Genomic DNA, 103,299 nt, shown 5'->3' on the forward strand with positions numbered 1-103,299 from the left:
GGACCTGGCGGAGCGCGGCGTACGCGGCGGGGACCTGGTCGGGCTGCGGATGGGCCGCTCGATCGACGCGGTGGTGGCCATGCTGGCGATCTGGCGGGCAGGGGCCGCGTACGTGCCGCTGGACCCGGAGTACCCGCCGGAGCGCCTGCGCGCCATGGCCGCGGGAACGTCGTGCACCGTCACGGACGGGCCGCGGGTCGAGCCCGGCGAGCGGGGTGCGGCCGCGCCCGGGCTGGCCTATGTGATCTACACCTCCGGCTCCACCGGCACCCCGAAGGGCGCGGCCGTCGAGCACGCCGGGCTGGCCGAGCGGGTCAGGTGGATGCGCACCGCGTACGGCCTGCGCCCCGGCGACCGCGTCGTCCAGCTCGCGTCCCTCAGCTTCGACACCCACGCCGAGGAGCTCCACCCGGCGCTGGCCGCGGGCGCCACGGTCGAACTGCTGCCGGGCGGCGGCGCCACCCTGCCGGACCTCCTCGCCCGCCGGCCCGACGTCACGGTGCTCGACCTGCCCACCGCGTACTTCCACCACCTGGTCGACCTGATCGACGAGATCGCCTGGCCGCAGCGGCTCCGCCTGGTGATCCTCGGCGGCGAGCAGGTCCGTGCGGAGGCGGTGGCCCGCTGGCGTGACCGCTTCGGCGACCGGGTGCGCCTGGTCAACACGTACGGCCCGACGGAGACGACGATCATCGCCACGACGGCCGAGCTGTCAGGCGGGGACCCGCACCCGCCGATCGGCCGCCCGATAGACGCGACCCCGGTCAAGATCCTCGACCGCCACGGCTCCCCCACCCCGCCCGGGGCCGCCGGCGAGCTGTACATCGGCGGCCCCGGCGTGGCCCGCGGCTACCTCGACGCGCCCGACGGCGCCGGCTTCGTCACCCTGCCGGACGGCCGCTACTTCCGCACGGGCGACCGGGTGCGGCTGCGGCGCGACGGTCAGTTGGAGTTCCTCGGCCGCCTGGACGAGCAGGTGAAGGTGCGCGGCTTCCGCGTCGAGCCGGGCGAGATCGAGCATTGCCTGCGCACGCACCCCGGCGTCCGCCAGGCGGCCGTGCTCGCCAGGGACGGCGACCTGGTGGCCTACGTCGTCCCGCGCTCCCCCGACGACCCGCCCACCGACCTCTCGGCCCACGTGGCACGGGCGTTGCCACCGTACCTCGTGCCCGCGCACTGGGTGCTGCTCGACGCGCTCCCCCTCACCCGCAACGGCAAGCTCGACAAGGCCGCGCTCCCCGAGCCGGACGGCCCCGTGGGGAGCGACGACACGCCGCCGCGGACCGACGCCGAGGAGCTGGTCGCCGACGTCTGGGCGGAGGTGCTCGGCGCCGGCAAGATCGGCGCGTTCGACGACTTCTTCGCCCTCGGCGGCCACTCGTTGCTGGCCATCAGGGTGGCCGCCAGGTTGCGCGCCCTCGCGGGCGTGGACCTGCCGATCCGTACGTTGTTCGACCGCCGGACCGTCGCCGGCCTGGCGCGGGCCGTCGAGGAGGCGCTGGTGGCCGAGGTGGCGGGGCTGTCCGACGAGCAGGCCAGGAGCCTGCTGGATCCGCGAGCTCCGGAGGGACGGAGTGAGGGCGCATGACTGAGCTGAGCGAGGCCCAGCGGGCGCTGCTCACCCAGCGGCTCCGCAGGCGTGACCGGCCGCGGCCGAGCATCCCGGCGCTGCCCGCCGGCCAGCCCCCGCCCCTGTCGTACGCGCAGGAGCGGCTGTGGTTCATGGAGCAGTACGCCCCAGGGAACGCCGCGTACACGATCCCGCTGGTGCGGCGGGTGCGCGGGCCGCTCCAGGCCGACGCGCTCGAGGCGGCGCTCCGCAAGGTGTGCGAGCGGCACCAGCCGCTGCGCACCCGCTTCCCGGAAGGCGCGGACGGGCAGCCGGACGTGCTGGTGTCGGAGGAGGCCGAAGTCCCGCTCACCGTCGAGGAGGCGAGATCGGCGGAGGCGGCCAGGGAGTTGGTGGGGCCGTTCCTGGCGGAGCCGTTCGACCTGTTGTCGGGGCCGGTCATCAGGGCGTTGCTGGTGCGGCTGGCGCCCGACGACCACGTGCTGGCCCTGGCCGTCCACCACATCGCGGCCGACGGCTGGTCCGCGAACATCCTGCTGCGCGAGATCCTGTCGTTCTGCACCAGCGGGACGGCCCCGGACCTGCCCGTGACGTATGGCGACTTCGCGGCCTGGCAGCGCGCCCAGCACGGGGGCGACGTGGACTACTGGCGGGAGCGGCTGGCCGGGGCCCCTCCAGTACGGCGCGGCGGATCGTGGCGTCCTGCACCAGCACGTCGCGCTCCAGGTGGGCGGCCGTGGGGATCACGCTGTCAGCCGAGTTGACCAGCTTGACCGGCCGGGCGAGCCGTCCCCAGAGCCTGGTGTGCAGGCCGGCGGCCACATGGCCGCCCCAGGTGCCGCCCGCGCTGCCGTCCTCGGCCACGCACACCAGCGGCGCCCGCCCGAGGACGGGCAGCAGCGCCGACGGGTCGAAGGGGTACAGCCGCGAGGGGACCATCAGCACACCGGCCAGGTCGTGATCGAGCAGCAGGGACCGCATGGCGGCCAGCGCCCGGTGCGCGACCCCGCCCGGGACGATCAGCACGTAGTCGAGATCGCCCGGGGGGATGTCCAGGACATCGGAGTCGCCCGAGTCCAGGCGGACCACGGCCACATCGCCTGCGAGGTCCCACCGGAACGGCTCGTCCACCTCGAACATGCGCCGCGTGTACAGCACCTTGTCCTCGAACAGCAGGCTCGGCTCCCCCAGCGCCAGCATGCGATCGAGCACGGCCCGGTTGTCGTGGAAGGGCGACATCTCGAACAGCGACAGCCCGGGGATCCCGATGAAGTGCTTCTGCGGGCTCTGGCTGTGGGTCGGCCCGTAGCCGCGGTGGCCGCCGGACGGGCAGCGGATCACCAGCGGCAGGGGCACCCTGGTCCCGTACATGGTGACGGACTTGCTGGCGAAGTTGAGTATCTGGTCGAAGGCGAGTGCCGCGAAGTCGGCGAACATGATCTCGACGACTGCCTTGCCGCCCGCCAGCGCCAGGCCCGAGGCCGCGCCGACGACGGCGCCCTCGCTGAGCGGGGTGGTGAGCACGCGGTCGGGGAACCGGGTGGACAGCCCCTTGGTGATCTTGAATGCGCCGCCGTAGGGGTCGAGGAGGTCCTCGCCGAGGACGTACACGGAGGGGTCGTCCGCCAGGAGGCCGTGCAGGGCGCGGTTGAGGTTCTCGCCGGCCCTCACGCGACGGCCCAGACGGCCGGCGGGCGGGCGGCGACCTCGGCGGCGATCCGGTCGATCCGGGTACGGGCCGCCGCCTCGATCCTGGCGGACTGTACGGGGTGCGCGGCCTGGTAGGCGGCGAACCAGTCGGCACGCGGGAAGTCCGGCGGCCGGGTGTCGTCGCCCTTGCTGTGGGGGCCGAGGCGGTGGGTGGCGAACTCCACCACCAGCGGCCGCGACTCCTCCCTGACCCGCTCGATCCGGGGAGCCAGCCGCGGGCGAATGACCGAAATATCGGAAATATCCAGCCGCTCGTGCTCAATGCCGAACGCCCGCGCCCGCCCCTCCACCGTGCCCGCCATCTGGAGGGCGGTCGGCGTGGACTGGGCGATGCCGTTGTGCTCGACCACCACCAGCAGCGGGAGCCGCCAGAGCTGGGCCAGGTTGAGCGCCTCGTACACGGCGCCCTCGCCCCAGGTGCCGTCGCCGATGTAGACGCAGGCCAGCGCGCCCGGCTCGTGCCGCTTCAGCCGTAACGCGACCCCGGCCGCCACGGACAGGCTCTGCCCCTGCACGCCGGTGGACAGGTAGCGGTCGCGCTTCAGGTGCTGGCTGCCGCCCACGCCGTCACAGATGGCCCCCTTCCTGCCCATGATCTCGGCAAGCAGCCCTTCCGGGTCCTCGAACCTGGCCAGGTAGTGGCCGTGGCCCCGGTGGTTGCTGAACACCCAGTCGCTCTCGCGCAGCAGCGTCCGCAGGGCGACGGGGACGTACTCCTGGCCGAGGCAGGTGTGGGTGGTGCCGTTGAGCTCGCCCCGCTCGAAGAGCGCGAGCAGCTTCAGCTCGAAGAACCGGATCAGCAGCAACAGCGCCAGGTCGTCGTCAGACAGTCTGTCCATGGGCCTCTCAAGCACCAGGAAAACCTCCTGAAAGGCTAACAACAGCCGCATTTCCCGTCCAGCGTCCGGCGTGGGACGAGCGCACGACGCCGGACCCTGGCGTCGTGCGCTCGTGGCCTCGGGGCCTGGGGCCGGCCGTCAGGCGGCGGCCTTGGCGGTCAGCGCCACGGCGGACTGGCGCGTGACGCCGCTCACCGTCACGGCCACCGTCACCTGGCCCGCCCGCAGCGCCGTCAGCGTCCCCGCCGAGGGGTCGAGGACGGCCACGTGCCACGGCTTGGCCGTCTGTCGGGAGCCGATGTGCAGGTTCGGCGAGCCGGACCAGACCGCCGAGACCGGGTGGGCCGCGGGAACCGTACGGGTCCCCTGCTTGACCGCGGCCGTCACCGTGCCGGGTGTCCCGACCGCGACCGTGGCGGGGGCGGTGAGCACGAGGTCGTCCACGTGCGGCCGGACCTGCGTGCCGATCCAGTCCGGCGCGTCCGCGAACCAGTTGCGCCGCACGTGCTCCGCCTCCGCAGGCGTGACAGGATCCACGCCCCACAGCGACCACCCGGTGAAGCCGCCGTCGTCGGGCGAGGTGGCCGGGTTCTTCCCGGAGTTGCCGTTGATGAAGTACGGCACCGCGTCCACGTGCGAGGCGTGGAACGTCCCCACATGCGCCCCGATGTACGCGGCGCCCTTGCCGGTGGTGCGCTGGAAGTCGGCCAGCCAGCCCTCCACCAGCGCCGCCTCCTTGCGGTCGCCGAGCTGGCTGCCCTTGCCGGGCGTCGGGTCGCGCGGCGGGACGTGGAACAGGACCGTGACCGACCCTACCGATGGGTCGGTGGCGGCCTTGTCCAGCTGGGTACGGAGCATGGCCACCTGTTCGTAGCCGCCGCCCCGCAGGTTCAGGCGGGAGGTGTCCAAAGTGACGAAGCGGGTCCCCTTGTGGTCGAAGGTGCCGTACGTGTCACCGAAGACGGCCTTGAAGTTGTCGATCTTCCCGCCCATGACCTCGTGGTTGCCGGGAACGTAGTGGTATTCCAGCGTTCCGCCCAGCTCCTCGTCGAGGATCTTCTTGGCCAGCGCGAAGTCCTCGGGCGACGCCTCGTCCACCAGGTCGCCGTTGATCAGCAGGAAGTCGGGCTTGGCCGCCTTGATCTCGCGCAGCGTGCGGCGCGCGTTCTTGACGATGTCGCTGTTCGGCTCCCTGGCCACGAACTGCGCGTCCGACATGACGGCGAACCGCCACGGCATCCTGGCCACGTCCGCCTTGACCACCGGATCGGCGGTCCGGGGCGCGGCCGGCGCGGAGACCGACGGGGGCACCTTGGCGACCAGGCCGTCGATGAGGATCTCGTTGGTGTACCTCGCGTCCGCCTTGGTCTCGGCCACGTAGAAGCGCCGCAGCTTGAGCGGGTAGTTCACGCCGGGCGGCACGGCGAACTCGACGTACTTCCACCCGGTCCACGTCATGTACGGCCCGCGCAGGATCTGCGACTGGCCGAGCGCGTCGTAGAACTCCAGGCTCGGCCACTCGCCCTTGCCCGTGGAGTTGATCCAGAGCCCGAACGCCTGCGGCTGCCCGTCGACGACGATCTGCTGCGGCGGGCTGGCGTACGCGGCCCGGGTCGCGGTCGAGGTGGTGAAGTCGTACGACAGCTTGAGGCCGCCACCGCTCTGCCCTGGCGCGGCCGACAGTGAGCCGGTGGCGCGGGCGGCGGCGAACGTCCACTTGGCCGCGTCCTCGAAGTCGGCGACCGGCTTCTCCTCGAACCCGACCGTCACCGGCACGGCGGTGCTGATCTTGCCGACCTTGGCGGTGATCAGGCCGGACCCCTTGGCCTGCTTGGCCTTGACGGAGAAGTAGCCCTGCTCGGCCGCGGTCACCTCGAACAGGCTCTTGTCGTAGTCGAGCGTGAGGTCGGAGGGCTCGATGGGCGCGGAGTTGCCGTTGCGGTCGTACCCGACCACGCCGAACGTGGCCACACCGTCGGCGCCCGCCAGCCCGAGCCGGTCGGCGGTGACCCCGAGCCGCTCGAGCGGCTGCAGCACGGTCAGGCCGATGGTGCCCTTGGCGGCGCCGCGGGAGGCGGTGACGGTGGTCTGGCCGGGCACCAGCGCGTGGAACCTCCCGTCGCGGATGACGCCGTGCACCGCCGGGTTGGCCCGCCACGACGGCGTGCCGGCGGCGGGGCCGTACGTCTCGTCGTATCCGGCGGCGGTGAGCCGCCTGGTGAGGCCGGGGAAGACGCGGTCGGGGCGGCCGCCGGCGACGGGACCGACGCCGGGCGCCTTGGCGGGATCGCTCGCGGTCTCCAGCCAGAAGCCCTTGAGCTTGCCGCTGCCCTCGGGCGCGTAGAGCGCGAGGCCGTTGGGGACGTGCCGCTCGCCGCCGTCGGAGGGGCTGTTCTCCACCTGGACGTCGGCGGCGCCGGGCTCGCGGGCCAGCATGGTGGAGGAGCCGCCGCCGTCGAGGTTGAGCGCGTCGGCGGCGCCGAGGTCGGCCATCATGGCGGCCAGCTCGTTGAGCGTGACGCCGCGGCTGTCGGCCTGGCGGCCGTCCACGGTCAGCAGGTACATCCTCCTGCCGTCGGCCGAGAACCCGACGGCGGTTCGGGGGTGCGCGGCCGGGTCGGTGGAGTTCTGCACGACGCCGTCCTTGACCAGCACCCAGTTGCCGCCGACGGCCGCCTTGACCTGGCTGCCGTCCGACGCCTTCGGCTGGTACCGCACATCGACGCGGTCGCCTGCCTTCAACGCGGACAGCGCGGTGGCGCCGGCGTCGCGGCCCAGCAGGATCGTGGTCCCGGCGGGGATCGGGCCGGTGCCCGCGGATGTGCGTACCTCGGAGACCACGCCGTCCACCAGGACGACCTCGGCGACGGACGTCGCGCCCTCGACGGCGCGGGCCCGGGTGTAGGCGCCCCACAGGGGCGTGAACAGCCCGACGCCGCCGCTCTGCACGATCTGGTTGAACTGGGTGAGCTTGATCGGCGACCCGCCGGCCGGCGTGGCGGTGCCCTCGAAGTACATCTTGAGCACGCGCCCGACGCCGTCGCCGGTGACCGCGACCGCGTTCTCGTGGCCGGCGACGGGCGACTGCACCAGCGAGCCGTTCTGCACGCCGATGCCCTGGGCGGCGCCGGAGCGGTTGATGTCGAAGAAGTCGCCGTTGACGGCCGCGACGGCGTGCGCGCGCTTGGCCGGCCCGGACAGCGGCTCGGTCTTGGTGACCTCGCCGGAGAACACGTAGTCGGCCCTGGCGCCGCCGAGGTCGGCGGTGACCGCGTCCGCGCGCAGCCAGCCGAGCGCGTCGTAGGTGTCGAACGAGGTCAGCGAGATGCCCGGCGCCACCGGCCGGGTCCTCTTGGCCGTCTGCAGCCTCTGCCCGGCGTCTTGCGCGAGCAGCGTGGACGGCGGCGGATAGGACGACGCCTTGAGCGCGTCCTCTGCGGGGGGTGCGGGATCGGCCTGCGCGGGGGCGGCGGTCAGGGCCAGGGGGCCTAACACGAGGGCCGCGGCGGCCAGGATTCTGAGGGACTGCACGACCGAACTCAATCGCTCGTGGATATAACTTTCAAGACTTAGGAGTGAACTAAAAGATAATTTCAGATCTTGCCCGCCCGCCGCCCGGCTAAGAGCATGGGACGCGTGGATCGAGAGGCGCTCTACCGCGACCCGTATCCCGTCTACGCCAGGGCCCGCTCGGCCCGGGGGCTGACGTTCGTCGAGGAGCTGGACGCCTGGCTGGTGGCCCGGCACGCCGACGTGCGCGAGGTGCTGGGGCGCCCTGACGACTTCTCCTCCAAGGGCGCGCTGCGGCCGGACGTGATCCCGGGCCCGGCGGCGTTCGCCGAGCTTGCGGCCGTGCCCGGCAACGCCCCCGTGGTGCTGAGCACCGACGGCGAGGCGCACGCCCGCTACCGCTGGCCGCTCACCCGCGGCCTGTCCCCCGCCAAGGTGACGGCGGCGCTGCCGTTCATCCGGGCCACGGCGGGCGAGCTGGTCGCGTCGTTCGCGCGCCCTGGGAGCGGGGCCGGCACCGTGGAGTGGATGTCCGGGTACGCCAGGCCGCTCCCGGCCGCCGTGATCGGGCACCTGCTCGGCCTCGACCCGGCCGACGTGCCCGGCGCGGTCCAGGCCGGCGACAGGGCCGAGGACCTGCTGTTCACGCCGATGCCGGAGGAGCGGCAGGTCGCCGCGGCGCGCGAGGTGGCGGCGCTGCGGCGGATGCTGGACGCGCACGCCGCCAGGTCGAGGACCGAGGACAGCCTGACCGGCGAGCTGTCGCGCGGCCTCGCCCCCGGCCCCGGCGAGCCGACGCCGGAGCAGCGCGACGAGATCGTGGCCAACACGCAGAACGTCATGCTGGCCGGCCACCTCACCACGACCGCGCTGCTCGGCACCGTCGTGCACCGCCTGCTGCGCGAGCGCCGCCAGTGGGAGCTGCTGTGCGGGCGGCCGGAGCTGGCGGGCGCGGCGATCGAGGAGGCGGCCAGGTTCGAGGCGCCGGTGCAGGGCTTCCGCCGCACGGTGACCAGGCCCCTGGAGCTGGCGGGGACCGCGCTGGACGTGGGCGACACGGTGTTCGTGTCGTTCGGCTCGGCGGGGCGGGACGAGGCGGTGTTCGAGCGGCCGGACGAGTTCGACATCGCCCGGGAGCCGGTGCGGCACCTGTCGTTCGGCCACGGCGTGCACGGCTGCCCGGGCGCGCTGCTGGCCCGCGAGCAGCTCAGGATCACCCTGGAGCTGCTCGTACGCGAGCTGCCCGGCCTACACCTCGCCCGCGAGCACGTCGCCATGGCGGCCACGCTCATCCGCCGGGCCCCCGAGGAGCTCTTCCTCGCCTGGTGACCGGACGCCGGCGCGCTACCGGGCCGGGCGGTCAGACGTGGGCCTCTTGACGATCAACCGGGCCAGCGCCTCGTCGTACGGCGGGTCGAGCCAGTAGTCGGAGTGCCAGCGCGCCTCGGGCAGCGGCTCGCCCGGGCCGGGCTGGATCGGGTCCCAGCAGAACAGGTCCACCCCGTTCGGGTGGCCGGAGGACGCGGCCAGGGGGTCGACGCGCCCGAAGACGGGCCCGCCGATGGGGTCGCTCAGCCGGTAGAGGTTGTACCAGGGAACGGCGTCCCGGACGGCCGACAGCGCGGCGGTGCCGAAGTAGGCGGGGAAGAAGGCGGCGTACAGGCGGCGCAGCGGCGACCCGTGGGTGAGCATCCCGACCCGGGCCCGCAGCTCGGGCTTGAGCTGCAGCACCAGGGCGGCGGTGATGACGCTCCCCTGGCTGTGCCCGGACAGGACCACCTGGTCCCGCGAGTTGCCGGCGAGCCTGTCCAGGCGGGCGATCAGCTCGGGGATGACGCGCTCGGTGTAGCAGGGCGGGGAGAGCGGGTGGATCGCGCGTGGCCAGAACGTGGAGATGTCCCAGACGATACCGATCGTCCGGCGCAGCCCGGAGTCGCTGTACGTGCGGCGCCCGAGCAGCGCCAGGCCCACGATGACCGCCGTCATGGCCCAGCTCCCGAGCGTGGCCAGCAGCCCCGCGAGGCCGCCCTCCGGGGTGAACAGCCGGAACTGGTAGATCACGGTCACCGCGGCGAACCCGGCCACGCCGATGCCGGTGAGCACGCCCAGCACCAGCCCGGCCCGGTCGGTCAGCGAGGCGAGCGCCCACTTGGCGGCCACCTCGTCGTCGTAGTGCTCGCCGTAATGGCGGGTCAGCTTCGGCGTGAGCCGGCCGGCGACGGACCCGCGGATCGCGTACAGGATGACCGCCAGGGCGGCGAACCCGGCGGCCAGCAGCGGCACCAGCGCGGCCGTCCACCACACCGGGTCGTCGAGGAAGAGCTGCCGGTCGAGCGGCTCGGGAGAGGCGGAGGTGCCCGGGACGCCGAAGAACGTGGCGGTCCAGAAGAGCACACCGAGCGCCAGCACGTTCGCGCTGCCCGCGGCCACCATCAGCACGAACCACGCGGCGATCCCGCCCATCGCCCTGGACTCCCCGGACGCCCGGTCCATCCAGGCCAGCACGCACATGGTGACCAGCATGAACAGGCCGAGCCCGACCGTGAGCGCGAACTGGAACGCCCCCACCCCCACGCCGGGAAGCTGCCGCCCGGCGGCAGCCGGTGACATCCCCGCCAGCCCCGCCCCGATCGTGGCCAGGCACACCAGCGGCGCGACCACCCGCAGCGCGCTGCAGGCGAACGTGAGCCACCCGGGAATCCACTCGTCCGCGCCCGGATCGACCCGCCGGGCGATCCACGGCAGCAGCACCAGCAGTGCGGCGGCGACCTGCACACCCGCGTTGGCCACGGTCAGGACGAAGCCCACCCGGGTGCCCGAGAACGGCGCGGACACGGCCAGCCCGATCGACGCGATCGCGAAGCACACGTGCACGACCCGCAGCCGCCACACCGGCTCGCCGCCGTGCCACAACCGCGGCTGGGCCAGCAGCACGCCGTCACCGGCGCCCTCATCGGCGGGGGTGCCGGGCGGCAGGACCGTACGCTCGTCGCGCTCCCAGGTACGCCGCGCGATCCACCACAGCAGCACGACGACCGCCAGCGGCACCAGGGCGGTGACGGCCAGCCGCTTCGACGGCTCGTTCCCCCACAGCGCGCCCAGCCAGTGCACCCACACGGGCGCGGTGTCGTACGTGCAGGCCCGGCCGGCGGCGGTGCACTGCCAGCCCACGAGATCGACACTGGCCCGGGTGACGGCCCCCACGAGCGTCCCGGTCAGCAGCAGGGCGAACAGCCGCTGGGCCGCCTCGGTCACGTGCCGCAGCCACCTCCCGCGCGGCGGTCTGGGGAGCATGAAGTACGACAGGTTCGCCAGCGAGAACGGCAGCAGGAGCAGCCACAGCGCGATCGTCCTGCCGCCGGAGGTGAGGCCGCCCCACGCGTACGCCTCGCGGTGGCGGGTGCCGGGCACGTCCGCGTGCTCCCCGTGCGGCCTGCCGTCCGCCGACCAGCGCCGGTAGAACCCGGTGGTGCCGTCCCCCGCGACGATCCGGGGATGGGGATGGTTCAGCATGCCCTCGGGGGGCGTGCCGGAGACGCCGTGCACGCGTAGCTCGGTCACACCTTCGCAGGTCTCGTCGAGGAAACCGTCCATGCCGCCATGGTCCCGCCAGGCGGCGGCTACGTACAGTCACGACTTGGTGGCGCCCGCGGTGAGTCCGGTGATCAGGTGGCGCTGGACGAGCAGGAAGACGGCGCCGGCGGGGATGGCGATGAGCACGGCGGAGGCCGTCATCAACCCCCAGTCCGACCAGTGCTGCCCGATGAACTGCTGCAGCCCCACCCCCAGCGTGCGCTTGTCCTCCTGCGTCATGAACACCGTGGCGTACCCGACCTCGCCCCAGGCCGTCATGAAGCAGTAGAAGGCCGTCACCGCGATCCCCGGCCGGGCGAGCGGGAGCACCACGCGCCAGAAGGTGCCGAACGGGGTCAGCCCGTCCACCATCGCGGCCTGGTCGATCTCCACCGGCACCGTGTCGAAGTAGCTCTTCATCATCCAGGCGCAGAACGGCACCGCGATCGTCATGTACGCGATCACCAGGCCGGGGATCTGGTTGAGCAGCCCCAGCCCGGCCATCAGGTTGTAGAGGGGAACGATGAGGATGGCGACCGGGAACATCTGGGTGATCAGCAGCAGCCACATCACGGAGCGGTGCCCGGGGAAGCGGAACCGGCTGACCGCGTACCCGGTGGTCGCCGCGAGGAACACCCCGGCCAGCATGGTCAGACCGGCGGTGAGCACGCTGTTGAGCAGCCACTGCGGGAACTCGGTCGCGGTGAGCACGCGCACGTAGTTGTCGAGCGAGGAGTGGTTGAAGAACTGCAGCTCGGTCGAGAGCCAGCCGTCGCGCGGCTTGAGCGAGGTGAGCACCAGCCACACGACGGGGAAGAGCGAGATGGCCACGGCGAGCAGGAGCCCGGCGTGCAGGCCGATCGAGGCCAGCGGGCCGCGCTCGCCGCGCCCGCGGGGGGTTGAGCTCACCAGGGATCTCCTTGACCGCGCAACGTGCGGCGGTAGCCGACCGCCAGCACCACCAGCATGAGCAGGATGATCACGCCCCAGGCCGCCGAGCCCGCGTAGTCGCGGATGCCGGTGAAGGCCTCCCGGTAGGCGTAGGTGACCAGGATCTCGGTCTCGCTGCCCGGGCCGCCCCTCGTCACCAGGAAGATGATGGGGAACATGTTGAACGTCCAGATCGTGCCCAGCAGGATCACGGTGGACGACACCTGGCGCAGCCCGGGCAGCGTGATCGCCCTGAACCGCTGCCAGGGGCCGGCCCCGTCCACCTCGGCCGCCTCGTAGAGCTCGGCCGGGATCGACTGCAGGCCGCCGAGCAGGGCGACCATCATGAACGGCACCCCGATCCACACATTGACCGCGATCACCGCGATCTTGGCGGTGGTCGGGTCGTCCAGCCAGCCCACGCCGGACAGGCCCGCCGTCTTGAGTAACCCGTTGATCACGCCGTAGTCGCTGTTGTAGAGGTAACGCCAGATGAAGGCCGCGACGAAGGCGGGCACCGCCCAGGGCAGGATCAGCAGCACCCGGTAGACGGATCTCCACCGCAGCCTGCGGTTGAGCATCACGGCCAGGCCGAGCCCGATGCCGTAGTGCAGCGCCACGCAGGCCACCGTCCACACCACGGTCCAGACGAGCTTGTCCCAGAACAGGCTCGAGGTCAGGATCCGCAGGTAGTTGTCCAGGCCGACGAACTCGTAGGTGGCCGGGATGACGTTCACCCCGATGGTGCGGCCGATGTTCGCCTCGGTGGCGTCCGTCAGCGACAGGTACACCCCGCGCGCCAGCGGCCAGCCGATCAGCACCGCCATCACGACCAGCACCGGCGCGATCATCGCCCACGCGTACCAGTGGGCCGCCGGCGAGCGCCGCAACCGTCCAGGCTTGTCACCGTGACGGCCGCGGGCGCCCTCACCCGCGGCCGTCACCCGTCCGGTCGAGACCGCCACCGGTCAGCTCCAGTCCTTCATGATCCCGCGGTACTGCTCGTCGACCTTCTTGAGCATGTCCGCGGGTGCGGACTTGCCGCCGACGAGCGACTGATAGCCCTCCAGCAGCGGCTGGAACAGCTGCCCGCCCTCGGGGATCCACGGCCGTGGGACGGCGGTGTCCATGATCGGTTTGAAGACGGCCACGTCGGGGTTGCCCTGCACGTCAGGCTTGGCATAGGCGGAGGTACGGGTCGGCAGGAGGCTGATCTCCTTGGCGATCTTCGCCTGAGCGTCCACCGTGGTCATGAAGCGGACGAACTCGTAGGCGGCCGGGATGTTCTTCGACCCGGCGTAGATGGCCAGGTTCCAGCCGCCCGTGGGGGCTCCGGCCTTGGCGGAGCCGGCCGGGACCGGCGCGATGCCGAGGTTCTTCTTGTCCTTGAACTCCTTGCCCTGGTAGATCTCCGACAACGACCACGGCCCGTTGTAGATCATCGCCGCCTTGCCCTCTTTCAGGGCGGTCATCGCGTTGGCGTAGCTCTCCGTGGTCGCGGGCTTGGGCGCGGCGCCCGAGCTGATCAGGTCGGCCACGGTCTGGATCGCCTTCACGTTCTCCGGCGAGTTGATCACGATCTTCTTGTTCGCCACGTCGAGCAGGTCCCCGCCCTCGCCGTAGATGAAGGGGAGCAGGAAATAGGAGTCGACGTTGAGCGCGAGCCCTTCTGCGCCGGTCTTGGCCTTGACGTCGAGCGCGGTCTGCTTCAGCTCCGCGATCGTCTTCGGCGGCTCCTCGTGCCCGGCCTCCTTCAGCAGCCGTTTGTTGTAGATCAGCGCCAGGGTGTCGGTGACCTGCGGCACGGCGTACGTCTTGCCGTTGTACTCGGTGCTGCTCAACGGGCCGGGCAGGAAGTCGGCCTCGCCGTCCACCGCCCGCGTGCCGTCCAGCGGCTGCAGATAACCCAGCGACGCGAACTGCGACGTCCACGCCACCTCCGAGCGGATCACGTCCGGCGCGCCCGCCCCCGCCTGCGCCGCCGTCTGGAACTGGCCCTGCGCCTGGTCCGACGGCACGTTCACATATTTGACCTTGACCTGCGGGTACTTCGCCTCGAACTCTTTGATCAACGCCTGGAACGTCGGCCCCTCACTGTCAGGCCGCGTCGTGTCCCACCAGGTGATCTCGCCGCTGACCTTCGACGGGTCGGAAACGGACGCGGCGGGAGGAGCCGTCCCTCCACCGCCGCCACAAGCGGAAAGCATCAGAGTGGATGCCGCAACGACCGCTGCGGCGGGTAAGAGTCGTCGCATGTCCTTCTCCTCTTGGTGTCGAGAGGTGGGGAACACGCCGGACGTTACGCCGACATGACGCTCGGAGAAAGATGGGTTCGTAAGGATTCTGCAAGTTGTTACATTGGCCCGCGACGCCGTCCTGTCGGCCGCCGTACGCCGTGTCCGCCGACGTTTTCGCAGGCCGTCCCCTATTGTGGACCCTTGCTCACCGGGCGGTCGGCGACTGTTTCGTCAGGGATTGATTCGGACGGTTTCAGAAATTTCCAGAAAGGATTGCAAGGCGTCGTGATCGGTGAGGGCGAGGCGAGGGCGCACTGGATCGACCGGGACACGGTGGCGTGGCAGGTCGACCCGTCGTGCCGGCACTGCCTGGCCTTCGGCGCCGGGGTCATCCGCCTGACGTCCGGGACGCTGAGCGACGAGCAGCGGGGCAGGTGGCCGCACCTGGCGTCGTACACCGCGCTGAAGGTGGACCCGCGCGACGCCGGGCTGGTGCGGGCGGCGCTGCGCGAGCGGGTCGTGGCCGAGGAGCGGGACGCCTCGGGCGCGGTGGTGGCGGCCACGGGCGTGCAGATCCCCGGCGTGCTCGACGACCTCTACGCCGCGGCTGCCCGCGCCAGGCTCGGTCCGGCGGGCCGGGTGTTCCCCAAGTTGTCGCTCTGGGCGCCGACCGCGCGTAAGGTCGAGCTGGCCCTGTACGGCTCCCGCGGCGGGTGGTGGCCGCGCCGGGGCGCCGGCGCGCGCACGCTCCATCCCATGCGGCGCGACGACGAGACCGGCGTCTGGTCGGTACGCGGGCTGCCGACATGGTGGGGCCGCGAGTACACCTTCCTCGTCACACTGCATTCGGGGACGAACGAGGTCACCGACCCGTACGGCCTGGCCGTGACGCCCGACGGCGGGCGCAGCAGGCTCGTCGACCTGGACAGCCCCGCGCTCAAGCCGCCGGGCTGGGACCGCCTCGCCAAGCCCCCGGCCGTCCCCCAGCACCGGGCGTCGATCTACGAGCTGCACGTGCGCGACTTCTCCGCCTCCGACACGAGCGTGCCGGCCGGGCTGCGCGGCACGTACGCGGCCTTCGGCGCGGACTCCGCGGGGATGCGGGAGCTGCGGGCGCTGGCCGAGGACGGGCTGACGCACGTGCACCTGCTGCCGGTCTTCGACTTCGCCACGGTCCCCGAGCGCAGGTCCGGCAGGATCGAGCCGGACTGCGACTTCGCCGCGCTGCCGCCCGACTCCGAGCGGCAGCAGGAGTGCGTGGCGCGCACGGCCGCGACCGACTCCTTCAACTGGGGGTACGACCCGCTGCACTACACGGTGCCCGAGGGCTCGTACGCGACGGATCCCGACGAGAGGGTCAGGGAGTTCCGCGGCATGGTCGCCGCGCTCAACCGGGCCGGGCTGCGCGTGGTGATGGACGTGGTCTACAACCACACGCACTCCACCGAGGTGCTCGACCCGATCGTGCCCGGCTACTACCACCGGCTGCTGGAGGACGGGCGGGTGGCCGACTCGACCTGCTGCGCCAACACCGCGCCCGAGCACACGATGATGGGCAAGCTGGTCGTCGACTCGCTCGTCACCTGGGCGAGACAGTACAAGATCGACGGTTTCCGCTTCGACCTCATGGGCCACCACCCGAAGGCCGGCCTCCTCGCCGTCCGCCGCGCCCTCGACGAGCTGACCCCCGGCAGGGACGGCGTGGACGGCAAGTCGATCATCCTGTACGGCGAGGGCTGGAACTTCGGCGAGGTGGCCGGCGACGCCAGGTTCGAGCAGGCCACGCAGGCGAACCTGGCGGGGACCGGCATCGGCACGTTCACCGACAGGCTGCGCGACGCGGTGCGCGGCGGCAGCCCGTTCGACCCCGACCCCCGCGTGCAGGGGTTCGGCTCGGGGCTGGCGGGCGCGCCCAACGGGTCCCCCGCAAACGGCACGGCCGAGCAGCAGCGGGCCCGGCTCGCGTATTACGCCGACCTCGTCAGGATCGGGCTGACCGGCAGCCTGCGCGACTACGTGCTGCCGTCCGGGAAGAAGGGCTCGGAGATCTCCTACAACGGCTCTCCCGCCGGCTACACGGCCGCGCCGGGCGAGGCGGTGGCGTACGTGGACGCGCACGACAACGAGACGCTCTTCGACGCGCTGGCGTACAAGCTGCCGCAGCGGACGCCGATGGCCGACCGGGTGCGCATGCAGGTGCTGTCGCTGGCCACGGTGCTGCTGGCGCAGGGGACGGCGTTCGTGCACGCGGGCAGCGAGCGGCTGCGCTCGAAGTCCCTCGACCGCAACTCCTACGACTCCGGCGACTGGTTCAACCGGCTGCTGTGGGACTGCGCTTCCGGGAACGGGTTCGGCGCCGGCCTGCCGCCGAAGGCCGAGAACGAGGACCGGTGGCCGTACGCCAGGCCGCTGCTGGCGGACCCGGCTTTGAAGCCCGGCTGCGCGGAGATCGGCGACTGCCGGGCCCGGTTCGGGGAGCTGCTGCGGATCAGGGCGTCGTCGCCGGCGTTCGCGCTGGGGTCGGCGGACGAGGTGCGCCGGCGGCTGTCGTTCCCCGCGTCCGCCGAGGGGGTGATCACGATGCACGTGGACACGGCCGGGCTGGATCCGCGGTGGTCGTCGGTCACCGTGGTCTTCAACGCCACCCCGTCCACATGTGACCAGGTCGTGGAGCCGCTGGCCGGGCAGCCGGTGTCGCTCCACCCCGTGCAGGCGGCCTCCGGCGATCCCGTCGTACGAGAGTCGGCCTCCGACCCGGCCACCGGCACGCTGACGGTGCCGGGCCGCACGGTGGCGGTGTTCGTGGGTCTGCCGCGATAGGCGTCTGTGGGTGTGACGGGCGCCCTTGGCAAATCGTGCACCGGATATGGGTGCGACATCCCGACTTGAGGGAACAGTAACCAGGAATGCACATCACTGGCGTTGGCGGTCGCCGCAGCGCAGACTGGACAGACGGTGATCGCGTGGAGCAGTGGAGCACCCGTGGACAATCAGCTTGATCACATGCCGGTCCTGTCCCGCGGCAGACATCGCAACCCGAAACGCGGTGCCTGTTTCATGGAGCTGGCCTCCTACCTCGCGGGGGAGCGGTGGAGCGACCATCCGGCCTGCACCCACCCGTTGCTGGCCGCCCTCGCCCGCCTGGTCAACGACAACACCGGCGACGAAAGCCGCGCCAAGCTCGTCCGGCTCGTGCCGTCCATCATCGGCCTGGCCAGCGACGACCTGAGGGTGGACGCGCAGATCGCGCTGCGCTGCGCCACGACGGCCCTGCCGGTGGCGGCGGCCGAGCGCCAGCTCGCGCTGGCGGTGTCGGTGCTGGCGGCGGAGGAGATGCTGGCCCGGCTCGACGGTGCCCCGTCAGGGAGGCTCAGTGAGCTGAGCCGCCGGGCGATGGAGGAGGTGCCGCACGCGGCCGAGCAGGCCCGCCGCTTCAGCCGCGCGGCCCGGATCACGGAGAAGGGCTTCCGCCGGTACGCGGCGCCGAACGCGGTGCAGCTCTCGGTGGTCGGCATCGTCCAGGCCTGCATCCCCGACCCGGACGCGCTGCTGCGCCGGCTCCTGGAGGAGGCGATCGACGACTGCGCCGCCCTCATCCGCACCCCGGAACCCGCCGCCTCGGCCCCGGTCCACGCCTGACCGTTTCTGCGCGGCGCCCGATGCTGCGGGCGCCGCCGCCTATGCTTCGAACAGCTCGGCGGGGTCGAAGGACACGGGGAAGGGCTTGGTCAACGTCAGCGTCTCTCCTGCTTTGGCGTGGCCGACCGTCTCGTAGCCGTCCGGGCCCAGCTCGAGCACCTCGACATGCGGAATGTCAGCCCCTTCGATCTCGACCCTGATGAACACCTCGATGCCGGCTTTGGCGTATTTGGGCGGTTTAATCTCGTAGTCCCGCCGGCGATTGCCCGGCCCCGGGCTGACAACCTCGGCCACCGCCGCGACATCCGCGGCCTGGAAGACAACCGTCCGGTCCATGACCAGGTCGCGAGGTAGCACCGCAACGTCGGGGATGAGGCCGTCCTCCCCCACGCTCAGGTTGACCGTCTCAACCACTACGAGATCCGACTTCGCCGCCTTTGCCGCTGCAGCGAGGACCGCGCGCAAGCCGCCAGCGCACAATGCATGCAGCCCCATAGGCATAGGACTCACCACGAAACTCCCGTCGATCAACTCTATGCGCTCCCCAGACTCGGGGAGCTTGAGCCAGTCGTCGACGGTGTAACCGGTGACCTGACCGACGGGGAACAGGGCGAACCGCCTAGGCGGTGGATGTGCAACCAGCCAACCCTCCGCCGGCAGAGCACTCATGTCTTCGCCACCTTCCATAAGTCGAGTCTCGCATGCCGCAGCCACTCACGGCTATACGCGTTCACGCGATCACACCGAGTGACGCGACGACATTACCCTCGGTTGACCCGCCGGGCGTTCATTTCACGGAAACCCGCTTCTTCGCAGGTCAGGAAAGCCTCGCCTTCGTTGCGGATCTTGGTGATGTGCGCCTACATTTCCGATGAAATATCGGAAGTGGAGGCATTTCATGACGATTGAGCTGACTCGACCATATTCGCCGGAAAAGCATCACAGTCACCGTGATGTCACCGGTGGATGGTTGCGGCCCGCGGTGTTCGGGGCGATGGACGGGCTGGTGTCCAATCTCGCGTTGATCGCCGGAGTCGTGGGCGCCGCCGGGGCCGGGCGGGGGGCGGTGCTGGCCGGGTTCGCGGGGCTGATCGCCGGGGCCTGCTCGATGGCGGCCGGTGAGTACACCTCCGTCAAGTCGCAGACCGAGTTGATGCGGGCCGAGATCGCCGTCGAGCGGCGGGAGCTGGCCCGCAACCCCGAGGGCGAGCAGGCGGAGCTGGCGGCGCTGTACCGGGCGCGGGGGCTCGACGACGACCTCGCACGGCGGGTGGCCGCGGGGCTGTCGGTCGATCCCGAGCAGGCGTTGCGGGTGCACGTGCGCGAGGAGCTGGGCGTGGATCCCGACGACCTGCCCTCGCCTTACGTGGCCGCCGCGTCGTCGTTCTGCGCGTTCGCGACCGGGGCGCTGGTGCCGCTGGTGCCGTTCCTGTTCGGGGCGTCCGGGCTGGTGCTGGCCGCGGTGGTGAGCGTGCTGGCGCTGTTCGGGTTCGGGGCGGCGGTGGCGCGGATGACCGCCCGGCCGTGGTGGCTGGGCGGGTTGCGGCAGCTCGCGCTGGGCGCGGGAGCCGCCGCCGTGACGTTCGGGCTCGGGCATTTGCTGGGCGTCACCGTCTCATGACGCGCCAGAGGTCCATGGACGGGCGGAACGGCTCATGACGCGCCGCGGGTTCACGGGCGGGTGGCGGCGGCGAGCTTGACGCCGAGGGCGATGAGGGCGGCGCCGGTCAGGCCGTCCACCTTACGAGCACCCGGCCCTCCGGGATCAAGGTGGACCGCTCCCACGTCCAGGTCGGCACAGTGATCATCTCGGCCGGACGGTCAAGGTGGACGGGCGTGTCGAGGAGCGCGGAGTGCGGGGTGAGCGGCAGGCCGCCCGCCGGGATGACGACGCTCTCGAGCGGCGTGCGCAGGGTCGGGCCGTCCGGCTCGTCGAGCTCGCTGCGTACCCAGGTGTCCTCCCCGTCGAAGGACGTGAACGCCAGCGCCCCGCCGGGGGCGGCGCTGGAGTGGCGCAGCGCCCCGGCGGGCAGCCATCCGTGATGCCCGGCCCGGAAGGTGATGCCGGAGACGCACAGCTCGCCCTCCAGCAGCACGAACTCCTCCCCCGCCAGGTAGTGCCCGTGTTCGGCGCGGGCCCAGCCCGGCGGGAAGCGCACAATCGAGGCCGAACCGTCCAGTGGGGCCTGCCGCACCGGAAGGTTGGCGCCGGGAATCAGGAAGTCGCGGGCGGGCAGCTCCGCGTCGAGCAGGTCGACCAGCACGTCAGCGCCTGCGCCGCCACTTCTTGAAGATGGAGCGCACGGTCAGCGCCAGCACGACGAGCACGATCTGGCCGCCGATCACGATGCGGTTGACGTCGACGGCGGGCCGCCACTGGACGTCGCCGTCCTTGACCACGAACACGCCCGCGGGCGTGGCGCTGAGGCCGAAGCCGCCGCCGCTGCCGGCGTTCTCCTCGCCCTTCTCGCCCTTGCCATGTCCCTGCCCGCCGCCGCCTCCGTGGGCGACCCGGGCGACCGGGATGACGATGAGGTCGCCCTGCTGGATCGGCTCGCCGAAGACGCGCCCGACGGTCGCGGTGTCCTTCGCCTGCTCGACCACCTTCATGATGTCCATTCCCCCATCGTTACCCCGGATCGCCCGCCTGGCCACCTCAGTCGAACGTGGTGGAGATCTCGTGCCAGCCGCCCGGCGCGATCTTCTCGGCCGGCTCGGGCCCCCAGGAGCCCTTCTCGTACGGCAGCGGCGGCTCCGGCAGGTCGAGCACCCGCTGGACGATCCGCCACGACTCATCCACCAGGTCGAACCTGGCGAAACGCCGCGGGTCGCCGCTGATGGCGTCGGTCAGGATGCGCTCGTAGGCGGCCTCCATCGGCCCGAGCACCTTGGTGAAGTCGACGCTGACCGGCACCGGCCTGGTGTGCTGCTTGCCCGGCTCCTTGGCCAGCAGGTCGAAGGTGACCCCGGCGTCCGGCTGGAGCCGGAACCTGATGAGGTTGGGGCTGGCGGGCGCGTCGCCACCGCGGAACATCGTCACCGGCGGCCTGCGCAGCTCGGCGACGATCTCCAGATCGGTGGTCGGCAGCGCCTTGCCCGAGCGGATGCACCACGGCACGCCGGCCCAGCGCCAGTTGTCGACGTAGGCGCGCAGGGCGACGAACGTCTCGGTGGTGGAGCCGGGGCGCACGCCGTCGGTGTCGAGGTAGCCCGTGTACTGGCCGCGTACGACGTCGGACGGGTCGATGGCCTGGACGGCGCGCAGCACCCGCCACTTCTCGTCGAGCTGGGCCCGGGCGTCGGTGGACGGCGGCGGGTCCATGGCGAGAATGGCCAGCAGCTGGAGCAGGTGATTTTGCACCACGTCGCGGACGGTGCCGTTGGCGTCGTAGAAGGCGCCGCGGTCGCGCACGTCGAAGTCCTCGGCCATGGTGATCTGGACGCTGCGAACGTGGCTGCGGTTCCAGATGGGCTCGAGCAGGGTGTTGGCGAACCTGAAGACCATGAGGTCCTCGACCGGCTCCTTGCCCAGGAAGTGGTCGACGCGCCGCAGGTGGTCCTCGTCGAAGTGCTTCAGCAGCTCGTCGTTGAGCGCGCGGGCGGAGTCGAGGTCGTGGCCGAACGGCTTCTCCACGACGAGCCTGGCGTTCTGGTTGAGCCCCACCCCGGCCAGCCCCTCGGCGACCGCGGCGAACAGCGCCGGCGGGACCGCGAGGTAGTGGACGAGGAAGCCCTTGCCCGCCACCTCCTCGCGCAGCCTGGCGAACGTCTCGGGGTCGCGGTAGTCGCCCGCGACCAGCCGCAGGTTGCCGGCCAGCTTGTCGAAGGCCGCGTCGTGCACGCCGCCGACGGCCTCGCGGGCGTGCTCGCGCAGCCCGTCGAGGTCCATGTCGGTCTTGGCCACGCCGATGACGGGCAGGTCGAGGCGGCTGTCGGCGGTGAGGCGGTAGAGGGCGGGCAGGATCATCTTGCGCGCGAGGTCGCCGGTGACGCCGAACAGCACCAGCGCCCCCGCCCGCTCCGTGCCGTGCGCGTGCCCGGCCCTGGACGCGTGGCCCATGTCAGACGCGCCTTCCGCGCAGCTCGCGGTATTTCCGCACGAGCTGCTCGGTGGAGGCGTCGGGGAACGTGGTGGGCGGCTCGTCGGAGGTGAGCGCGGGCGCCAGGTCGAGCGCCATCTTCTTGCCCAGCTCGACGCCCCACTGGTCGAAGGAGTCGACCCCCCAGATGACGCCCTCCACGAACACGATGTGCTCGTAGAGCGCGACGAGCTGGCCGAGCGTCGAAGGGGTCAGCTTGGGGGCGAGGATCGTGGAGGTGGGCCGGTTTCCCGGCATCACCTTGTGCGGCACGATGTCCGGCGGGGTGCCCTCCCCGGCGATCTCCTCGGCCGTCTTGCCGAACGCCAGCGCCGACGTCTGGGCGAGGAGGTTGGCGGTGAGCTGGTCGTGCATGCCCTCGCGATCGTCGAACGGCTCGGCGAAGCCGATGAAGTCGGCCGGCACGAGGCGGGTGCCCTGGTGGAGGAGCTGGTAGAAGGCGTGCTGCCCGTTGGTGCCCGGCTCGCCCCAGAAGATCTCGCCGGTGTCGACCGCCACGGGGGTGCCGTCGGCGCGCACGGACTTGCCGTTGGACTCCATGGTGAGCTGCTGCAGGTAGGCCGGGAAGCGGTGCAGCCGCTGGCTGTAGGGCAGCACGGCGCGGGTCTCGGCGCCGAAGAAGTCGGCGTACCAGATGCCGAGCAGGGCCATCAGCACCGGCATGTTGGCCTCGAACGGGGCGGTGCGGAAGTGCTCGTCGACGGTGTGGAAGCCGGCCAGCATCTCGCGGAACCGGTCGGGCCCGATCGCGATCATCAGGGACAGGCCGATGGCGCCGTCGTAGGAGTAGCGGCCGCCGACCCAGTCCCAGAAGCCGAACATGTTGTCGGTGTCGATGCCGAACTCGGCGACCTTCGCGGCGTTGGTGGAGACGGCCACGAAGTGCTTGGAGACCGCGTCCTCGCCCAGGGCCTCGACCAGCCAGCGGCGGGCGACCCTGGCGTTGGTGAGCGTCTCGAGCGTGGTGAACGTCTTGGAGCTGACCACGAACAGCGTGGTCGCCGGGTCGAGGCCGGCGAGGTTGCCGGTGATGTCGGCCGGGTCGATGTTGGAGACGAACCTGGCCGTCACGCCCGCGTCGGCGTAGTCGCGCAGCGCCTCGTAGGCCATGGCGGGGCCCAGGTCGGAGCCGCCGATGCCGATGTTGACCACGGTCTCGATCGGCTTGCCCGTGGCGCCCTGCCACTCCTTGGACCTGACCCGGCCGACGAAGGCGCTCATCTTGTCGAGCACGGCGTGCACGTCGGCGATCACGTCCTGCCCGTCCACGACCAGCTCGGCGTCACGGGGCAGGCGCAGCGCGACGTGGAGGACGGCGCGGTCCTCGCTGACGTTGATGTGCTCGCCGCCGAACATGGCCGAGATCCGCTCGCGCAGCCCCGCCCGCTCGGCGAGGGCCACGAGCAGCTCGATCGTCTCGTCGGTGGCGCGGTGCTTGGCGTAGTCGAGGTGGAGGTCGCCGGCGGTCGCGGTCATGCGCCCGGCCCGGCCCGGGTCCCCGGCGAACAGCTCGCGCAGATGCTTGCCCGCCAGCTCCTCATGGTGCTTGCCGAGAGCCGCCCACTCCTGGCTCTGGGTGATGTCGCCGTTCACGCTTCCTCCTCGTGTCGCCAAACCGGATCACCATCGTGCCGTAACCCATTACCCACCGAGATTGATTCCGCGCATGGCGCAGCGGACTCTTTAGGACCTCAGTGGGATTCGCGGCCCACGTGGTCGCCGCTGGAGCCGACGAGGAAGTCCAGGTCCGCGCCGCGGTCGGCCTGGGTGACGTGCTCGACGTAGAGGCGCTCCCAGCCGCGTGCGGGCTTGGCGTGCCCGTTCACCGCCGGCTCCCTGGCGGCCAGCTCGGCGTCGGGGATGTCCACGTCGAGCCTTCTCGCGGCCACGTCGAGCACGATGGGGTCGCCGGTGCGCACCTTCGCCAGCGGGCCGCCGGCCGCCGCCTCTGGCGCGGTGTGCAGGACGACCGTGCCGTACGCGGTGCCGCTCATGCGGGCGTCGCTGATGCGCACCATGTCGCGCACGCCCTTCTCCAGCAGCTTGGCGGGCAGCGGCAGGTTGCCGACCTCGGGCATGCCGGGGTAGCCCTTCGGGCCGCAGCCGCGCAGCACGAGCACCGAGGTCTCGTCGATGTCCAGGTCGGGCGAGTCCAGCCGGGCGTACACGTCCTCGATGCTGTCGAAGACGACGGCCCGGCCGCGGTGCCGCCGCAGCTCGGGCGTGGCGGCGGCGGGCTTGATCACCGCTCCGCCGGGGGCGAGGTTGCCGCGCAGGACGGCGATGCCGGCGTCGGGCAGCAGCGGGTCGGCGCGGCGGCGGATGACGCTCTCGTCCCAGATCTCCGCGCCCGCGAGGTGCTCGACGAGCGGCCGCCCGGTGACGGTGATCGCCTCCGGGTCGAGCAGGTCCTCGACCTGCTTCAGCACGGCCGCGAGGCCGCCCGCCCTGAACAGGTCGTCCATCAGGTGCCGCCCGGCCGGCTGGAGGTCCACGAGCAGCGGCACCCCCGAGCCCGTGCGGTCGAAGTCGTCCAGGGCGAGGTCCACGCCGAGGCGGCCGGCGACGGCGAGCAGGTGGACGACGGCGTTGGTGGAGCCGCCCACGGCGGCCAGGGTCACGATGGCGTTGAGGAACGAGCCCCTGGTCATCACCTGGCTCGGCCTGCGGCCCTGGGTGACCAGGTCCACGGCGAGGCGGCCGGTCTCGTGGGAGCGCTCGAGCAGGCGGCTGTCAGGGGCGGGGGTGCCCGCGGTGCCGGGCAGCGTCATGCCGAGCGCCTCGGCCATGCAGGCCATGGTGGAGGCGGTGCCCATCGTGTTGCAGTGGCCGCGGCTGCGGATCATGGACGACTCGGACTCCAGGAACGCCTCGCGGGAGAGCGTGCCCGCGCGGACCTCCTCGCTCAGGCGCCACACGTCGGTGCCGCAGCCGAGCGGCGCGCCGCGGAAGTGGCCGGTCAGCATGGGGCCGCCGGGCATCACGACGGCGGGCAGGTCCACGGAGGCGGCGGCCATGAGCAGCGACGGGATGGTCTTGTCGCAGCCGCCGAGCAGCACGACGCCGTCGATGGGGTTGGCGCGCAGCATCTCCTCGGTGGCCATGGCGGCCAGGTTGCGCCAGAGCATGGCGGTCGGGCGCACGTTCGTCTCGCCGAGGGAGACGACGGGCAGGTCGAGCGGGACGCCGCCGGCCTCCCAGACGCCGTTCGCGACGCTCTCGGCGACCTCGTTCAGGTGGGAGTTGCACGGGGTGAGGTCGGAGGCGGTGTTGGCGATGGCGATGTGCGGCTTGCCGCCCTCGAACGCCTCACGGGGGAGGCCGCGCCGCATCCACGCCCGATGGATGTAGGAGTTCCGGTCGTTCCCCGAATACCAGCGCGAACTCCTCAAAGCCATGAACGGCACCTTATCGGGCGTTTTGGGGATTCAGCACGCCCTGTGGAGGAAGCAGCAGGGCATGGACCATATCGACGCGTACTGGCGGGCGGCGAACTACCTGTCCGTCGGGCAGATCTACCTGCTGGACAATCCCCTGCTCAGCGAGCCGCTGCGGCCCGAGCACGTCAAGCCCCGCCTGCTCGGCCACTGGGGCACGACGCCCGGGCTGAACTTCTGCTTCGCCCACCTCAACCGGGTGATCAAGGAGCGGGACCAGGACATGATCTACATCGCCGGTCCCGGGCACGGCGGGCCCGCCGCGGTGGCGCACTCGTGGCTGGAGGGCTCGTACCCGGAGCGCTATCCGGACCTCTCGCAGGACGTGGAGGGCATGCGGCGGCTGTTCCGCCAGTTCTCCTTCCCCGGCGGGGTCCCGAGCCACGTCGCCCCCGAGACGCCCGGCTCGATCCACGAGGGCGGGGAGCTGGGCTATTCGCTCGCGCACGCGTACGGGGCCGCGTTCGACAACCCGGACCTGGTCGTGGCGTGCATCGTCGGCGACGGCGAGGCCGAGACGGGCCCGCTCGCGGCGAGCTGGCACTCCAACAAGTTCCTGGAGCGCGAGCGCGACGGCATCGTGCTGCCCATCCTGCACCTGAACGGCTACAAGATCGCCAACCCGGCCGTGCTCGCCCGCATCCCCGAGGCCGAGCTGCTCAAGCTCATGGAGGGGTACGGCTACCGCCCCCACGTCGTGGGCCCCGACCACGGGGAGATGGCCCGCGCGCTGGACACCGTGTTCGACCAGATCGCCGCCTACAAGCGGGGCGAGGCCGACCGGCTGCCGATGATCGTCCTTCGCACGCCGAAGGGGTGGACGGGGCCGCGCGAGGTGGACGGCAAGCAGATCGAGGGCACGTGGCGGGCGCACCAGGTGCCGCTGGCCAAGGTCCGCGAGAACGCAGCCCACCTGGCCATGCTCGAGGAGTGGATGCGCTCGTACCGGCCGGAGGAGCTGTTCGACTCCGGCGGCAGGCCCGTGCAGGAGATCCTGGACACCGTACCGCGCGGCACGCGCAGGATGAGCGCGAACCCGCACGCCAACGGCGGCGAGCTGCTCGTGCCGCTGCGGCTGCCCGACTTCCGCAGGCTGGCGGTGGAGGTCAAGTCGCCCGCCACGCAGTCGAGCGAGCCGACGCGGGTGCTGGGCGGGTTCCTGCGCGACGTGATCGCCGCGAACCCCCGGACGTTCCGGCTGATGGGCCCGGACGAGACCGAGTCGAACCGGCTGTCGGAGGTGTTCGAGGCCACGGACCGGGCGTGGGACGCCGAGATCCTGCCGACGGACGAGAACCTGGCCCCCGGCGGGCGGGTGATGGAGGTGCTGAGCGAGCACCTGTGCCAGGGCTGGCTGGAGGGCTACCTGCTGACCGGCAGGCACGGGCTGTTCAACTGCTACGAGGCGTTCATCCACATCGTGGATGCCATGTTCAACCAGCACGCCAAGTGGCTGGAGTCGGCGCGGAAGATCCCGTGGCGGCGGCCGGTGGCGTCGCTGACGTACCTGCTGTCGTCGCACGTGTGGCGGCAGGACCACAACGGGTTCAGCCACCAGGACCCGGGCTTCCTCGACGTGGTGGTGAACAAGAAGGCCTCGGTGGTGCGCGTCTACCTGCCGCCGGACGCGAACACGCTGCTGTCGGTCGCCGACCACTGCCTGCGCTCGCGCGACTACGTCAACGTGATCGTGGCAGGCAAGCAGCCGGTGCTGGACCTGTTCACGATGGAGGAGGCCGTCGCGCACAACACGCGCGGCCTGGGCATCCTGCCGTGGGCCTCCACCGACGACGGCGCCGAGCCGGACGTGGTGCTGGCCTGCGCGGGCGACGTGCCCACGCTGGAGACGCTGGCCGCCGCCGCACTGCTGCGCGAGCACGTGCCCGCGCTGAAGGTACGGGTGATCAACGTCGTGGACCTCATGCGGCTCCAGCCGCCGTCGGAGCACCCGCACGGCATACCGGACGCCGAGTTCGACACCCTCTTCACCAGGGACAAGCCGGTCATCTTCGACTTCCACGGCTATCCATCGCTGATCCACCAGCTCACCTACCGCCGCCACAACCACGGCAACATCCACGTGCGCGGCTACAAGGAGGAGGGCACCACGACGACGCCGTTCGACATGGCCATGCTCAACGACATCGACCGCTACCACCTCGTCATGGACGTCATCGACCGCGTGCCGGGGCTCGGCGCCACCCAGGCTCACCTGCGCCAGCGCATGAGCGACGCGCGGCTGCTGGCGCGCGCCCACACGCGTGACCACGGCGAGGACACCCCGGAGATCAGGTCGTGGACGTGGCCGGACGCATCCTCGTGCTGAACACGGGCTCGTCGTCCATCAAGTACGAGCTCGTGGACATGCGCACCCGTGAGCGCCCGGCCAGGGGGTTGGTCGAGCGGGCCGTGTCGCCGCCGGGCGCGGAGGTGGCCGTGCTCGTCATCCCCACGGACGAGGAGTGGGAGATCGCCAGCCAGGCGCTCGCCCTGCTCGGGTCATGACGGGCCGGCCGGATCCTGGCGGCCGGCCGAGTCGCGACGGCCTGCCGGGTCCTGGCGGCCGGCCGGGTCGTGGGTCCTGGGGACGGCGGGCACCCAGAAATCCACGGTCGTGCCCTCGCCTGGCGCGCCGCGGATGTCCCACCAGCCGCCCGCCGTCTCGGCCCGCTCGCGCATCTCGATCAGGCCGAAGTGCCCGTCCCGGTGCTCCCGGTGCGTGACGCCGATCCCGTCGTCGCGCACCCGTACGTGGACGCCGCCGTCGAGCGAGGCCAGCCGCACGCTGACGGTGTTCGCCCCGGCGTGCTTGCGCACGTTCGTCAGGGCCTCCTGGCAGATGCGGAACACGGTGATCGCGGCCTCCGCGGGCGGCTCGCCGTCCAGGTCGCACGCCAGCTCGTACGCCACGCCCGACATCTCCCGCTCCAGGTACGCGGCCAGCCCCTCCACCAGCCCGTCGCCCGGCGGTCGTAACCGGAAGACCAGGTCGCGCAGGCGCCCCACGGCGGCCTCGACGGCGTCGTCCAGCGAGCCGACGGCGGTGGCGTACTCCTCGGGCAGCCGCTCCCCCAGGGCGCGCAGCCGCATCCCGACCGCGACCATGGACTGGATGGTGTCGTCGTGCACGTCGGAGGCGATCCGGCGGCGCTCCCGCTCCTGGGCCTGGACGAGGTGGGCGAGCAGCAGGCCGCGCTCGTCCAGCGCCCTGGCCATGCTGCGCCGCTCGGTCAGGTCGCGCGTCACCTTGCCGTACCCGCGCAGCTCGCCGTGCTCGTCGAACAGAGGGGTGATGACCACGCTCGCCCAGAACCTGGTGCCGTCCTTGCGCACCCGCCACCCCTCCTCCTCCCAGCGGCCGTCGGCGGCGGCCGTCTCCAACTCCATGGGAGGCTTGCCGGCCGCCACGTCCTCGGGCGGATAGAAGACGGAGAAGTGGGTGCCGATGATCTCCTCGGCGGTGTAGCCCTTGATGCGCTGAGCTCCGGCGTTCCAGCTCACGATCCTGCCGTGGGGGTCGAGCATGAAGATGGCGTAATCGCGGATGCTCTGGACGAGCAACCTCATGTCCTTTTCCGGGAGGTCATCCACGGCCATACCGCAGCTTTTCACGACATGGCGGGAGGTCCCAAACCTTCGTCCTCGGGCTCAGGGTTCGGAGCGGCCGCTCTCGATCGGGGCGAGGCGGGGCGCCAGCTCGCACCAAACCACCTTCCCGCCGCTCCGGGGCGAGATCCCCCAGCCGGTGGACAGCAGGCTGACGACGTGCAGCCCCCAGCCGTTGGCCGGACCGGGCTCACGCGGCTCGGGCAGCCGCTCCCCCGCGTCGCCCACCTCGACGCGTACCTGCGCCGCGCTGCCCCTCATCCGCAGGGACGGCGGGCCGTCGCCGTGCACGAGCGCGTTCGTCACAAGCTCGGACACCACCAGCAGGACATCCTCGTGATGGCCCTGGTAGCCGCACTCGGCCAGGGCCCGGCGGGCCATCCGGCGCGCCGCCGTGATGCTGCCTATCTCCTTCGGCAGGGGCGTGTCCACCTGGTACGGCCCCACCTCCTCGCTGCCCACCCCTCTACTGTCAGGTAACGCGGCACCCGATCACGAGACGCAACCGCTCCAGATCGCCTGATGCGGCTGGGGGACGCGGCATGGTGCAGATGCGTCAGTCGAGCAGCCCGTCCCTGCGGGCGAGCGCCACCGCTTCCAGCTTGGACCTGGCGCCCAACTTCTCCAGGACGTGCTGAACGTGGTTGCGTACCGTATTGCGGGCCACGCCGAGGCGTTCGCTGATCTCGAGCGTGCTGGCGCCCTCGGCCAGAAGCAGCAGCGTCTCCCGCTCGCGGGCCGTCAGCGCCGACCCCAGCAGCCCCGCCCGCCCGGTCAGCCGGTCGAGCAGCCCCGGCAGCAACCCGGGTGCGAGCACCACTCCGCCGGCCGCCACCTCCCGCACGGCCGACTCCAGCTCTCCCAGCCGGGACGACTTCACCACCAGCCCGGCGCCCCCGGCCGCCACCACCCTGGCCGCCACGGAAGCGGTCGCCTCGCCGGTCAGCACCAGCACCCGCGCCCTGGGCGCCGCCGCGGCGAGTCTTTCGATGGCCGTGATCCCGTCGCCGTCGGGCAGGCGCCGGTCGAGCACGACGACGTCGGGCTGGAACCTCCCGGTCTCGGCCACGGCCCCGGCGATGGTGCCGGTCTGGGCCACCACCTCGAACCCGGGCACCTTGCCGAGGGCCAGCCCGATGGCCTCGGCGACCATGGCGTGGTCCTCGACGAGAACGACCCGGATCGTGGGGGGAGTCGCCATCCTTCGTGCCTCTGTCCGTGGGTCCTGCTGCCGCACGGGCCGCCCCGGGGACGGCCGGCGCCACGAGCAGTGTCCCACGACCCACCACGCGCCCGCACGACCTGCCCCCGGCCCCACCCGAGCCCGCGGCACACAACGGTCACGACGCGGTCCAGCGCCACGGGTGTCGCTACTTGTGGGATACCGGGCGCCCCTTGAGCTTCGGGTGCTTGGTCTCCCAGTATCGCCAGCCCTCCACCCTGGCGGGCACGTTGGCTATTCCACTGGCGGCCTCGACCTCGCGGCACGTCCCGAGCACCTCCCAGGCCGACCAGCCGATGCGGTAGCCGAAGACCCGGTACCACATATTCCCGTACTTTCCTTTGCTGATCTCCCGCGAATATTCGTGGCCGGTGAAGACCATGTGCCGCTCTTCGAGGTGCGGAAGCCCCAGCTTGCGGAATTCGCGGACCAGGTCCTTCGTCTCGAACTTGTGGGTGACGATCCATTTCCTCTCGAGCTCGGTCTCCAGGAACGCGAGCACTTCGTGCTCCCTCGTGACCGACACCGTCATCGTGCCGCCGGGACCGTCGATGTAGCGGGTGCGCGGCAGGAAGAAGTTTCGCGGCGAGAGCTCATGGACCCTGTAGTAGACATGCGGGTTGCACCTGCCGTGGTCGAAATGGCGGCGAGTGAAGACATCGACGTCGGGGGTGGCCGTCTCTGTCGCGGTCTCTGTCGCCGTCTCCGTCACCGTGGCGGTCGGGGTCGCGGTCGGGGTCACCGTCGGAGTCACCGTCGGAGTCACCGTCGGAGTCACCGTCGGAGTCGGAGTCACCGTCGGGGTGAGAGCCACCCGCGGGCTGGGAGCCACCCTCGGGGTGGGAGTCGGGCTGGAGATCCGGACCGGGGTCAGGGTCGGCGTCACGACCCCGAGAGGGACGTCGGGGGCGTTGTCCGCGTTCGCCGACGAGGTCGAAACCGCGACCAGAGCCATGGAAAGGGAGCCGCATATCGCCCTCTTCATCGCGTGACGTGCCGTGGGCCGGGCGGGCTTGGCTGTGGCTTTTGTCCGGACATTGGGCGTGAACATGTACCGTTCCTTTCGGAATCTGTCGCAATTGACCCGCAGGCCGGAATGCGGCCCGTACCGGCCGCCGAGCGGGCCGAACAAGATCGGTACGATGTTTGCAGTTGCCGCTGGCCATGCCGTAACGCCACGCCGAAGGCGAATTCCCCGTGCCTGGAAAGAGCCGGTGAAAAAGTGTCATCAGCGGGTCGCGTCTTTGACAAAGACGCATCATGGCGACCCGGGCGCCGCGCCGGCCGGTTTTGGAGGAGAATATCGGCTGTGTCCTCCGCGTCCTCAGTGCTGCGTCTCGCGCGGGCCGTCGTGTTCGCGACGGTCTGCGGCGCGGTGTCGGCGGGCGGGCACGCGCTGGCGGGCGGCGGTCTCGTGCCGTTCGGGGTCTACCTGGCCGGGGTGCTGGCGGCGCTCGGGCTCGCGTACCTGATCGACGGGCGCGAGCGCGGGCCGGCCGCCGTGCTGGTGGCGACCACGAGCACGCAGTTGGTGCTGCACCAGCTCTTCGAGCGGCTCGCGCCCGCCGCAGGGGCGGGCGCGGCGCACGGGCATCCCGCGCCCGGCATGACGCTGGTGCATCTCACGGTGGCCGCGCTGACGGCGTGGTGGCTGCATCGGGGCGAGCGGGCGCTGTGGCTCGTGATCCGCCTCTACGCCGCGCCGCCGCCGCTCATCCGGCTGCTCGCCGCCGTCCCGCCCGAGGTCTGCGCGCCCTCGTGGCGGCCGGTGACCTCCGCAGTCCCCGTGTACGCCGGCAGGACCGTCTCCGGCACGATCAGCAGGCGAGGCCCGCCCGGCGGGCCAAGGCACTTCGGTTGAAGTCCATGTCCCTTGGCGCGGCCCCGCGGGGGCGTACCTTTGCCTGTGTCCGGACGGCGCCATGCGCGCGGCCGGAAGATCGTTCTGGAGACCCACCATGGCGTTCCTGCCACGTCACATCCTCGGGGCGGCCCTCGCGTGCGCCCTTGTCCTGGTGTCCACCGCTTCCCCGGCGCTCGCCCACGACTCGCTCAAGAGCAGCTCGCCCGCCAAGAACGCGCAGGTCGGCTCGGTCAAGGAGATCGAGCTCGAATACAGCGCCAGCGTCCAGTTCCCGTTCGTCGTGCTGCACGACACGGCGGGCAAGGCGGTCCCGCTCGGCAGGCCGCGGCTCGCCGGTCCGAAGGTGTTCGCCGACGTGCCCCAGCCACTCGCGCCGGGCTCGTACGTCATCGCCTGGCGCGTCGTTTCGTCCGACGGCCATCCCATTGAGGGCGAAATCCCCTTCAGCGTGAAAGGATCAGCTTCTCCATCGGCCTCGCCCTCGCGCTCCGGCGAGGGGTCAACGGTGAACACGCCGCCCCAGGCGGCCGGCGAGCAGGGCACGGCGTCGGCGGGTGTTCCCGGCTGGATCTGGGGCGGGCTGGCGGTGCTTGTCGTGCTGGGTGCGCTCGTCCTGATCTGGACCGTGCGCCGCGGCCCGGATCGGGAGGAAGTGGATGCGGATTGAGCAAGCCAGGCAGATCGCCCGGCAGTGGGTGCAGGAAGAGGGCGCCGCGCTGCCGGGTTTCGAGGGTGCGTTCCTGACCGGGTCGGCCCTGTGGGCCGACCCGGCCGCGGAGCTGGCCCCGACCTCCGACGTGGACGTCATCGTGGTCGCGGACCAGCCCGCCCGCCTGGGCAAATTCGCCTACAAGGGGATCCTGCTCGAGGTCTCCTCCATTCCCGAGCTCGGCTCCGCGCACGACGTGCTGAGCGACTACCACCTGGCCGGCAGCTTCCACCTCCCGTGCGTGCTGGCCGACCCGTCCGGGCGGCTGACCGAGATCCAGCGGGTGGTCTCGCGCGACTTCGCCGAGCGGCCATGGATCCTGGCCCGCTGCACCAACGCCATGGATCGGGTGCGCGGGTTCATCAACGGCATCGACGAGCGCGCGTCCCTGCCCGACCAGGTCACCTCGTGGTTGTTCGGCACCGGGGTGACCACACACGTGCTGCTGGTGGCCGGGCTGCGCAACCCCACGATCCGCCGCCGGTACGAGGCCGTGCGCGACCTGCTCGCCGAGCACGGCCGGCTGGACTTCCACGAGAGCCTGCTCGACCTGCTGGGCTGCACCAACCTCAGCGTGGCGCAGGTCACGCGGCATCTGGCCGCGCTGGAGAAGGTGTTCGACGCGACGGCCACCGTGCGGGCGCCCTCGTACCGGTTCGACTCCGACATCACCCCGCCGGCGCGGCCCGTCGCCATCGACGGCACCCGCGACCTGATCCTGCGCGGGCTGCACCGGGAGGCGGTCTTCTGGCTGGTGGCCACGTACGCGCGCTGCCTGGCGAAGCGGTCGGCCGCCGGGAAGTCGGGCTACGAGGACGGCTTCCGCGAGCTGCTCGGCGACCTGGGCGCCGAGACGCGCAAGGACCGCCGCCGCCGGGGCGATCTCGTCCTGGCGGCGCTGCCCGAAGTGTGGCAGACCGCGATGGCCCTGTGCTGAGGGGTAACGAAAGCGATGGAGTACGCCCGCACCATCAGGAAGGCCGTCCCGCATCAGCGGGTGATCTTCGCTGTGCACGAAATGAGGCGCCTGGGCCGCCGAGCTGCTCACCATCGCCGAGGACCTGCGTCATCACGACATCGAGCTGGAAACCGGCCGACCAGCCCGCGCTCCAGCGGCTGAGGCCGCCTGTCTCGACGGCGAGGTCAGCGCGAATGAGCCTGCGAATGAACCTCTTCGTGAGCCTCTTCGAGAGAACATCCCGCCAGGAGCGCCGCGACCCCGCCGGCGAAGTTGGCGCACTCGAAGATGTCCTCGTGCGGGCAGGCCAGGCCATGGGCGATGGCGGTGCGTGCCACCTGGGCCTGGGCAATCCGTTGATCCAGCTCGGTGAGCTTGCGTTCGTACAGCTCCCGCCAACCGTCGCCGGCCGGCGAACGAGACGCGATGAACGCTTTGACCTCCCGCAACGTGAAACCGACATCTCGCAGCAACACCACCAAACCGACCAGCTCAACCGCCGATGGCGGATAACGCCGTTGGCCTGAGACCCGGGCCGGCGCCGGTAGCAGGCCGAGCTCCTCCCAGTAGCGCAAGGCGGAGGTGGCGACACCCGTGCGGCTCGCCAGCTCACCGATCGTCAACTGCTCGCCCATTTGACTTCAAGTGTACTTGAAGTCGTTGACTGGCGATCATGCAGACAGCAGGTACATCTCTCAAGCAACGCGCGCTCAGAAAATTGGTGCGCCAGGCGCACCACCCCCGGGGCATCGTCGGGTGGGCGGTCGGCCGGATGTTCGCTCATCGCCCCTCCAACCGGCAGCGCAACACCTGGGCGGTGTCGTTGCTGGACGTGCAGCCCACCGACCGGGTGCTCGAAATCGGCTTCGGTCCCGGCATCGCCATCGCCGAGCTCGCCCGCCGCGCCACCCGGGGCCACGTCTTCGGCATCGACCACTCGCAGGCCATGGTCCGGCAGGCCGCCCGCCGCAACGCCGCCGCCGTCCGCGCCCACCGCGTCCACCTCACGCAAGCCTCCGTGGAGCAGTTGCCGAGCTTCGGCGATCCGCTCGATGCCGTCCTCGCCGTCAACTCCGTGGGGTTCTGGCCCGACCCGGTGAAGCGGCTTCGCGAGCTGCGCAGCCTGCTGCGCCCCGCAGGACGCATTGCGCTCGTCAGCCAGCCCCGCTGCCCCGGCGCCACCCGGGACACCACGGTCCGAGCCGCCCAAGAGCTCCAGGACATGCTCACCCAGGCGGGCTTCACCCATCTGCGGGTCGAGACCCTCGAGCTCGACCCGCCCGTTGCCTGTGTACTCGCCGGCAATCCGCCCGGCATGCCGTCATGACCGCAGACACACACCGACCGGCTTCCCCGCCGGCGTTACGGTGCGTAGTCCGTCGTCGGCCTGGTGGTCGGCTCTCGTGGCGCTGACCCGCGCCGGATTCGCTAGTAGTACAGCCTCCCTACCACATTGGCGGTGCCGAACCAGTCACAGATATCCGCCTGCAAACGCACCGAAACCGTGCGTCCTGTTCTGTTGGTCCACAACGGTTCGGCGGCGTCGCCAACCCTGATACAGGGAGACTCCTTGCCGACAGGCTCGCCACTCCTCATGAGCCGGAATTTAACTCTTTTGCCCTTGGAGCCGGCTACGGCCACCGAGACCTTCCGGCCGGAGCGCACGTTGATGGTCGATTCCGGGCAGGAGTAGAAGCGGTCGCCGCCGACCACGCCGCAGTCGAACGGCCGGGAAGCCATCAGGGCAGCGGCTGATGCCGGAGCCGCCCCCAGGCTGAACAGTCCCGCCATTGCCACGGCGCCGGTCGCCAGGGAGGCGGCCCGGACAATGGCACGGGTGCGGCTGCGCGTAGCGGGGGCGGTCTTGATGTGGCGGGTTTGCGTTACGATCATTTTATTCCTCGCGTCTTTGGCGGTTTCCTCCTTTTGAGGATCCAGCGCGCGGATAGGAAATGCACGGGTGTTTAAGCTGTGGCCTAAACACCCGCGCCACCGGCCCTTCAGAAGTGCTGAGCTGTCCGTGTACGCACCTGACGCGGCGGCGGACCGGCGTGCCCCGGGAGGCCAGGGACCCGTGGGTTTTCGTGTCGACTGGTAGTCGTGCTGAATAAGGCTGAATAAGAAGGCTGCAACATCCCTGCAAGCAGGCCGCGTTAACAAGGGGTACGTCAAGAGAGTCAACTTCGTCGAGGGCGGCGAATGCTGCGTATTCACTTCACCAGTACGGATCTGGCACGTACGCATGTCGCCGAGGCCCCCGACCCCCTTTGGGAGATCGTTTTCAGCCTGCAGATGCTGCAGGCCCGTTACGGGCGTTTACCCTTCGCCGAGTGGCGGCTGCGGGTGAGAACCGATGTCCAGCGGCGCGGCGGGACACGTGAGGTACGGCAGCTCTTGCCGCTCGTTCCCAACGCCAGCTACTTTCCCGATTTCCTCACCCCGGTGGAGGGCCGGCTGGGCCTGGAAGCGGGGATCGAAGCCGTGATCGGTACATCACCGGTTCGAATCGGGCACGAATTAGGCATCCTGCACGATCGCGTGGGCGCCCCGGCCTGGGCTCGGGAGCTGACCGACCGCTCTCCACACGCCCGAGCGCGGCTCGGGCGGATGCTGGCGGTCTACCACGCGCACGCGCTGGCACCGTACTGGTCCGTGATTTGCCGCCGCGCCGAAGCCGACCACGCCCGCCGCACACAGACCCTGCGTGCGGCGGGCACCGGGGGCCTGCTGGACAGCTTCCGTCCCGCCATGCGGTGGCGGCCGCCTGTCCTGGAGATTCCCGGATATCCAGTCGAGAAGGATCTCCATTTACAGGGGCGCGGCTTACTTCTCATTCCCTCTCACTTCTGCTGGAAGCGTCCGGTGTCGTTCGCGGACGGCGACCTTCCGCCGACCCTGCTGTATCCGCTCAGTCGAGATCCACACTGGATGTGCTTCCAGGAGCCGGACGTCCACTCCAATGACCCGCTGGCCCGGCTGCTCGGACGGACGCGGGCCGCCGTCCTGCGGGCCGTCTCCAGTGTCCCCAACACCAGCGAGCTCGCCCGCCGTACCGGCATCACGCCGGCCGCCGCCAGCCAACACACATGCGTGCTTCGTGAGGCCGGGCTCATTACCAGCCACCGGCACGCCAATAGCGTCTTCCACCAGCCCACCGAGCTGGGTGCGGCACTCCTGAACCCTGCACAGACCCGTGGCGTCGGCCCCTGAGCCGGTTGTTTCAGCGCAGACCTCTTCATCAGCGCGAGGAGCGCGCCCATGCGTGACGGTGGTTCTCAGGATGACACTCCGTAGCGGGCGGCGATCGCGGCGGCGCGGTCGCGCAGGGAGTTGCGCAACCACTGCGGGGCCAGGGCTTCGGCGTTCGTGGTGAGCTGCCACAGCGCCCATACGGCGTGTCTCGGATCTTGGAAGGTCAGCTCCAGCCGCAGCCAGCCGTCTGAATCGGGTTCCTCGGCGCGGACGGCCAGCGCGGTGCCCACCAGGTCCTCCCGCCGCGCCGGGTCCACCCGTACCAGCACGGTGACTTGGTCGCCGCCGGTCCGAAACCGCGTGCTGCGTTCCTGCCAGGCCCGGTCCAGATCGACCCGGTCTGGTCGCTGTGCGGGTTCGGCGAGCTCCTGGGCGGCCAAGACCCGGGACAGCCGGTAGGTGCGGTCCGCGCCAGACCTCGTGGCCAACAAGTAGCCCCGGTCGCGTACGGTGACCAGGCCGATCGGGTCCACCGTGCGCCACTTCGGGGCCTGGTCCACAGCCGCGTAGTGGATGCGCAGCTTGTGTCCGGCGAACACCGCGCGCAGGACCTCGGCCGCTATGGCGTCCGGCACCTCCTCATCGACCAGCCGACGCGAGAGGAGGTCGGTCTCCGGGTCGATGAGCAATCGCTCGGCCGCGCCGGCCGCGGTGTCCCGATAGCTCTCGGGCAGCGCGTCAACCACCTTGAGCATCGCCGAAGCGAGCGCCGAGCCGAGGCCGAATGCCTGCGCGCCGCGGCGCGATCCGGCGACCAGCAGGGCAAGGGCCTCGTCGGGATTCAGCCCGGTGAGCTCGGTCCGGAAACCGGGCAACAACGCGAAACCGCCGTGCCGGCCGCGTTCGGCGTAGACCGGGACGCCGGCTGCGGACAGCGCCTCGATGTCGCGCAGCACGGTGCGGGTGGACACCTCCAGCTCGCGGGCCAGCGCGGTCGCGGACAGCCGGCCGTGCTGCCGCAGCAGCAGCACCAGTGAGACCAACCGGTCGGCGCGCACGCGAGAACTTTACCGAAATACACGACACAGAATGTCGTGTATTTGCTGGGAGGCTCGTCAACACGGACCGCGGCTGCCGAGCCGATGGACGTCCGTAATGTCCGCTCGTAGCGGGCCAAGGGCCTCCTGGATCTTCGGGTGCGCTGCCGTGCGGCCTACTCCCGCACGTCCAGCCCCAGGGCCGTGGCCACGACCGTCGCCTGGAAGGGGTCGATGATCGCGCCCTTGAGCGTGACGGTGTGCGGGTCGAGCGTGCTCAGGTCGCTGCCGCGCAGGTCGCACCGCGTCAGGTCGGCGCCGCGCAGCGACGCCCCGGACAGGTCGGCCCGGCGCAGCTCGGCGCCCTCCAGCCGGGACCCCGACAGGTCGGCCTCCCGTAGCCGGGTGCCGCGGAAGGCGCTCCCCCGCAGGTCGGCGCCGGGCAGGCTGACGTACGACCAGTCGCCGCCCTCGACCTTGAGCAGGCCGTAGGTGCATCCGTCGAACACGCTGCCCGTCAGCTTGCACCCGTCGAACGTGGCGTCGAAGAACGAGCACCGTGTGAACGTGCAGTTGAGGAAGCGGGCGCCGTCGTGCACCGACACGTTGAAGCGCACGTTGCTGAAGTGGCACTCCTCGAACGAGGAGCCGTGGTCGGCGAGCTCGGTCAGGTCAACGTCCTGGAACAGCACCCGGCGGTAGCTCTCGCCGGAGATCTCGAGGCTGTCCCAGTCCGTGGACCAGATCGTCTTCTCAGTGGGCTGGGCCATGCGAACAAACTAGCGGATCAGGCCCGTTTCGCGATGGCCGTGATGAGAGGTTGCACCAGCTTGGCCGCCAAGGGCCCGAAGGCCGCGAGGATGAGGACGTACGCCGCCGCCAGCGCGCCGAGATCGGGATGCGCGCCCGCGCCCACCGCGAGGCCCGCGATCACGATGTTGAACTCGCCGCGCGGGATGAGCGCGATGCCCGCCCGGGCCTGGCCCGCCTTGGCGATGCCCGCCCTTCTGGCCGCGTACGCGCCTGTGATCAGCTTGGTGACCATGCTGACCAGGGCGAGCAGCGCGGCCAGCCCCGCCACCGGCAGGATCTTCGCCGGGTCGGTCTGGAAGCCGAAGAAGACGAAGAACACCGCCGCGAACAGGTCGCGCAAGGGCGCGAGCAGCGCGTGCGCGTCCTCGGCGAGCTGGCCGGACAGCGCGATCCCGACCAGGAACGCGCCCACCGCCGCCGACACCTGCAGCTGCTGGGCGAGCCCGGCGACCAGCAGGGCCAGCCCGACCACCTTGAGGAGAAGCACCTCGGAGTTCGGGCTGGACACGAACGCCTCGATGAACCGCCCGAACTTCAGCGCCACGACCAGCACCACGCTCACGGTCAGCAGCGCGATGCCCACGGAGATGGCCCCGCTCACCAGGCTCAGCCCGGCCAGCATAGTGGTCAGGATCGGCAGGTAGACGGCCATCGTCAGGTCTTCGAACACCAGCAGCGACAGCACCGTCGGCGTCTCCCGGTTACCGATCCATCCCAGATCGGACAGGACCTTGGCGGTGATGCCGGAGGAGGTGGCGTAGGTGACGCCCGCCATGGCCACGGCCGCCACCGGACCCCAGCCCAGCAGTAACGCGCAGATCGCGCCGGGCGCGGCGTTGAGCACCAGATCGACGATGCCCGCGCGGGCATTGCCCGTCAGGCTCGTCACCAGCTCGTCGGCGTTGTACTCCAGGCCGAGGGTCAGCAGCAGCAGGACGACGCCCAGCTCCGCGCCGACGGAGATGAACTCCTCGCTGGTGGCCAGCGGCACCAGCCCGCCGGTCCCGAAGGCCAGGCCGGCGATCAGGTAGAGCGGGATGGGCGAGATGCCGACGCGCAGCGCCAGCGCGCCCAGGACTCCCAGACCAAGCAGTACGGCACCGAACTCGAGAAAGAGGACCGCGGTTTCGTGCACCCGCGGCCCTACCCGTCCGCCAGAATGCCGGCCACCTCGGCGGTGCTGTCCTCGCTGCCGACGACGACCACGACGTCGCCCGCCCTGAACACGAACTCGGGTCCGGGGCTGGCGAACACCTGCCCCGCGCGCACGACCGCGACGATGGAGGCACTGGTACGGGTCCGCACGCGCGCCTCGCCCATGGGGCGCCCGGCGTAGGGGGAGCCGGCGGGGATGGGCAACTGCACGCTGACCAGGCCCTCGACCTCCTGGTGCAGCTGGTTGAGCCGCTGCACGATGCGGGGCGCGCCGAGCAGCTCGGCTAGGGCGTCGGACTCCTCGTCGTTGAGCTTGACCACGTGGCACACGGCGTCGGGATCTTCCGCGTCGTAGATCACCAGGTCCCGGCGACCGGTGCGGTGGGACACCACACCGATCCGCTGTCCTTTACGGGTGGTGAAATCGTGACGTAGCCCGATCCCTGGCAGTGCTGTCTGCTCAACCTCCACCTATCCCACCCGTCCAGATCCGCCTATTTTCGCCTAAACCCTACCCAACACGGAGCGGACGCCCCACTGCGTGCAGGTGGCGCATGGCCTGCGCCCACGACTCGACCAGGCCGCACTGGATGTAGTCGACGCCGATCGACTCGCAGTACGCGCGGACGATGGGCTGCGCCTTGCGCAGGTTCGCCGTGGGCATGCTGGGGAACAGGTGGTGCTCGATCTGGTAGTTGAGGCCGCCGAGCGCGGTGTTGACCAGTCGCCCGCCGCGCACGTTCCTGGAGGTCAGGACCTGGCGGCGGAGGTAGTCCAGCTCGTCTTCCGCGGTGAGCACGGGCATGCCCTTGTGGTTGGGCGCGAACGTGCAGCCAAGATAGACGCCGTAGCACGCCAGGTGCACGGCGAGGAACACCAGCGCCTTGCCGGGCGAGAGCACCAGGAACGCCGCGCCCAGGTATGCCACGTTGTGCGCGACCAGCAGCAGTCCCTCGGTCTTGCGGCCCTTCAGCGAGTCACGGCGCAGCCCGCGGAAGCTGGCCACCTTCAGGTTCAGCGCCTCCAGGGTGAGCAGGGGGAAGAACAGGAACGCCTGCCACCTCCCGACGAAGCGGGCCAGCCCGCGGGCGTTCTCTGCCTGGTTGTCCGACCAGAGCAGCACGTCGGGCGAGACGTCGGGATCGTGGTCCTCATGGTTGGGGTTGGCGTGGTGGCGGGTGTGCTTGTCCATCCACCAGCCGTATCCGAGCCCGATCGCCAGGTTGCCCACCAGCAGCCCGGCGATCCGGGACGTGCGCCGCGACCGGCAGATCTGCCCGTGTGCCAGGTCGTGGGCCAGCAGCGTCACCTGGGCGAACGCCACGGCGAGCAGCACCGCGACGAGCACTTGCCACCAGGAGTCGCCGACCGCGGCGAACAGCGCCCAGCTTCCGGCGAAAAGACCCCCCACGAAGCCGATCCTGGCCGTGTAGTAGCCTGGCCGCTTGTCGAGCAGCCCCGCCTGGGCGATCCGGCGCGACAGCTTCGCGAAGTCGCTGCCCCGCTCCCCCGGTGCCCGGCCACGGGGAGTGTCGACCACAGTCACTGTTTGTCTCCGATGCTGGTGAGTTCCGAAGCGAATACCCCTCAGCATCGCTGCGGCGGAGTCTACGCGAACTCCCGCAGTCACCCATCCCTGTGGTAGGGCTGGCCCTACCACAGGACGCCCCGCCGCCTGGGGACCGGGCCGCTCGTGGCGCTGGACGGCCTCACCTGGTGGGGAACGGCGGGCGGCGGGGGCGCCGGCTCAGATCGGCTGCAGGGCGGGCAGCACCGCCGGCCCCTGCGCCGGAACTGGGGCCTCGCCGTAGACGTGCAGGTCAGGGCGGAAGGCCGCGAGATAGGCGGCCCGGTCGGGGAAGCTGGCGACCAGCGCGTCCCCGTAGTCGATGAGCTGGCTGTGGGCGTGCTTGCGGGGCTCGTACCGGGCGGACAGCAGCCGGTCGAGCAGCTCTTGGTCGCCGCCGGCCGCGCAGATGACGTCGGCCAGGATCTCCGCGTCGTGGAGCGTGTAGCTCATGCCCATCCCGGTCATGGGGTGGCAGGCGAACGCGGCCGAGCCCAGCAGCGCCGCGTTGCCCTTGTGGTACGCCCCCAGCCGCAGCGTGGAGACCTTGATCCGCTGCCAGTTCGCGGGCTGGAGCGAGTCGAAGGCGTCCGAGCTGTCGGTGACGAACTTCTTCAGCTCGTCGACCAGCGCCGGGATGCCGTCCTGGAAGATCTCCTCGTCGTTCTCCGGGGGCAGGCCGACGAACACCCTGGCCTGGTCCCTGTTGAGCGGATAGAGGTAGCTGAACCAGCCTTCCGAGCTGAAGTACAGCCGGTTGAGCTGGGCGATGCTGGCCGTCAGCGGCACGGTGGCCACCCGCATCAGCAGCCGCTCGTACGGCGTCGTGCGCGGCTCGATGTCGAGCGCCTGCCGTACGGCCGACTTGGTGCCGTCGGCGCCGATCACGACGCCGGCCCGCAGCCGCCGCCCGTTCGACAGCGCCAGTTCCTCGACGCGGCCGTCACCCATCGTGATGTCGTCGACGCCGGCGTCGAACCAGAAGTCGACGCCCTCCATGGCGCAGCACGTGTAGATGAGCTCGACCAGCTCCCGGTAGGGGCGGATGAGGAAGCCGTCCGGGTAGTGGCACTCCTGGATGGGGTCGCCGTCGTGGTAGTAGCGGACGACGTCGCGCCTGAGGCCATGGCGTCCGGCGAGGTCGGCCAGCCCGTGCCGGGCGAGCACCTGCAGCCCGGGGGGCTTGAGGAAGTCGGCGCCCGCGCTGGGGACCGAGGGTCCCTGCTCGATGACGACGACGCGCTGGCCGCGGCGGCTCAGCAGTAAGGCGAGGAAGCAGCCGCCGAGCCCGGCGCCGACGATGGCTACGTCGCACGATGTGGTTGCCATGACGAGAGCCCTTTCGAAAGATTGAACTAGTTCGTGTGCCCGCGAGTCGAGGCGAGCGGGCCCGGCTCGGCCGCCCGCTGCCGCGGGACACTCTCCGCAGCGGTGTCCATGGGGGGTGTGCGGGTCTCGACAGGCAGCAACGCGTCGGCCTCCGCCGCCACGGTGGCGAGGGTCATGCGCAACTCCAGCAGCATCCGGCGCGGCACTTTGATCATGACGTCGCCGGGGTCGGTCCGGAGCCGGGTGATCTTGGTGAGGGCCAGTGCGCCGATGAGCACCGAGATGGCCACGCACATCGCGAGCGCGCCCGCCAGCCCGGCGAAGGGGCCGGTCATGAACGGGTGGTCGATGACGACCGACACGACGGCGACGCCCACGGCCCCGCCGACCATGCGTGCCATGGTGGCCGCGCCGACGGCGGAGGCGTACTGGTGGGGGCGGGCGGCCAGGGTGGTGGCGACGGAGGTGCCGGGCGCGAGCGCGCCGACGCCCATGCCGACCACGACGCTGGCGATCAGGCCCCACACGGTGGGCCCGGCCTGGGTCAGCACGAGCACGCAGGCGCCGCCGCAGAGCAGCGAGCCGGCGTAGATCAGGCCGTACGCGCCGACCCGCTTGACGAGGCGCCCGGCCAGGAAGCTCGTCACGACGACCGCCACCGACGTGGGCGTCAGCCACATGGCCACTTCGAGCATGGGGTAGCCCAGGTGGAGCAGGTACAGCGGCTGCACGGTCAGCAGCCCGTACGACAGCGCGCCGAAGCCCCAGGTCGCCAGCCAGCCCCAGACGAACCTGGGACGCCGCCACAGGGCCAGGTCGATCGCCGGCAGGCGGTGGTGCTTGGCCTGCGCGAGCGCGCCGCCCAGCAGGGCCAGCGCGGCCAGCGCCAGCCACACCACGTCCATGCCCCAGGCCATGGCCTTGGAGATGGCCAGGACGATGACCGCGATGCCCGCGGCCAGCAGCCACGCGCCCAGCATGTCCGGCACGCCCCTGGCCCCGGCGCGCTTACCCGGCGGAAGCCCGACGCAGGCGATCAGGAGCGCGACGCCGATCACGACGTCGGGGACGAACAGCGCCCGCCAGCCGACCGCGGCGGCCAGCCAGCCGCCGCCCGCCTGCATGAGCAGGCAGCCCAGCCCGGAGGCCGAGCTCCACAGCGCGATCGCGCCACGCCGCTGCGACTCCGGCAACTCCCCGAGCAGCAGCCCGAGGCTGGCGGGGATCATCGCCGCGGCGCCGGCGCCCTGGACGGCCCGTGCCGCCAGGACGTACGACCAGGAGTCCACCAGGACGGTGGCGATCCCGCCCAGCACGAACACCACGAGCCCGACGGCCAGCACCCGTCGCCGGCCGCACAGGTCCGCCCAGCGGCCCGCGGTGGCCAGCAGCGCCGCGATCGGGATGAACGCCGCGCTGGTCAGCCAGACCAGGTCGCCCAGCGGCATGCCGGCGCCGGCGGGTGTGTACCGCAGCACTCCGACTGCCAGGGTGGTGGCCGTGGTGTCGGCCATCACCGTCAACATGACACCCGCGCCGACCAGCCGCAGCATCACGGCGTGACGGCGGTCTACGGTGCTCGTCCCCCGCGCTGGTGACGAACGCACGTGGTCACCTCCAAGCTATGAGTGGCTCCGCCAACCGGCACTCTCCGGCTGTGCGACCGGCGGAGTCGGGACAGTTCGGTCAGGCACGATGATCAGGCGCCGTAACGGCCGGGAGAGAGCAGGCCGTCCGGGTCGAGAGCGGTCTTGAGCCGGTGCAGCATGCCGAGGCTGGCGGTGCTGGTCTCCGACCACACGTCGGCCGCGGCGTGGTCGATGTCGGAGCGGTAGATCGCGCACCCGTTCCCGCGCAGCAGGCAGTTGCCGTCGTTGCGGAGCTGGTGGGCCCGGAAGGGGGCGTCCGGCGCGCCCCGGTCGAAGAAGATCTGGATGACGCCGTTGGCCAGGTGCTTGCTGACGAGGTTCCACTCGACCATGAGGGCGGTGCGGTGCGCGTCCACGGCCGTCTGGAGCGCGGCCAGGATGTGCTCGGTCCTTCTCGCGTGCATGGGCATCAGCGGCAGCAGTGCCAGGAAGCCCATGTCGCCCTCGTCGATCTGGTCGCAGGAGGTCACGCCGAGCGCGTTGCGCACGCCCAGGCAGGTGGGAATGCCCTGCGCCATGAGCGCCCTCGGGTAGAGCGGGTCGTCGGCGGGCACCTCGGCCGCGTCCATCACGCGCAGCGCCTCGGCGCCCTCGACCTCGATGAGCGCCTTGCGGAGCAGCTCCTCGGCCAGTTCCACGGTGGCGTCGCTGCCCATGAGCGGCCCGAGGATGGTGAACAGGCTCGGGTCGACCCCCTTGGGCAGCGTCCAGTCACCCTGGCTGGGGGTGAGCGACAGCTCGCGCACGCGCATGAGCCCGTCGGCCGGGTTGCCGCGGCGCAGGAACCCGGTCATCGCGCCGATCGCCGTCCCGGCCTGGTCGCGCTGGAAGCGGCCGTGCACGAGGGCGATGGTCTGCGGGCGCGGCACCAGCGCGACGGCCATGGCGGTGACGATGCCCAGGTTGTGCTGGACGAACGCGGGCGTGAGGTCGGGCCCGGCGACCCGGCCGTGGTAGCGCCCGGCCGGGTCGAGCCCGCCGGTGGTGACCACGCTGCCGTCGGCGAGCACGGCCTCGATCCCGGCCGTGTCGTGGACGCGCGAGCGGATGCAGCCGTCGCCGCGGTCGAGCGCGTTGCCGACGACGGAGGTGTCGGCGCAGGAGGCGGTGACGTTCAGCATCCACGGGGTGTCGCGCAGCACCTCGGCGAGCTGCGCCTGGGTGACTCCCGGCTCGACGACCGCGTAGCCGGCCTCCAGGTCGAGGCTGCGGATGCGGTTCATGCCGCTCAGGTCGACGACCAGGTTGTGGTCGGTGACCGGCATGGCCGAGCCCATGCCCCAGTTCCTGCCGGTGCTGATCGGGTAGAGGCGGCGGCCGGACGCCGTGGCCCGCCGCACGAGCGCGCGTACCTCGTCGAGGCTGCGCGGCGTGTCGATGCCCGCCACCGAGCGCGGGTGGTGGCCCCCGACCTCGTGCGACCTCAGCTCCAGTCGCTCTAGTTCTTGCATGGTTCTCCTCTTTCGGCTCACGCGATGTGCTGGAGCAGGTCGTCGATGGAGCCGATGGCCTGGTTGGACATCTCCCTGATGCCGAGCAGCCGCTGCTCGACGTACACGTCGGGCACGTCGGGCACGTCGGGCACGTCGGGCACGTCGGGCACCAGGGCGGCGTCGGGGAGATCGAGGGTTCCGCGCGGCGGCGCCTGCACGGGGACCTCGTGCAGGCTGTAGGGGTGCCGCCGGGCCCTGGCGGTGTCGGTGTCGCGGGTGTCACGCATGGTTCTGGCGGGCAGGTGCGGGGCGGTTCGCATGACGGGAGCTCTCCTACCGGACTCGAATGGGGTTTTCCGGGCGACCACTCGCCGTTGAGCGGATCTGGTTCAGCGCGCGCCCTCCGTGTGGTCGAGGTGCTCGACCAGCGGAGTGACGGCCGCGGGGGTGGCCCGCGGCACGCCGTGGTTGATGACGCTCGCGGCGATGCGGCGTTCCGCCAGCCCCATGTGGGGACGGCCGGCGGCGCCGACGGGGCTCGGCCGGGCGCTGGCCGAGCCCCGGATCATGGAGCTGGCGTGCACCCATCGGCGGGACTCTGCCAGCACGTCGCGCTGCGCGCGCGACAGGTCGGAGTGGCGGGCGTACTGCTCGCACACGGCTCTCGCCAGCACCCGCGCCATGACGAGGTGCTCTTCGCAGGCGGTCGTGACCTTCGCCTCCAGGCCGATGACCTGGGCGAGGAGCAACTGCAGGTGTGGCAGGCCCGAGCTGCGCTCGAACCCGTCGAGCTCGGCCAGCCGCTCGGGCCAGCGCAGCCGCCGCTCGATCGAGGCGCACACGGCCGCCACGACCTGCGCGGGGGGCTGGTCAGGGCGCTGTCCGTCGAGCTGCACGGCCCGCTGCGCCGTCGCTTCGAAGTCGGTCAGCCTGCGCAGCCCGCTCTGGAGCAGGCGTACGCGGTTGTGCAGGCAGGCGGCGCTCCATCCGAGGACCAGCAGGCGGTCCGCGTCGGCCTCGCAGTGCCAGCCGACCAGGGCCACCTCGCGGGCCATGCGGTGGTAGAGCACCCAGGACTCCTGCTTGGCCACCGGCACCGGGGTGTCGATCCACACCTGCAGGCCGCCTGGGGGTACTTCGTCGACGCCGACGTCGATGCCGTCGGGCGCGACCCTGTCGCAGATCCGCTTGACCACCCGCTGCTGGGCGGCTGTCTCCGGCGCCAGGGGCACCGGGCCTGGCAGCACTCGCTCTGGGGCCACTCTCGCCCTCGGCTCGATGCTCATCTAGGGCCACCTCCTGACGCGGCCTACGTAAATTGACACTTAATAGTGCCGTCCTGATAGTCGTCACGGGGCGGTTTCCTGTCAACTCCCACTTAACGAAGTCGGCATGGATCGCTGGCGGGCACGGGCCAGGACCGGACGGCAGGCGACTTCCCGCTGGTGAATCCCGGGTTACGGAGCGTGGATCATCTAGAGTCCCGTTAGCTCGGCAAGACGGGGGAGGAACGCGACCATGCCGATGGCAAGATCCATGCTCGTGGCCCTGTCGGTGGCCGTGACGGCGCCCACGTGGCCGGGCGTGGCGCAGGCGGAGGCCGGTTACTGCCGGCTACCGGATCACTCCGCCACGAGCGGGGCTAACCCAATCGATACTGCTTCCTCACTCGGCTGGATTCACCCCCTCCCGCCGCCCGCCGACAGGGATCCGACGGAGTCCGAACGGCTCGACTTCGCGGGCTTCCCCAACGTGTCGGCCATCGACGTCCTGAAGCACGACGGCGCTCCCCGCCAGAAGCTGATCACCACGTTCACCACCAACGTGGACGAGATCGTCACCCTCACCAACGCGGCGGCGATCTCCGACGACGGCGGCCTCACGTTCGGCCCGGCGAGCCGGACGCCGCTGCGCGAGGCGCCCATCGAGCTGCTCGACGGCCGCTACTTCGCCACGGAGTACTACCTGCGGCGGACCGGCCCCCACCCGGCCCGGCTGGGCGTGCTCACCTCGAGGTCGCCGGACGACCAGGAGAGCTGGGAACGCTCGGAGCCGACGCTGTTCACACCCGGCGACCTGCTGCCCGGCGGGGCGGCCCACGGGGTGCCGATCCAGCTGGCCGACGGCACGATCCTGATCACGGTGTACGCCCGTTACCGCGACACGGGGACGTACCAGGCCGAGGTGTACGCCAGCCACGACGGCGCGCGCACCTTCGAGCGGCGCGGTGTGATCGCGGGACCTTCGGAGAGGTTCGTCTACAACGAGGCGGCCGTCGAGCAGACGATGGACGGGAGCCTGCTGGACCTGGCCGCCATGCACCGGCTGACCCGCATCGGCCTCAGCCTGCGCCCGGGCCACGCGGCCGGCGCCCGCGTGTACGTCTCCGCGGACGGCCGCTCATGGGGCGAGCCGGTCGTCACGATCACCGGCAGGACGGACTACGCGCTGCGGTATTCGGAGCTCGCCAGGACCGGCCGCCACGTCAAGATCGTCACCGACCCGACCTCCGGCTGCGAGCCGGAGATCGGCCGGACGTGCAGCATGCTCAACGAGGTGGAGCTCTACTCGTGACCCGTGGGCGTCATCGGCGACTGCGGCGTCTCCGGACCGGGCGACGGCTCCGGCGGTGCCGGGCTGCCGCCCTGGGCCTGCCGCAGCGCGGACAGGTGCTTCTCCAGCGCCGGCAGGGCGCCCTTGGCCAGCGCCACCACCGCCGGCGACGACCCCTGGGCCACTTCCGCCTTCGTGGCCGCGATCGCCTCCATGTGCTCGTTGGTCATGACAGCGATGAACTCCTGGTCGAAGCCCTTGCGCGTCGCCTCCTTCAGCCGGACTATCTCGGCGCGCTGATCGGCGCTCGGGGACGTGGGGAGCTTGATCCCGAGCCGCCCGGCCGTCTTGGTGACCTTGGTGTCGAGCTCGGTGTGGTCGGCGACGATCATCTTGCCGATCGCCTTGATCCGCGGCGTGCTGCCCTTGCCCCGCCCCAGCTGCCCCATCTGCATCTCGGCCAGGTTGCCCTCGTGGATGGCCCACATCCAGGCCTTGTCCTGCTCGGACGGCTGCGCGCCGGTACGCGGCCCGGTAGGCAGCTCGGTAGGCGGCTCGGTAGGTGGCCCGGTAGGCGGTGCGAGGCCCGCGGTGTCCGTCGGCACGCCACCGCACCCCCCGAGGGCGACGACGGCCACGGCTGTCAGCAACAGAGTGCGCATGAAATTTTCCTATGACATAGCGATAGGTCTCCAATACAGAGAGTAATCGTCGCAGTTCAGGGGGCCCCGCATTCCGGGTATCCGGGCGCGTCAGACGTCCAGGTCGGGACCGTCGACAATATGACGAGCACGACAAGACCGATGTGACCGGAGCCCCGAATGACGCGCCCTGACCCCCGCACCCCCGACCAGCGCAAGCAGGACACCCTGGACCGGCTCGAACACGACGTGGACCTCTGGGTCGCCACGGCCGGCGAGGGCGGCGTCCCGTACCTGGTGCCGTTGTCGTTCCTCTGGGACGGCGCGACGCTGCTCATCGCCACGGCGACCGCCAGCCCGACGGCCCGCAACCTGCTGGCCACCGGCAGGGTGCGCCTGGGCGTGGGCCTGGTGCGCGACGTCGTCCTCATCGAGGGCACGGCGGAGGCCACCCCGGCGGCGGACATCCTGGCGGAGGTCGGCGACGCGTTCGCCGCGAAGGCCGGCTTCGACCCGCGCGAGGAGCCCGACCCGTACCACTACTTCCGCATCACGCCGCTTCGCCTGCAGGCCTGGCGCGAGGCGAACGAGCTCAAGGGCCGCGACCTCATCCGCGACGGGAAGTGGGCGGTCAGCTGAAGCTCAGCACCAGGGTGGTGTGGTGCTTCCTGACGACCGTTTCGCCGCCCGTCACCGGAGCCGGGTTCCGGTACGCCGCCACGCGCAAGGCGCTCATGTCCGGGCGGCCGGCCTCGTCCCATGCCCGGACGTGTCCGGCCAGCTCGGCCGCCAGTCCGGCGCCGCCGGGGCCATGGCCCTGAGCCGCCACTCCGGCGCCCGTGGCCCCCTTGCCCCGGGCCAGGTGCGAGCCCTCGGGGGCGAGCAGCGCGATGGAGTCGCCTTCGACGAGGCCGACGCTCATGCCGTAGCCACGGCCCAGCTTCCCGCTGAGGGCGCACCACCGGGGCTCGTGCAACGCCAGCCAGAGCGAGAAACTCGCGGCGTGGGCCGGCCCCATCTCCTTCACGGCGATCTCCACCGGCACGGCGTCGAGCGCGGCCGGCACGTCGCCGACCTCGCGCGGCTCGGGCAGCGCCAGCATCAGATCCGGATCCCTGCGCAGCACCGCGACCACCTCGGGCCCGGCGAACGGCCCGCGCATCCGCATGAACCCGCACGGCGCCACCGATCGGCTGGCCCAGCGGTCGCCGTCGCGCTCCAGGGCCACGGAGGCCTGCACGCCGCGCAGGTCAAGCGGCGCCACCAAACGGCCGTCCGCGCCCAGCTGCTCCAGCCAGGCGGGGGCCAGGTCCCAGACGCCGACCGTCGCGATCAGGCGGTCGTACGGGGCCGGCCCGGCATGCCCCTGGGCGCCGTCGGCGCACACCACCTCCACCTGCGACACACCCGCGGCGGACAGGTGCCGCCTGGCCTGCGTGACGATGCCGTCGTCGATGTCCACGCTCACTACGCGCCCGGACGGCCCCACGAGGTGCGCGAGCAGCGCCGCGTTGTAGCCGGTGCCCGCGCCGATCTCCAGCACCCGCTGCCCCGGCTCCACGCCGAGCTGGTCGAGCATGATGGCCATGATCGCGGGCTGCGAGGACGAGCTGATCGGCAGGCCCGCGTCGTCGCGTTTGGTGACGATGGGCTCGTCGCGGTAGGCGTCCTCGGGGGCGACGCCGGGCACGAAGAGGTGGCGCGGCACGGCGAGCAGCGCGCCGGCCACGCGGTCGCTGATCTCCTGCTGCTCCCGCAGCAGCTCCACCATGGCCCGTCTCTGCTCCGCGAACTCCATGACCCCCATTGTCCACGGGCCTCGCGAGCAATTCTTGGTAAAGAAGAAGTCAAGAAGGGTTGAGTGCGGCAGAAGGGGGAAGGGCAGGCAACTCCTGAACGTCGACCGTGAGGAGGAGCCGTAGTGCTCACCCTGACAGCCAACGCAGCCCAGGCGATCCGCGACCTGACCGCGGCCGCGCCCGAGCCTTCGCAGAGCGGGATCCGCATCTCGTCTCAAGGGGAGGGCTCGAGCTCGCTCACCCTGACGCTGGCCACCGCGCCGGAGCCGGCGGACGAGGTGGTCGAGGCCGAGGGGGCGCGCGTCTATCTCGACCCCGTCGCCGCCAGCGTGCTGGACGACAAGTCTCTGGACGCCGGAGCCGACGCCCAAGGGAGTGTGTCTTTCCTGGTAAAAGAGCAATCCGTCTGAGCCGGGCGCCCGCCGTGCCGCTCACCGGCACGGCGGGCGTACCCGTCAGTCCTCGCCGAGGAGCTTGTGCAGGTAGCGCAGCTGCTCCTCCGACTGGAACCCGCCGCCGCCCTCGTGGCCGTTCCACGGCCACACGCTGATCTCCTTCGGGCCCTGCCAGTGGTTGTACGCGGCGAACACCGTGGACGGCGGGCAGATGTCGTCCATCAGCGCCACGGAGTAGAGCGCGGGCGCCTGGCCGCGGGCGGCGAAGTTGAGGCCGTCGAAGTACGCCAGCGTGCGGAACACCTGCTCGGCGCTGTCCCTGCGGGTGGCGAGGAAGCGGACCAGCTCCTGGTACGGGTCCTTCCCGGTGATCTCGACCGCGCGCCGGAAATGCGTCAGGAACGGCACGTCGATGAGCGCCGCCTTGACCGACGGGTGCAGCGCGGCCGTGGCCTGCGCGATGCCGCCGCCCTGGCTGCCGCCCGAGACGACGACGCGGCTCGCGTCGACCGACGGGTGCTCGAGCGCGGCGTCCACGGCCCTGACCGCGTCGGTGAAGACCCGCCGGTAGTAGTAGTCGTCCGGGTCGAGGATGCCGCGGGTCATCATGCCCGGCGCCTGCGGCGTGGCGCTGCCGTGCGGGTCGCCTGTGGCGCCAGGGCTGCCGGGGTTCGCCCCGCCGTGGCCGCGCGTCTCCATCACGAACACCGCGTACCCCGCCGTGGGCCAGAACAGGTGGTCCTTGGAGAACCCGCGCCCGCCGCTGTAACCGATGTAGTGCATCACACACGGCACCGGAGCCTCCACGCCACGCGGCACCAGGAACCACCCGTTGATCCGGTGCCCGCCCCAGCCCGCGTAGGAGACGTCGAACACGTCCACGGAGGCGAAGGGGATGTCGTACGGAACGTACTCCGCGCGCAGGTCGAACTCCCTGGCCTCGCTCAGGGTGCGTGACCAGAACTCGTCGAAGTCGGCAGGCTCGTCGCGATCGGGGCGGTAGTCGCGGAGTTGCTCAAGCGGCAGGTCGAACAGTGGCACGGAATCTCCAGCCTGTAGAGGGATGCTGATATTTCACCTCATCCCGCCGGAAAGCGCTATCCCAGTCTCACGGCGGGAGTGAGGGGCGGGGTGCTTGACGCCCCGGCGGGCACCGACGACTTCCTCGTGCAGTTCGGCGACGACTCCGAGTCCCGGGCCCGGTTGCTGCGCGACGACACGGGCAGGCCGGTGCTCCGGCTGGGCGGCTACATGACGGCCGGCGGCACGGTCGTCGACGAGCGCGTGTGGACCGTGCGCGAGACCGTACGCCACGGCGACCGCATCCGCCTGCGCCTGGGCCGCTCACTTTAGGCACCAGGTGCACTAACGTCCCCTTATGGCTTCTTTCGCCAGGTTGGCCGGGCGGGCGGTGGCGGGCGCCGGGGTGCTGGCGCTGTCGCCGGTCCTGGGGCTGGCCACGCTGGCCGGGATGGCGATGGTGGGCGCGGAGCCGATGGTGTTCGCGGTGACGGGGCTGGCGGTGTTCGCGTCCGTCTCCTTCCTGGGGCTGCTGCTGTGCGTGCCGAGGCCGCGGGCGGCGTGGGGACGCTGGTCGAGGGCCGTGGTGATCCTCGGCGTGGAGGTGGCGGTGGTCTGGCACGTGAGCGTGGCAACGCTGCAGCCGCCCGCGGCCCGTGCTCCCGCGGCGCCGGTGGCGGGGCAGCGGGAGTGGCGGCTGCCGACCGGCTCGGAGCTGGCGTACGTACGGCTCGCGCCGAAGCGGGTCACCCGCCCCGACCCCGTGGTGTTCCTGCACGGCGGGCCCGGTGTGGCGGATCTGGCGGCGTCCTCGGCGTTCTTCCGCGACCTCACGGCCGACGGCTACCAGGTGTACGTCTACGACCAGCTCGGAGCCGGGCGCTCGGCGCGGCTGCCGGACCCGCGCGGGTACGGGCTGACCCGCGACGTGGCGGACCTGGAGGCCATCCGCCAGACCGTGGGCGCGAAGCGGCTGAACCTGATCGCCCACGACTACGGCGCCCAGCTCGCGGCCGCCTATCTGGCCGCCCACCCCGACCGGGTGGCCGGAGCGGTCCTCGCCTCCCCCGCGTGGACGCCTCAGAAGCAGGACGGCAGACTTGAGGTGGCGGCGGCGTTCGGCCAGGACGGCTCGCCGGATCCGCGCCTGCTCGCCGTCTCCACGCTGCTGCGGGTGGAGCCCCTGGCGGCGCACGCGTTCGCGGGCGACCGGGAGCTGGACGCCTACCTCGGCCTCGTCCGCCAGGGCGCCCGGCACCCCTGCCCCGCAGCCGCGACGACCGGTTCCGGCGGCTACGCCGGCCTGATCGGGCGGGCCGCGCCCGGCTCCTCGCCCCTGTCGAGCCTGACCGAGGTGACGGCGCCCGTGCTGATCGTCAAGGCGGCCTGTGACGAGCAGAGCTGGGCATCGGCCATGGACTACCGGCGGGCGCTGCCCTCGGCCACGTTCGCCTACCTCGGCGGCGGCACGTACCGGAGTGAGGCGTACCTCGGGCTCGTCCGCGCGTTCCTGACCGGCGGCCGGGTGCACGCCTACGAGGGCGATGTCCCGCCCCCGGACTACCGCGGTCCCCGCTGACCGCCTCGCCCCCGCCCGCGACCCGGAGCGGGGGTGAGGCGGCGGGCTAGCGGGACTCGGCGCCGTCGGCGGCGGTGCAGCCGCCGGCCTTGGCGCCCGCGACCTTCCACTCCGCGCCGGGGAACGGGCTCATGAAGCTGGTCAGCAGGTCCACCGCGTAGTCCGGCACCTGGCCCCCCGGATCCAGCAGCGACACCATCTGCGGACCGTCGGCCCCGCGCAGCGTGATGGAGTTGGTGCCCGCTCCGGCGGCGAAGCCGGGCTTGGCGTCCACCGTCACGCACGCCAGGCTGACCCCGGCCGCCTTGATCTCCTGCTTGGCCCCGATGCGCCGCATCCGCTGGTCGTAGCGGCGCAGCGCGAGCGAGTCGGTGGGCGCCAGCCGTACCGAGTCGTGGAAGACGTCGTTGCCGACGCCCCTGCTCAGCCGGACGTCCAGGGACACCTCGGGCCGCAGGTCCACGCCCTCGGCGGCCACCTTCAGCCGGCCGTAGTTCCCCTCGAAGCCGGGCGCGACGTACCCCAGAGCCGGGGAGGCCTTCAGGCCGAACGGGACCTTGCCGGGCCGGATGCGGAGCCAGGACACCCGCTGCGCCTGCAGCGACACGTCCTTGACCGCGCTCGGCCCGAGCCCGAACCTGCCTCCGACGCTGTAGGTGAGGAAGCCCGTCGTGTACGGGACCTCCTTGCTCACGGAGATCTGCTGCGGCGCGACCGCGTCGACCCGGAGCCCCGCGTGCAGCGAGACGTCACCCGTCGGGACGGGACGGGAGACCAGGTCGAGCGACTGGTCGGGGTTGAGCCGGATCGTGGTGTCGGCGGCCAGGTCCTTGACCGAGAACGACACGTCCCCGAGCCGCCCCTGCGGATCCACCAGGCCGCCTTCCACGCCGAGGTGGCCGTCGAGGGTGTTGACGTTCGACTTGTACGTGACCGCCGGCACGCTCAGCCCGGCGGCCGAGGCGTCCGCGTCCACCCCGAACACGGCGGGCACGTCCGAGAAGCGCAGCTCCCCGGTGCCCTTGCCGGCCAGGGTGACCTTGGCGTCGAGGCGCTTGACGGCCGCGGAGTTGTTCACCCGGATGCGGGTCTTGGCGCCGTACGTGCCCTGGACGGACACCGACGCGGGCACGGGGTCGATCGCCACGTGGCCGCGCAGGTCACCCGCCTCGGCCTGCACGTCGAGCGCGCCGAGCGTGGCGGCGGGCTCGATGCGGTACGCGGCCTGCACGACGTTGCCCTGGGCCACGCCGAACGGCCCCATCGACATGCTGGTGATCTTGTCGGGCAACCCGGTCAGGGTGGCCCTCGCCTTGATCGGCACGGGCGACAGGACGCTGCTGGCCAGGTAGACGCCGAGGCTCTTGCGCCGCGGGCTGAAGCCGGAGAACGCGAACGTCTTGCCCGTCATGTCCACCGTCACCTGGTCGGGCAGCCCGGTCACGTCCAGGTAGCCCTGCAGGCCGAAGCAGCCGCGATCCGGCGTGCAGAAGGGGCCCTGCGCGCAGCCCGGCGATCCCGCCGCGCAGCCGCCGTCCACCAGGGACACCCCGCCCGGCACGGCCGGGGCGGCACGCATGCGGTCGAGCGCCGCCGCCTTGCCGAGCCAGGCGCGGGCGCGCACGTCCAGCCGGGAGCCGGCGTACGTGAGCTTGCCGCCGTCCGAGGTGACGGCCAGGCGGCCGGGCACGGGCCCGAGCGTGCCGAGCAGCCCGTAGCGCGTGTCGCCCTGTGTGACGTCGGTGTCCACGGCGAGCGTCTGCCTGGCCGAGCGGAAGTCGGCGGTGAAGCCCTGCGCCGCCGGGCTGAACTGGACCTGCTTGAGCCCCTTCACCAGCACGCTGGCGTCGAGGTCGCCGGTGGCCTGGCTGTAGTGCGCGGAAAGGTGCGGCCCCGTGGGCGACTTGGCGCCGTCATGGTTGGTGAAGGCCACCTCCGCCGACCCGACCGGGCCCGACAGCCCGCGGAAGCGGTAGGAGGCCGCGTCCCACGAGGCGTCGAAGCGGGCCGGCACGCCGGTCACCTCGGCGGCGGCTCTGACGTACCGGCCGCCCAGCTTGGCCCTGGCCAGGGCGGAGACCTTGCCGACCGGCTGGTCCGCGGTCCAGGTGAGGGCCCTGGCCTTCGTGTCGGCGACCAGCTCGACGTTCTTGTGAACTCCCTCGACGGCCGCCTCCAGGTCCTCTCCGGAAGGGGACGTCACGTACGCCTTGTTGGCGTAGAGCCGGACCTGATCGATCTTGGCGGCCGTCGTCACCTTGACGGTCGAGCGCTCGCCCAGTTCCCATGACGCCTTGACGTCGTCGTGCATGCCCAGGACGGCGCCGTCGATCGTCGGGCCCGACTTGAGGTCGGCGTAGGCGGCGCGGAGCTTGTGGATCACGCCGCTGGCCTGGTACTCGGCCTTCCTGCGGGCGGGGTCGAGGGTGACCTCCACGGTGGAGGGCGTGTTGGAGATCTCCAGCCGGGCCAGGCGGGTCCCGTCGATGCTGGCCGCGCCCAGGAACGACCGCCCGCTGGAGCCCACCTCCAGGCGGGCGTGCGGCACGTCCCCGTACGCGACGTCGAACCCGGACAGCCCGGAAAGCAGCCCGGACACCCCCAGCGCGTCGCCCTTCTTGATCATGGTGACGTGGCCGCCGCGCGGGCTGGAGATGGCGCCCTCGCCGCGCTGCAGCACCACGGCGAACCTGCCGATGGGCGAGCTGGTCGTGTGCGTGACGCGGTGCTCGGCCAGGTCGTTGACCAGGCGCACCTTGGCCGGCAGCTGGCTCAGCTCGGTCTTCACCACGGTCTTGTCCGCAGCGCGGTCGTAGAAGAGCAGCGTGCCGCCGCCGGCCCGGCCCTTGCGGGAGTCGATGGTCAGGGTCTGCTTGCCGTTCGCGGTGCCGTACTCGGCGGTCAGGGACGGCGGCACCCTCGTGAGGTCCGCGCTCAGGACCCTGGCCAGCTTGCCGTCGCGGTAGGTGTAGTTGTGCAGCCGGGCGCGGGCGATCGAGGACGGGCCGCTGAAGCGGATCTCGCCGTCCGTCAGCCGCACCTCGGCGCGGGCGGGCATCCGGTCGAGCACCGCCTCGGTGAACTGGCGCCCGGTCACGGCCAGCGCCTCCAGCTTGGCGGGCCCGGAGGCGTCGACGTCCAGGGAGGGCGAGTCGAGCGCCGCGGTCACGGAGAGCTTCTCGGTGGCGGGCGTCTGGCGCAGGCTCACCGCGCTGCGGCCGGTCAGCCCGGCGATCACGGTCGCGGACTTCCCCGGCTCGGTGCGCTTGAGTCGGGCCTTGACCTGTTTGCCCGCCAGGTCCACGGTGAAGTTCCCCCAGTCGAAGGCCGACAGCGACGAGCCGCGCCGCAGGCCGTCGAACCCGACCGACACCTTGCCGTCGTACTCGGCCCAGACCTGCGCCTTGAGGCTCTGCTTCGACAGCCGCTTGACGGCGAAGCCCAGCCCCACGGACCCCTCTGTCGGGTCGAGGGTGGGCACCAGGTCGGCCGCCAGGTCGGGCTTGCCGTCGCCGGTGACGTCGGCGGCCACCGGCGTGGCGACGGGCTGCGAGATCGTGCAGGAGACCGGCACCGCCTCGCTCTCGACGCAGACCCGGTACGTCAGCCCGGGCAGCGCCTTGCCCAGCCCGTCGAACGCCTTGACGACGGCCGCCAGCGGCTTGATCAGCGTCAGCGTCTCGGCCTTGGAGGTGTCGGGCAGCACATTGCGCACGACCGGCGCCTGCCTGCCGAGGCCCTGCTTCTCCTGGATCGAGGCGGCCTCGGTGGTGATCTCGTTGATCAGTTGCGGCCCGGCAGGCGTGGTGACCTCGGGCTCACTCGGTCCCACCCGCCCCGTCGTGCCCTGAGGCCGGACCGCCAGCGAGGGCCGGGCGGGAACGCTGACCGCGGCGGCCGGCGGCTCCTGCACGGCGGGCACGGGCTGGACCCCCACCAGGGTCTTCGGCTGAGGTTGAGCTTGGGCGCTCGGTGACACGGCCACCAGCATCGTGGCGGTTGCGATTGACGTGGAAGCGAGCACGCGCAGGAGGGCGTGCGGCATGAATTGTTCTCCCCCGGACCGGTGTAATTCATCCCATCAGAAACATAGGTCACGATGCGACCACATCTCCTCACTGCTAGTCAAACCTGCCCGGACATGGGACCCCAATTTTCACGATCCGCCTCCGACGTATGATTTCGGGCTGGAACAGAGGCGGCGGAGAAGGCAGGGGCGTGGAGCGAGCGTTTCAGGTTGACCTACGGGGGATCGTCGACCTGCTCAGCCGGCATCTCTACGCCAGTCCCCGGGTGTATGTGCGTGAGCTGCTGCAGAACGCGGTCGATGCCATCACCGCGCGCCGGGCGGTCGATGCGGGCGCGCTGGCCGTGGTGTCGATCGAGCCGTCCGAGATGACCGGGGACGGGACGCTGCGGATGCACGACAGCGGCATCGGCTTGTCGGAGTCCGAGGTGCACGAGCTGCTCGCGACGATCGGGCGTAGTTCCAAGCGGGACGATCTGGGGCTGGCGCGGCACGAGTTCCTCGGCCAGTTCGGCATCGGGCTGCTCTCGTGCTTTCTGGTGGCCGACGAGGTGCGGGTGACCACCCGGTCCGCGCGGGGCGGGCCGACGGTGGAGTGGACGGGCCTGGCCGACGGGCGCTACCGCGTCGCTCTGGCGGAGCGCGAGCGTGCGGAGCCCGGCACGACCGTCACGCTCCGGCCGGTGCCGGACATGGCGCAGTGGCTGACCGGCGCGATGGTGCACGATCTGGCGGTGTCCTACGGGGACGCGCTGCCGGTGGAGGTCTCGATCGCGGGCCGGCGGGTGAACTCTGGGGTGTTGCCCTGGCAGCGCGGCTATCCGTCTCCGCACGCGCGTGCCGAGGCGCTGCGGGCGTACGCCGAGCGTGTCTTCGGCTTCGCCCCCTTCGACGTGATCGACCTGGCGGTGCCCGAGGCCGGGCTGACCGGGTTGGCGTTCGTCCTGCCGGTGGCGGCCCATCCCACGGCCCGGTCGGGGCACCGGGTGTACCTACGCCGGATGTTGCTGGCCGATGGTGTCGACACGCTGCTGCCGGAGTGGGCGTTCTTCGTCCGGTGCGTGGTGGACACCGGCGAGCTGCGTCCGACCGCGAGCCGCGAGGCGCTGTACGAGGACGACCTGCTCGCCGATACGCGGGAAGCGCTCGGCGGGCAGGTGCGTGACTGGCTCGTGCGCCTGGCCGCGACCGATCCCGCGCGGCTGCAGCAGTTCCTGATGATCCATCACCTTGGCGTCAAGGCGCTGGCGCTGCACGACGTGGAGATGCTGCGGGTGGTGGACCGCTGGTGGCCGATGGAGACGGACGCCGGGCCGATGACGCTCGCCGAGTTCCGGCGGCGGCACCCGGTGGTGCGCCACACGGCGACCTCCGATGAGTTCCGCGCGCTGGCGGCGGTCGCCGCCGCGCAGAACCTCGGCCTGGTCAACGGCGGCTACGCGTACGACATCGAGATCATGCGGCGGCTGCCGCTGCTGGACCCGTCGATCACCGTCCGCGGGCTGGACACCGCCGAGCTGGCCACCCGGTTCGAGCCGCTGGATCCGGTGCTGGAGGCCCGGATACGGCCGTTCCTGGCGGTCGCCGCGGAGACCCTCAGGAGTCTGGGCTGCGCCGTCGTGCCGCGCTGCTTCGACCCGCCCGTCCTGCCCGCGCTCTATCTTAGGAGCCGGGCCGCCGCACAGGCGGAGGAGATGCGGGAGGCCCGGTCGGCGGCGGGTGATCTGTGGTCGGGGGTGCTGGGCGCCGTGGACGCCACCGAGGCGGCGGACGTGCCGCAATTCATCCTCAACCTGCGCAACCCCGTGGTACGGCGGCTCGCCGAGGCACCCGACCCGGCGCTGGCCTCGCTCGGTGTCCAGGCCCTGTACGGGCAGGCCCTGCTGGCGGGCCACCATCCGCTCCGCCCTGGGGACAGCGCGATGCTCAACCGTTCCTTCCTGGCGCTGCTGGACTGGGCGATGGGCGGGAGAGGCGCCCAGTGAGCCGGAGCGAGCCCGAGGTGACCGCGATGCTGGAGCAGGCGCGGCGGATGCCCGATGGCGAGGCTCGGGCCGCGCTGCTGGAGGACGTGGTGCGGCACGCCGACGCCGGCGGCCTGCACCGGCTGGCCTTCACCGCCCGCCGCAGCCTGGCCAACACCTACAGCGTCCGCGGTCAGTGGGACAAGGCGTTCCCGCTGTTCTCTCGTTGCCTGAGCGAGTACGACGCCCGCACGGGCGAGTTCGGACCGGAAGAGGACTGGACGCTGCGCCGCTGGTACGCGAGCATCGCCCAGTCGATGGCCGAGTTCCCCGAGCTCCGCCTGGACCAGATCCGTGGCGCCTTCGAGGACATGGAGGGCCGTTTCCGCGCCGGCGGGCACAGCCTGCGGCACGTGTACGACGGCCGCCGGTGGGTGGCCCAGCTCATCGGCGACTGGCCTGAGGAGGAGCGCTGCTACCTGCAGTGGAAGGCGGCCGGCGGCTTCGATCCCGACTCGGTGTGGAGTTTCGAAGCCGAGGTCGAGCGGCTGGTCCTGCGCGGTGATGACGCGTCCGTCGCGCGGGCGCTGGACCTCGCCGGGCCGGTGCTCGCGGGCCAGGTCGTCTTCGACGAGCCGCCCGCCCCGATCCAGTGCCTGATGCTGCTTCCGCTGGCCCGCGCCGGTCGTTCGGAGGAGGCGGCGCGGGCCTTCCACCGGGCGCGCCGGGCGATGGAGCACGGCGTCTACCGGTACGAGTACACGGCCATGCTGATCGAGTTCTGCGCCCTGACCGGCAATGAGGAGACCGGGCTGTCGGTGTTGCGGGAGTCTCTGGCCTTCTCCACGCGGCTGAGGCGGCCGAACGGCACGATGGAGTTCGCCACCGCCGCGGCGGTCCTGCTGAGGCGGCTGGTCGCGGAGGGCCGGGGCGGTGAGACCGTCCGTGCGAACGGCAGCGACCTCAGCTGGCCCGTGGCGGAGCTGCACCGCCAGATGGAGAGTACGGCGCGTGACCTGGCCGCCCGGTTCGACGCCCGCAACGGCACGACCCACCAGGGGGACCGGATCGGCGCCCGGCTGGACGCGGATCCGGTCGTCGAGTTCCTGCCGCTGACGCCGGGGGCCCGCAGGCCGGTGCGGCCGGCGATCCCGACCGGCATGCCGCCCGAGGCGCTGCTGGATCGTGCCGAATGGCACAAGCGACGGTTCGAGAGCCCTTTGGCGCGCCGGTATCTGGCCGCTGTCGGCACACCGCCGCCGCACCTGGCCGCGCGGCACGCGGAGCTGACCGCGCTGACCGAGTGGCAGCAGACCGACCCGGAGCGGGCCGAGGAACGGCTCCGGTGGGCGGCGGAGGCGTACCGGCAGGCCGGCGATCAGCGGCGTCACCTGGTGTGCCTGTGCCGGCTCGCCGACCTGTTGTGCGAACGCGGCCGGCACCACGAGGGCCTGCCCATGGTGGCGCGAGCGGTGGCCGGGCTGCGCCGCGACGGGGACGACGCGCTGATCGCCCAAGGCGAGCTGCTGCAGGCTCAGTCGCTGTCCTCCGCCGGGCAGTACCAGAAGGGGGACCTGGCTCTGGCGCGCGCTGTCTGGCACGCCATGGCCTGCGGTGACCCGATCCTGATCGGTATGATCGCCCTGACCGAGGGAACCTGGCGGGACTCCGACGGCCATCCGCCCGCCCACGTGATCGCCCTGGCCGACACCGCGCGATCGGCCTTCGCCGCCGCGGACTCACCCGGCCAGGTGGTCAGGGCGTACGAGCTGCGGCGCCGCGCCCACGAACGAGCCGGGGCGCCGCACCACTTCACCGAACTGGTCGAGCGGGACCTCGCCGCGCTGCCGCCGTCGGCGCCGGCGCAGCTGCGCGGCTACCTGAGATACCGGCGCGGAGTCGCGCTCATCCACGCCGGCCGCCCGGCCGACGCCCTCGAGGACCTGATCGACGGGGTCGGTGAAGCGCGCTCTCGCGACGCCGACACCGCGGAACAGGGCTACGAGCTGGCTGTGGCGTACCGCGCGGCGGGTCGGCCCGAGGACGTGGTCCAGGCCGCCGACGACGTGGCCGATTGGCTGGACCGCCTGCGCGACCTCGGAGAGCTGTCCAGGGCGGAGATCCCCGACTGGAACCGCATGCTGCTCGCCGAGGCGCACGAAGCCCTCGGCGACCGCGCTCTCGCGCTCCAGGAGTACCAGAAGGTCGTGGGCTCCGCCCGTCAGCGCAACCATCCCAGGCTGCTCCTCGACGCGCTGATGCCGTCCGCGAGGCTTCAGCACGTCCTGCACCGGGACGCCGGGGCGGCCGCCGCCTACCGCGAGGCCGGCGACGTCGCGGCCGCTCTGGCCGACCCGCACGCCGTGGCCACGTGCCGCGCGTCCGAGGCGTTGTCCCTGCACCGGACCGGTGACCTCCAGCGGGCACTCGCCGTCCTCGCGCAGGCGCAGGCCGCGGCCGGTGCGCTGCCCGCGCAGCCGCCGGACCGCCTCGCCGGGACCTGGGCCGTCGTGTTCCGCAGCGCCGCTCACGTGCTGTCCGCCGCCGGCCGGCTCCAGGAGGCGGCCGGCCATGCCGCACGCGCCGCGGCGGCCTTCCGGCAGGTGGGCGACGCGACCGAGGCGGCCGAGCTGGACCGGCTGCACGCCCGCACCGTCAGCCGTCAGGCGCAGGGTCGCTGAGTGGCACAAAACACCGTCAAGCGGTTGAGTCTCCACCTAGGGGAGCCACAAAGGTGGAGGGCATGGCGCACTACTCGATCGGCGAGCTGGCCCGGCGGACCGGGCTGACCGTCAAGACCATCCGGTTCTACTCCGATCAGGGGATCGTGCCGCCTGCCGACCGCAGCCCCGCCGGGTACCGCCGCTACGACGTCGACGCCGTCGCACGCCTGGAACTCGTACGCACGCTGCGCGACCTGGGGCTCGACCTTCCGACGATCCGGCGGGTGGTGGACCGCGAGGTCTCGCTCGCCGAGGTCGCCGCGGCGCACGCCGAGGCCCTGGCCGTGCAGATCCGCACGCTCCGCCTGCGACGCGCGGTGCTGGCGGCGGTGGCCCGGCGCGGCTCCAGCCCCGAGGAAACGGATCTCATGAACAGACTGGCCCGACTCTCCGAGGACGAACGCCGCCGCCTCATCGCCGACTTCCTGGACGCCGCCTTCGACGGCCTGGGCGCCGTACCCGGGTTCGCCGGGATCATGGGCTCGATGACGCCCGAACTGCCCGACGACCCCTCGCCCGAGCAGCTGGAGGCGTGGGTGGAGCTGGCGGAGCTGGCACAGGACCGGGACTTCCGCGCCGGCCTGCGCCGCACGGCCGAACACCTCGCCGCCGAGCACCGGGCGGGTCTCCGCGTTCCCGCTCCCCCGCGCCCCGACGCCGCCGCACTGGCCCGCCACCACGCCCGTCCCGCGCTGGCGGCGGGCATCGACCCGGCCTCGCCCGAGGCCGATCCGGTGGTGGCGGCGGTCACGGCCCGGTACGCACACGACCGGGGCGTCCCCGACTCCCCCGCGCTCCGGCGGCGGCTGCTGGCCCAGCTGGAGAGCGCGCACGACCCGCGCAGGGAGCGCTACCTCGAGCTGCTGGCGGTGATCAACGGCTGGCCCGCCCCCGAGAGCCTGGCCCCCGCCCTCGACTGGTTCGCCGCGGCCCTGCGCGCCCGGCTACCGGCCGGGGAGGGTGCGGCGTCCAGGTGACGAGGTCCAGTACGGTTTCACCGTGGCCTCATCCGCCGACCAGCAACCGCCCAGCCGCCGCGCCTGGGGCAGCCTCAGCCAGGCGCGGATCGTCGCCGTCGCCCTGGAGATCGCCCGCACCGAGGGCATGGAGGCGCTGACCATCCGCCGCCTGGCCGCCGACCTCGGCGCCTCCCGGATGGCCCTTTACCGCCATGTGGCCGACAAGGAGGCCCTCGTCGACCTGGTCATGAACGCCATCGCCGAGCACGACGTGGTCCCGCCTGGCATCGACGAGGGCCCGTGGCCGCACCGGCTGCGCCTGCTCGCCACCGCGATGCGCCGGCAGCTGGCCGCGTACCCGGGCGTGGTGGACGTCCTCATGACCCGCGCCAACCACGGCCCTGGCGCGCTCCACCTGGTCGAGACCATCCTCGCCATCCTCGCCGACGCAGGGCTCGACGAGCGGCAGGCGGCCAGGCACTACCTGATCTTCATCGACCTCGTCCTGGGCAGGCTCCACCGCGAGCTGCACGGCGACCCCATCGCCGCGCACCGCACCGCCAGCCTGGTGGCCCTGGCGGACAAGGCCGGCGGCCACCCCCGCCTGCGTGCCGCCGAGCCGCACCTGCGCGCCGTCTCGTCCGAGGAGATCTTCGAGGCCGAGCTGGACATGCTCATCGAGGCCGTCAAGGCGGCCAAATCGTAAGGCGGCTTGCAGAAGTTTTGTAAGACGCCTTACGATCTCCGGATGATCCAGACCGAACGGCCCCCGTACGACGAGCTGGAGGCTCGTTACGGCGCCCCGCTCGGCGTCGAGGACGCCCGCGCGCGCTGGGGCGCCCTCGTGGGCGACGCCATGAGCGGCGCCACCACCCTCATCACGCGCGAGCGCTGGGAGTGGGCCGCGCTGGTGCCGCTCTCGGAGGTGTCCGGGATGCTGAGCGGCCTGCCCGTGGTGTCGTTGTCGACGGCCCGCGGCAAGCTCGGCGAGCTCGTACGGCAGGTCGCCCAGCCGTACGACGAGACGCCGGTGCTGCTCACCCGCCACCGCACCCCGGTCGCCGCCCTGATCGCGGCCCGCCGCCTGCTCGACAGGCCCGGTCCGCGACGGCCCGCGGACCCCGACGCGCTCCTGCAGGCCGGCCACACCATCACCCTGGCCCTCGACTCCTGGGAACGAGTCATCGCCACCGCCCGCGACCAGGACGGCAACGAGATCGCCGTCGGCTCGTCCGGCAGCGCGGCCGGAGCGCTCAGGTCGCTCGGCTACTCGGATTCGGCCGGCTGGACCACCGCGTCGGGCCCCGGGTAGACGAGTTCCTCGTGCCCGTCGTCGAACCGGACGAAGAACGGCGGCGTCCCGTTCTCGCCCCGGACCTCGATGATCTGGCCCTTCCTGTCTCCCTGACCGACGACGTGACCGTGGACGATCAGGCGGTCACCGACGCTCGCGTGCATGATGGGTTCCTCTCAGCTGGACTGCGGCAACGTTGAGGTTCCTTCCCACATTGCACCTGGCGGGCCGTCCCGCAAAGGGCATGCCTTTCTCATATGACGTCCTGCACCGCGCCCTCCCGGGAGGACCGTCGACGCGACCGGGGCGCGGCTGTTAGCGTCTGCCGCCATGCGTGCCTTCGTCATCACAGGTCCAGGACGTGCGGAGGTCCAGGAGGTCGAGCCGCCCACACCGCGCGAGGGCGAGGTGGTGGTCGAGGTCGAGCGGGCCGGGGTGTGCGGCACGGACATGGAGTTCTACTCGGGCGCGATGACGTACCTGCACACGGGAGACGCGCGCTATCCCGTACGGATCGGCCACGAATGGGCCGGAATCGTGCGGGAAGTCGGCGACGGCGTGGATCCCGCCTGGCTGGGCCGCCGCGTCACCGGCGACACGATGCTCGGGTGCGGGCGGTGCGCGCGCTGCGGGGCGGGCCGGCAGCATCTGTGCGCCGGCCGGTACGAGATCGGCATCCGCGGCGGCTGGCCCGGCGCGCTGGCCGAGCGCCTGCCGGTGCCGGCCCGCGCGCTCCAGCCCCTGCCTGACGCGGTGGATCCCACGCTGGGCGCGCTGGTGGAGCCGGGCGGGAACGCGCTGAGGGCCGTGCGCGCCGCCGACCTGGCGCCGGGCGAGCGCCTGCTGGTCATCGGTCCTGGCACGATCGGGCTGCTGGCGGCCCTGATCGCGGCGGCGCAGGGCGTGCAGGTCCACCTCCTGGGCCTCGCGGAGCGCTCGCTGGACTTCGCCCGCTCCCTGGGCTTCACCCGCGCCTGGACGACCCCGCCCGCTGAGCCGTTCGACGCGGTGATCGACGCCTCGAACGGCCCGGATTCGCCCGCGCTCGCCGTGGACGCCGTCGAGCCGGGCCGGCACGTGGTGTTCATCGGGCTGTCGGCGGATCCCAGCCTGGTAGACACGCGGCGGCTCGTGCTGAAGGACGTCACGGCCGTCGGGGTGCTCAGCGCGTCCGGCGGCCTGGCGGGTGCCGCCGGCCTGTACGCGTCCGGCCAGGTGGATCCCCGGCCCCTGGTCGCGGCCACCGTCTCGCTGGCCGAGGCCGCCATGGTGCTGGCCGGGGAACGGCGTCCGGAGTGGGGCACCGCACCCAAGATCCACATCGACCCCCGGCTGCCCTGACGCCTGTTGCCGCGCCGGCACGGCCGCGCCATGCCCACTTGCGGACAGCCGTCCACAAGATTTAGGGTTGCCTAACTTGATGGCGAGTACGGGAGGTCGTCGGTGTGGATCCTCGCGGGGCTCACGGCCCTGTGCGTCGCGTTGTTGCGCCGGTTCCGGGCGTCGAACGGCCCTGCGGGTGAGAAGGGAGCGCCGGTGGCGGTGACGAGGGTGGGGACGGTCGTGGGGGCGTTGCTGGTGGCGGCGCTGACGGCGAGCCTGGCGCAGACGATCGTGATCGCGGTGCTCCCCGTGCTCGGGCCGGAGCTCGGCGCCTCCACGACGGCCGTGACGTGGGTGCTCACGGCGTTCATGCTGTCCAGCGCGGTGGCCACGCCGATCGCGGGGCGGCTGGGCGACATGTTCGGTCATCGCCGCGTCATGCTCGCGTGCCTGGGATGCTTCGCGCTCGGCACGCTGGTGTGCGCCCTGGCCGGCACGCTCGGCTGGATGGTGGCGGGGCGGGTGTTGCAGGGGGTGGCCGGTGGCGTGTTCCCGCTGGCCTTCGGGATCGTGCGGGCCGCGCTGCCGCCCGCCCGCGTTCCTGGGGTCATCGCGCTGCTCAGCGCCATGTTCGGGATCGGCGGGTCGGCGGGCATGGTCGCGTCGGGACCGCTGGCCGACGTCGCGGGCACGAGGTGGCTGTTCTGGGGCTTGCTCGTGCTGGCGGCGGTGGCGGCGGCCGCGTGCGCCGCGCTGCCGGCGGCCCGGCCCGGCGGGGAGGAGCTCCCGGGAGGCGGGCTGTTGTCCGGGGCGGTGGTGCGGCTGATGGGCCGCCGCGCGCTCGTCACCACGAACCTGGCCACGCTCGTCGTCGGCGCCGCGATGTTCGGCGTCATCACGCTCATCCCCCGCTTCGTCCAGACCTCGCCGGCGGCCGGGTACGGGTTCGGCGCCTCGGCCACGGAGGCCGGCCTGGTCATGGTGCCGATCGCGCTGGCCATGCTGGTCGCCACGCCGCTGGCGCCGCTCCTGGGCAGGCGGTTCGGGGCGCGGCTGCCGCTGCAGGCCGGGGCCGCCTGCGCCGCCGCGTCGTTCGCCCTGCTGACCGTCGCCCACGACCACATGTGGCAGGTCCACGCCGCCGGTCTCGTCGTCGGCGCCGGGTACGGGCTGGCGTTCGCCTCCATCGGCAACCTGGTCGTCGAGGCTGTCGAGCCGCACCAGACCGGGGTGGCCACCGGCGTCAACACCATCGTGCGGACCGTCGGCGGCGCGCTCGGCGCCCAGATCGCCGCCGCCCTGCTCGCTCTGGGCACGCCCGGCCCGGGCGCGGTGCCCGCCGAGTCGGGCTACTCGGTCGCGTTCGCCGCCTTCGCCGCACTCGCCGTGGTCGCGCTGGGCACCGCCGCCACCGTCCCGCGCCGCAGTGACGTCGCGCTATGATCGGTCGCGGTCCAGGGCGGCCAGGTCGTCGGGGGTGAGCTCGATGGCGGCCGCGTCCAGGTTCTCCTCCAGGTGGGCGAGCGACCCCGTGCCCGGCGTGGGCAGGATGACCGGCGAGTGGTGCAGCAGCCACGCCAGCGCCACCTGACCGGTGCCGGCCCCGTGCCGCCGCGCCACCTCCGGCAGGTCGGCCCGCGCCAGTGAGCCGTTCCCCAGGGGGAACCACGGCAGGAACGCCAGCCCCCACTCCTCGCACGCCCTCAGCACCGGCGCGGACTCTCGATCGAGCAGGTTGAAGCGGTTCTGCACGGAGGCGATCTCCGTGATCTCCAGCGCCCGCTCCAGCTCCTCCAGGGTGACCGTGTCGAGGCCGATGTGCCGGATCTTGCCCTCCTGCCGCAGCTCGGCGAGCGTGCCGAGCTGGTCGGCGAGCGGCACGTCCGGGTCGATCCGGTGGAGCTGGTAGAGGTCGACGGTCTCGGCCTTGAGCCGGCGCAGGCTCGCCTCGCACATGGCCCGCAGCCGCTCGGGCCGCCCGGCGACGTGCCAGACATTGGGCCCGGTACGGACGACCCCGCCCTTCGTCGCCACCACCAGATCGTCCGGGTAGGGGTGCAGCGCCCGCGCCACCAGCTCCTCGGCGATGTCCGGCCCGTAGTTGTCGGCCGTGTCGATGAGCGTGACCCCGCGCTCCACGGCGCGGCGCAGCACGGCCACGGCCTGGTCCGGCTCGAGGCGCGGCCCCCAGTAGCCGGGCCCGGTGAGCATGCCGGTGCCGTACCCGAGACGCCTGACCCGCAGCTCGCCCGCGATGTCGAAACTCTGACTGATCAATGCGCCCCCTCAGTAGCTGTGGCTCGCCGTGACTTCGGCGGAGGCCGACACCGCCCGCTCGGCCGCGCCGCCGCGCAGCGCGAGCACGATCATGGACAGCGTGTCGACGATGGTGAGATGGGCGAGGCGGCTGGCGACCGCCTCCATCCCGAAGACGAGGTCCTGCCCGCCGCCGACGAGCACCCACGTGCTCTCCTCGGTCAGCGGGGAGCTGGCGTAGCTGGTGACGGCCACGACCCGCGCCCCGGCGGCGCGGGCGCGCCGCGCGGTCTCGACGGTGGAGCGGGTGGCTCCGCTGTGGCTGATCGCCAGGCAGACGGCCGGGTCCGGCAGCAGCTCGGCGGCCAGATGCGCGGTGAGCGGGTCGGGCGGCAGGTCCACGGGCAGGCCGAGGGCCCGTAGCCGGTAGGCGGCGTCGGTGGCGGTCGCCCCGGACAGGCCGGTGGCGGCGACCAGCACCCGGGAGGCTCCGCTGAGCGCCTCGGCCGCCGCGCTCAGGTCGGCGCGCGACAGCGTGGCACTCAGCCCGCCGAGCGCCTCCCGGGCCGCCCGGACGGTCGCGGCCAGCGGGTCGAGGTCGTCCTGGGGCTCGGCGCCCGCCGGCGCCTCGCGGGCGGCGGCGATCTTCAGCTCCTGGTAGCCGCCGAACCCGAGCCGCCGGCACGAGCGCACCACGGTGGACGCCGACGTGCCCGCGAGCTTCGCCACGTCGCTCACGCTCAGGTGGACGAGCCGGACGCCCTGGTCGAGCACCACTTGCGCGACCCGCGCCTCGGCGTCGTGCAGCCCGGAGAGCCTGGCCCGCACGGTGGCAGCCAGGGAATTGCGTTCCATGACCGGAGAGTATCAGAGAACAGAATTCCGTCCTCTCGGAAAACCTGTCGAGCCGCCGCCTCCGGATGTCTAGCGTTTCGCGGGTGGACATCTACCTGGAGACCGAGCGGCTGATCCTGCGCCGCTTCACCGAGTCCGACGCCGACGACCTCTTCGCGCTCGACAACGACCCGGAGGTCATGGAGTTCCTCAACGGCGGCAGGCCCACGCCGCGCGAGAAGATCGTCGAAGAGACGCTGCCCCGGTTCATCACGCGCGGCTTCTTCGCGACCGTCGAGAAGGCGTCGGGAACGTTCCTCGGCTGGTTCCACCTGCGGACGCGCGACGGGGAGCCGGACGACGAGCCGGAGCCGGGCTACCGGCTGCACAAGTCCGCCTGGGGCAAGGGATACGCGACCGAGGGCTCGCTCGCACTGATCGACAAGGCGTTCCGCGAGCTGGGCGCGCGCCGGGTGTACGCCCAGACGATGGCGGTGAACGTACGGTCCCGGCGGGTCATGGAGAAGGCCGGGCTGACGCACACCCGCACGTTCCACCTCGAGTGGGACGACCCCCTGCCGGGCACCGAGGAGGGCGAGGTGGAGTACGAGCTGACCCGCGCCGAATGGGAGGCCCGCTGACCCCCAACCTGGTGCACTGGTCGGACCAGTCGCTAGGGTGCCTCCATGGGATATGACGCACTGTTCCGCCTGGACGGGCGGAAGGCCGTGGTGATCGGTGCAGGCAGCGGGATCGGCAGGGAGGCGGCGCTGGCGCTGGCCGCCCACGGGGCCACGGTGGTGTGCGCCGACCGCGACCTGGCCGCGGCGGAGAAGACCGCGGCCGCATGCGGCGGGGCCGCCCGCCTGCTCGACGTGCTGGACGCCGCGCAGGTGCGCGGGGCCGCCGCGGAGGAGCCCGCCGACGTGCTGGTGTTCACGGCCGCCACGAACGTCCGCAAGCGGCTGCTCGACTACTCCGGCGAGGAGTTCGACCGGGTGGTGGGCCTGAACCTGCGGGCCTCGTTCGACGTGGTCAGGGCGTTCGGGGCGGGCATGGTCGAGCGGGGGCGCGGGTCGATCATCGGGTTCGCGTCGATCCGCGCGTCCGTGACCGAGCCCGGGCAGAGCGTCTACTCCGCCACCAAGGCGGGCCTCGTGCAGCTGCTGCGCACGGCCGCCGCCGAGTTCGGGCCGCACGGCGTGCGGGTCAACGCCATCGCGCCCGGCGTCGTGGAGACGCCGCTGACCAGGCAGATCAAGGACAACCCCGGCTGGTACGACGCCTACGCCGCCAAGAGCGCGCTCGGCCGGTGGGCGAGGGCGGAGGAGATGGCCGGGGCGGTGGTCTACCTGGCGAGCGACGCGGCGAGCTTCGTGACCGGCTCCGTGCTGTACGTGGACGGCGGCTGGACGGCCGTGGACGGCCGCTTCGACCCGCCCAATTGACAGGTTCGGCCGCCGAATCGACATGATCGTCGGAGGTGTGCCACACTGGCGCCGACAAATCAACACAAGCTTGTCAGCGCCTGGTCGGTTGGTGGAGTGCGCTGGCGTGCTCGCTCGGTCGCGAGCACGGCCAGTCACGCCTCCACGCGGGATCACGGTCGTGTACGCGCCGAGCCGTACACGAAAGGACCATCATGTCCACCGACCAGTTCGGGCTCGCCGAAGGTGACTACGTCCCCGATCCCGATCGTGACACGACGCTGCTCCTCGACGCGTTCTACGACCATCTCGCCGCGACCCTGCGTGAGCACGCGCTTCCCGGTGATCTCACGACCGCCATGCGGGCGCGTCAGGGCGAGCTCGAAGCGGCGAATCAGCACCTGATCGTCGATGAGCCCGCCCGCCACAACCTGCGCATGACCTTGGCCCTGGTGGCCGCCCACGAGTTCCTCCTGCCCAGGCTGGGCCAGGAGACGGCCATCGCCGTCGTCCGCGCGTCATTCATCGAACCGCTCGGCGAGACCGTGAAGGAAGGCACCCGGGCGATGCTGGACAACGCGCCGGACGCCTTCCTGGCCATGGTGGAGGTGAGCAAATCACGCGAGGAGCACGCGTTCGGGAAGGGGTTCGTCTTCGACCGGCCGGTCGACGACGACGACAAGCGCTATCACGTCGACGTGCGCCGGTGCTTCTACCACGACGTTCTGGTCGCCAACTCTGCGCCGGAACTGACCCCGGTCATGTGCGCGTTCGACGCGAACTGGATCGAGGCCATCGCACCCGGCAGGCACGGCTTCCGGTTCGATCGCCGCACCACCATCGGAACGGGCGGCACGCATTGCCCCTTCCACTTCAGCCGGACCCAGGAAGCCGGCTGACGCCCGCACAGCCACATCTTCTGGGGCTCCTTCGCAGTCGCGGCGGAGCCCCTCCGTCTCAAGGACGACGATCACGCGGGCCGGATGATCGCCATCCTGGTCACGGTCAGCTCCTCGATGGCGAAGCGCGGCCCCTCGCGCCCGATGCCGGAGTCCTTCACGCCGCCGTACGGCATGTTGTCCGCCCTGAACCCCGGCACCTCGTTGACCACCACTCCCCCGGCCTCGATCCGCTCGATCGCGGCGAAGGCGGTGGCCAGCGACCGGGTGAAGACCGCCGCGTGCAGACCGTACCTGGACCGGTTGACGGCGGCGAAGGCGGCGTCGAGGTCGGGCACCGAGCGCACCACCACCACGGGCCCGAAGATCTCCTCGCCCCAGGCGGCGGCGCCGTCGCCGACGCCGGCGAGCACGGTCGGGGCGATGGCGCGGCCCTCGCGGTGCCCGCCCGTGACCGGCTCGCCTCCCGACTCGGCGATCCACTCCAGCACGCGGTCGGTGGCGGCCTGGTCGATGAGCGGGGCGACGCGGGTGTCCGGCAGGCGGGGGTCGCCGACCGTGACCTGCTTGACGCGCTCGGCCAGCAGGGACACGAACCGCTCGCGTACGGGCTCCTCGACCAGCACCCGCTGGACGGAGATGCACGCCTGGCCGGAGGCGTAGTAGCCGCCGCGCACGACGGCGTCGGCGGCCGCCTCCAGATCGGCGTCGGCCGCCACCACGAGCGCCGCGTTCGACCCCAGCTCCAGCAGGACCTTCGTGGGTGCGGCGTTGCGGGCGATGGCGTGCCCGGCGGCGGCCGAGCCGGTGAACGAGACCGCGCCGATCCGCCGGTCCTCCACCAGCGTCCGGCCGACCTCGACGTCGCCGGTGACGAGCTGCACGGCCTGCGGGGGCAGCGCGTTCGCCGAGCGGATGAGGTGCACCAGCCAGAGGGTGGCCAGCGGGGTGGCGGGGGCGGGCTTGACGATGACGGGGCAGCCCGCGGCCACGGCGGGAGCGATCTTGTGGGCGGCGAGCAGCAGCGGGTAGTTGAAGCCGGTGATCCCGACGACCACCCCGATCGGGCGGCGTGTCCAGAACCCGATCAGGCCCTCGCCCGAGGGAAGCAGGTCGAGCGGTACCGTCTCGCCGTGCAGCCTGGCGACCTCCTCGGCGGCCGTGGCGAGGGTGACGAGCGTCCTGGCGACCTCGACCTTGCAGTCGACCAGCGGTTTGCCGGTCTCGAGCACCAGCAGGCGCTCGAACTCCTCGCGGTTGGCCTCGAGGGCGTCGTGGGCCTTCATGAGGGCGGCGCGGCGGGCGTGCGACGGCAGCGCCGCCATGGCGGGCGCCACGGCGAGCGCCTCTTCCACGGCCCGCTCGGCGAGGGCCTTCGTGCCCCGCGGGGCCTCGGCCACCACGGAGCCGTCGTAGGGGAAGGTGATGTCGTCGGTTTCCGCCGTTTCCACCCATCCGTCCCCGATGGGCAGGCCGGACGGCCATGCGGTGTCGATGGTCATGATCGCTTCCGTTGGGCGCTGGGGAACACGTCGAGGTACGCGGGCGCGTCCTCGCGGCCGGTACCGGCGAGGACGGCGTGCGCTATGGCGCGGCTGAACACGTCGGCTCCGGCGGCCAGGAGCTCTTGGAGGGTGTCGTGGCCGGGTTCGGGGCGGGCGCAGGTGGCCAGGGCGAAGATGGTGTCGCCGTCGGTCATGGTGTGGGCCGGTCTGATCGCCCTGGCCAGGCCGTCGTGGGCGACCGCGGCGAGCTTGCCGCACTGGGCCTTGGTGAGGGTGCGGTCGGTGGCCACCACGCCGATGGTGGTGTTGAACGACGGGGCGTTGTCGGGGTGCCAGGCGTCGACCTCCTCCTGGAGCGGGGGTTGGAGGTGGTCGAACTCGCCCGGGAGGCCGTACCGGGCGCCTGCGAGGGTGCCGTCCACGGGGTCGAGCACGGACCCCACGGGGTTGGCGACGACGAGGGCGGCCACGGTGGTGCCGTCCGCGAGCACGACGCTCGCGCTCCCCACGCCGCCGGCCAGGCCGCCCGCCCGTGCCCCCGTGCCCGCCCCGACCGACCCGTTCGGCAAAGGCACGGCGCCATCGAGCGGTGAGCCGCCGTCAGGGGCGAGGGCCGCGTCGTAGGCGGCCGTGCCGAACGTCGCGTCGGGGACGGCGCGGAACGTGCCACCGCGCCCCAGGTCGAAGATGACCGCGGCCGGGACGATGGGCACCACGCCGCCGGCCACCGGGTAACCGACGCCCGCGTCCGCCAGCCGGTCCACCACCCCGCAGGCCGCCGAGAGCCCGTACGCGCTCCCGCCGCTCAGCACCACGGCATGGACCCGCGAGACCAGGTTGCGCGGGTCAAGCAGCTCCGTCTCGCGGGTCCCGGGCGCGGCACCGCGCACGTCGACCCCCGCCACGGCGCCCGAGGGAGGGGCCAGGACGACGGTGGTGCCCGTGCGGTAGCCGCCCTCCGCCCGCTGCGCGTGGCCGACCCGGAGACCGGAGACGTCGGCCAGCGAGTTGGCAGGACCAGGACGCATCAGAAGTCGCCGTTCAGGAACCGGCGGGCCGCCTCGGCGAAGACACGGGTGCACTGGACGATCTCGGCGACCTCCACGAACTCGTCCGCCTGGTGCGCGATCCACTTTCCGCCGGGCCCGTACACCACCGAGGGGACGCCGCCCCAGTGCGTCAGCACGGTCCCGTCCGTGGACCCGGGCACCCCGCCGTAGACCGGCTCCGCGCCGGTGACGGAACGGTGGGCGGCGGCCAGCGCGGCCACCACCGGGTCGGACACGGGCACGTCCACCGGCGGCCGGTCCACCAGCACCGACACCTCGGCCGCGATCCCGTCGCAGGCGGCCAGGGCGGCCACCCGGTCGGCGATCAGCTTGTGCTCGACGCCGGGGATCGTCCGCACGTCCACGAACACCGACGCGGCCGCCGGGATCACGTTGACCTGCTCCTCGGACCCGGCCTGCAGCACGGTCGGCGTGACGTACACCTCGCCGAGGTGCTCGTGCGCGGGATGGCGGCCCTGCAGCTCCTCCTGCAGCGACCGCAGCCCCACCAGCAGCGAGCCCACCGCCGGAAGGGGGTTGCGGCCGTGCTGGGGCATGGCGCCGTGCGCCATCTTGCCGGCGAAGTCCACCCGCAGCCGCAGCGCCCCCTTGGCCACCGCGCAGATCTCGCCCGCCTCGGGCTCGGCGACGATGGCGCCGTCCACGTCGGCGGTGAGCCCTTCGGAGACGAAGTGGTGCGCGCCGATCATGAGGCCTTCCTCGTCGGCCAGCGCGCACACCTTGATCCGCCCGGGGAAAGGTCCAGCCAGCTGCAGCGCCCGGGTGGCGTACAGGGTGGCGGCCAGGCCGGACTTCATGTCGGCGCTGCCCCGCCCCCACAGCTTGCCGTCGCGGATCTCCCCGCCGAACGGGTCCACGGTCCAGGTGGACAGGTCGCCCTCGGTCACCACGTCCGTGTGGCCCTCGAACATCAGTGTCGGCCCGTCACCGCCGCCGCCCTCGACCACGGCCACCACGTTGGGCCGGTCGGGCTCGACCTCGTACACGGTGGGCTGCCAGCCCCACTCCCGCATCTTGGCCGCCACCAGGTCGGCGGCGGCCCGCTCACGCCGTCCGGGGTCGTTGGTGCTGGGGATCCGCACCAGCGCCTGGGTGAACTCCACCACTCCGCCGGCATCGACGTCGATCAAAACAATCCCTCCAGAGTCGGTACGGCCTGCAGCAACGTACGCGTGTAGGGGTGGGCGGGCGCGGCCCAGACCTCGTCCACCGGCCCGCTCTCCACGATCTCCCCGCGGCTCATGACCGCGACCGTCTCGCACACGTGCCGCACCACGGACAGGTCGTGCGAGACGAACACGAGCGTGAGGCCCAGCTCGTCCACGAGGTCGGCGAGCAGGTTGAGTATCTGCCCGCGCACGGACACGTCCAGGGCGCTCACCGGCTCGTCGGCGACCAGCACCTTGGGCCGGGGCGCGAGCGCGCGGGCGATGGCGATGCGCTGCCGCTGCCCGCCGGAGAACTGGTGCGGGTACCGCTCGGCGGCCGACGCGGGCAGCCCGACCTCCTCCAGCAGTTCCGTCACGCGGTCGCCGACCGGCAGGCCGAGCGCGACGAGCGGCTCGGCCACGAGGTCGCGCACGCGCATGCGGGGGTCGAGCGAGCTCATCGGGTCCTGGAAGACGATCTGCAGGTTCTCCCGCAGGAAGCGCAGCCGCCGCTCCGGCCTGCCGGTTATTTCCTGCCCTTCGAAGCGGATGGACCCGCTGGTCGGCTGGTCGAGGCCGCAGAGCAGGCGCAGCAGCGTCGACTTGCCCGAGCCGGACTCGCCGACGATGCCGTACCGCTCGCCCCGTCCCACCGCGAGCGAGACGTCCTTGAGCGCCTGCACGGCGGCGCCCGGCTTGGTGAGCGAGGTGCGGGGCCGGTGGTAGACGCGGCTGAGGTGCTGGGCGTCAATCAGCGGGGTGCCAGCATGCGTGGGCATGGCCGTCTCCTGTCAGCGCCGGTACGTTCTCGCACTTGGGGGTGGCGTCCAGGCAGCGGTTCCGGAAGACGCAGCCGCCGGGGAACTGTCCGGCGGGCGGGACGCTGCCCTTGATGGTGGGCAGCCGGGTGCCCCGCGGGGTGAGCTTGGAGGCGGCCAGCAGGCCCTCGGTGTAGCGGTGGCGGGGCCTGGTGAAGACCTCGCGGATGGGGCCGCTCTCGACGACTCGGCCGCCGTACATGACCAGGACCCGCTCGCAGACGGAGGCGACGACGGCGAGGTCGTGGGTGATGAACAGCAGCGCGGGCGCGACCTCGGCGATCAGCTCGAGCATCTGCTTCTGCACGGTGACGTCGAGCGCCGTGGTGGGCTCGTCGCAGATGAGCAGCTCGGGCTCGTTGGCCAGGGCGATGGCGAGCATGACGCGCTGCCGCTGGCCGCCGGAGAGCTGGTGCGGGTAGGCGCGGGCGATCTGCGCAGGCTCCGGCAGGCGTACGCGTTCCAGCAGGTGGATCGCGCGTTCACGGGCCTCCTGGCGGCTGCGGCCGTGCAGCGTCATGACCTCGGCGACTTGGGCGCCGATGCGCATGAGCGGGTTCAGCGCGGTCATCGGCTCCTGGAAGACCATGGAGACGTCCTGGCCGCGCAGCCGCTTCAACCGGCTCTCCGGCACGCCGACCAGGTCGTTCTCGCCCATCCTCGCGTTGCCCGTGGCGGTGACGCCCTCGGGCAGCAGGCCCATGAGCGACAGCGCGGTCAGCGACTTGCCGGAGCCGGACTCGCCGATCAGCCCGACGCGCTCGCCGGGCGCGATGTCGAACGACACCTCGCGCACCAGCTCCAGCTCGTCCGCCCGTACGGTCAGGCCCTCAACTCTCAGCACGGATCCTCCTGAGCTTCGGGTCGAGGTAGTCGCGCAGGCCGTCTCCCAGGAGGTTGAAGCCGAGCACGGCCAGCGCGATCGCCAGGCCCGGCCAGAGGGCCAGGCGCGGGGTGGAGAACAGCAGCTCCTGCGACTCCTGCAGCATCCGGCCCCAGGACGGGGTCGGCGGGCGGGTGCCGAAGCCGAGGAACGACAGCGCCGCCTCGGCCAGGATCGCGATCGCGAACGACACCGACGACTGCACGATGAGCACGGAGCCGATGTTCGGCAGCACGTGCCGCACGGCGATGGCCGTGCGGCCGCGCCCGGCGGCCCTGGCGGCGAGGATGTAGTCGGTGACCATGACCTGGAGCGTGGCGGCGCGCGCCACGCGGGCGAACGCGGGCACGGTGGCCACGCCGATCGCGATCATCGCGGTGAGCGTGCCCGGCCCGTAGACCGCGCCGAGCATGACGGCCAGCAGCAGCGCCGGGAACGCGAACACCAGGTCGTTGACCCGCATGATCAGCTCGGAGAGCCAGCCGCGCGGCGTCATCCCGGCGACCACGCCGAGTGGCGTGCCGATCACGGCGGCGATGCCGACGGCCACGATGCCGACGTAGAGGGTGGTCCTGGCGCCGACCATGAGCTGGCTGAAGGTGTCACGGCCGAACTTGTCGGCCCCCAGCAGATAGCCCTCGCCCGGCTGCCGGAGCTTGCGCGCGGCGTCCACGAGCGTCGGGTCGTGCGGCGTCCAGAAGAACGACACGACGGCCGCCAGCACCACGAGCCCGACGAGCACGCCGCCGACCAGCAGCCCGGCGTTGATCCGGCCCCTCATCGCAGCCTCGGGTCGAGCAGGTGGTAGGCCACGTCCACCACGAAGTTGATCAGCAGCACGGCTGCCACCAGTACCATCACCACGCCTTGCACGAGCAGCAGGTCACGCCCGGCGACGCCGTTGAGCAGCAGGTCGCCGAGGCCGGGGATGACGAAGACCCGCTCGACCACGACCGCCCCGATCAGGAGGGTGGCCAGCTGCAGGCCGAGCACGGTGACGACGGGGATCGAGGCGTTGCGCAGACCGTGCCGCCACAGGGCGCCGGTGCTGCCCCGGCCCTTGGCGCGGGCCGTGCGCAGGTAGTCCTCGCGCATCACGTCGAGCACGGCGCTGCGCACATACCGGGTGAGCACGGCGCCCTGCACGAGCCCGAGCGACAACCACGGCAGCAGCAGGCTGCGCAGCCACTCCCCCGGGTTCTCGGCGATCGGCACGTAGCCGCCGGACGGCAGCGCCTGGGCCTGCACCGCGAACACGAACACCAGCAGGATGCCGGCCAGGAACGCCGGGATCGCGATGCCGACCTGGCTGACCGCGCTGATGGCCGCGCCCAGGGGGTTGCGGTGGTGCACGGCCGCGAACGTGCCCAGCGGCACCGCGATGGCCAGCGCCACCGCCATGCCGCCGAGCACCAGCACGGCCGTGACGCCGAGCCGGTCGCTGATCTGCGGGCCGATGGGCGAGCTCGTCACGTACGAGGTGCCGAAGTCGCCCTGGAGGAGCCCGCCGAACCAGTCGAGGAACTGCGCGACCGGCGCCCGGTCGGTGCCGAACTGCTTGCGCAGCGCCGCCACCGCCTCCGGGGTGGCGTTCACGCCGAGCGCGACCTCGGCCGGGTCGCCGGGCAGCAGGGCCATGAAAGCGAACACCACCACGCCGGCCACGGCGGTGCTCGCGACGAGCACCGCCAGGCGCTTGATCAGATACAGCGTCACTGTTGCTTGGCGAGCGCGGTGAAGTCGAAGGACTCGGCGATGGCGTTCTTCGGCAGCCCGGTGACGCCCTTCCTCGCCACGATCAGGTTGGGGAAGAGGAAGAGCCAGTCGGCCGCCGCGTCGTCGGACAGCAGCTTGGCGGCCTTCTTCAGGTCGTCGGTCTGCTGCTGCTCGGTGCCCTCGTCGGCGGAGGCGAGCAGCTTGCCGAACTCGGGGTTGTCGTAGTGGAAGTAGTACGACTTGTCGGCAAATATGCCCATGTCGCGGGGTTCGACGTGGTTGATGATGGACAGGTCGTAGTCGCCCTGCTTGAACACCACGTCCAGCCAGCGGGCCGGGAACTCCAGGGGCTCGATCTCGGCGGTGATGCCCACCTGGGCGAGCTGCGACTTGACGACCTGGGCGCTGGCCACCGCGTACGGCAGGTTGGGGATGCGCATCTTGACGCTGAGCGTCTTGCCGCCGAGCAGCTCCTTGGCCTTGGCCGGGTCGTACGGGTAGTCGCCCGTGCGGTCCTCGTACCACGGGTCGGTGGGCGGCACCATCGAGCCGATCAGCTGGCCGCGCCCGGCCCAGGCGGTCTCCAGCAGCGCCTTGTGGTCGATCGCGTAGCGGACGGCCTGCCTGGCCTTCTTGTCGTTGAACGGCGGGCGGCTGTTGTTCATCGACAGCACGACCTCGCCGTTCGTGGTGCCCTCGACCGTCTGGAAGCGGTTGGGGTCGGCGAACTGCTGCAGCGACTCGGGCGCCTGCACGGCCGAGATGACGTCGATGCCGCCGGTCAGCAGCGCGTTGTTCATCGCCGTGGCGTCCTTGAAGTACTTCAGCGTGATCGACGACAGCGACGGCTTGGTGCCCCAGTAGGAGGCGTTCGGGTTGAGCTGGATGGAGTCGCCGCGCCGCCACGAGCCGAGCGTGTACGGGCCGGTGCCGACGGGCTTGTTGGCCAGGTCGGAGACCCCGGTCCGGCTGAACATGGCGCCGAGCCTGGTGGCCATCGAGTAGAGGAAGCCGTTGCTGGGCTTCTTGAGCGTGACGACAGCGGTGGAGTCGTCCTTCTTCTCCACCTTGTCGACGACGTCGAGCTGGGCCTTGATCTTGAGCTTCCAGTCCGTCTTCACCCGGTCGAGCGAGAACACCACGTCGTCGGCCGTGAACGGCGCGCCGCTGCTGAACTTGACGTTCTTGCGCAGCGTGAACGTGTAGGTCTTCCGGTCGGGCGAGACCTCCCACTTCTCGGCGAGCAGCGGCACGATCTTGCCGTCCTGGTCGAGCTTGACCAGGCCCTCGTACACGTTGACCAGCAGCGCCTGGGGAATGGCGGCGCCCTCGGTCGAGGTGAAGTCCAGGTTCGCGGGCTCGGCCACGAATCCGACGGACAGCGTCTGGGTCTTGGGGGTGGAGCTGCCGCCGCCGCTGGAGGTGCCGCCGCAGGCGGCCGTGCCCAGCAGGAGACCGCCGGCGGCGATCCAGATCCCGATTCGCCTCATGTCTTACAGCCTCCTGGCTAGTGCACTGGTCGGACCAGTAGGCTACGCACATTGCCAGTCGACGGCGGCTCGGGTCAAGGGGGCTTTCATGGGTGGTCCGCGTTTCGAGCCGGTGCGTACCGTACGCGCCTATGAGCGGGTGGTGGAGCAGGTCGAGGAGGCCATCGAGAGCGGCGCGCTCTCACCGGGCCAGCGGCTGCCGAGTGAGCGGGAGCTGATGGTGCAGTTCTCGGTCAGCCGCTCCACCGTGCGCGAGGCGCTGCGGGTGCTCCAGGCACGCGGCTTGGTGCGGTCGCGGCCCGGCGACCCGAACGGCGCGGAGGTGCTGCCGTTCTCGCCCGCCACGCTGCACAAGTCGATGAGCACGCTGGCCAGGGTGTCGGAGCTGTCGCTGGCCGAGCTGGTGCAGTTCAGGATGGTGCTCGACTCCTCGGCCATCCTGCTGGCCGCGCGGCTGCGCACCGATGCCCAGCTCGCCGAGATGGCCTCGGCCGTCGCGGCCATGCGGGCGGCCGTGGAGGCGGGCCAGGACGCGTTCGGCGAGGCCGACGTGGCCTTCCACGACGTGGTGGCGCGGGCGAGCGGCAACAAGCTCATCCAGATCTGCATGGACGTGGTCCGCTCGATCGTGCTGAAGCTGGTCTCGGAGAAGATCGCCGACGCGGACGACCGGGAGGCGCTGATGCGGCAGAGCATCCGGCACCACGAAGAGGTGCTGGATGCCATGCGGGCGGGCGACGGCCCGCTGGCCGCCCGGCTGTCCAGGAAGGCGATGTACGACTACTACGCGGGCTATGTCCCGGCCGGCGAGCGCGCCGCCCTCCTGGCCCTGCTGGACTGACGCCTTTCGCAGGACGCCTTTCGCAGGACGCCTTTCGCAAGTCGTGCCGGCCTGGGACAGCCCAGGTCCGGCTGGACGGAACCGGGTGTTATCTTGCCTGCGTGGAGCGCGTGGATGGGGACGGGCTGACAGAGGCCTTTCTGCGCGAGCCGCGCCGCTACACCAGCCACCAGGTCGCCGACATGGCGGGGGTGCCGGTCTACCGCGCGCGGCGATACTGGCGTGCCCTGGGGTTCGCGAACGTGGCCGACGACGCGGTCGAGTTCACCGACTCCGACGTGGAGGCGCTCAAGACCATGCTCGCCATGGTCCGCTCGGGCATCTACGACGAGGAGCACATGCTGCTCGTGGCCCGCTCGCTCGGCAGCGCGACCGCCCGGCTGGCCGAGTCGCAGGCCGAGATGGGCGTCGACGCGCTCGACCAGGCGGGCGTCCCGCTGGCCGAGCGCCCGCGGGCCTGGCGGCGGCGGGCCGAGCGGGTGGTGCCCGATCTCGCGCGGCTGCTCGTCTACACCTGGCAGCGCCAGCTTGCCGCCGCCGCGGGGCGCATCGCCGAGCAGGACATGAGCGCGGTACGCCTGGCCGTCGGCTTCGCCGACCTGGTCGCGTTCACCCGGCTGAGCAGGCAGATCACGGGGACCGAGCTGGCCAGGCTGATCGACAGGTTCGAGGGGCGCTCGGCCGACATCGTGACCTCGACCGGCGGGCGGGTGGTCAAGACGCTGGGCGACTCCGTGCTGTTCGTGGCCGACCAGGCACACGTGGTGGCGGAGATCGCGCTGCGGCTGGTGGAGACGCACGCGCGAACCAAGGACATGCCCGAGCTGCGGGTGGGGCTGGCGGCCGGGCCGGTGATCTGGCGCATGGGGGACGTGTTCGGCACGACGGTCAATCTGGCCAGCAGGCTCACGGCCCTGTCGCTGCCGGGGACGATCCTGGCGGATCCGCAGTTCGCGGAGGAACTCGAAGGGGACCGGGCGTTCCGGCTCCGGGAGGTCAACCGGCTGTCGGTGCGCGGGCTGGGCGAACTGGCCCCCTTCACGGTGACCCGCGCCGGCTCGGTCTGACCCCGGACCGCGGCGCCCTTCGGTGAGCAGTGGCTGTCCCGCGGCGGTTTTCGGGAACCTGGGCGGGCGGGCAACCTCGTGTCGCGGTCGATGCGTCACTACCGTCGGCAGGCTCTGACAGGAGGCAGTTCAAGTTGGCGGATAGGGCGATATTTCAGGACTTCGTGGTCGCCAGGTCGGATCGGCTGTTACGTACCGCGTACCTGCTGACCCACGACTGGGCGGCGGCGGAGGACCTGCTGCAGGAGTCGCTGGCGAAGGCGTGGTTCGCCTGGCCGGGCATCGACGAGCCCGAGGCGTACGTGCGCAGGGTGCTGGTGACCACGTACACCTCCTGGTGGCGCCGCAGGTGGCGCAGGGAGCTGCCCAGCGGCGACCTGCCGGACGGGCCCGCGCACGACGACGAGGGCCGGCGCGAGGAGCTGTGGCAGGCGGTCGGCCGGCTGCCCGCCAAGCAGCGCGCGGTGATCGTGCTGCGCTTCTACGAGGACCTGCCGGTGGCGGAGGTGGCCAGGGTGCTGGGCTGCCAGGAGGGCACGGTCAAGAGCCAGACCGCGAAGGCGCTGGCCAAGCTGCGAGTGGACGAGTCGATCGTGAAGGAGCTGCACCGATGACCGTGCAAGACCTGCGTGACGTCCTGCGTGAGCAGGCCGAGGCCCCGTCGCCCGCGAACCCGTACCGGCACGAGCAGGTCCGCTCCCGCATCCGCCGGACCAGGCTGCGCAGGCGGGTGACGGCGGGCGCCGCGGTGGTGGCGGCGGTCGCGGTCGGCGTCTACCTGGTCCCCGCCGCGCCACGGGAACGGGAGACGACGGCGGCGGCCCAGACCGGGAGCACCGCGAAGCCCGGCCGGCTGCCCGAGTCGTTCACCTCCGGCGACGGCACCGAGTACCGCCGCCTGGCCGCCACCGCGCTCAAGGCGAAGGGCGAGACGAAGACCTCGGTCAAGGTCACGGTCTCCGGCAAGCCGCTGGAGGTGGCCGGGCGGTGCGACGGCGACCCCCGCAGCGATACGCCGGCCGTTCTCGTGAACGGCCAGGTCACCGCAGGCCCGGGCTCCCTGCCGTGTTCGAAGGAGATGTCGATGTTCCCGCTGACCGTGCCCCGCGGCGTGACGGAGGTCACCGTCACGTTCGACACGATCCGCGTCGGCGGGGGATGCGCGCGGCGGAAGAAGGACGGCCCGTGCGTGCCGATCGAACCCCGCCCAGCGAACTGGAGCCTGGCCGTCTACGAGTGGACGCCGCCCGCCGAGCCGGTCGAGCCGGGGCCGGTCGGGGCGTTCCCCGCTCGGGCCGGCGGCATGAAGCTGGCCGATTCCACGACGGGCGTGTGGCCGCGGGACTCGTCGTTCACTCTCGCGGTGCGGTCGGGGAGCGGCAAGCTCGGCGTCGACCAGCTCTGCACGGGCGACCTGGCCTCGCGTCTGTGGTTCAGGATCCAGGTCGAGGGCCAGGAGTCGAGCGGTAACTGCGGCGTCTGGAAGAAGGGCTCGTACCCGATGGCGATGAGCGAGTTCGCCGTGCCCAAGGGCAAGCGAGTGACGATCACCGGGAAGATCAGCATCTGGGGCGGGCACACCAACCGCCCGGTTCGCTGGTCGGTCGGAGCGTTCGTAAGGTAGATCACGTGACGGAACGCGCTGCCATCGAGGGCAGGCTGGTGGACGCCGACGCGCGCTTCATGCTGCACGCGCGCTACGGCCACTTCACCGCCATGCAGGTCAGGGATCGCCGGGTGCGCGGGCTCGAGCTGCACTTCGCGCGGCTGGAGGCGGCCGGCACGGAGCTGTTCGGCGTCCCGCTCGACCGCGCCGCGGTGCTCGGCTCCATCAGGGCCGTGCTCGGCGACGCGCGGGACGCCAGCGTGCGCGTGTACGTCGTGGAGACCGACCGCCCGCACGTGATCGCGAACGCCGCCCCGCCCCACGAGGCGCCCACCCGCCCGCAGAGCGTGAAGCCGGTCGCGTACCAGCGCTTCCTGCCGCACATCAAGCAGGCGTCCGGCATGCTGCAGGCCCACGTCGGGCGGCTGGTCCGGCGCGAGGGCTTCGACGAGGCGCTCCTCACCACCGAGGACGGCCTGATCAGCGAGGGCTCGATCACCAACCTGGGCGGCTTCGCCGGCGGCCGCCTGGTCTGGCCGGACGCGCCGATGCTGCACGGGATCACGATGCAGTTGCTGGAGCGGATCGACGTCCCGCAGGAGCGGCGGCCACTGAAGGTCGCCGACCTGCCGGGCTTCGACCAGGTCTTCCTCTGCAACTCCTGGGGCGTGTGGCCGGTCGGCCGGGTGGACGACGTGCCGCTGCCCCAGGACGACGCGCTGATGGCCCGCCTGCTCGACCACTACGACCGCATTGCGTGGGATCCTCTGGATTGAGCCCGCCGCAGGGTACGATCGCCCAAATCGTTCTGCGATCACAAGGGAAGCCCCGCATGACGACTCGCCGGCACGCCATCGGTGATCTCCTCCGTCGTTCCGCCGCCCGCTACCCGGCCAAGACCGCCATCGTGTACGGCGACCTGCGCCAGAGCTACGCCGATCTCGACCTCGCGGTGAACCGCACGGCCAACGCGCTGGCGGCGCGCGGCGTCGGCAAGGGCGACCGGTTCGCCGTCTTCAGTCACAACAATCACGCGTTCGTGGTGGCGTACTTCGCGCTGGCGCGGCTGGGCGCGATCTCCGTGCCGATCAACTTCATGCTCGGATCGGCAGAGGTCGCGTACATCCTGGAGCATTCTGGAGCGACCGGCATGCTCGTGGAGAAGGCGCTCCTCCCGGTGGCCGAGGCCGCCGTCGGCCCGCAGGTCAGGGTGCGCGGCGTGATCGGGTCGGCGGACGGCTGGGAGCCGTTCGCGGAGTGGGCGGCCTTCGGCGACGCGTCGGAGCCGCAGGTGGAGATCGCCGACGACGACCCGATCCAGCTCATGTACACCAGCGGCACCGAGTCACGCCCCAAGGGCGCCACGCTGTCGAGCCGCAGCCTGATCGCCCAGTACGTCACGTGCGTCGTGGACGGCGAGATGAGCCACCACGACGTCGAGGTGCACGCCCTCCCGCTCTACCACTGCGCGCAGCTGCACTGTTTCCTCACGCCCGGCATCTACCTCGGCGCCACCAACATCATCCTGCCCGGCCCGAGCCCCGCGGCGGTCCTGGCCACGATCGAGGGCGAGCGGGCCACCAAGCTCTTCTGCCCGCCCACCGTCTGGATCGGTCTGCTGCGCCATCCCGACTTCGACCGCCGCGACCTGTCGTCCCTGCGCAAGGGCTACTACGGCGCCTCGATCATGCCCGTGGAGGTGCTCAAGGAGATCGCCACCCGCCTGCCGGACGTCCGCCTGTTCAACTTCTACGGCCAGACCGAGATGGCCCCGGTCGCCACGATCCTCGGCCCGGAGGAGCAGCTCACCCGGCTCGGCTCGGCCGGCAGGGCCGCACTCAACGTCGAGACCAGGATCGTCGACGACCAGGACAGGCCCGTGCCGCCCGGCGTGGTCGGCGAGATCGTCCACCGCAGCCCGCACGCCATGCTCGGCTACTGGAACGACCCCGGCAAGACCGCGGAGGCGTTCAGGGGCGGCTGGTTCCACAGCGGTGACCTGGGCGTCATGGACGCCGACGGCTACCTGTCCGTGGTGGACAGGAAGAAGGACATGATCAAGTCGGGCGGCGAGAACGTGGCCAGCCGCGAGGTGGAGGAGGCCGTCTACCAGCATCCGGCGGTGGCGGAGGCGGCGGTGTTCGGGGTGCCGGACGAGAAGTGGATCGAGGCGGTGACGGCCGCGGTGGTCCTGCGCCAGGGGGCGGGGGTGACCGAGGACGAGCTGATCGCATTCCTGCGGGAGCGGCTGGCCTCCTTCAAGACGCCCAAGCGGGTGGTGTTCGTGGACGCCCTGCCGAAGAACGCCTCGGGCAAGGTGCTCAAGCGGGAGCTGCGCAACGCGTTCCCCGCGTAGTTCAGGGGCCTCGCCAGCAGGTCGGCGGCGGTCAGGGGGCGTTCCAGGGCGAGTGGCTGCGTACGGGAGACACCTACATCAGAGACGAGGACGGCTTCTACCAGTGCCTCGGCCGTTCCAACGAGCTCTTATCGGGTCATCAATGATTTGTAGACCATTCGTGCAGGGCGAATGGGACCTGGTCCAGGACGTTCGCGATGGCGGCCGCCGGATAGTCGATCATGTCTCGGGGCAGCTCGGCCAAGGGCCACCAGGCGAGTTCCGAGCATTTGTCCGGCTCGGCGTTGTACGGCTCGCCGGTCCACTTGCGGGCGGTGAAGAAGAGGCCGACGCGTTCGGGAGCGCGGTGCATGACATGGGCGAACGCGAGGTCGGCCGGGTCGATCCGCACGCCCAGTTCCTCCCCCACCTCGCGGACAGCTGCCTCCGTCACCGACTCTCCCGCCTCGAGGTGACCGGAGGGCAGGTGCCACAGACCGTCCCCGTAGCCGGTGCCGTGGCGCCTGCCGAGCAGCACATGGGTGCCGTGGGCGTCGCCGATACCGCGAATGTCGCGGAGGAGCAACACGTGCACGTCAACGATGGCCCGGAAGCGCTGTCGCGACGTTGCGCCCGAGACGGACGTCTGGCCCAACGCGTGCGCCTGGGTCGAGGCGGGCGGCTGCGGGTGGTCAGCGGGTTCGAGTGCTCGGTGGAGAGCTGATGATGGGCGTGGAAGCGGTCGGCGGTCGAGGGCTTGGGTCCATTTGACCGCGACGGCGGCCACCTGGATCAGCTCGGCTCGCAACCGTTCGGGGTCCGTCTCCGCAAACGCCTCCAGCACCTCCTCCGCCAGGATGTGCCTCCAGGTGAGCGCCCCGCCCGCAGCCGCCGCCTCCGTCTCGCGCCTGGCCCGGTCGGACTCGGCAACCGTCCCCTCGTCACCGGTCCCGTCGGGCAGGATCTGCATGCCCCACATCGCATCCTGAGCCGCCCGCTCGGCCGCCACGTCCGCGAGCACCCTCGCCAACGCCCCCGGCACACCCGCGTCGCCATCGTGTGTCATGGTCACTAGTTTGGCCTCGTCCGGGGTGTGCGATGCCCCGCTGCCGCTCCCCAACGCGCACCACCGACGACCACCACCCGGCCTCTTCTTCCGCCCCATCTTCTTCTCGCATGCCTGCCCCCTTCTCCTATGCGCCCGGCCCGTTCCTCCATGAGCGCCTGCCACGACACGACGAGGGAGTCCGCGCTCCTGCGCCTCGCGTAGAAGTGGCGTGGCCGATCCTCGGACACGTCTCACCCATCGCACGTGTGCAGGGTCACCGGCACTCGCACGCGATTCCCAAGCCACCTCCCGGCATGCTCACCAGCCCTACCGTTCGGCCCAGTTGCCCATTCGAGTCCGAATACGAGAGCGCAAATACATGTGATATAGCGCCGTGGCGGTGTAGCCGTCACGGGTGTCATCGACATTCAGATCGAAAAAGTCGAGGAATTCGACTTTCGAAAACGCCGCGCATACTGCATGACGTTCGCCCAGCTGGGCCGCTTCATACGCCCCAGGATGGGCAAGGCTCCACGCGTCTGGTGACATACCCGATCACGACCCGCCCAGCGCGGCGGGATCTGTGGCGCGAAGATCCCTGTATCGTGCGGCGATGCGCCGCGCGGCCCGTGTCGGGTCCGCCGTGGGATGCCAGGCATAGACGGGTCGATCGCGTCGATCGTTCCAGCCCGAACACCACCAGAAAAGATCACCGTTCGTCCACACGGCCAGGCCACGCCAGATCGACACCACGGCCAACCCGTAGCCGTCGTTCACATCGGCCGTGATCCCATGCTGGGACAACTCTCGTCGTAGCTGGTCAGCCACGGCAACGGCACCTAAGGGGCTGAGGAGAGGCGCGCGCTCAGGTGGCATACGGCCGTGCATCATCGCTCCGCCCATGGGAGAGGCTTTTGTGCTGGCGTGCCGGATCGCGTTCGTGCCCAGTTCGCCGACCAGGACCTCGGCGCGCTCGCTCAACTGGGTGAGGCGACGGCGGTGAAGCATCTGCCGTAGCCATCGGCGGGTTGCCCGCACCGACAGCGGCTCAGGCGACACGGTGAACGTCCGTGACAGCGTCTCGGTCAATTGGCTGGTCATAGCCATGAAGGAAACGCCTCATCGAGGAGTGTCTCCACAGCACAACCGTGCAGGAATGACGCATCAATGTGGCGTTGCGCCTGCCAACCTGCCGGGATACGGGCAATACTCCTGTCAGAACTCCTGTCAGTTCACGGAGGAGCGCGTTCGTGGCCCAACGGCGACAAAGGCTCACTCAACGACGCAAATTGCTCGGCTTCTCCCAGGAGAAGCTAGCTGAGGCGGTCGGAGTCGAACGGTCAACTGTCGTGCGCTGGGAACTGGGCGACACAGAACCGCGTCCTTGGCAGCGCCCGAAACTGGCGACCGTTCTCAAGATCTCACTTGACGAGCTGGAATCCCTGCTCACTGCTCATCCGAAGGATGATTCGAAAAGTGAGCGACTCGAATTCGTGCTCCAGAATCCCGCCGCTGTTGACCTGGTCACGGTCGCTCATCTCGCGCAAGAGGTGCAACGGCTCACCAGCGAATACGACAGTGCGCCGTCCGCCTCGCTGCTGGCCAGTGCCGCTCAAGCCCATAGCCAGGTGACCCTGCTGCAATCGCACGCGCCGAGCGGGCGGATTCGCCGTGAGCTTTCGATCTCCACTGCCGAGTCTGCCACGTTGATGGGGCAACTGATCTGGGACGCGTCCCAGCGGCGTGACCACGTCGTCTCGGCGCGATACTTCGATCAGGCGATAGGGGCGGCACGTCAGATCCGTGATCCGGTGTTGGAAGCCCACGCCCACCTGCGTAAGGGATTCATCGCCCTGTACGGCAGGAAGGATCCCAGGGAGGGTTTGAGACTCTGTAACGAGACGGCGATCGTGGGCGCCTCAGCGAGCAATGTGCTTGCAGGACTGGGCTTCCTGCACGTGGGCGAGGCGCACGCGATGATGGGTGAACGCCGGGAGTGTGAGAAGGCGTTGAGCAAGGCAGAAGACAGGTTCGCCCGCGTACACCCGGACGACGAGGCAATGTACATGTTCTCGTCCTCCCAATTCGATCGCCTCGCCGGATCGTGCTACCTGTTCCTCGGCGCGAACGACAAGGCCGAGCAGATCCTCACACGGACCGCCCGCGCGCTGGTGCAGTGGAAGAAATCTCAGTCCATCGTGCTGGGCAATCTCACGCTCGCCTACATCCGGCAGGGCAAGTTGGGGGAGGCGTGCGGCACGTTGCACGAGGCGATCGACCTGATCGAGGCCACGCGCGGCGGGGGAGGGCTCAACATCGCGTTTGCTGCGGGCCGTGAACTGGCGCCGTGGCGACACGAACCGTGGGTCCAGGAGATCAGCGACCGTCTGTTCGGGCTGATGACAACGTGACGAGTATGAGCCTTGACGCTGCCAAGAACGCCATCCGGGAACGTATCTGGTCCACACTGATCGAGGCCCAGGTCTCGACCGCGGACGCCCGAGGGTACATCCCCGATTTCGTCGGCTCAGACCGCGCGGCCGACCTGCTCGCCTCGACGGATGTGTGGCGCGCTGCCCGAACGGTGAAGGCCAACCCTGACACCGCGCAGCTTCCCGTCCGTGCGCAAGCGCTGACTGAAGGCAAGATCCTTTATATGGCGGTCCCGAAGATCGCTACGATCGAACCGTTCTATCTGATTGACCCTGCTAAATCAGGTCTTCCGCCTGTTCAAGCGGCATCCAGCAGGGTTGCCGCTCAGGCTTATCCACGCGTAGGGATCGAGGACATGCGTCAGATAGACCTGGTGGTGTGCGGCACGGTGGCGGTCAATCGTCAGGGGGTACGGCTCGGCAAGGGAGCTGGTTACTCCGACATCGAGGTGGCCCTGTTGATCGAGGACGGGTTGGTAACCGATGAGACCGTAATCGTGACTACGGTGCACTCGCTGCAAGTGGTCGATGAGCCTCTGCCGGAGAGTGATCACGATTTCCGGGTGGACTTGATCGTTACCGAGAACGACATTATCGAGTGCCCGCGATCGCCACGCCCTTCTGGCCTGGTCTGGGAGAGCATGCCCGCCGAGAAGATCACGGCGATTCCGATTCTGGGTGCGCGGGCGAAGAACCACCTGAATTAAGGGCGGTTCGTCTCGCTGCGGAGCCATTCGAGGTAGCGTTCGCTGGCCGCCTCGAAAGGGGTTGTCGCCGAGACAGCAGCGGTGTCATCGTCAACGTCCAGGCATGGCGGGGCGGAAGCCGGGGCCGAGGTCGGTGGTGCCCGCGCGCACATGGTCCCGGAAAGCACGTACAGCCGGCGTCAGTCGCGCCCCCGTGGACCAGCTCGCCCCGATCGTCCTGAACATCGGCGGAGACAGCGGAATCTCCACCACGCCCGAGGTGGACGGGGAGCGGACCGCCCTCGGGGTGGAGCGAGGCAGGATCGCCACGCCGAGCCCCAACGCCACCAGCCCCCGTACGGTCTCCGCCTCCTGCCCCTCGAAGGCGATCCTCGGCTCGAACCCCGCCGCCGCGCACATGTCATCGGTGATCTGGCGCAGTCCGTACCCGTGCTCCAACAACACCAGCTCCTCCCCCGCCAGTTCGGCCGCCCGTACCCGCGCCCGGTTGGCGAAACGGTGGGACGGTGGCACGGACAGCACCAGCTCCTGGTCGGCGAGCGGGGTGCTGGCCAGTTCGGGGTCGTCCAGGGGCATGGGGGCGACGAACACCAGGTCGATCGCGCCCTCGCGGAGCGCTTCCAGCATGTCCTGGCGCGAGCCCTGGACCAGGCTGAAGCGGATGCCGGGGTGGCGCTCGCGGAAACCGGCGATGAGGGACGGCACGAGCGTGCGCCCCAGGAGGTGGAGGAAGCCCAGGACGACGCGGCCGGTGGTGGGGTCGATCTCTTCGCGGACCTCCCGGGCGGCGGTGGCCATCGCGGTGAGGGCGCGGGCGGAGGCGGCGGCCAGGGTACGGCCCGCCCTGGTGAGACGGATGCCACGGCCGGAGGGGACGACGAGCGGGGCGCCGATCAGGTCCGCCAGGGCGGCGAGGCGGCGGCTGGCCGTGGGCTGGGGGATGCCGAGGAGCTCGGCGGCGCGCGTCACATGGCCCGTCTCGCCCACGGCGGCCAGGATGGCCAGGGCGGGGGCCAGGCGCGCGGCCAGCGCTTCGTCAGATTCATCCATCACGGTATGAATTATCGCCCATTCGTGTATTAGACGTATTTATTAGCCTTGCTTAGCGTTGCTGGCGTGGTGGTCATCGACGCTCCTCCGGCGGTTCCCGGCACGCGGCGGGTCAGTGCGGCTGTGGCGGCGGCCGGGGTGTCGTCGTTCGCGCTCCTGTACGCGCCGCAGCCCGTGCTTCCGCAGCTCGCCGCGGCGTTCAGGTTGGATCCGGGCAGCGCCTCACTGGCCATCGGGGTGGCGACGGGGTCGCTGGCCGTGGCCGTGCTGCCGGCGGCCTGGCTGGCCGGGCTGGTGGGACGGCGGCGGGTGATCCTCTGGTCCGTGGTGCTCTCTGCGATGATCGGGCTGCTGCTGCCGCTGGCGCCGTCCTTTCCGGTGCTGCTGGCGATGCGCGCGGTCCAGGGCGTGGCGATCGCCGGGTTCGCCGGGGTGGCGGCGGCGTACCTGGCCGACGTGGTCGGTACGGCGCGGCTTCCCGGTGCGGTGGGGGCGATGATCGCCGGCAACTCGGTCGGCGGGATGCTGGGACGGCTCGGAGCCGGATTCGCCGCCGGGCCGATGGGGTGGCATGGCGCGTTGCTGGTGGTGGCGGGAGTGTCCGGCTTGTGCGCGCTGTTCGCGGCCCGGACACTCCCTCGGGCAGCGGCCCGGACGCACCCGCCCGCTGCCGACCACACCACTGACCGCGCGCAACCCGCTCGGCTGAGCGGCGACTGCGGACATACGCCCCTCGTGCACGAGACCGGCGAGAACGACGGCGACGCCGACGTGGCGCCCAGGCAGAAGGCCCATCGGCCTGGCCGTGAGGCGGAGGCGGGGAGGCGGATGGGGGCCGGGCTGGTCGTGCCCTTCGTCGTGGGCGCGCTGGCCATGGGGGCGTTCGTCGCGCTCTACAACGCCGCCGGGTTCCGCCTGACCGCCCCTCCCCTCTCCCTCACCCCCGCCGCCGCCTCCCTCGTCTTCCTCGCCTACGCCATGGGCACCGCCTCCTCGGCCGCCGCCGGGCGCGTGGCGAGCCGGCTCGGACGTTCGAAGGCGCTGGTCGCGGCGCTGCTCTTGACGGTGGCGGGCTCCCTGCTCACCATCCCCACGTCGCTCCCGCTCGTGGCGGCCGGGTTCGCCGTGCTGACCGCCGGGTTCTTCGCCGCGCACGCCATCGCCAACGCCTGGGTCACCGCCGAGGCGACCCCGCACGCCCGGGGCCGCGCCGCCGGCGTCTACACCCTCTGCTACTACCTGGGCAGCGGCGCGGGCGGCACGGTGGGCAGCATCGTGTACGGACACGCGGGCTGGACCTGGCTCATCGCCCTGACGTCGGCCTGGTTGCTGCTGGCGATCGCGGCGGTGCTCATACGCCGGCGCTCGCCCGCCCGGATATAGGCGCCTACAGGCGGGTGACGGTCACCGTGATCTCCTGGTGGCTCTCCGGCGGCCCCTGGTAGACGCCCTTGAGCGGCGGCACGTCCGAATAGTCCCGTCCCCTGGCCACCACCACGTGCGCCTCGCCGACGAGCGACCGGTTGGTGGGGTCGAGCGGCAGCCATTCCCCCGCCCAGTACTCCACCCACGCGTGGCTCTGCCCCTCTACCGGCTCCCCGATCTCGGCGCTGGGCCGCGGGTGCAGGTAGCCGGAGACGTAGCGGGCGGGCAGCCCGGCCGCGCGCAGCAGCGCGGCGGTCAGGTGCGCCATGTCCTGGCAGACGCCCTGCCCCAGGTCCCACGCCTCCTGCGCGGAGGTGCGCACGCCGGTCGAACCCGGCATGTACGCCACCCGCGCAGCCACCACCTCGCAGATCGCCTCAGCGCTCTCGTGCGGATCGCGACCGAACGCCTGCGTCTTGGCCAGCTCCACCAGTTCCTCGTTCACGGCCGTCATCGGGGTACGACGAAGCAGCTCGTACATCGAGGGATCCGGCTCCGTCACGGCCATCCGGGGCCGGCGCGGACCGGACGTCTCCACCCTGCTGACCGCCTCGATGGTCAGCGACCGGTGCGGCTCCGTCACGTCGAACGACGAGACCGTTGTCCCCCAGTAGTCCTCGTACGTGTGGACCGTAGTGGCGGGCCTGACGACGACGCGGCTGGACAGGACGTTGTGCGCGGGCGTCATCCGTACCTCGTTGTAGGACGAATGCGCCTCCCCGTCGTACTCCATCCGCGTCACGTGGGAGACCCTCAAGCGCCAACCCATGCCATTGCCTCCCTGTGCTGGAAGAACCGCTTCGTGATCGCCTCTCCGGCCGCCGCGCACGCCTCCTGGAGGGTGCCGAGGAGCTCGGGCAGCCTGTCGCGCAGCTCGTTCACGTCGGCGTACTCGAGCCCGGCGCGCACCCGCCCGATCGCCGCCTGCGCCGAGTCGGCCACGCCAGCCCTGGCCGTGTCGGGGGTCAGGGCCCGCAGGCACTTCTCGGCGGTCAGCAGCGAGTAGACGACTGAGCGCGGGAACAGCCGGTCGAGCAGCAGGAACTCCAGCACCTCGCCGTCCCTCGCCCCGTGTGTCCTGGTGAACGACTCGTCTGCTCCGCTGGCCTGCAGCAGCAGCCGCCAGTCGCTGTTCAGGTGGACGGCGAGCAGCCTCGTGGTCATGTCCACACGCTCCAGGCTGCGGCCGAGCACGATGAACCGCCAGCAGTCGTCCCTGCTCATGGACGTGTCCGCGAGCCCGAAGAACAGCGCGGCCCGCTCACGTACGAACGACAGGTAAGCGTGCGGCGGCTGCGATTCCAGCGCGGACAGGTGGTGCCAGGTGACGTTCAGGCACTCCCACACCTCGCTGGCCAGCACCTCGCGCACGCCTCTCGCGCTGTCCCTGGCCGACTGGATGGAGGCAGCGATCGAGGCCGGCTCGTCCAGGTCGTAGGCCAGGCGCCGGATCACGGCGGGCGCGCTGACGGAGGCGATCGGGCTCAGGCCGAGGACCGCGAAGATGGAGCGGCAGGTCTCGGGCTCGTCAAGCATGCGGTGCACGGACACATCGAGGAGCCTGGCGGTGTCGTCGGCGCGCTCGACGTACCTTCCGATCCAGTAGAGGGTCTCGGCGATCCGGCTCAGGAGCGGTCGTGTCACGGCATAGCCTCCCAAGAAGTCACTGCTCGTCCTCCCATGCGGCCGTGCGGCTCGGGCTCCACTGCGCGGCGGGCGGCGCGACGGCGGCGGGCATGGCCGCGGCGGGGGTCTCGCCGAGCACCCAGGTGTCCTTGGACCCGCCTCCCCTGCTGGAGTTGACCACCAGCTCCCCTTCCGGCAGCGCCACCCGGGTCAGCCCGCCGGGCAACAGCCACACGTCCTCGCCGTCGTTCACGGCGAACGGCCGCAGGTCGATGTGGCGCGGCACGGGCCACTCGCCGATCAGGGTGGGTGAGGTGGACAGCAGCACCGGCCGCTGGGCGATCCACCCGCGCGGGTTGTCGCGTACGGCCCGCCGCACCACCGCCAGCTGCTCGTCCGTGGCGACGGGCCCGATCACGATGCCCTTGCCGCCGGCCCCGTCCACGGGCTTCAACACCAGCTCGCCGGCGCGGGCCAGCACGTCGTCCCGTACGTCGGGATCGTCCAGCCGGTACGTCTCCACGTTCGGCAGCAGCGGCGACTCGCCCAGGTAGTAGCCGATCAGGTCGGGCACGTACGTGTAGACGAGCTTGTCGTCGGCCACCCCGTTGCCCACGCCGTTGGCGATCGTGACGTTGCCCAGGCGGGCGGCGTTCACCAGTCCGGGGCAGCCGAGCACGGAGTCGCCGCGGAAGTGCAGCGGGTCGAGGTAGTCGTCGTCGACCCTGCGGTAGACGACGTGGACGGGACGGCGGCCGTACGTGGTGACCATGTAGAGGCGGTTGCCCTCGCAGACCAGGTCGCGGCCCTCGACCAGTTCCACCCCCATGAGGCGGGCCAGCAGCGCGTGCTCGAAATAGGCGGCGTTGTAGACGCCGGGCGTGAGCAGGACCACGGTGGGATCGGACACCTCGGCGGGGGCGGCGGCGCGTAACGCGGCCAGCAGCCTGGCCGGGTACTCCTCGACCGGACGCACGAACTGCTCCGAGAACAGCGTCGGCAGCGTGCGCGTCATGGCGAGCCGGTTCTCCAGCACGTAGCTGACACCGCTCGGCGTGCGGACGTTGTCCTCCAGCACGTGCAGCGCGCCGCGCTCGTCGCGGATCAGGTCGGTGCCGCCTACGTGCACGCGGACGCCGTTCGGCGGGCGCCAGCCGTGCGCCTCCCGGTGGTAGTGAGGGCTGGAGTGCAGCAGCCGCCAGGGAACCACGCCGTCGTGGAAGACCTGGCGCCTGCCGTACACGTCGTCCAGGAACGCCTCCAGCGCGCGGATCCGCTGGCGCACGCCGCGTGTCACGAGGTCCCATTCGGCGGCGTCGATGATCCGCGGGACCAGGTCGAGCGGGAAGGGCCGCTCGACGCCTGCGTAGTCGAAGGTGACGCCCCGGTCGGTGAACATCCTGGCGAGCTGGTCTGCCCTGGACCGCAGCTCGCGCGCCCCCAGCGGCTGGAGGGCGGCGAAGAGCGCCTGGTACTGGGGACGGGGGACGCCCGCCCGCACGAACATCTCGTCCCACGCTTCGGCCATGACGTATTTGTCGAAGATGTCCGCCATGTCCGGAGATTAGGAAATTTTTGTTTCGGCCGATCGCGTCGCATGTTACGGATAGCGGTCGGGGCGGCTCAGTGGCCGGTACGGAGCCAGCGTTCGAGGGAGTCGGTCAGCCACAGGTGCGTCGAGCCCAGCGTGGCCACCTCACCGCTGACCTCCCCCACGAGCCGCCAGTACCGCCGCATCCGCGGATCCCGGTCGGGCGCCACGTTCGCCAGCAGCTCCCGCCGGAACTCCGGGGTGTCGCCCCTCCCCCGCACCGAGGCGTGCGCCGCCACGAACCGGTCGAGCTCCGGGCCCACCCGGGGCGGCTCGCCCGCCCGCACCATGGGCCCGACCATGGTGCACGCCTCGGCGATCCCGAACATCAGCTCGTTCTCGTCGGCGATCATCTCGACGTTGACCCGCCCCCTGTCCAGCAGGCCGCGCAGCAGGGACCGGTCACCGACCAGTGTGACCAGCTCGGCGTACGCGACCACCTGCGGCGGCGTCGGATCGAGGGGCGGCTGGGGCACGGCCATGGCGACGAACCCGGCGAACATCTCCTCCGCCACCGGCGCCACCATCGTGCGCCGCCAGAACTCGATCAGCGCGTCGCGGGCCGCGCACCCGTCCTCCACGGCCGCCAGCAGGTCCAGCCGGGCGGCCCGCTCGGCGGGGCTCGCCTCCTCGACCGCCCGCAGCGAGGCGCGCCGCCACGCGAGGTCGGCGAGCCGCACGTCGAGCGCCGCCCGCTCGGCCGCGACGGCCTCGGCCATGGAACGCTCGCCGTTGAGCACGGCGGTGATGGCGGGCAGGCCGAGCCCGAGCCCGCGCAGCCGCCTGACCAGGCCGAGCCGCTCCACGGCCGACCGGCCGAACCTGCGGTGCCCGCCCACGCTGCGCACCGACTCGATGATGCCCTCGTCGCAGTAGAAGCGGATGGTCCGCACCGGAACGCCGGTCAGCGCCGCCAGGTCTCCGATCCCGAGCGTCGCCTCACGCAACGGCACTCGAACCTCCACTGGAACTGGATGTCTCAATGACACCAATGCCTTAGTTGGCCAGAAGGGCCCTTCCATATGTACATGATCCCCGCCCTCGGCGAGAGCTCGGCGCGCACCCGCCCCGGCCCTATGGACAGTCCAGGCGCTCCCAGACGTCAAGTCTGGCCGTGCGGCCCGCTGGGCCTGACCATAGGCTCGGTCCGTGCTGACCTTCGCCTTCGACGTCGGAGAAACCATCGTCCGCGACGACCGCTACTGGAACTCGTGGGCGGATTGGCTCGAAATCCCCCGCCACACCCTCTCCGCCCTCGTGGGCGCCGTCGTCGCCCAGGGCAGAGACAACGCCGACGCGCTCCGCCTGCTCCACCCCGGCATCGACCTGGACGCCGAGTACGCTGCACGCGAGGCCGCCGGCCGTGGAGAGCGCATCGAGGAGGCCGACCTCTACCCGGACGTCCGCCCGGCGCTGATAGCGCTCCGAGCGGCCGGCCACCGCCTCCTGATCGCCGGGAACCAGACGGGCCAGTCCGCCGAACTGCTACGAGCGCTCGACCTTCCGGTCGATGGGATCGCCACGTCGGGCGAGTGGGGCGTGGCCAAGCCAGACCCGGCGTTCTTCGCCCGGCTCGTCGAGTTCGCCGAGACCCCGCCGGACCGGATCGTGTACGTCGGCGACCACCCGGCCAACGACATCGGCCCCGCCAAGGCTGCGGGCCTGCGAGCCGCGCACATCCGCCGCGGCCCATGGGGACACCTATGGGCCGATGAACCGGCTGCCGCGGTGGCCGACTGGCGGATAACCAGCCTGACCGAGCTCGCCGACCTCAGCAGGTAGCCCGAACCTCTGGGCAGAGCTGTCACCAGCTCGCTACAGTCCGAGATGAACGCCTCGCACTGGAGCTCCCGATGACTTCAGCCCCCCACGGCGGAATAGGCCGGCGCATCGCTTACCACCGGAGCGTCGCCCGCCTCACCCAGCAACAGCTGGCTGACGCGGCGACCATCCACGTGGGCACCCTGCGGAAGATCGAGCGTGGGGCACGCGGCGCGGGCGACGGCATCCTGGAGTCGATCGCAGCCGCGCTCGGCATCGACCCGTCCTTGCTGCTGGCCGACTGGGAGCAGGCCAGCTCCCGCATCCGGGCTGCGCTCCCTGCCCTGTCGGCGGCGATCGCCGCCTACGACCTGCCCGACGATGGACCGGTACGCCCGCTGCCGGAACTGCGCACGGCAGTCGCCCAGGCGACCGCCTGGCGGCTCGGCTCGCAGTACGTGCGGATCGTCGGCCACGTCCCGCAGCTGCTCGCCGAGCTGTTCCGCGCCGTGCAGGCCGCCCCCGAACGCGACCCCGACGTGGCCCGGCTCGTCGCGTCCGCGCTGCGCAGCGCCGATGCCGTCGCCTTCAAATTCGGCGCACACGACCTTTCGGCCAGGTTCATCGAGCTGATGCGCTGGGCGTGCGCGGCAGCCGACGATCCCATCCTGGACAGCGCCGTCGCCTACACCCGCACAGAGACGTTCTTCGCCGCGCACGCTCACGAGCGCGGCCTGCGCGCGCTGGAAATCGCCATCGACGCCGCCCCACCGCCCGGCGACGTGCCCGCAACGGCAGCACGCGGCGCCCTCCACATGCGCGCGGCCGTCATCGCCGGCCGGGCTGGAGACGTCGACGCCGCTAACACGCACCTCGCCGAGGCGCGCCGCCTGGGCGACCAGGTGCCCGAGGCCATCTACGCGGGTACGGCGTTCGGGCCGTCCTCCGTGCGGATCCACGAGGTGTCTGTCGCGGTCAGTCTGGGAAGCGAGCACGTGCACCGCGCCCTGGAGGTGGCCCAGGAGTGGGCGCCGCCGTCAGAACTCCCCGCCGAACGACGGTCCGGGTTCTACATCGAGCTCGCCCGCGCCCAACTCTGGTCGGGCCTGCCGGACGACGCGTTCGAATCGCTCAAGGTCGCGAGGAAGGTCGCGCCTCAGCACACGCGCGACCACCGCTGGGTCCGCGAGGATGCTGCTACGCTCCGCAGGCTGAAGCGCGCCGACACCGAGAGCCTCACCAACTTCGCCGAGTGGTGTCACGCCACCTGATACCGAGGTGACCCACACTGGGTCACTTACGCCAGTCCGAGGATCCCAGTATCTGACTGTCAAGACGACAGTCACAGATGGGATCGGTCCCATGTCGAAGGCAGCGCCACAGGTCGCCGCGCCGGTCATCGTGCGAGACACGATCAGCATCGCGCGCCTGCACAGGCTCGCCTGGATCGACTGCGGCACGGTCAACAAGCAGCTGCGCCCCGTCGGGAGCATCTCCCATCGAGGCCACCTCTGGCCGGCCGTCGCCTGCGCCATCCATGCCCACTGGTATGCGCCCCTGGACCATGCGACTTCACCGCCGGTTCAGGGACTTGATCAGGAAACGAGGTTCCTGACCCATGACTGACCATATCGCCGAGCGGGCGGTCGGCCCAATGAGACCGGCGAACCCCGACGGCAGCTTCTACTCCTGGGGAGCGCTCGATCGCCGCGGGCGCGGTGCGGGCGGTGTCACCGCCGCGCCTCATCGCGCCACCGAACTGCTCGGTGTCGCAGTCTACTCCCTTGCACCCGGGGCGACCGGCTTCGTACGTCTGGTGCGTCTCGACCAGCAAGCGTGGCCCGCCGCATACCTCTACGGAAAGGTCCTCCTGCGCGTCCGCCGCACCACCACAGGGGAAGTCGTTCTCGCGAGGGGCGAGTCATGACCGAGGTCGGGCTCAATCCAGCGCAGGCCTCGACGCAGAGCGTGTGTGTGTTCTGTAGCGCTGCGATCGTGAAAGCCAAGTACGGCGGCATGGTGCCCACGGAGCACTGGGACGCGGTCGAACCTGAGCCTGGCGTGCTCTTCGCGATGGAGTGCCCGAGCAGACCACTGTCAGGCATGAGTAGCGGCTCGTTCGGCAACCACCAGCCCCGATAGCTTCCCGTTCCGCCGCCTGCGAATGGTTGCGGACCGGGGTCAAGCGGGCGTGGCGGTGCTCCCCTTCGACCGGTCCCGCCGCCGCGCCCCTAGGCCCCGCCCTTCCGGGTGGGCGGGGCCAACAACCACCCAGCAAGGAGGAACCGCGCGCTCACCACAGAAGACGCGCTCTCCCTATTTGGGCTGATCGCCATCGCCGCCAGCGCCAAGCCCATCGTCGATCGCATGGTCCTCATCGCCGAGGGAGACCCGGCTCGCATGTGCACTGCCTGCCAGACACGCCGCCGCTCATACCCGCTCTTGGCCGCGGCGCTCATGCCCCGCTGCGCCATTCCTAACTGCTCCGCGCACACCCTCACCCCGCAGAGTCGGAAAGGACCTCGCTCATGACCCTCGCACCCCCCGGACCGCAGATCGGCTTCCTCTGGCTGGAGGTCACCGGCCGCTGCCAGCTCGAATGTGTCCACTGTTACGCCGACTCCGGCCCCAAAGGGACGCACGGCAATATGAGCTACCTGGACTGGCTCGGCGTGGTCGATCAGGCGGCGGATCTCGGCGTGCGCCTGGTGCAAATGATCGGCGGCGAACCGACACTGTGGCCGGGCCTGCCCGGACTCGTCACGGGCGCTCTCTCCCGCGGACTGGAGGTAGAGGTGTACTCGAACCTCGTGCACATCACCCCGGCGATGTGGGACCTGTTCACCATGTCCGGCGTCCGGCTGGCCACCTCCTACTACACCGACGACCCTGCCCAGCACCGGCAGATCACCGGCCGCCCGACCCTGCCGCACACCCGCGCTAACATCGCGAGGGCCGTCGAGGCGGGCATCCCGCTCCGGGTCGGCCTGATCGACCTTGGCGTCGGCCAGCGCGTCACCCAGGCCCAGGCGGAGCTCGCCGAGCTCGGTGTCACCAATGTCGGCATCGATCGAATGCGGCTCCTCGGCCGGCCCGCCCGCCGCGCCTGCGACGCCTCCGAGCTGTGCGGCCAGTGCGGGGACGGGGTCGCCGCGATCCTGCCGGACGGCAGCGTCACACCGTGTCCGCTGGGGCGCTGGCTGTCCGCCGGAAACATCATCCAGACCCCGCTTGCCGAGCTCGCGCGCCGCGTACACCGCATTGCCGACCGCCACATCATTCCCGCCCTACCGCATGCGTGCCGACCGCCATGTCAGCCGCAATGCACTCCCGGCTGCGACCCGGACGTCAATCAGCCTGGCGGAGGGGACGGATGCACGCCGAAACTGAAATGCAGGCCGAACGAACCGGCCAAGGATCCCTGCGCCCCCGAGTTCAAGTGCAAGCCGAAAGAAAAGTGATCATGCCTGCCAACACACATGAGGAGCGTGTGATCGCCCTCCTCGGCTATCTCACAGCAGCGGGCGTGCTCGACCCCGCCGACCGCGACAGCCAGTTCTGGCTCAAGGCGATCGACGAGGTGCCCCGCCACCTGTTCGTCCCTGCCCGCGCGTGGACGCAGCCCCAGGACGACCGGCCTGACGACCTGATCGACCAGGCCGTCTCCCCCGATGACTGGTGGGAGGCCGCCTACTCGAACACGGCAATCATCACGCAGAGAGCAGATGGCCGCGCCGACGTCTCCGACAGGAGAGCGCCGTTCAGCTCGTCGATCTCGGCGCCGCACGTGGTCTTCGAGTTCCTGCGCATGCTCAAGCTGGAGTCTCATCACCGCGTGCTGGAGATCGGCACCGGCACCGGATGGACTGCGGCCATGCTGGCCTGGCGGCTCGGCGACGACCAGGTCACCACGATCGACGTGGACGCCGCCGTCGCCGAGACCGCCGCCGAGAACCTCAAAGCCGCCGGCTTCTCACCGACGCACCTGGTGGGCGATGGAGCGCTCGGCGCCCCGGATGGAGCTCCCTATGACCGGGTGCACGTCACGTGCGGCGTGCGCGACATCCCATACGCATGGGTCGAGCAGACCTGGCCCGGCGGCTCAATCGTCATGCCGTACATGCCGCCACACGGCGGATGGGGCGAGCGGCTGCGTCTGGACGTCCTCGACGACGGGACCGCCATCGGCACCTTCCATGGCGGCTGCCGCTACATGATGATGCGGTCTCAGCGTATGGGGGCCTGGCCGCCGTACGGGGACCCAGGTCGCAAGAGCACCACCCAGCTCGACCTGCGCGGCCCCTGGACAGCGATCCACCATGGGTTCGGGCTCCACCTCGCCGCCTACGCGCCAGACGTCACCATCACCACCGCGGGATGGGAGGAGCAGGAGGACACCAGCTCGGCATGGGTCATGCGCCTGCGGGACGTTGGGGGCGGCGCGTGGGCGCTCATCACCGCGCGACCAGGCGAGGACGTCCAGGTATCCCAGGGCGGCGACCGCGACCTATGGGACGCGGTGGCGGGTTCCTACATGGAATGGCTGCGAGCCGGACGGCCAGGGCCAGACACGTACCGGATGCTCGTCACGCCTGCAGGCCAGTCGGTATGGCTGCCTTAGGGCCTGTTCTGAGTTCGGATCTTTGGCCGGTACTGCATGCTGCGGATTCACAAGATGGCACCGCCCGTGGAGACCGATGAGGTGACGTTCTGGCGGTTGTCGGAGCGGAAGGCTGGATCCACGCCAAGCTCTAATTTCGCACAGGGCGGGTGTAGGCGGGGTGGCGAGCGATGGTGCCGAGCTGCTGCGGCGTCGCGTTGCCGGTCAGGGCCTGTACGAGCCGGTCTCGTACGGCGCTCAGCTCCGCGATCCGCTCGGGTTCGTGAGGACCAGCAGGGCCCTGACCAGCGACGTCGCCCATTTCGGGGCGGTGCGCCTTACCGGGCACGCACCAGTTCTTCAGGTGGGCGAAACCGTGCTCGACCGGGGCGCGGACCGCGGCCGGCGAAACCCCACCGAGACCCAGAGCAGGCGGCCCCTCTCGCCGGTGAGTGCGATCACGAGCAGGCCATGGCATTTGCTCTTGCCGGAGTAGTTCTTCTGGTTCGCTGTTCCGGTGCGCCGCCGGGTGCGGATCAGCGAGCCGGGATCCGCTCCAGCTCGGACAACGAGGCGTGCAGCAGCAGGTCGCGTAGTGCCGTGGCGGTGTCCGACGGCTCGGTGGAGGTGAGGACGACCTGGTCGGCGGTGGTCGAAGGGCCGGTGAGGGGGATGATGCGCAGGCCGGGTGGGTGGTGGTCGAGTGCGGATTCGACGGTGATGCCGATGCCCGTTCCCGCGGCGACATGAGCGGCGATGGTGTGCACGCTGTCGGCGGTTCTGATGATGCGCAGGTCGGCTCCGCCGA

At 71.4% G+C, this 103,299-nt stretch carries 97 protein-coding genes and 1 pseudogene (1 of these 98 cut by a window edge); 45 read left to right on the top strand and 53 right to left on the bottom strand.

The window, feature by feature from the left end:
• Together ABN273_RS34605 and ABN273_RS59735 are read left to right on the top strand one after the other, a co-directional pair.
• Positions 1-1,588, top strand: the 3' portion of a protein-coding gene (locus ABN273_RS34605; protein ID WP_349453304.1) for a non-ribosomal peptide synthetase. The gene continues 4,514 nt to the left of window position 1, outside the view; 1,588 of the gene's 6,102 nt are visible here — the last part of the coding sequence; the start codon falls outside the window, past its left edge; its stop codon occupies positions 1,586-1,588.
• A gap of 134 nt (positions 1,589-1,722) precedes the next feature.
• A complete protein-coding gene (locus ABN273_RS59735) occupies positions 1,723-2,334 on the top strand; it encodes a condensation domain-containing protein (protein WP_502911175.1) in 612 nt (203 codons plus the stop codon).
• A 397-nt stretch (positions 2,335-2,731) separates the two neighbouring features.
• Here the strand turns inward: ABN273_RS59735 and ABN273_RS59740 are convergent.
• The 3 genes and pseudogenes from ABN273_RS59740 to ABN273_RS34620 all read right to left on the bottom strand — a co-directional run.
• Positions 2,732-3,241 (bottom strand): annotated as a pseudogene (locus ABN273_RS59740) (alpha-ketoacid dehydrogenase subunit beta); the annotation flags it as partial.
• Positions 3,238-4,119 (bottom strand): thiamine pyrophosphate-dependent dehydrogenase E1 component subunit alpha, encoded by an 882-nt coding sequence (locus ABN273_RS34615; RefSeq protein WP_349453306.1) that lies wholly within the window; start codon positions 4,117-4,119, stop codon positions 3,238-3,240. The gene ABN273_RS34615 and the pseudogene ABN273_RS59740, both read right to left, overlap by 4 nt.
• 138 nt (positions 4,120-4,257) lie before the next feature.
• A complete protein-coding gene (locus ABN273_RS34620) occupies positions 4,258-7,650 on the bottom strand; it encodes a phosphodiester glycosidase family protein (protein ID WP_349453307.1) in 3,393 nt (1,130 codons plus the stop codon).
• Positions 7,651-7,755: 105 nt separating this feature from the next.
• On the opposite strand from ABN273_RS34620, the gene ABN273_RS34625 reads away from it, so the two are divergent.
• Positions 7,756-8,958, top strand: a complete 1,203-nt coding sequence (locus ABN273_RS34625; RefSeq protein ID WP_502911174.1) for a cytochrome P450 — start codon at positions 7,756-7,758, stop codon at positions 8,956-8,958.
• A 15-nt stretch (positions 8,959-8,973) separates the two neighbouring features.
• On the opposite strand, the gene ABN273_RS34630 is transcribed toward ABN273_RS34625, so the two are convergent.
• The 4 genes from ABN273_RS34630 to ABN273_RS34645 are packed head-to-tail and all read right to left on the bottom strand — an operon-like array spanning position 8,974 to position 14,387.
• Positions 8,974-11,223, bottom strand: a complete 2,250-nt coding sequence (locus ABN273_RS34630; RefSeq protein ID WP_349453309.1) for a hypothetical protein — start codon at positions 11,221-11,223, stop codon at positions 8,974-8,976.
• A 36-nt stretch (positions 11,224-11,259) separates the two neighbouring features.
• Positions 11,260-12,111 carry a sugar ABC transporter permease gene (locus tag ABN273_RS34635; RefSeq protein WP_349453310.1) on the bottom strand — a complete coding sequence of 284 codons (852 nt, stop codon included), beginning with the start codon at positions 12,109-12,111 and terminating at the stop codon, positions 11,260-11,262.
• Positions 12,108-13,097, bottom strand: coding sequence for a carbohydrate ABC transporter permease (locus ABN273_RS34640; RefSeq protein WP_349453311.1), 990 nt, complete (start codon positions 13,095-13,097; stop codon positions 12,108-12,110). Before ABN273_RS34640 ends, ABN273_RS34635 begins: the two co-directional genes overlap by 4 nt.
• A gap of 3 nt (positions 13,098-13,100) precedes the next feature.
• Complete coding sequence (locus ABN273_RS34645) at positions 13,101-14,387, bottom strand: extracellular solute-binding protein (protein WP_349453312.1); 1,287 nt, start codon at positions 14,385-14,387, stop codon at positions 13,101-13,103.
• A 267-nt stretch (positions 14,388-14,654) separates the two neighbouring features.
• On the opposite strand from ABN273_RS34645, the gene pulA reads away from it, so the two are divergent.
• Both pulA and ABN273_RS34655 read left to right on the top strand, forming a co-directional pair.
• Positions 14,655-17,189 (top strand): pullulanase-type alpha-1,6-glucosidase, encoded by a 2,535-nt coding sequence (pulA, locus tag ABN273_RS34650; RefSeq protein ID WP_349453313.1) that lies wholly within the window; start codon positions 14,655-14,657, stop codon positions 17,187-17,189.
• 162 nt (positions 17,190-17,351) lie between these two features.
• Entirely contained in the window at positions 17,352-18,008 is a 657-nt protein-coding gene (locus ABN273_RS34655) for a hypothetical protein (RefSeq protein ID WP_349453314.1), read from the top strand.
• 39 nt (positions 18,009-18,047) lie between these two features.
• Here the strand turns inward: ABN273_RS34655 and ABN273_RS34660 are convergent, their stop codons facing one another.
• Complete coding sequence (locus ABN273_RS34660; protein WP_349453315.1) at positions 18,048-18,677, bottom strand: Uma2 family endonuclease; 630 nt, start codon at positions 18,675-18,677, stop codon at positions 18,048-18,050.
• A 229-nt stretch (positions 18,678-18,906) separates the two neighbouring features.
• On the opposite strand from ABN273_RS34660, the gene ABN273_RS34665 reads away from it, so the two are divergent.
• Entirely contained in the window at positions 18,907-19,629 is a 723-nt protein-coding gene (locus tag ABN273_RS34665; protein ID WP_349453316.1) for a VIT1/CCC1 transporter family protein, read from the top strand.
• 106 nt (positions 19,630-19,735) lie between these two features.
• Here the strand turns inward: ABN273_RS34665 and ABN273_RS34670 are convergent, their stop codons facing one another.
• From ABN273_RS34670 to ABN273_RS34690, 5 genes are all read right to left on the bottom strand, one after another.
• Positions 19,736-20,272 (bottom strand): cupin domain-containing protein, encoded by a 537-nt coding sequence (locus ABN273_RS34670; RefSeq protein WP_349453317.1) that lies wholly within the window; start codon positions 20,270-20,272, stop codon positions 19,736-19,738.
• A gap of 1 nt (position 20,273) precedes the next feature.
• Positions 20,274-20,627 carry a GerW family sporulation protein gene (locus tag ABN273_RS34675; protein WP_349453319.1) on the bottom strand — a complete coding sequence of 118 codons (354 nt, stop codon included), beginning with the start codon at positions 20,625-20,627 and terminating at the stop codon, positions 20,274-20,276.
• Between the two features lie 37 nt (positions 20,628-20,664).
• Entirely contained in the window at positions 20,665-22,068 is a 1,404-nt protein-coding gene (gene zwf, locus ABN273_RS34680) for a glucose-6-phosphate dehydrogenase (protein ID WP_349453320.1), read from the bottom strand.
• Position 22,069: 1 nt separating this feature from the next.
• The gene (gene pgi / locus ABN273_RS34685) at positions 22,070-23,701 is read right to left on the bottom strand and encodes a glucose-6-phosphate isomerase (protein WP_349453321.1); all 1,632 of its coding nucleotides are present in this window, start codon (positions 23,699-23,701) and stop codon (positions 22,070-22,072) included.
• Between the two features lie 98 nt (positions 23,702-23,799).
• Positions 23,800-25,506, bottom strand: a complete 1,707-nt coding sequence (locus tag ABN273_RS34690) for an IlvD/Edd family dehydratase (RefSeq protein ID WP_349453322.1) — start codon at positions 25,504-25,506, stop codon at positions 23,800-23,802.
• Positions 25,507-25,567: 61 nt separating this feature from the next.
• On the opposite strand from ABN273_RS34690, the gene ABN273_RS34695 reads away from it, so the two are divergent.
• Together ABN273_RS34695 and ABN273_RS34700 are read left to right on the top strand one after the other, a co-directional pair.
• A complete protein-coding gene (locus ABN273_RS34695; RefSeq protein WP_349453323.1) occupies positions 25,568-27,871 on the top strand; it encodes a phosphoketolase family protein in 2,304 nt (767 codons plus the stop codon).
• On the top strand, positions 27,847-28,050 hold the full coding sequence (locus tag ABN273_RS34700; RefSeq protein WP_349453324.1) for a hypothetical protein: 204 nt from the start codon (positions 27,847-27,849) through the stop codon (positions 28,048-28,050). Before ABN273_RS34695 ends, ABN273_RS34700 begins: the two co-directional genes overlap by 25 nt.
• On the opposite strand, the gene ABN273_RS34705 is transcribed toward ABN273_RS34700, so the two are convergent.
• The 4 genes from ABN273_RS34705 to ABN273_RS34720 form a co-directional block, all read right to left on the bottom strand.
• Positions 28,045-29,112 carry a PAS domain-containing sensor histidine kinase gene (locus ABN273_RS34705; RefSeq protein WP_349453325.1) on the bottom strand — a complete coding sequence of 356 codons (1,068 nt, stop codon included), beginning with the start codon at positions 29,110-29,112 and terminating at the stop codon, positions 28,045-28,047. The genes ABN273_RS34700 and ABN273_RS34705 overlap by 6 nt on opposite strands.
• A gap of 81 nt (positions 29,113-29,193) precedes the next feature.
• On the bottom strand, positions 29,194-29,613 hold the full coding sequence (locus ABN273_RS34710) for an ATP-binding protein (protein WP_349453326.1): 420 nt from the start codon (positions 29,611-29,613) through the stop codon (positions 29,194-29,196).
• A 94-nt stretch (positions 29,614-29,707) separates the two neighbouring features.
• Complete coding sequence (locus ABN273_RS34715) at positions 29,708-30,352, bottom strand: response regulator transcription factor (RefSeq protein WP_349453327.1); 645 nt, start codon at positions 30,350-30,352, stop codon at positions 29,708-29,710.
• A gap of 169 nt (positions 30,353-30,521) precedes the next feature.
• Entirely contained in the window at positions 30,522-31,115 is a 594-nt protein-coding gene (locus tag ABN273_RS34720) for a hypothetical protein (RefSeq protein WP_349453328.1), read from the bottom strand.
• Positions 31,116-31,176: 61 nt separating this feature from the next.
• On the opposite strand from ABN273_RS34720, the gene ABN273_RS34725 reads away from it, so the two are divergent.
• The 4 genes from ABN273_RS34725 (at position 31,177) to ABN273_RS34740 (ending at position 33,883) form a co-directional block, all read left to right on the top strand.
• Positions 31,177-31,365, top strand: a complete 189-nt coding sequence (locus ABN273_RS34725; RefSeq protein ID WP_349453329.1) for a hypothetical protein — start codon at positions 31,177-31,179, stop codon at positions 31,363-31,365.
• 317 nt (positions 31,366-31,682) lie between these two features.
• A complete protein-coding gene (locus tag ABN273_RS34730; protein ID WP_349453330.1) occupies positions 31,683-32,234 on the top strand; it encodes a hypothetical protein in 552 nt (183 codons plus the stop codon).
• A 97-nt stretch (positions 32,235-32,331) separates the two neighbouring features.
• A complete protein-coding gene (locus ABN273_RS34735; protein WP_349453331.1) occupies positions 32,332-32,904 on the top strand; it encodes a copper resistance CopC family protein in 573 nt (190 codons plus the stop codon).
• A complete protein-coding gene (locus ABN273_RS34740; RefSeq protein WP_349453332.1) occupies positions 32,894-33,883 on the top strand; it encodes a hypothetical protein in 990 nt (329 codons plus the stop codon). The genes ABN273_RS34735 and ABN273_RS34740 overlap by 11 nt, the downstream gene beginning before the upstream one ends.
• Before the next feature lie 206 nt (positions 33,884-34,089).
• Here ABN273_RS34740 and ABN273_RS34745 read toward each other — a convergent pair whose 3' ends face one another.
• Positions 34,090-34,539 (bottom strand): MerR family transcriptional regulator, encoded by a 450-nt coding sequence (locus tag ABN273_RS34745; protein WP_349453333.1) that lies wholly within the window; start codon positions 34,537-34,539, stop codon positions 34,090-34,092.
• Positions 34,540-34,577: 38 nt separating this feature from the next.
• On the opposite strand from ABN273_RS34745, the gene ABN273_RS34750 reads away from it, so the two are divergent.
• On the top strand, positions 34,578-35,231 hold the full coding sequence (locus ABN273_RS34750) for a class I SAM-dependent methyltransferase (RefSeq protein WP_349453334.1): 654 nt from the start codon (positions 34,578-34,580) through the stop codon (positions 35,229-35,231).
• Between the two features lie 101 nt (positions 35,232-35,332).
• Here ABN273_RS34750 and ABN273_RS34755 read toward each other — a convergent pair whose 3' ends face one another.
• Complete coding sequence (locus ABN273_RS34755) at positions 35,333-35,797, bottom strand: hypothetical protein (RefSeq protein ID WP_349453335.1); 465 nt, start codon at positions 35,795-35,797, stop codon at positions 35,333-35,335.
• 306 nt (positions 35,798-36,103) lie between these two features.
• Between ABN273_RS34755 and ABN273_RS34760 the strand changes: the two genes are divergently transcribed.
• Positions 36,104-37,114 carry an ArsR/SmtB family transcription factor gene (locus ABN273_RS34760; RefSeq protein ID WP_349453336.1) on the top strand — a complete coding sequence of 337 codons (1,011 nt, stop codon included), beginning with the start codon at positions 36,104-36,106 and terminating at the stop codon, positions 37,112-37,114.
• Positions 37,115-37,179: 65 nt separating this feature from the next.
• Here the strand turns inward: ABN273_RS34760 and ABN273_RS34765 are convergent, their stop codons facing one another.
• From ABN273_RS34765 to ABN273_RS34810, 10 genes are all read right to left on the bottom strand, one after another.
• On the bottom strand, positions 37,180-38,154 hold the full coding sequence (locus ABN273_RS34765) for a helix-turn-helix transcriptional regulator (RefSeq protein WP_349453337.1): 975 nt from the start codon (positions 38,152-38,154) through the stop codon (positions 37,180-37,182).
• A 155-nt stretch (positions 38,155-38,309) separates the two neighbouring features.
• Positions 38,310-38,903: a pentapeptide repeat-containing protein gene (locus ABN273_RS34770; protein WP_349453338.1), complete on the bottom strand. Its 594-nt coding sequence runs from the start codon at positions 38,901-38,903 to the stop codon at positions 38,310-38,312.
• A gap of 17 nt (positions 38,904-38,920) precedes the next feature.
• The gene (locus ABN273_RS34775) at positions 38,921-40,081 is read right to left on the bottom strand and encodes a cation:proton antiporter (RefSeq protein WP_349453339.1); all 1,161 of its coding nucleotides are present in this window, start codon (positions 40,079-40,081) and stop codon (positions 38,921-38,923) included.
• 8 nt (positions 40,082-40,089) lie between these two features.
• Complete coding sequence (locus ABN273_RS34780; RefSeq protein ID WP_349453340.1) at positions 40,090-40,572, bottom strand: cation:proton antiporter regulatory subunit; 483 nt, start codon at positions 40,570-40,572, stop codon at positions 40,090-40,092.
• Positions 40,573-40,612: 40 nt separating this feature from the next.
• On the bottom strand, positions 40,613-41,647 hold the full coding sequence (locus ABN273_RS34785) for a fatty acid desaturase family protein (RefSeq protein WP_349453341.1): 1,035 nt from the start codon (positions 41,645-41,647) through the stop codon (positions 40,613-40,615).
• 201 nt (positions 41,648-41,848) lie between these two features.
• Positions 41,849-42,997 (bottom strand): FAD-dependent oxidoreductase, encoded by a 1,149-nt coding sequence (locus ABN273_RS34790; RefSeq protein ID WP_349453342.1) that lies wholly within the window; start codon positions 42,995-42,997, stop codon positions 41,849-41,851.
• A gap of 26 nt (positions 42,998-43,023) precedes the next feature.
• Positions 43,024-44,604: an MFS transporter gene (locus tag ABN273_RS34795; protein WP_349453343.1), complete on the bottom strand. Its 1,581-nt coding sequence runs from the start codon at positions 44,602-44,604 to the stop codon at positions 43,024-43,026.
• A gap of 92 nt (positions 44,605-44,696) precedes the next feature.
• Positions 44,697-46,097, bottom strand: coding sequence for an FAD-binding oxidoreductase (locus tag ABN273_RS34800; RefSeq protein WP_349453344.1), 1,401 nt, complete (start codon positions 46,095-46,097; stop codon positions 44,697-44,699).
• Between the two features lie 17 nt (positions 46,098-46,114).
• Entirely contained in the window at positions 46,115-46,399 is a 285-nt protein-coding gene (locus tag ABN273_RS34805; protein WP_349453345.1) for a hypothetical protein, read from the bottom strand.
• 69 nt (positions 46,400-46,468) lie between these two features.
• Complete coding sequence (locus tag ABN273_RS34810) at positions 46,469-47,365, bottom strand: hypothetical protein (RefSeq protein ID WP_349453346.1); 897 nt, start codon at positions 47,363-47,365, stop codon at positions 46,469-46,471.
• A gap of 232 nt (positions 47,366-47,597) precedes the next feature.
• Here ABN273_RS34810 and ABN273_RS34815 point away from each other — a divergent pair, with 232 nt between their 5' ends.
• The gene (locus tag ABN273_RS34815) at positions 47,598-48,653 is read left to right on the top strand and encodes a sialidase family protein (protein WP_349453347.1); all 1,056 of its coding nucleotides are present in this window, start codon (positions 47,598-47,600) and stop codon (positions 48,651-48,653) included.
• Here the strand turns inward: ABN273_RS34815 and ABN273_RS34820 are convergent.
• On the bottom strand, positions 48,644-49,294 hold the full coding sequence (locus tag ABN273_RS34820) for a DUF4142 domain-containing protein (RefSeq protein WP_349453348.1): 651 nt from the start codon (positions 49,292-49,294) through the stop codon (positions 48,644-48,646). The two genes, ABN273_RS34815 and ABN273_RS34820, sit on opposite strands and share 10 nt — an antisense overlap.
• 159 nt (positions 49,295-49,453) lie before the next feature.
• Here ABN273_RS34820 and ABN273_RS34825 point away from each other — a divergent pair, with 159 nt between their 5' ends.
• The gene (locus ABN273_RS34825) at positions 49,454-49,912 is read left to right on the top strand and encodes a pyridoxamine 5'-phosphate oxidase family protein (protein WP_349453349.1); all 459 of its coding nucleotides are present in this window, start codon (positions 49,454-49,456) and stop codon (positions 49,910-49,912) included.
• Here the strand turns inward: ABN273_RS34825 and fxlM are convergent.
• A complete protein-coding gene (fxlM, locus tag ABN273_RS34830; protein ID WP_349453350.1) occupies positions 49,905-51,071 on the bottom strand; it encodes a methyltransferase, FxLD system in 1,167 nt (388 codons plus the stop codon). The genes ABN273_RS34825 and fxlM overlap by 8 nt on opposite strands.
• Positions 51,072-51,194: 123 nt before the next feature.
• On the opposite strand from fxlM, the gene ABN273_RS34835 reads away from it, so the two are divergent.
• Positions 51,195-51,482, top strand: coding sequence for a HesB/IscA family protein (locus ABN273_RS34835; RefSeq protein WP_349453351.1), 288 nt, complete (start codon positions 51,195-51,197; stop codon positions 51,480-51,482).
• 45 nt (positions 51,483-51,527) lie between these two features.
• Here the strand turns inward: ABN273_RS34835 and ABN273_RS34840 are convergent, their stop codons facing one another.
• Entirely contained in the window at positions 51,528-52,508 is a 981-nt protein-coding gene (locus ABN273_RS34840) for an acetylxylan esterase (protein WP_349453352.1), read from the bottom strand.
• Positions 52,509-52,598: 90 nt separating this feature from the next.
• Between ABN273_RS34840 and ABN273_RS34845 the strand changes: the two genes are divergently transcribed.
• Together ABN273_RS34845 and ABN273_RS34850 are read left to right on the top strand one after the other, a co-directional pair.
• Entirely contained in the window at positions 52,599-52,820 is a 222-nt protein-coding gene (locus tag ABN273_RS34845) for a hypothetical protein (RefSeq protein ID WP_349453353.1), read from the top strand.
• Between the two features lie 25 nt (positions 52,821-52,845).
• Positions 52,846-54,066, top strand: a complete 1,221-nt coding sequence (locus ABN273_RS34850) for an alpha/beta fold hydrolase (RefSeq protein ID WP_349453354.1) — start codon at positions 52,846-52,848, stop codon at positions 54,064-54,066.
• 46 nt (positions 54,067-54,112) lie between these two features.
• On the opposite strand, the gene ABN273_RS34855 is transcribed toward ABN273_RS34850, so the two are convergent.
• The gene (locus ABN273_RS34855; RefSeq protein ID WP_349453355.1) at positions 54,113-58,111 is read right to left on the bottom strand and encodes a hypothetical protein; all 3,999 of its coding nucleotides are present in this window, start codon (positions 58,109-58,111) and stop codon (positions 54,113-54,115) included.
• Between the two features lie 173 nt (positions 58,112-58,284).
• On the opposite strand from ABN273_RS34855, the gene ABN273_RS34860 reads away from it, so the two are divergent.
• From ABN273_RS34860 to ABN273_RS34880, 5 genes are all read left to right on the top strand, one after another.
• Complete coding sequence (locus ABN273_RS34860; RefSeq protein WP_349453356.1) at positions 58,285-60,078, top strand: HSP90 family protein; 1,794 nt, start codon at positions 58,285-58,287, stop codon at positions 60,076-60,078.
• Positions 60,075-62,738 carry a hypothetical protein gene (locus ABN273_RS34865; RefSeq protein WP_349453357.1) on the top strand — a complete coding sequence of 888 codons (2,664 nt, stop codon included), beginning with the start codon at positions 60,075-60,077 and terminating at the stop codon, positions 62,736-62,738. The genes ABN273_RS34860 and ABN273_RS34865 overlap by 4 nt, the downstream gene beginning before the upstream one ends.
• A 62-nt stretch (positions 62,739-62,800) precedes the next feature.
• The gene (locus ABN273_RS34870) at positions 62,801-63,757 is read left to right on the top strand and encodes a MerR family transcriptional regulator (RefSeq protein WP_349453358.1); all 957 of its coding nucleotides are present in this window, start codon (positions 62,801-62,803) and stop codon (positions 63,755-63,757) included.
• Between the two features lie 22 nt (positions 63,758-63,779).
• Entirely contained in the window at positions 63,780-64,445 is a 666-nt protein-coding gene (locus tag ABN273_RS34875) for a TetR/AcrR family transcriptional regulator (RefSeq protein ID WP_349453359.1), read from the top strand.
• A 42-nt stretch (positions 64,446-64,487) separates the two neighbouring features.
• Positions 64,488-65,051, top strand: coding sequence for a type II toxin-antitoxin system prevent-host-death family antitoxin (locus ABN273_RS34880; RefSeq protein WP_349453360.1), 564 nt, complete (start codon positions 64,488-64,490; stop codon positions 65,049-65,051).
• On the opposite strand, the gene ABN273_RS34885 is transcribed toward ABN273_RS34880, so the two are convergent.
• Positions 65,006-65,197, bottom strand: a complete 192-nt coding sequence (locus ABN273_RS34885; protein WP_349453361.1) for a DUF1918 domain-containing protein — start codon at positions 65,195-65,197, stop codon at positions 65,006-65,008. The two genes, ABN273_RS34880 and ABN273_RS34885, sit on opposite strands and share 46 nt — an antisense overlap.
• 166 nt (positions 65,198-65,363) lie before the next feature.
• Here ABN273_RS34885 and ABN273_RS34890 point away from each other — a divergent pair, with 166 nt between their 5' ends.
• Positions 65,364-66,374, top strand: a complete 1,011-nt coding sequence (locus ABN273_RS34890; RefSeq protein WP_349453362.1) for a zinc-dependent alcohol dehydrogenase — start codon at positions 65,364-65,366, stop codon at positions 66,372-66,374.
• 195 nt (positions 66,375-66,569) lie between these two features.
• On the top strand, positions 66,570-67,799 hold the full coding sequence (locus ABN273_RS34895) for an MFS transporter (protein ID WP_349453363.1): 1,230 nt from the start codon (positions 66,570-66,572) through the stop codon (positions 67,797-67,799).
• Here the strand turns inward: ABN273_RS34895 and ABN273_RS34900 are convergent.
• On the bottom strand, positions 67,794-68,633 hold the full coding sequence (locus ABN273_RS34900; protein ID WP_349453364.1) for an aldo/keto reductase: 840 nt from the start codon (positions 68,631-68,633) through the stop codon (positions 67,794-67,796). The genes ABN273_RS34895 and ABN273_RS34900 overlap by 6 nt on opposite strands.
• 9 nt (positions 68,634-68,642) lie before the next feature.
• Positions 68,643-69,467, bottom strand: a complete 825-nt coding sequence (locus ABN273_RS34905; protein ID WP_349453365.1) for a MurR/RpiR family transcriptional regulator — start codon at positions 69,465-69,467, stop codon at positions 68,643-68,645.
• An 83-nt stretch (positions 69,468-69,550) separates the two neighbouring features.
• On the opposite strand from ABN273_RS34905, the gene ABN273_RS34910 reads away from it, so the two are divergent.
• From ABN273_RS34910 to ABN273_RS34920, 3 genes are all read left to right on the top strand, one after another.
• Positions 69,551-70,087, top strand: coding sequence for a GNAT family N-acetyltransferase (locus tag ABN273_RS34910; protein WP_349453366.1), 537 nt, complete (start codon positions 69,551-69,553; stop codon positions 70,085-70,087).
• Between the two features lie 45 nt (positions 70,088-70,132).
• A complete protein-coding gene (locus ABN273_RS34915) occupies positions 70,133-70,894 on the top strand; it encodes an SDR family NAD(P)-dependent oxidoreductase (protein ID WP_349453367.1) in 762 nt (253 codons plus the stop codon).
• A gap of 194 nt (positions 70,895-71,088) precedes the next feature.
• Positions 71,089-71,772 carry an L-2-amino-thiazoline-4-carboxylic acid hydrolase gene (locus ABN273_RS34920; protein ID WP_349453368.1) on the top strand — a complete coding sequence of 228 codons (684 nt, stop codon included), beginning with the start codon at positions 71,089-71,091 and terminating at the stop codon, positions 71,770-71,772.
• A gap of 71 nt (positions 71,773-71,843) precedes the next feature.
• Here ABN273_RS34920 and ABN273_RS34925 read toward each other — a convergent pair whose 3' ends face one another.
• From ABN273_RS34925 to ABN273_RS34960, 8 genes are read right to left on the bottom strand one after another with little or no spacing between them, the layout of a single operon-like run.
• The gene (locus tag ABN273_RS34925) at positions 71,844-73,274 is read right to left on the bottom strand and encodes an aldehyde dehydrogenase family protein (RefSeq protein WP_349453369.1); all 1,431 of its coding nucleotides are present in this window, start codon (positions 73,272-73,274) and stop codon (positions 71,844-71,846) included.
• Positions 73,271-74,305 carry a P1 family peptidase gene (locus ABN273_RS34930; protein WP_349453370.1) on the bottom strand — a complete coding sequence of 345 codons (1,035 nt, stop codon included), beginning with the start codon at positions 74,303-74,305 and terminating at the stop codon, positions 73,271-73,273. Before ABN273_RS34930 ends, ABN273_RS34925 begins: the two co-directional genes overlap by 4 nt.
• Positions 74,305-75,477: a M20 family metallopeptidase gene (locus ABN273_RS34935; protein WP_349453371.1), complete on the bottom strand. Its 1,173-nt coding sequence runs from the start codon at positions 75,475-75,477 to the stop codon at positions 74,305-74,307. The genes ABN273_RS34930 and ABN273_RS34935 overlap by 1 nt, the downstream gene beginning before the upstream one ends.
• Positions 75,474-76,274 (bottom strand): ATP-binding cassette domain-containing protein, encoded by an 801-nt coding sequence (locus tag ABN273_RS34940; protein WP_349453372.1) that lies wholly within the window; start codon positions 76,272-76,274, stop codon positions 75,474-75,476. Before ABN273_RS34940 ends, ABN273_RS34935 begins: the two co-directional genes overlap by 4 nt.
• Complete coding sequence (locus ABN273_RS34945) at positions 76,243-77,157, bottom strand: ABC transporter ATP-binding protein (protein WP_349453373.1); 915 nt, start codon at positions 77,155-77,157, stop codon at positions 76,243-76,245. Before ABN273_RS34945 ends, ABN273_RS34940 begins: the two co-directional genes overlap by 32 nt.
• Positions 77,144-77,977: an ABC transporter permease gene (locus tag ABN273_RS34950; RefSeq protein ID WP_349453374.1), complete on the bottom strand. Its 834-nt coding sequence runs from the start codon at positions 77,975-77,977 to the stop codon at positions 77,144-77,146. The genes ABN273_RS34945 and ABN273_RS34950 overlap by 14 nt, the downstream gene beginning before the upstream one ends.
• Positions 77,974-78,912 carry an ABC transporter permease gene (locus ABN273_RS34955; protein WP_349453375.1) on the bottom strand — a complete coding sequence of 313 codons (939 nt, stop codon included), beginning with the start codon at positions 78,910-78,912 and terminating at the stop codon, positions 77,974-77,976. Before ABN273_RS34955 ends, ABN273_RS34950 begins: the two co-directional genes overlap by 4 nt.
• On the bottom strand, positions 78,909-80,402 hold the full coding sequence (locus tag ABN273_RS34960; protein ID WP_349453376.1) for an ABC transporter substrate-binding protein: 1,494 nt from the start codon (positions 80,400-80,402) through the stop codon (positions 78,909-78,911). Before ABN273_RS34960 ends, ABN273_RS34955 begins: the two co-directional genes overlap by 4 nt.
• An 88-nt stretch (positions 80,403-80,490) precedes the next feature.
• Between ABN273_RS34960 and ABN273_RS34965 the strand changes: the two genes are divergently transcribed.
• The 6 genes from ABN273_RS34965 (at position 80,491) to ABN273_RS34990 (ending at position 86,272) form a co-directional block, all read left to right on the top strand.
• Positions 80,491-81,243: a FadR/GntR family transcriptional regulator gene (locus ABN273_RS34965; protein ID WP_349453377.1), complete on the top strand. Its 753-nt coding sequence runs from the start codon at positions 80,491-80,493 to the stop codon at positions 81,241-81,243.
• Positions 81,244-81,344: 101 nt separating this feature from the next.
• A complete protein-coding gene (locus ABN273_RS34970) occupies positions 81,345-82,310 on the top strand; it encodes an adenylate/guanylate cyclase domain-containing protein (protein WP_349453378.1) in 966 nt (321 codons plus the stop codon).
• Between the two features lie 134 nt (positions 82,311-82,444).
• Complete coding sequence (locus tag ABN273_RS34975; RefSeq protein ID WP_349453379.1) at positions 82,445-82,924, top strand: SigE family RNA polymerase sigma factor; 480 nt, start codon at positions 82,445-82,447, stop codon at positions 82,922-82,924.
• Complete coding sequence (locus ABN273_RS34980) at positions 82,921-83,934, top strand: hypothetical protein (RefSeq protein ID WP_349453380.1); 1,014 nt, start codon at positions 82,921-82,923, stop codon at positions 83,932-83,934. The genes ABN273_RS34975 and ABN273_RS34980 overlap by 4 nt, the downstream gene beginning before the upstream one ends.
• A gap of 5 nt (positions 83,935-83,939) precedes the next feature.
• A complete protein-coding gene (locus ABN273_RS34985; RefSeq protein ID WP_349453381.1) occupies positions 83,940-84,692 on the top strand; it encodes an aminotransferase class IV in 753 nt (250 codons plus the stop codon).
• 56 nt (positions 84,693-84,748) lie between these two features.
• A complete protein-coding gene (locus tag ABN273_RS34990) occupies positions 84,749-86,272 on the top strand; it encodes an acyl-CoA synthetase (protein WP_349453382.1) in 1,524 nt (507 codons plus the stop codon).
• Between the two features lie 139 nt (positions 86,273-86,411).
• On the opposite strand, the gene ABN273_RS34995 is transcribed toward ABN273_RS34990, so the two are convergent.
• Both ABN273_RS34995 and ABN273_RS35000 read right to left on the bottom strand, forming a co-directional pair.
• A complete protein-coding gene (locus tag ABN273_RS34995) occupies positions 86,412-87,317 on the bottom strand; it encodes an NUDIX hydrolase (protein ID WP_349453383.1) in 906 nt (301 codons plus the stop codon).
• Positions 87,318-87,854: 537 nt separating this feature from the next.
• Positions 87,855-88,400, bottom strand: coding sequence for a hypothetical protein (locus tag ABN273_RS35000; RefSeq protein WP_349453384.1), 546 nt, complete (start codon positions 88,398-88,400; stop codon positions 87,855-87,857).
• A 149-nt stretch (positions 88,401-88,549) separates the two neighbouring features.
• On the opposite strand from ABN273_RS35000, the gene ABN273_RS35005 reads away from it, so the two are divergent.
• Positions 88,550-89,710 carry a helix-turn-helix transcriptional regulator gene (locus tag ABN273_RS35005; RefSeq protein WP_349453386.1) on the top strand — a complete coding sequence of 387 codons (1,161 nt, stop codon included), beginning with the start codon at positions 88,550-88,552 and terminating at the stop codon, positions 89,708-89,710.
• A gap of 5 nt (positions 89,711-89,715) precedes the next feature.
• Positions 89,716-90,438, top strand: coding sequence for a 5-formyltetrahydrofolate cyclo-ligase (locus tag ABN273_RS35010; RefSeq protein ID WP_349453387.1), 723 nt, complete (start codon positions 89,716-89,718; stop codon positions 90,436-90,438).
• Between the two features lie 90 nt (positions 90,439-90,528).
• Here ABN273_RS35010 and ABN273_RS35015 read toward each other — a convergent pair whose 3' ends face one another.
• On the bottom strand, positions 90,529-91,488 hold the full coding sequence (locus tag ABN273_RS35015; RefSeq protein WP_349453405.1) for a LysR family transcriptional regulator: 960 nt from the start codon (positions 91,486-91,488) through the stop codon (positions 90,529-90,531).
• A 66-nt stretch (positions 91,489-91,554) separates the two neighbouring features.
• On the opposite strand from ABN273_RS35015, the gene ABN273_RS35020 reads away from it, so the two are divergent.
• A complete protein-coding gene (locus ABN273_RS35020) occupies positions 91,555-92,871 on the top strand; it encodes an MFS transporter (RefSeq protein ID WP_349453388.1) in 1,317 nt (438 codons plus the stop codon).
• Between the two features lie 4 nt (positions 92,872-92,875).
• On the opposite strand, the gene ABN273_RS35025 is transcribed toward ABN273_RS35020, so the two are convergent.
• The 4 genes from ABN273_RS35025 to ABN273_RS35040 form a co-directional block, all read right to left on the bottom strand.
• The gene (locus ABN273_RS35025) at positions 92,876-93,682 is read right to left on the bottom strand and encodes a transglutaminase family protein (RefSeq protein WP_349453389.1); all 807 of its coding nucleotides are present in this window, start codon (positions 93,680-93,682) and stop codon (positions 92,876-92,878) included.
• On the bottom strand, positions 93,667-94,557 hold the full coding sequence (locus tag ABN273_RS35030) for an alpha-E domain-containing protein (protein ID WP_349453390.1): 891 nt from the start codon (positions 94,555-94,557) through the stop codon (positions 93,667-93,669). The genes ABN273_RS35025 and ABN273_RS35030 overlap by 16 nt, the downstream gene beginning before the upstream one ends.
• A gap of 19 nt (positions 94,558-94,576) precedes the next feature.
• Positions 94,577-96,094 carry a circularly permuted type 2 ATP-grasp protein gene (locus ABN273_RS35035; protein ID WP_349453391.1) on the bottom strand — a complete coding sequence of 506 codons (1,518 nt, stop codon included), beginning with the start codon at positions 96,092-96,094 and terminating at the stop codon, positions 94,577-94,579.
• Between the two features lie 68 nt (positions 96,095-96,162).
• The gene (locus ABN273_RS35040; protein ID WP_349453392.1) at positions 96,163-97,083 is read right to left on the bottom strand and encodes a MerR family transcriptional regulator; all 921 of its coding nucleotides are present in this window, start codon (positions 97,081-97,083) and stop codon (positions 96,163-96,165) included.
• A 196-nt stretch (positions 97,084-97,279) separates the two neighbouring features.
• On the opposite strand from ABN273_RS35040, the gene ABN273_RS35045 reads away from it, so the two are divergent.
• The 7 genes from ABN273_RS35045 to ABN273_RS35075 all read left to right on the top strand — a co-directional run bounded on the left by ABN273_RS35045 (position 97,280) and on the right by ABN273_RS35075 (position 102,512).
• Entirely contained in the window at positions 97,280-97,912 is a 633-nt protein-coding gene (locus tag ABN273_RS35045; RefSeq protein ID WP_349453393.1) for an HAD family hydrolase, read from the top strand.
• A gap of 71 nt (positions 97,913-97,983) precedes the next feature.
• The gene (locus ABN273_RS35050) at positions 97,984-99,162 is read left to right on the top strand and encodes a helix-turn-helix domain-containing protein (RefSeq protein ID WP_349453394.1); all 1,179 of its coding nucleotides are present in this window, start codon (positions 97,984-97,986) and stop codon (positions 99,160-99,162) included.
• A gap of 91 nt (positions 99,163-99,253) precedes the next feature.
• Positions 99,254-99,517, top strand: a complete 264-nt coding sequence (locus ABN273_RS35055) for a hypothetical protein (protein ID WP_349453395.1) — start codon at positions 99,254-99,256, stop codon at positions 99,515-99,517.
• Entirely contained in the window at positions 99,510-99,818 is a 309-nt protein-coding gene (locus ABN273_RS35060) for a hypothetical protein (protein ID WP_349453396.1), read from the top strand. The genes ABN273_RS35055 and ABN273_RS35060 overlap by 8 nt, the downstream gene beginning before the upstream one ends.
• Positions 99,815-100,033 (top strand): hypothetical protein, encoded by a 219-nt coding sequence (locus ABN273_RS35065; RefSeq protein ID WP_349453397.1) that lies wholly within the window; start codon positions 99,815-99,817, stop codon positions 100,031-100,033. Before ABN273_RS35060 ends, ABN273_RS35065 begins: the two co-directional genes overlap by 4 nt.
• A 386-nt stretch (positions 100,034-100,419) precedes the next feature.
• Positions 100,420-101,352 (top strand): radical SAM/SPASM domain-containing protein, encoded by a 933-nt coding sequence (locus ABN273_RS35070; RefSeq protein WP_349453398.1) that lies wholly within the window; start codon positions 100,420-100,422, stop codon positions 101,350-101,352.
• 2 nt (positions 101,353-101,354) lie between these two features.
• Entirely contained in the window at positions 101,355-102,512 is a 1,158-nt protein-coding gene (locus ABN273_RS35075; protein ID WP_349453399.1) for a methyltransferase domain-containing protein, read from the top strand.
• Positions 102,513-102,642: 130 nt separating this feature from the next.
• Here the strand turns inward: ABN273_RS35075 and ABN273_RS35080 are convergent, their stop codons facing one another.
• Together ABN273_RS35080 and ABN273_RS35085 are read right to left on the bottom strand one after the other, a co-directional pair.
• Entirely contained in the window at positions 102,643-102,813 is a 171-nt protein-coding gene (locus tag ABN273_RS35080) for a hypothetical protein (RefSeq protein WP_349453400.1), read from the bottom strand.
• Between the two features lie 214 nt (positions 102,814-103,027).
• The coding region (locus ABN273_RS35085; protein ID WP_349453401.1) for a LysR substrate-binding domain-containing protein at positions 103,028-103,299 on the bottom strand (272 nt) is incomplete at its 5' end.

This window comes from Nonomuraea sp. B19D2 (genome assembly GCF_040137845.1).
Classification (GTDB): domain Bacteria; phylum Actinomycetota; class Actinomycetes; order Streptosporangiales; family Streptosporangiaceae; genus Nonomuraea.

What these genes read in the sequence shown, in the direction of transcription:
- ABN273_RS34675 (WP_349453319.1), bottom strand. Translation starts at nt 20,627, where the DNA reads ATGGACATCATGAAGGTGGTCGAGCAGGCGAAGGACACCGCGACCGTC.
- ABN273_RS35075 (WP_349453399.1), top strand. Translation starts at nt 101,355, where the DNA reads ATGCCTGCCAACACACATGAGGAGCGTGTGATCGCCCTCCTCGGCTAT.
- ABN273_RS34770 (WP_349453338.1), bottom strand. Translation starts at nt 38,903, where the DNA reads ATGGCCCAGCCCACTGAGAAGACGATCTGGTCCACGGACTGGGACAGC.
- ABN273_RS34760 (WP_349453336.1), top strand. Translation starts at nt 36,104, where the DNA reads ATGCTGCGTATTCACTTCACCAGTACGGATCTGGCACGTACGCATGTC.
- ABN273_RS34980 (WP_349453380.1), top strand. Translation starts at nt 82,921, where the DNA reads ATGACCGTGCAAGACCTGCGTGACGTCCTGCGTGAGCAGGCCGAGGCC.
- ABN273_RS35065 (WP_349453397.1), top strand. Translation starts at nt 99,815, where the DNA reads ATGACCGAGGTCGGGCTCAATCCAGCGCAGGCCTCGACGCAGAGCGTG.
- ABN273_RS35080 (WP_349453400.1), bottom strand. Translation starts at nt 102,813, where the DNA reads ATGGGCGACGTCGCTGGTCAGGGCCCTGCTGGTCCTCACGAACCCGAG.
- ABN273_RS34690 (WP_349453322.1), bottom strand. Translation starts at nt 25,506, where the DNA reads ATGGCTTTGAGGAGTTCGCGCTGGTATTCGGGGAACGACCGGAACTCC.
- ABN273_RS34995 (WP_349453383.1), bottom strand. Translation starts at nt 87,317, where the DNA reads ATGACACACGATGGCGACGCGGGTGTGCCGGGGGCGTTGGCGAGGGTG.
- ABN273_RS34810 (WP_349453346.1), bottom strand. Translation starts at nt 47,365, where the DNA reads ATGAGCATCGAGCCGAGGGCGAGAGTGGCCCCAGAGCGAGTGCTGCCA.
- ABN273_RS34645 (WP_349453312.1), bottom strand. Translation starts at nt 14,387, where the DNA reads ATGCGACGACTCTTACCCGCCGCAGCGGTCGTTGCGGCATCCACTCTG.
- zwf (WP_349453320.1), bottom strand. Translation starts at nt 22,068, where the DNA reads ATGGGCCACGCGTCCAGGGCCGGGCACGCGCACGGCACGGAGCGGGCG.
- ABN273_RS34665 (WP_349453316.1), top strand. Translation starts at nt 18,907, where the DNA reads ATGACGATTGAGCTGACTCGACCATATTCGCCGGAAAAGCATCACAGT.
- ABN273_RS34805 (WP_349453345.1), bottom strand. Translation starts at nt 46,399, where the DNA reads ATGCGAACCGCCCCGCACCTGCCCGCCAGAACCATGCGTGACACCCGC.
- ABN273_RS34990 (WP_349453382.1), top strand. Translation starts at nt 84,749, where the DNA reads ATGACGACTCGCCGGCACGCCATCGGTGATCTCCTCCGTCGTTCCGCC.
- ABN273_RS34755 (WP_349453335.1), bottom strand. Translation starts at nt 35,797, where the DNA reads ATGATCGTAACGCAAACCCGCCACATCAAGACCGCCCCCGCTACGCGC.
- ABN273_RS34695 (WP_349453323.1), top strand. Translation starts at nt 25,568, where the DNA reads ATGGACCATATCGACGCGTACTGGCGGGCGGCGAACTACCTGTCCGTC.
- ABN273_RS34915 (WP_349453367.1), top strand. Translation starts at nt 70,133, where the DNA reads ATGGGATATGACGCACTGTTCCGCCTGGACGGGCGGAAGGCCGTGGTG.
- ABN273_RS34850 (WP_349453354.1), top strand. Translation starts at nt 52,846, where the DNA reads ATGGCTTCTTTCGCCAGGTTGGCCGGGCGGGCGGTGGCGGGCGCCGGG.
- ABN273_RS34880 (WP_349453360.1), top strand. Translation starts at nt 64,488, where the DNA reads ATGATCCAGACCGAACGGCCCCCGTACGACGAGCTGGAGGCTCGTTAC.
- ABN273_RS34630 (WP_349453309.1), bottom strand. Translation starts at nt 11,223, where the DNA reads ATGGACGGTTTCCTCGACGAGACCTGCGAAGGTGTGACCGAGCTACGC.
- ABN273_RS35000 (WP_349453384.1), bottom strand. Translation starts at nt 88,400, where the DNA reads ATGACCAGCCAATTGACCGAGACGCTGTCACGGACGTTCACCGTGTCG.
- ABN273_RS34615 (WP_349453306.1), bottom strand. Translation starts at nt 4,119, where the DNA reads ATGGACAGACTGTCTGACGACGACCTGGCGCTGTTGCTGCTGATCCGG.
- ABN273_RS34950 (WP_349453374.1), bottom strand. Translation starts at nt 77,977, where the DNA reads ATGAGGGGCCGGATCAACGCCGGGCTGCTGGTCGGCGGCGTGCTCGTC.
- fxlM (WP_349453350.1), bottom strand. Translation starts at nt 51,071, where the DNA reads ATGGAGTTCGCGGAGCAGAGACGGGCCATGGTGGAGCTGCTGCGGGAG.
- ABN273_RS34800 (WP_349453344.1), bottom strand. Translation starts at nt 46,097, where the DNA reads ATGCAAGAACTAGAGCGACTGGAGCTGAGGTCGCACGAGGTCGGGGGC.
- ABN273_RS34705 (WP_349453325.1), bottom strand. Translation starts at nt 29,112, where the DNA reads ATGAGGTTGCTCGTCCAGAGCATCCGCGATTACGCCATCTTCATGCTC.
- ABN273_RS35010 (WP_349453387.1), top strand. Translation starts at nt 89,716, where the DNA reads ATGAGCCTTGACGCTGCCAAGAACGCCATCCGGGAACGTATCTGGTCC.
- ABN273_RS35070 (WP_349453398.1), top strand. Translation starts at nt 100,420, where the DNA reads ATGACCCTCGCACCCCCCGGACCGCAGATCGGCTTCCTCTGGCTGGAG.
- ABN273_RS34735 (WP_349453331.1), top strand. Translation starts at nt 32,332, where the DNA reads ATGGCGTTCCTGCCACGTCACATCCTCGGGGCGGCCCTCGCGTGCGCC.
- ABN273_RS34925 (WP_349453369.1), bottom strand. Translation starts at nt 73,274, where the DNA reads ATGACCATCGACACCGCATGGCCGTCCGGCCTGCCCATCGGGGACGGA.
- ABN273_RS34890 (WP_349453362.1), top strand. Translation starts at nt 65,364, where the DNA reads ATGCGTGCCTTCGTCATCACAGGTCCAGGACGTGCGGAGGTCCAGGAG.
- ABN273_RS34920 (WP_349453368.1), top strand. Translation starts at nt 71,089, where the DNA reads ATGTCCACCGACCAGTTCGGGCTCGCCGAAGGTGACTACGTCCCCGAT.
- ABN273_RS34965 (WP_349453377.1), top strand. Translation starts at nt 80,491, where the DNA reads ATGGGTGGTCCGCGTTTCGAGCCGGTGCGTACCGTACGCGCCTATGAG.
- ABN273_RS34855 (WP_349453355.1), bottom strand. Translation starts at nt 58,111, where the DNA reads ATGCCGCACGCCCTCCTGCGCGTGCTCGCTTCCACGTCAATCGCAACC.
- ABN273_RS34905 (WP_349453365.1), bottom strand. Translation starts at nt 69,467, where the DNA reads ATGGAACGCAATTCCCTGGCTGCCACCGTGCGGGCCAGGCTCTCCGGG.
- ABN273_RS35050 (WP_349453394.1), top strand. Translation starts at nt 97,984, where the DNA reads ATGACTTCAGCCCCCCACGGCGGAATAGGCCGGCGCATCGCTTACCAC.
- ABN273_RS35025 (WP_349453389.1), bottom strand. Translation starts at nt 93,682, where the DNA reads ATGGGTTGGCGCTTGAGGGTCTCCCACGTGACGCGGATGGAGTACGAC.
- ABN273_RS34660 (WP_349453315.1), bottom strand. Translation starts at nt 18,677, where the DNA reads ATGAGTGCTCTGCCGGCGGAGGGTTGGCTGGTTGCACATCCACCGCCT.
- ABN273_RS35060 (WP_349453396.1), top strand. Translation starts at nt 99,510, where the DNA reads ATGACTGACCATATCGCCGAGCGGGCGGTCGGCCCAATGAGACCGGCG.
- ABN273_RS34750 (WP_349453334.1), top strand. Translation starts at nt 34,578, where the DNA reads ATGCAGACAGCAGGTACATCTCTCAAGCAACGCGCGCTCAGAAAATTG.
- ABN273_RS34815 (WP_349453347.1), top strand. Translation starts at nt 47,598, where the DNA reads ATGCCGATGGCAAGATCCATGCTCGTGGCCCTGTCGGTGGCCGTGACG.
- ABN273_RS35055 (WP_349453395.1), top strand. Translation starts at nt 99,254, where the DNA reads ATGTCGAAGGCAGCGCCACAGGTCGCCGCGCCGGTCATCGTGCGAGAC.
- ABN273_RS34940 (WP_349453372.1), bottom strand. Translation starts at nt 76,274, where the DNA reads ATGCCCACGCATGCTGGCACCCCGCTGATTGACGCCCAGCACCTCAGC.
- ABN273_RS35035 (WP_349453391.1), bottom strand. Translation starts at nt 96,094, where the DNA reads ATGGCGGACATCTTCGACAAATACGTCATGGCCGAAGCGTGGGACGAG.
- ABN273_RS34930 (WP_349453370.1), bottom strand. Translation starts at nt 74,305, where the DNA reads ATGCGTCCTGGTCCTGCCAACTCGCTGGCCGACGTCTCCGGTCTCCGG.
- ABN273_RS34820 (WP_349453348.1), bottom strand. Translation starts at nt 49,294, where the DNA reads ATGCGCACTCTGTTGCTGACAGCCGTGGCCGTCGTCGCCCTCGGGGGG.
- ABN273_RS34790 (WP_349453342.1), bottom strand. Translation starts at nt 42,997, where the DNA reads ATGGCAACCACATCGTGCGACGTAGCCATCGTCGGCGCCGGGCTCGGC.
- ABN273_RS34740 (WP_349453332.1), top strand. Translation starts at nt 32,894, where the DNA reads ATGCGGATTGAGCAAGCCAGGCAGATCGCCCGGCAGTGGGTGCAGGAA.
- ABN273_RS34885 (WP_349453361.1), bottom strand. Translation starts at nt 65,197, where the DNA reads ATGCACGCGAGCGTCGGTGACCGCCTGATCGTCCACGGTCACGTCGTC.
- ABN273_RS59735 (WP_502911175.1), top strand. Translation starts at nt 1,723, where the DNA reads ATGGAGCAGTACGCCCCAGGGAACGCCGCGTACACGATCCCGCTGGTG.
- ABN273_RS34715 (WP_349453327.1), bottom strand. Translation starts at nt 30,352, where the DNA reads ATGGCGACTCCCCCCACGATCCGGGTCGTTCTCGTCGAGGACCACGCC.
- ABN273_RS34870 (WP_349453358.1), top strand. Translation starts at nt 62,801, where the DNA reads ATGGCGCACTACTCGATCGGCGAGCTGGCCCGGCGGACCGGGCTGACC.
- ABN273_RS34825 (WP_349453349.1), top strand. Translation starts at nt 49,454, where the DNA reads ATGACGCGCCCTGACCCCCGCACCCCCGACCAGCGCAAGCAGGACACC.
- ABN273_RS35015 (WP_349453405.1), bottom strand. Translation starts at nt 91,488, where the DNA reads ATGGATGAATCTGACGAAGCGCTGGCCGCGCGCCTGGCCCCCGCCCTG.
- ABN273_RS34745 (WP_349453333.1), bottom strand. Translation starts at nt 34,539, where the DNA reads ATGGGCGAGCAGTTGACGATCGGTGAGCTGGCGAGCCGCACGGGTGTC.
- ABN273_RS34960 (WP_349453376.1), bottom strand. Translation starts at nt 80,402, where the DNA reads ATGAGGCGAATCGGGATCTGGATCGCCGCCGGCGGTCTCCTGCTGGGC.